This window comes from Clostridium sp. AF34-10BH (assembly GCF_003478095.1).
Taxonomy (GTDB): domain Bacteria; phylum Bacillota; class Clostridia; order Lachnospirales; family Lachnospiraceae; genus Acetatifactor; species Acetatifactor acetigignens.
Genome location: NZ_QUEC01000011.1, coordinates 25,185 through 107,621, shown reverse-complemented (window position 1 = coordinate 107,621; position 82,437 = coordinate 25,185). Strand labels below are relative to the sequence as shown.

Below are 82,437 nucleotides of genomic sequence, written 5' to 3'. Positions count from 1 at the left end.
AGCTGCGCCACAGCCTTGGCAGGCCATCGCGCAGCGATTTTGTTCAACTTGAATTTATATAATTGGTGTGCCTATGTGCTTATCTATTCTCCATTGTGGAGGATTTCCATCATCAGCCCAGTATTCATCCATTGACGTAATTTTATCATTTGCTGTTCTTATGAATGACACCACATGGAAATATACACTTCTATCTTGGGGATAAACTTTTGTTACCGTGATGAATAAATCGCCTATCACTTCAACTCGTTCAACTGTTCCATCCCAATCACCTGGATATTCACAGTTTGCAATAATGAACTCATCGACCGTAAAGTGTTCGTTGGAACAATGCCAATTCACATACGCATCTTTGTGAAAAAAACTTCTGATTGTGTTCTCATCTTGAGCCAACACAGCCTTAATAAAACTGCATACATCCATAATTACTTACCTCGTCAAATTCCGATTTTCTCAATTCTCCAAACTGGAAATTAGCGATTTCTTTTTCCGGTATTCTCTGTCCCACGGATTTCCTCATGATAGAAATAATCTACAATCACCGGATGCCCCTGCGGGACTCTGCCATAAGGCATTTCATTATCCACAAAGGCACAATCATACTTCTTAGCCATTTTCTCAGCTTTTACTTCAAGTGCTTCAAAGTAGCTGCGGTTATGCTTGTTATAGATCTCGTCGTAAAGTGGTACAAGATCAGGATATTGTCCGGCGATATAATCCATAATTGTCTTTTTGAAACCGCCTCGAAGATTGAGATTTTCGAGCCAGAACAGATCGCACTGATCCTTTACCCGCTCAAAGATCGCTTCAAAGTCCGTGATACCGGGAAATACCGGGGATACGAAACAGACTGTACGGATCCCTGCTTCATATACCTGCTTCATAGCAGCGATACGACGCTCAATGCTTGAAGCAGAGTCCATATCGTTCTTGAAATTTTCATCCAGTGTGTTGATCGACCATGAAACGGTCACTCGTCCATGCTTTTTCAGCAGATCAATATCCCGTACCACAAGATCAGACTTTGTGCAGATCAGAATATCTGCGTCACTGCCGATCAGCTGCTCCAGAAGTTTTCTGGTATTCCCGAATTGCTCCTCCTGTGGATTGTAGCCATCTGTCACAGAACCGATGACCACCCGCTGTCCGGCATATTTCTTCGGATTTTTAATTTCCGGCCAATGCTTCACATCAAGGAAAGTGCCCCATTCCTCCTTGTGCCCGGTAAAGCGCTTCATAAAAGAAGCATAGCAATACTTGCAGGCATGTGTACAGCCCACATAGGGATTGACCGAGTAACCGCCTACCGGCAGACTAGACTTAGTCATGATGTTCTTTGTTTCCACCTCACGAATGAGGATTCCATTTATTACTTCTTCCATGATTTCTGTACCTCTAACACTTTATTAAATTCTTCCGGCATTTCCTGAATCATATTTTCATCCCCTATGATAGGGACAAGGTCTTCCTTCATAAACACCGGAATGCCGAGCTTATGTGCCTGGTCCGCCAGAGACCATGCCCATTCCGGCTCCGTATGAATCTTCCTGTTCTGAACTCCGGTCATGGTGCCGACAACGATCCAATTGATTCCGGAAAGGTCAACTGTGCCGGGATCGTCGAATAACGGCTCAAAGGTAACATGGTAATGTTTTGCTCTGACGTTTTTCCGAAGGGCATCGATACGCCACAGTTCTGCTTTCCTCGTCACCGTAACGCCAAACCATGCGTTTTCCAGATCGGTATCAAAATCCAGCAAATCAGGTCGCTTGGTAAGGAACAGGAACTGATGCTGCGGATTTTCACGGATCTTTGCAAGTACCTCGTCTCTCCATTCCGGCTTCCATCCGGAGAGATCGCTCATCCCGGTAAGAAGAAAGTTCTGCGGACGTTTCTTTTCCATCATCTTGAGCTTACCCGGAAAGAATTCAGGGTTAGCGAAGTCATCAATCATATGCCAGCGTTTCACGTTGTTGCGGGCATAGCAATATGTACACCCCACTGTGCAGCCAATGACAATATTCATGTTCTGAATCTGATCTTTGATACAAATACTCATGACTTCTGCCACTCCTCAAGATTCTTTCTGATGCGGTCGAGACATTCCTCAAACCGGGTAATTTCTTCCTCTGAAAAACCTTTGTAGTAAATACTGCCCATCTCATCAGATACAGAATCGTACTCGCCCTTTAAGGCATGTGCTTTCTCAGTCAGAAACAGGAGTGTTTTCCTTTTGTCCGTTTCAGACTGAACACGGCTTATCAGCCCTTGATTTTCCATTCTTTCCAGCATTGTAGTAAGAGATGTTATCGCTAATCCGCATTTAGTCGAGAGTGACCTGATTGAGATACCATCCTCCTGCCACAGCACATAAAGAATACGTCCCTGGGCTCCATTAAACGCATCAATATTCTTTTCACTGAGAATCTTCTCGAAAATCCGGTCTCCAAGCTGTTTTATTTTGGTGACAAGAAATCCTCCATTCATTTCCATACAAAATCTCCTATATAGTAGTTTATCAAAAACATACTATATAGGAGCTTTATTGTCAACAGTTTATATGTCCTAATAGGTAAATTCCGTTTTTTTCGATTCTCCAAACTGGAAGTTATTAGTGCTTATCTTTTAGAAAACAGCCAGCTACAGCGACGCCAAATCCAAGAAAACCTAGGACATATCCAAAGAAATTATTTGTTGTCACAGCAATTCCTAAAAGTATTGTTGCAATCCCCAATAACTCAACCTTAATTCCTTTCATAGCAAATACCTCCGTTACAAACTTGAATTTTCTTATGCTCCTGTTCTATTTTACAACCACAGTGTGGACAATATTCTTCACTATTTATAGGTACAACCCTTAATGATTTGCCACAGAATGGACATTGATTTTTGATTACAATTATGATTAACCTATTATAAGTTATGCCACTTCAATTTTTGCAAATATCATCCAATCTGCAATACATGAAATTAAAATAACTATTCCTAAAAATGCAGGTACTCCTGCAAATTGTTCTAAATAATTTGAATGAATTCAATATTATGCTTTTTTCTCCTTAAATGGCTTCAGAAAGATCACCCATCCATAGATCAGCAGATTCATTACCAGTGCCACAGGAATAGCTCCCCAGTGGATTTGCTGATTCTGAAGTACATCCGCAGAGTACGTTCCTGAAAAAACTACCACCATATTATTATTCAGAAAATGAATAATTATCGGAACCCAGATATTCTGGGTTTTCATATAAGTATATGCCATAAAAATCCCCAGTGAAATACAGGTAACAAACTGGCTTGCCAGAGCCGTCAGCCCCATATCCGGCGTAGTGTAATAGAAGAAGTCTATTGGCAGATGCCATACAGCCCACACACAGCCCAAAAGGATTACGCCGCCTTTTAGTCCAAATTTTTTCTGAAGAAGAGGCTGAAGATAATATCTCCATCCGTATTCTTCTCCAAAGAATGCCACTACTGACAGGAAAAAGTTTACCAAAACAGTAAAAAAAATGATCCAGGTAGTAGGATTTGCCATTATTTTGCCAAATTCAGAAAGCTGGCCGCTCAGAGCACAGGCAATCACAAATCTGAGAAGATATAATCCAATAAACAACAGGATCATACGAATAGATATATTCCAATGTTCGCTGTTCAGTCCATAGGATCTGCGCTTTTCTTTACCGGATTGCAGAAGAAGAATCCAGAAAATAACGCTGCCACCTATTATAACGTACTCCATGATCGTTGCCCACTGAGAATATGGCATGCTCATCAGATCTCTATTTTGGGGAGCCAGAACAGAAGCCGCCGTGCAGACAACCAGCACCGCCGTGAGAGCTACAAAGAATATGAAAAAAGCCGTTGGAAGATTTTTATCTCCTTTTTTGGTAATTAAATAAGCCATCATCACACCTGCTGCTGGATACAGCATCTGCGCATTTGGAAAAGCGCTGAGATCAAGACCTTTTCCATAGCCATACCACATCAGAAGTCCCATTACATATGTGATTCCGTATGCTATAATCACATAAATCAATAGCTGTTTTTTCTCTGTTTGCATAAATTTCATAATTTCCTCCTTGCAACTTCAAAGTTATTTACTTCTCTTCATACTTTTTAACGATAACTAAACTATAAACAGCCATAATTACAATTGTTTCCACCATCACACCAATAACCGACAACAGAACGTATGGTGTATTTTGACCATCTAACAGCGGAATTCCTAATATAACAAAAATGATTCCATAGATTATAAACAATAGTCCGCTCGCACGATTGTAACCTTTAACATCTTTTACTTTTATTGTTTCGGTATTAGCCCAGAATCCAACGGGATTCTTAGAAAACATATCTTTTATTCCTAATCCAATTATAAACACTCCCAAAAGTGACCATATAACAAACCCAATCATATTGTTTCTCCTTACAAACCGCATTAAAACCATAATGAGACACATTCTTGTATTTCCCAAAATCGAGATTTACTAATTCTACAAATCCCGATTTTCTCAATTCTCAAAACAGGAAGTTGTCAGTCCTTCTTGTTCTTTTCAATAGCATTAATAGTGCAAGCAAAACCTGTAATCATTGAAAGTAGTATTGCTCCACCCATTGCTTCGTTCATTCCAGCACCAAAGAAAAAACCGACCAACGCTGCAATTACCATAAGAATGATTGAAATGATTACTCTCATAATATATACCTCCATAAATAAGAATTTAAGGTTCTCTCTTATTTTCAAAATAAGCTTCAATCTTTTTATCTACAACAATTCCTACAGGTATCAAAACCAATAAAATAATTACCATTATTATCAATGTAAAAACCATCGCCCCATCAAAACATTTATCAGCAATAAGTTATTTTTCTTCTATAGATTCTGTTGCATTAGTTTTATATTTCTCTTCACATGCTTTTAAGTAATCAAAGCACAATCCACCATCACATCTATAGAAAAATGGATCTTTACAAATTGTATTATCACTATTGAGAATAAATACAGGTATGATATCTTTATCGTTGCTGTTTATATAACTAATTTTAAAACTGTATCCTGTTCTTCCAAGTGAAATGCCATCTCTTTTCATTGAAATACCTTGAATATTCGCCACTATATATTCGATATCTTCTGAATCGGTGATAGTAAAACCAGTTCCTGTATTTCCATCGAACACATTTATATGGTCTACCTCAGAAGGATTTACATTCTTACCGAATTTCTTTGGCATGAAATAGTAACCTACTGTTCCTACCAATAACACAGCAATTAAAATAACCAGAATACGCAGTTCCTTTTTCATACACTCTTTACCTCCACAAATATCGATTTTGTATAACAGTAGTCTAACACATGTTGATAAAAAGCACTACAGCCAAACTAATGTCTGTGATTTGCTTTCCATAAAATGTTCCTTTCAAAAATAAATTATATTTTCTATATTGAGGTGTTGAAAAAATGGTTCATAGACATTACCTAAGATGTGTATTCATTGCCTTAAATGTACAACTACATGAAGTATAGACATTATAATATTTATAGACACAAGAACAAAATAATAACTTAACGTTTCTAAAAATATAAAAAGGCTCTCCAGATTATCTGAAAAGCCTCTTAGGATTGTATTTGAATTTGGACTACTTGATTTTCTAACTGCATACGCAATTCGTGAAATGCATAATTATACTGTCTTGATATTAGACACACAAAGGTAAATAGGGACAAATATAATAAGTTATGATGATATTGAAATAGAAACAGGTAAAAAATATATTTTACCTACAATAGCTAAAACCAGGAGGGGAATATGTTATTATCATATCATGAATGTCTGGAAAAATATGGTACAGATTATCGAATTAAAAAAACATACAGGAAGGTCATCTATTTATAACAGAAAATGGTCTCTATTCAGAGGATAGGTATGTGCCGGAATTAGAGATCATCATGAAAAAAGATCCGAATGCAATACTGACACTTAACAGCGCATTTTATTATTATGGACTGACCGACACCATACCGGATCATTATTATGTCGCAACGCCCAAAAGTAATAGAAAAATTGAAGATGTACGGGTGAAGCAGATTTATGAGAACAGTAATGCTTTTGAAATGGGGAAGACAACGATAGAGTATGATGGAGTGGATATAACAATTTATAATGAAGAGAGACTGCTGATTGAATTAATACGTAATAAGCGCAAATTTTCTTTTGATCTATACAAAGAAATAATAAGTAACTATAGAAAGCTGATCCATAAAATGGACATGACACAAATTATGGAATATGCATATGAACTGCCAAAGACAAACATGGTGATGGAAACTATCAGACTGGAGATTTTATAAATGATTTCTATACGAAAGCAGATTGAGCAGGAAGAATATTGTTTTGATATCGCATATGATGATGAAGGAGCCAGTCTGCTGATTAATTCTAATGAGCAAATGTTAAGTGAAAAGCTATGGTCTTTATTAAAATTCGGAACATTTTCCGCAAGATTTAAGGATATATACGAATTATGTTTCACTGTGTAACACCGTGCTGTCTCGTTGAATCAAATGTGGCAAGGCGGTATAGGTCTGGATCAGCATCTCCGGGTTCTGTATCTTTTTCAGCAGAGATGCTCCGGCACGGGTGCCAAGACTGTACATATCAATATCCACGACAGTCAGAGATGGTGTGATCAGAGGTGCATAAGGGTAATTGTCGAAGGAGACAATAGAAATGTCCTCCGGAATGCGCAGGCGGAACTGACGGATTGCCTGGATGACGCCGACGGCGATAAGGCTGTTAAAGCACAGAATGCTGTCGGGAGGTTCCGGTAGTCGCAGAAGCTCCGTGGTATGTTGGATGATCTCTTCCAGATTGGAAGAAGTAGGGATGACATAAGCATCTCGGGGTGAGAGATTGTTGCGCTCCAGAGACAGCCGATATCCCAGGAAACGATCTCTGTAAATATTGTCTTTGTCAGAACCGCCGACGAAGGCAATTTTTTTATGCCCGAGAGAGACCAGGTGAGTGATTGCCAGATTAGAAGACAGAGAATGATTGGTGTCAATCCAGGACAGCATGGAGTCGAAAGAGGGTTTTCCGATACAGATATGCGGGAAATCGGTGGCTAATAGTACTTTCTCAATTGCAGGAGTTACGTAATAACCGTTGATCAGAATGCCATCTGCTTTTTTAGATTGTATGGCATTGATGATCTGCTCTTCAGCTTTTTCTTTGGAACGATCCAGATCCAATAAGCCGAGAAAATATCCTTTTTTGCGTAATTCATGGGACGAACCGGAGATAATGTCGAACATATGGGGATTCTCGTAGGGGCGTCCCTTGTAAAAACTGTCAGCATAGAGGACAGTTGTGCTGCTTTTTTTAACCAGGGATACTGCGGAAGAATTGGGAATGTAATTCAATTCGGCTACGGCATCCTGGATTCGCTTATAAGTGGAAGAAGAGACATGCATCTGATTGCTCAGTACTCGGCTGACTGTGGAAATAGATACATTGGCTTTTTTGGCTACATCCTTGATTGTTGCTGCCATCTGAGATCCTCCATTGGTAAAACGTTTGCGTAAATTGTGCATTTTTTATGGGCTGTTTCGTTGCTATTTCGCAGGCGGTCTGCTATTTTTAGTATATCGAATTCGCAAAGAAGATTCAATACTTTTTAAACATAGCGCTGTGTTTTATAAAAGTAGAAAAACGTTTTATCAAAAGGAGGAAGCTATGAAGAATGAGACCACGGCAGATCAGTATGTATTTGTCGAGCAGCATTCCACTTCCTATAATGCAGCAGCCTGGATCCAGGGCTTTGGCGGTTATCTGATCAATGAGAACAGAGAGCCGGGATTGAATCTGCCCCAGACGGTAGAAGCTATGGAATATCATAAGCAGTTTGTGTCATATATGCCGGCAGATGGTGAGTACAATACCGTGACAACTCTGTTTACGGAAGGAAAAGCAGCAAGTACTATCGGAGGTCCCTGGCTGGTACCGGGTATCAAAGAAGCCGGTATTGACCTAGGAATTGCGCCGATGCCGGTCCTGCCGAACGGCACATCTCTGACACCTTTTTCCGGAGTACAGGGCGTTCATGTACTGAAGCATGCAGCAGAGACGAAAAAGGAGGCGTTGGCAGAAGTGTTGAAGGTACTTGGATCCAAGGAGACCGGTGTGGCACTGGCAAATGCCGCAAGCTGTGCACCTGCCAACAGTAAAGCTTATGAAGATGCATCTGTGTCAGAGGACCAAATGATCATGGCACTGAAGACTATGGCAAACAATGTAGTACCTATGCCCAACATTCCGGAAATGGATGTGATGTGGTCAGTGACAGATGACCTGCTGGCAGCAGTGAATAAGCGTGGAGAGGATGTGCAGACGGCATGCGATGCACATCAGAAGGAAGCTTTGGAACAGATTTCTGCAATGCAGTAATTTGCAGATGTAATGACAGGTAAGGAGTGAAAGCAGGATGAAACGAGGAAAGAAGAAAGCATGGTTCTACAGTATGCCGTTTCTGATCATTGTAGGGTTGATGATTGTCGTGCCCTTATTGTATACCGTAGAAATATCCTTTACCAATATGAGTATTTATCATTGGAAGGATTATCATTGTGTTGGACTGGACAATTATAAAAAGGCATTGCTGGCTTTTGATTCTGGATTTCTTCCTGCTTTTTTACGGACTCTATTATGGACTGTATCCAGTATGGCATTACAGTTGATCTTTGGCTTTTTCGTTGCCGTTGGGCTGAATGCGAAGGGATTAAAACTGAGAAGGGTCTACAAGACTCTGCTGATCGTGCCCTGGGCGATGCCGGCATATGTATCAATTCTGTTATGGCGCATGGGAATTTTTAATACGGAATTCGGACTGTTTAATCAGATACTGAAACAGATTGGAGGCAAAACGGTAAATTTTCTGTCCACAAACGGTATGGCATTTATCAGTTGTCTGGTGGTGAACCTGTGGCTGGGAGTTCCGTATATGTTCACGATGATGGACGGTGCCATGCAGAGTATTGACCGGAATATCTATGAAAGTGCGGAATTAGATGGTGCGGGATTTTGGAAAAAACATTTCTATGTGACCATTCCACAGATTCTTCCCATTCTGATGCCGGTGATCATTATGGCTACATTCACGGCGTTTAAGCAGTTTGACATTGTGTATCTGATGACGATGCAGACCGGTTCGAAGACTGGTGCAGATATTAATACGGTAATCACCTATGTATATGAAAAAGCGTTTATTACCAGCAACTATGGATATTCATCCGCTGTGGCGTTTATTGTATTTGTGATTATACTGGTGCTTTACAAGACCATGAACCGAAGGGAGTTTTCAATCTCGGAACAGTGAGGGGAATATGACAGGGAAAAAAATTAAAGAAAAAGTAAAGCTGATATTGCTGAATATAGGATTCATTTTACTTTCTTTCCTGACACTGATTCCTATCCTGTATGCATTCAGTATATCTATCAGTGGGAGTAACAGTATTATTTCCACAGAATTTCATATTTTGCCGAAGACAATCACTATGGATAACTATATTACGATCCTGACGGAGAGACCTTTTGGGAGATGGTTTGTGAACAGTCTTCTGCTAAGCGCACTGACCGTTCTGCTAACTATGCTGGTGGCTGTGCCGGCTGCGTATGTATTTTCCAGAATGCGGTTTGCCGGACGAAAGAGGACTTTATATATTTTACTGGTGTTAAATGCGTTCCCGGCAATTCTCTCCATGTTTGCAATTTATCGGATTATCAAGACTCTGAATCTGTTGAATTCTTATATGGGATTGGTATTTATCTATGCGGGAAGTATGGCGATTTTTGTTTTCTGGAATATGAAGGGATATTTTGACAGTATTCCTGAGGCTATCGAGGATGCAGCGAGAATTGATGGTGTGAATGACAGACAATTGATCACGAAGATCGTCATGCCGCTGGCAAGGCCAAGCATCATCATCTCTTCTGTTCTGGTGGTGATCTATGTGTGGAATGAATATATTTTCAGCACAGTCTTTTTGTCAGGCGCGGAGAAAAATACACTGGCGGTAGCGCTGTATTCTCTGCAGGCTACGGACTATACGCGTAACTGGCCGCTTTTTTCGGCAGCGGCAATTCTGACAACACTTCCTGTATTGATTTTGTTTTTCCTGGTGCAGAAATACATGGTATCGGGACTGTCTTCGGGAGGTGTCAAAGGTTAAAAGCAGGAGGAACTTATGATTTTACAAGAAGCAATTTTACATATACCGCTGTCGCAGTATGCATTTGCGAACAGTGAGATGAATCTTACAATTCGTATCCGGGTGGCGAAGGATAATCTGACAGATTGTGTTCTGTGGTACGGAGACCGCGTACAACCCGGTGATCCTATTGTGTTTACGGCAGTGTACATGAAGAAGATACTGTCGGATATGCATTTTGACTATTATGAAGCAACTTTTGAGACTCCGTATGACAGGGTATGCTACTATTTTGAATTGAAAGACCCGGAAGAGACGTTTTATTATGCAGATATCTGCGCAAAATATCTTCCGGTAGAGAGAAGCGAATTTTACCAGTATCCGTTTATCCGCAGAGAAGAGATCTGTGAGGAACCGAAGTGGTTCCGGGAGGCAATCGTTTACAATATTTTCCCGGACAGTTTTGCCAGCGGACACCGCGAGATCGTAGGACAGGGAAAAGAGATGGAATGGCAGAACGGCATCCGGTTGAAAAGCCGTCTAGGCGGAACCATACAGGGGATCCGGGAGAATCTGGATTATATTCAGAAGCTGGGATTCAACTGTATCTACCTGAACCCGGTATTCACGGCGGGAGAGTATCATAAATACGACCTGCTAGACTATTTTCATGTGTCCCCCAATATGGGAACGGACGAAGAGTTCCGGGAATTGGTGCAGGATATTCACAACAAAGGAATGCACATTGTCATTGACGGTGTGTTCAACCATTGCAGCTGGTATTTCCCGCAGTTTAGCGATGTGGTGGAAAAAGGAGAAAGCTCCGAATATGTCAACTGGTTTTATCGGCTGCAGTTTCCGGTGATACGCCCGGCAACGGAAGAAGAAAAGCCGACATACAGTTGTTTCGCTTATGAGCGGAAGATGCCGAAGCTGAATTCTTCTAATCCGGAGGAAAGAGCTTATTTTATGGAAGTATGCCGTTATTGGATTCGGGAATTTAAGGTGGATGGCTGGCGTCTGGATGTGGCAAATGAAGTGGATCGGGGATTTTGGAGAGATTTTCGTAGGGCTGCTCATGAGGAAAATCCGGAGAGTGTTATGATAGGGGAGATATGGGAGAGCTCGGAGACCTGGCTGAACGGAGACATGTTTGATTCCACCATGAATTATGATTTCCGGAAGAACTGTCGTGATTTCTTTGCCCTTCGGAAAATTTCCGCAGAGGAATTTCATGATCGTATCGTGAAGATGCTACTGCGATATCGTACCGGAACGCTGCGTGGGCAGTTAAACCTGTTAGACAGCCATGATGTCAACCGGTTCCTGTCGTACTGCGAGGGAGATCTGCGAAGATTCCGGCTGGCAGAAGTGTTCCTGTTTACCTCTCCCGGAATTCCCTGCGTATTCTATGGGGATGAACTGGGAATGGACGGCAGTAGCGAGACAACACTGCGGGGGCCCATGCCCTGGGAAAAGGTGCAGGATGGAGAGGATGATTTCTTTTCCCGGCTGATTGCTATTCGTAAAGAACATGAGGAGCTGACCTATGGAGATTACACTCTGCGATATATGGATCATGACGGAGGATATATCTATCAGAGAACCTGGGGAGATCACAAGATTACAGTCTGTCTCAATAATGGCAGCACAACGATTGATCTGCGGGAGTATTTGGGAAAGGGCAGCGTGCTTTTGAGTGAATCCTATGAAGCCGGAAAGCTTGGGAGTATGGGATATGCAATTATAGAAGAAAAATAGAACAATAATAAGAGACCGGATGGTGAGCGATTGCTGTCCGGTTTTTTCGACTACATTTTACACAGAGTGTTGCTGGTTTTCGGTCGTGTTTTCCCGCAGAATATGGTAAAATAAATAGCAAAGAGACATTTGCGACAAATAAAAAATGGACATTCATAAAGAGAAAACGGATATTCAGAAGGTAAAGGTGGACATTCAAATATAAATGTAAACATAGGAAAGGCAGGGCGAGGTTATGAAGGATTATGATGTGATCATTATCGGCGCCGGAGTCAGTGGCTGCGCCATTGCCAGGGAACTGGCGAAGGGAAAGCTAAGGATTGCTGTACTGGAGGCGAAAAGTGATGTCTGCGAAGGTACTTCCAAAGCCAACAGCGGTATCGTGCATGCGGGGTATGATGCAGTACCGGGGACTCTCAAGGCACAGTTAAACGTCCGGGGCAATGAAATGATGGAGGAACTGTCGAAGAAGCTGGACTTCCCGTTCCGCAGGAACGGATCCCTGGTGTTATGCTTTGAAGAAGATGCCATGTCCGGTCTGGAAGAACTGTATCAGCGAGGCATGGAGAACGGGGTAAAAGAATTGAAGCTTTTGTCCCCGGAGGAAGTCTGGGCAATGGAGCCGGCGGTGTCCCGTGACATCGTAGGAGCCCTGTATGCCCCCACCGGTGGTATCGTCTGTCCCTTCGGACTGAATATTGCGCTGGCAGAAAATGCGGCGGAAAACGGCGTAGAGTTCTATCGTGACCACAAGGTGACAGCTATCGTGGAACAGAGACCGGTATGGACCGAGAACCCACCTGCGAAGGAAGGACGGATGTATCAGGTGCAGGTGGATGGTGAGATATTCGTGGCACCCATCGTCATCAATGCGGCAGGTGTCTATGCGGATGAAATTCACAATATGATCTGTGAGGAGAAGATCCGCATCGTGCCTCGCAGAGGCGAGTATCGTCTGATGGACAAAAATTGTGGCGATCTGGTAAATTCCACTATTTTCCAACAGCCCTCTAAAATGGGTAAAGGTATCCTTGTAACTCCTACTGTCCATGGCAATCTGCTGGTAGGTCCGACAGCGGAGGATATTCCGGATAAGCAGGATGTGGACACCACGGCAGAGGGACTGGCGAAGGTTTTGAACCTGGGAAGCAACAGCGTGGATGCCCTGGACGGCAGACAGACGATCACTTCTTTTGCCGGACTGCGAGCTCATCTGGTACATGAAGAACCTGCGGAAAAATCGGATTTTCTCATTGGCGAGGCAGAAGGACATCCCGGCTTTATTGATGTGGCAGGTATTGAATCTCCGGGACTCACCAGTGCACCGGCTATTGGCGAGTATGTGGCACGGATTGTTAATAATATTTATCCCGCAGAACGTAAGACGGATTTTATTGACAGCAGAAAAGGCATTCCCAGCATGGCACTTGCCACGGAAGAGGAGAGAGAAGCACTGATCCGGGAAAATCCTGCGTTTGCCAATGTGATCTGCCGCTGCGAGCTGGTGACGGAAGGAGAGATTCTGGAAGCGATTCACCGCCCAGTAGGAGCAACGACACTGGATGGTGTCAAACGCCGTACCAGAGCCGGTATGGGCAGATGTCAGGCGGGCTTCTGTTCCCCGAAGACGTTGGAAATCCTGTCGAGAGAACTGCATCTCGATCCGGCACAGATCACTAAGGAAGGAACCGGCTCAGAGATTCTGACCGGTAAAAATAAAGACACCGCACCCGGAGAGGGCGGAACATGGAAGAGGACACAGGCGCCTGTCGGAAAGGAGGCACTCCATGAGTAAACGCACAGAAGACATCGTCATCATCGGAGGAGGTCCTGCGGGACTGGCGGCAGCGCTGTCTGCGAGAAAGGCCGGCTGTGAAAAAGTGCTGATCTTAGAGCGTGACAGAGAACTGGGAGGCATTCTGAACCAGTGTATCCACAACGGTTTCGGACTGCATACTTTTAAAGAGGAGCTGACCGGACCGGAATATGCGGAACGTTATATTGACATGGCAGAAGAAGCAAAAATCCCTTATCTGCTGAATACCATGGTAACAAATATTTCCCTGCGCTCCGATGGACGCAAGAAAGTCACCGCCATGAACAAAGAGGACGGGCTGCTGGAAATCGAGACGGAGACCGTGATCCTGGCTATGGGATGCAGAGAACGTTCCCGGGGAGCACTGAATATCCCCGGCAGCAGACCGGCAGGCATCTACAGCGCCGGAACGGCACAGTATTATGTAAATATCAGAGGGCGGATGCCCGGTAAATGTGTGGTGATCCTTGGTTCCGGAGACATCGGACTTATCATGGCGAGACGTATGGTGCTGGAAGGTGCCAAAGTACAGTGCGTGGCAGAGCTTCGCCCCCAAAGCGGCGGACTGAAGCGTAACATTGTCCAGTGCCTGGACGATTTCAACATCCCTCTGTATCTGAATACTACCGTGGCACAGATTCACGGCAGAGACCGTGTAGAGGGAGTGACCCTGACAAAAGTGGACGATAATGGAAAACCCATCCCCGGATCCGAGTGGGAGGTTCCCTGCGATACGCTGTTGTTATCCTGCGGGCTGATCCCGGAGAACGAACTGACCAGGGGCTTAGGAGCGGATATGGACGGCAAGACCGGAGGACCGGTAGTGGGAGAGAATCTGGAGTGCAGTATTCCCGGCGTCTTCGCCTGCGGCAATGTGCTCCACGTCCATGAACTGGTAGACCATGTATCCGCAGAAGCGGAAAAGGCTGGAAACTATGCAGTGGAATATATCCGACAGAAAAGAGGGTGAGACGATGGCAGAGAAGAACACAACACAAAGAGAACTGACCTGTATCTGCTGCCCGGTGGGGTGTGCTCTGACTGTGACCATAGAAGGTGACAATAGTGTCACAGTGACCGGCAACCGGTGCCCCAGAGGGGCGGCTTACGGAGAAAAAGAAGTCACGAATCCTACCCGGATCGTCACCTCCACCGTGCGTGTGGAAGGGTATCCGGACACAGTAGTATCCGTGAAGACGGCTTCCGATATTCCCAAAGGCAGGATCGATGACTGCATGAAAGCCCTGGCAGATGTCACTGCGGCTGCACCCATTCATGTAGGAGATGTCATTGTGGAAAACGTAGCTGACACGGGTGTCAATATAGTGGCAACCAGGTCGTTTCGCGGGTGACAGAGGACAGAACTATTGAGAATAGAGCATATTTGGGGCAATGGACACAATATATTCCAATGACACGATTGGGATATGCTATGGGCAGAGCCTGGAACGAACAACGGGAGGTTACATAACACAATGGGAGATACACATAACACACAGAAAAAGACATACATCATGGCACTGGATCAGGGAACCACGAGTTCCCGCTGTATCCTGTTTGATAAACAGGGAAATATCTGTTCCATGGCACAAAAAGAATTCACACAGATCTATCCCCAGCCAGGCTGGGTAGAGCATAACCCTATGGAAATCTGGTCCTCCCAGCTGGGAGTGGCCATTGAAAGTATGGCGGTGCTGGGTATCACCGATGACCAGATCGAGGCCATCGGCATCACCAACCAGCGTGAGACGACGATCCTCTGGGATAAAAATACCGGAGAACCGGTATACAATGCTATTGTATGGCAGTGCCGCCGTACTTCCGATATGATCGAGGAACTGAAAAAAGACGGCTTTGATCAGATCATCCGGAAGAAGACCGGCTTGATCCCGGATGCTTATTTCAGTGCTTCCAAGATTGCCTGGATCCTGAATAATGTACCCGGTGTCAGAGAACGGGCAGAGCTGGGAGAATTGCTTTTCGGTACGGTAGATACCTGGCTGATCTGGAATCTGACCAAGGGTGCCGTACATGTAACGGATTATACCAATGCTTCCCGTACGATGCTTTTCGATATTCATAATCTCTGCTGGGATCAGGAGATTTTGAAGCATTTTCATATCCCGGAGAGCCTGCTGCCCAGGGTATGTTGTTCCAGCGAAATCTACGGCAGGACCGATGCTTCTGTACTGGGCGGCGAGATTCCTATTGCCGGTGCGGCGGGAGACCAGCAGGCGGCGCTGTTCGGACAGTGCTGCTTTGAGCAGGGAGAAGTGAAAAACACTTACGGAACCGGCTGCTTCTTATTAATGAACACCGGACACGAAGCCATTACCTCCCAGTCGGGTCTATTGACCACTATTGCTGCCAGCACAAGCAAGAACGTAGAATATGCCCTGGAGGGCAGCGTGTTCGTAGCCGGTGCCGGGATCCAGTGGCTTCGAGACAGTATGCGTATGCTTAAGACCTCCGCACAGTCCCAGGAGTATGCGGAGCATGTGCCGGATACCGCAGGGGTCTATATTGTTCCGGCATTTGCGGGCATGGGAGCCCCCTACTGGGATCAGTATGCCAGAGGAACCATCGTCGGCATTACCAGAGGCTGTACCAAGGAACATTTCATCCGGGCCACGCTGGAATCCATCGCATACCAGACGGCAGATGTGCTGGAAGCCATGGAGAAGGACAGCGGCATTGATTTAAAGAGCCTGAAAGTAGACGGCGGCGCCAGTGCCAATGATTTCCTCATGCAGTTTCAGGCAGATATCGTCAACACCCAGGTACGCCGTCCGGCATGTATCGAGACGACTGCTCTGGGAGCGGCTTATCTGGCAGGACTTGCGGTAGGCTATTGGAAGAATCGTGATGAGATCCGTGAGAACTGGCAGATCGGAGCATCCTTTGCACCGGAAATGGATGAAGAAGACTGCAAGAAACTGTTAAAGGGCTGGCATCGTGCGGTGAAATGTGCTCTTGCATGGGCAGAGGATGAAATCTAAATAAAACCTTAATTTTTTACGGGTGACGTGTATTTTTGGCGGAGCAATCTTGTAAAGTGACAAAGTACTGTGGTATGATAACTATTTAGAATACCATGGCTGTTTATGATGGCCTCTGACAGGGGATGATCAATGACAGCTTGGGGATTCCGGAAAGGAACCGGCATGGATTTAAAGGGTTTACCACAGACCGTTCAAAATTTCATAGAGGAAACCATCCAAAACCGGGAAAACGGTAAATTTCCGGACAACGAGACCTGTCAGAAAGTGATGGAATATGCAGCAGACACCGGCTCACAGAAGCTGGCCGGCCTGGGGCTTTATTATCTTGCAGAATATTATTGGCAGAACGACCAGTATGAAAACACCTTGCAATGTCTGACAGAGAGTATCGGTTATCTGAAAAATGAGCAGATGTATGAACTGCTGGCCAGAACCTATAATATGATGGGAGCGGTGTCCGATCGGAAGAATAACCGGATGGTGGCCTTAAGTTCCTATTATAACTGCCTTCAATATGCAGAAAAATACCATTTTTATTATATCCAGGGCATGGCGGAGAGTAATATTGCCTATACCCTGGTCAGGATGCGCCTGCGGCAGGAGGCGATACAGCATTACCGTACAGCAATCGACTCCTATAGTAAGTCAGAGAAAACATATCAGCTGAATTATAACAGGATCAACTGTATGATCGAATGTGGCTGCTGTCACATGTATATGGGAGAAATGGAAGAGGCTTTACGGCTTTGGAATCAAATAGAACAGATCATCAGAGAGGCACCGGAAAGCTATTATTCGAAAATAACATTAGAAATGTATCGTATTTCCTGCGAATTATTACAAGGGCATGAGGAAGAGGCTTTAAAGCTTGCAGCAGATCTTCTGGAGCAATTGTCAGACCGGGATGTTTTTGAAGAGATCATGGATGAACTGGTGATCCTGGCGGGAATCCTGGCAATCCTGCCTGATGGAAAATATCTGGAAGAATTGATCCGGATCATTGATGAAAAGCATATCGAAGAGCATTATAATATTTTCCTGGATCTGTATCCTTTCAAGAGTGAACTTCTGCAGAAGAAGGGTCTCACCTGGGAATACATAGATTATACCCGCCAGTATTTTGATATTTATGAGAAATACCAACAGGAAAACAGAGAAGCGCTGATCAATGTCATAGAATTGCAGAACCGGCTGAAAAACGTTACGTTGGACTGGACGAACATGAAAGCTTCCAACCGGGAGCTGGAAAGTCTGGCTATGCATGATGAGCTGACGGGACTGGCAAACCGGACCTTTTTACATGAACACTTTACGAGCAGTTTTGAACATGCCTATGAGGAACATGAGCTCATGGGAGTAGAACTCATGGATATTGATTTCTTCAAGGAATACAACGATCATTACGGACATCTGGCCGGAGATCAGTGCCTGAAAGCGATTGCCGGAGTTCTGCGGAAACAGCAGGTTCCGGGTAAGATTTTCTGTGCCAGATACGGTGGGGATGAATTTATGATTCTCTATACAGAAATGACGGTGGAGAAGATACGAAGAGTGGCGGAAGATATTTTGAGGAAGGTCCGCAAATTGAAACTTCCCCATGAATGCAGTAATTGCAGCAACTATGTATCGGTAAGCCAGGGAGTATTTGTGCGGATTCCGGTGGGCAATAACAAGGAATGGGATTTCACATCAAGAGCGGATGATCTTCTCTATAAGGCCAAAAGCTGTGGAAGAAACAGTATCTGTCTGTCCACGGAAAGGTTCGGAGATAAGTTTATAGAGATCAAATAAACAGCGCAGAATCAAATTTGAAATTTGATTTGCGATTCCTCCGACGAAAGGAATCGTCTGCGGAAAGGAGATTAGTATGTTAGTTCAGAAATATAAAGACATGCTGTCGGGAAAATCGGTGATCCGGCAGCTTTCGGAATTCGCTACGGCAAGAGGACAGGAGATCGGATACGAGAACGTATTTGATTACAGCCTGGGGAATCCTTCCGTTCCGGTTCCCAGAGAATTTACAGATCGTATGATCCATATGCTGGCAACGAAGGAACCGTTGGAACTGCATGGCTACAGTCCCAGCCTCGGTATTACAAGTGTCAGGGAGGCAATTGCGGAGAACCTGGAGAAAAAGTTTGGGCTGCCTTATCGTAAGGAGCACATTTTCATGGCATCCGGGGCGGCAGGAGCGTTGGCACATGCTTTTCGTCTGGTGACGGAGCCGGGAGATGAGATCCTGACTTTTGCACCGTTTTTCCCGGAATATCATCCTTATGTGGATCTCACCGGAGCGGTACTGAAGGTGGTTCCCCCCAATCTGGAGAACTTCCAGATCAACTTCGAGGCGTTTGAGGAGATGCTGACGGAGAAGGTCAAGGCAGTACTGATCAATACGCCCAACAACCCCTCCGGTGTGGTATATTCCACCCCGACATTGCAGAGACTGGCAGATATCCTGAGCGAAAAGTCCAAGGAATACGGTCATATTATTTATCTGATCTCTGATGAACCTTATCGTGAGATCGTGTTTGAAGGTGTAGACAGTCCCTGCGTATCCTATTTTTATGACAATACCATCATGTGCTATTCTTTCTCCAAATCTCTGTCTCTGCCGGGAGAACGTATCGGTTATGTGGCAGTGAACCCGGCATGTGAGGATGCGGAGACCATGATCAATATGTGCGGACAGATCTCCCGGGGTATCGGACACAACTGTCCTCCATCCATTATCCAGCTGGCAGTGGCACAGGTACTGGATAAGACCGCAGATCTGTCAGTGTATGAGACGAATATGAACATTCTCTATAAAGAACTGCTAGACCTGGGATTCACCTGCGTGAAGCCCGGCGGAACCTTCTACATTTTCCCGAAGGCGCTGGAAGAGGATGCCAAGGTATTCAGTCAGAAAGCATTAAAATATGATCTCGTTCTGGTACCGGGTGATAGCTTTGGTGCACCGGGATATTTCCGCATGGCCTACTGTGTGGACACCGAAAAAGTGGAGAGATCTCTGGAAGCGTTGCGGAAGTTTGTGAAGACGGAGTATGCAACTATCTAGAGTCACGCAGCATATCGAAAGCGAATTGTGCTTGCACGAATGAGCTTTTCGATACGCTGATGTGGTTCTGGATAGTTGCAGAAGCAGAAAGGAGAGTAATGAGAATGTATCAGGCAGGACTGGTATTGGAAGGCGGTGGCATGAAGGGTGTCTATACCGCCGGAGTGTTGGACTTTTTTACCGAAAAAGGAATTGACTTCTCCCATATCTATGGGGTATCTGCCGGAGCGTGCCATATGTGCAGCTATCTGTCCAGACAAAAGGGACGGGCGCTGAGTGTCAGTGTGGATTATTTGGATACGAGACGGTATTGCAGCCTGGAAAGCTTATTGACCAGCGGAGATTTGTTCAATGTGGATTTCTGTTATCACCTGATTCCGGATTACCTGTATCCGTATGATTACGATACCTTTGAAAAATATCCTGGCAAGGCCTACAGCGTGGTGACCAACATCGAGACGGGACAGCCGGAGTATCTGCGTGTCCGTGATATCCGCAAGGATATCGACAAGATCCGGGCATCCGCATCCCTGCCGCTGGTGGCACGGAATGTGAAGATCGATGGGAAGCTGTATCTGGATGGTGGCATCAGCGATGCCATTCCTCTGGAGAAATCTATTCTGGACGGCAACCGGAAGAACATCCTGGTCATGACCAAAGAGGTGGGATTCGTGAGAAAGCCCGCATCTGCGTCACAGCTGGGACTCATAAAACTCAGATACCTGAAATATCCTAAAGTATATGAACTCATGGCAGACCGACATGTCCGTTATAACGAGTGCCTGGACTATATTGACAGACAGGAGAAAAACGGTCAGGCTTTCGTGATCAGACCTCATAAGAAGAGTGATGTGGGACGGATAGAGAAAGACAAGGACAAACTGATCGCATTATATGAAGAGGGCTATCAGGAAGCAGAGAACTGCTATGAAGATCTGCTGGCATATCTGGAAAAATAAAAGCTCTGATTCGTCAGAAAATAAAAAAAGATAGGAGAAACAAAATGTTAGAAATTATCAAGGCAATTATCTACGGTATCGTGGAGGGCATCACCGAGTGGCTGCCCATCAGCAGCACAGGACATCTGATCCTGGTGGAGCGTCTGATTCCCTTTCAGGAGACCAGTGAAGGTTTCTTCGATATGTTTGATGTTGTCATTCAGTTGGGAGCTATCCTGGCGGTAGTCGTTCTGTTCTGGAACAAGATCTGGCCTTTTTATATGAAGAAAAATCAGCAGACAAAAAAAGGTGGTATTGTAAGATCTAAAAAAGATTTTACGGTAGGAAATGTGGCACTGAGCATGGATGCTTTCTGGATGTGGGTGAAGATCGTTGTAGCATGTATCCCTGCGGTCGTTTACGGCCTGCTGTTTGATGATGCGGTGAGCGAAGCCTTCAAAAAAGAGATCGGAACCAGTGGAGTAACGGTCCAGGTCATCGTGGTAGCAGTTATGCTGGTACTGGTCGGTGTATTGTTTATCGTGATCGAGAACTGGAACAAGAATCGTGTACCTACCACCACAACACTGTCACAGTTGACCTACAGAGATGCATTGATCATCGGTTTCTGCCAACTGGTGGCTGCGGCGCTGCCCGGAACATCCCGCTCCGGAGCTACGATCCTGGGTGCTATTATGATTGGTATATCGAGAACGGTGGCAGCGGAATTTACCTTCTTTCTGGCGATTCCCGTTATGTTTGGAGCGAGTCTTCTGAAGGTATTGAAGTTCGGATTTGCATTCACGGGAATGGAGCTTGCCTGCCTGCTGGTCGGTACAGTGATATCCTTCATTGTATCCCTGTTCGTACTTCGTTTCCTGATGGGATATATCAAAAAGCATGACTTTAAAGTCTTTGGATGGTATCGTATTGTGCTGGGTATTATCGTATTGCTGTACTTTCTGGTATTCGCATAACAGTTGACAATTATAGGGAAAAGGAATACACTACCCTTATCGAGCGCCGAAATACGGTACTTGTGAGGAGAATGAAAATGTTTTTTGTACATGATTCGTACAGAAGGGAGACGGTAACATGGCAGTAGTTAAGAAAACTGTAGCACCTGTAGCAGCTAAAGTGGAAGCACCTAAGGCAGAAGTGAAGAAAGCAGCACCGACAACTCCAGTTAAGACAGAAACCAAGACCGCTGTGAAGGAAGCTGAGAAGGCCCCTGTAGCAAAGGCAGAAGAAAAAGCACCTGTAAAGGCAGAGGTTAAGAAGCCTGCAGCCAAGAAGGAAACAGTTAAGAAAGAGACCAAGAAGGCAGCACCTGCAAAGGCAGAGGCTAAGAAGCCCGTAGCCAAGAAGACAGAGTTAAAGAGTGAGATCAGCGTTCAGTTCGGTGGAAAGTCCTACTCTCAGGAAGAACTGCTGAAGATCGCCAAGGACGTATGGAAATACGATCTGAAGCAGAAGGCAGCTGACCTGACCAGCGTAGAGCTGTATGTAAAGCCCGAAGAGAACATGGTTTACTATGTAATGAACAAAGAGATCACCGGAAGCTTCTACATATAAACTATTCAGAGTAATAAAAAATAAGTATATATACGTTGAATGCTTGCATTCATAAGGATATATACTTATTTTTATATTACGAAGTAACCCTATGAGCAAAAGGAAAGCACCGAAGGTGCGGTTTTGCGAATAGGGTCTGAATAGTTTACCAGGCCCCAAAGTTGAATTTACCACTTTGGGGTCTTCGTATCTATAAAAATGTTAAAGGATGACAGAATGCAGAAAAAATCAGAAAAGATTATTTTTACATTATATCTGTTGGGATTCCTGGCACTGGCACTTACACTTGCACTGTTGCAGCCGCTGGCCAACACACCGCCGCTGTATGGTAATCCGCCGGATGAACATGCGAGATATCTGATCCCGCAGTTTATCTGCAAGTATGGGAAGATCCCTACGGGATGGGAGGAAGAGGTGCGGATTCCGGCCTACGGATTTTCCTATGCTCTGTATAACGTATTTCCCTATATCGTGCAGGGATATCTCATGCGCTTTGTGAGCCTGTTTACGGAATCGGAAGTGGTACTGCTCTATACCGCAAGACTGGTGAACGTAACCTTTGGCCTGCTGATGGCAGTAGTGGTATATTTGATTGGAAAAAGAGTGTTCCGGGATGACCGATTCCGTTGGCTGTTCTGCTTTGCAGTAACGTACCTGCCGGAGGGATTGTTCCTGCACACTTATGTGAATACGGATTCCTGCTGTATGTTATCCACGGCCATGATGGTATATGCTCTGGTATGCGTATATCAGGATGGTATAAGTCTCCGCAACAGTCTGTGGATGAGCGGTGGTATTATTCTGTGTGCTCTTTCTTATTATAATGCCTACGGATATATCGTAAGCTGCATTTTACTCTTTCTGTTGTCCTTTTTGCAGAAGAAGGAAAACGGCGGCTATTTCTATGACTGGAAGAATATGCTGAAATACGGCTGTCTGATCGCCGGAGTAGTTCTGGCGGGGATCGGCTGGTGGTTCATCCGCAGTTATATCGTTCTGGACGGAGATCTGCTGGGACTGGCCACCCGGGAAAAGATGGCGATCCAATATGCGGTGGAGAGTGTCAATCCGCTGACCATGCAGACTTATCAGTCCATGGGTTATACGGTGCTGGAAATGTTCCGGGAACGCTACACACTGTCCGGTCTGTTCCACAGCTTCGTGGCAGCTTTCGGCTCCATGTCCATCTACGGAAGCATCTGGCTGTATCGGGCGTATAAAGCATTTTTTGTGCTTGGCACCGCGGGAAGCCTTCTGTATGTGATCTGCTATAAGAAGCGTCGCAAAATATCCGGAAGAGAATGGTTCTTCCATATTAATATGCTTTATTGCATTTTTATGCCGGTATTTCTGACGATTTATTATGCATACACCACGGATTATCAGAATCAGGGACGGTACCTGCTCCCAGCGCTGCTCCCCCTGATGTATTATATGATAAAAGGAATTCAAAAACTTTCGGAACTGAAGATCAAAGGCAGAACCTTTCCCCGGTGGCTGGTGAATACAGGGGTTGCGATATGTTTTCTGATCCTTGTCGGAGGCACAATAGATATGGTATATGTACGGGCACTTCCCGTATATCTGGAGACAGGACTGGTACTGAAATAGTGCCGGTCCTTTTTGTGTATACGATGAGCCAAGTACAGATTTGTGCTTGCACAAGAATCTGTATTTGGCGAATGAGGCTCTGAATAGTTTTTTTAATATTTTGTTTAGAATTATTTTCGGGAAAATCAGTTGACAATAATATCCTGTAGTGATATTTTAGGGTAAGAAGATGTTAGCACTCCTTTTAGATGAGTGCTAATAATCCCAAAGGGAGTGATGGAATGCAATTGGATGACAGAAAAACGATTATATTGCAAGCCATTATCCGGAACTACTTGGAAACGGGAGAGCCGGTAGGCAGCAGGACCATTTCAAAATACACAGATCTGAATTTAAGCTCGGCGACCATTCGTAATGAGATGGCGGATCTGGAAGAGATGGGTTATATCATACAGCCGCACACTTCCGCAGGAAGAATTCCTTCCGATAAGGGATATCGCTTCTATGTGGATACCATGATGGCCACCAGAGAGCAGGAAGTCAATGAGATGAAGGATATGCTCTTAGAGAGGCAGGATAAGCTGGAGAACCTGTTAAAACAGGTGGTGAAGACCCTGGCTCAGAACACACAATACGCCACCATGATCAGTGCTCCGCAGGTACATCGCAACAAGGTAAAGTTCATCCAGCTGTCCCGGGTGGATGCCGGACAGATTCTGGCGGTCATCGTTGCCGAAGGTAATGTGATCAAGAACAATATCCTGGCGGTGAATCAGGAACTGGATGATGAGACACTGCTGAAGCTGAACATTCTGTTGAATACCCACCTCAATGGATTGTCCATGGAGGAGATCAATCTGGGAATGATCGCAGCAATGAAGCAGCAGGCCGGAATCCACAGTGAGATCGTCAGTGAGGTGATCGATGCTGTGGCGGATGCCATCAAGGCAGACGAGGACCTGGAGATTTACACCAGCGGTGCCAACAATATTTTCCGGTATCCGGAACTGGCAGATCAGTCCAAGGCAAGTGAACTGATCAATGCTTTCGAGGAGAAGCAGCAGCTGGGCGGTCTGATCCAGGAGTCCCTGGCAGACGAGGGCAGCACAGGTATCCAGGTGTACATCGGAGACGAGACACCGGTGCAGGGCATGAAGGACTGCAGTGTCGTGACCGCTACTTATGAATTAGGCGAAGGCATGAAGGGAACCATAGGAATCATAGGTCCCAAGAGAATGGATTATGACAAGGTCATAGGAACGCTGCGGACGGTGCAGAACCAGTTGGATGACCTTTACCGCAAAGAATAGACAGATTCCAGAAAGGAAAGTAAGAATGGCAGATCAGGAAAAAGAAATATTAGAGGAAGAAATGGAACAGGATCTTTCAGATGCCGAAGAACTGAAGGAAGAAGAGACAGAAGATGAGGAACCCGTGAGCAAGGAAGACAAAAAGGCAGCAAAGAAGCAGGCAAAGCTGAACAAAAAGGAAGATTCCTACAAGGAGAAGATCGATCAGCTGGAAGACAGAGTAAAGCGTCAGATGGCAGAGTTCGAGAACTTCCGCAAGAGAACCGATAAAGAGAAACAGGCAATGTTCGATACCGGTGCCAAGAGTGTGATCGAGAAGATCCTTCCGGTAGTAGATAATTTTGAAAGAGGCCTGGCAACGGTTCCCGAGGAATCCAAAGAGGATCCTTTCGTAGACGGTATGAACCGTATCTACAAACAGCTGATGACAGAACTTGAGAACATCGGTGTGAAACCCATCGAGGCAGTCGGACAGGAATTCGACCCGAATCTTCACAACGCAGTGATGCAGGTGGAGAGCGATGAGTATGAATCCGGTGTGATAGCCCAGGAACTTCAGAAGGGTTACACATATCATGACATGGTCGTAAGACACAGCATGGTAGGCGTTGTTCAATAATTTGATTATCACATATTTTTGAGAATAGAAACTATAAAATGAAAACAGAGAATAAAAACAGGAGGAAAATATTATGAGTAAGATTATTGGTATTGACTTAGGTACAACCAACAGCTGTGTAGCTGTTATGGAAGGTGGTAAACCCACCGTTATCGCTAATACAGAAGGTGCAAGAACCACACCCTCTGTTGTAGCATTTACCAAGACCGGTGAGAGACTGGTCGGTGAGCCTGCAAAGCGTCAGGCAGTTACCAACGCAGAGAAGACCATTTCTTCCATTAAGAGAGATATGGGTACCGATCGCGGCCGTACCATTGACGGCAAAAAATACTCTCCTCAGCAGATCTCCGCAATGATCCTGCAGAAGCTGAAAGCAGATGCCGAGAGCTATCTGGGTGAGAAGGTTACCGAGGCAGTTATCACAGTTCCCGCATACTTCAATGATGCCCAGCGTCAGGCTACCAAGGATGCAGGTAAGATCGCAGGCCTGGATGTAAAGCGTATCATCAACGAGCCTACCGCAGCAGCACTTGCTTATGGTCTGGACAATGAAAAAGAACAGAAGATCATGGTATACGACCTTGGTGGCGGTACCTTTGATGTATCTATCATCGAGATCGGTGACGGTGTCATCGAAGTACTGGCTACCAACGGTGATACACACCTTGGCGGTGATGATTTCGATAACAAGATCATTCAGTGGATGCTGGATGAATTCAAGAAGGCAGAAGGCGTAGATCTGTCCGGTGATAAGATGGCTATGCAGAGACTGAAGGAAGCAGCTGAGAAGGCTAAGAAAGAGCTGTCCAGCGCAATGACCACCAATATCAACCTTCCTTTCATTACCGCAACTGCAGAGGGACCTAAGCACTTTGATATGAATTTAACCCGTGCTAAGTTCGATGAACTGACCAGAGATCTGGTTGATAAGACTGCTATCCCCGTACAGAACGCTATGAAGGATGCTGGCCTGAACTATTCTGATCTGGGTCAGGTACTGCTGGTAGGTGGTTCTACACGTATTCCTGCGGTACAGGATAAGGTAAGAGCCCTGACCGGTAAAGAGCCCAGCAAATCTCTGAACCCTGATGAGTGCGTAGCAATCGGTGCTTCTATCCAGGGTGGTAAGCTTGCAGGTGATGCTGGTGCCGGTGATATTCTGTTACTGGATGTAACGCCCCTGTCCCTGTCCATCGAGACCATGGGTGGTGTCGCTACCAGACTGATCGAGAGAAATACTACCATTCCTACCAAAAAGAGCCAGATCTTCTCTACCGCTGCTGATAACCAGACCGCTGTAGATATCAACGTAGTACAGGGTGAGCGTCAGTTTGCCAAGGATAACAAGTCCCTCGGACAGTTCCGTCTGGACGGTATTGCTCCCGCTCCCAGAGGAATCCCTCAGATCGAGGTTACCTTCGATATCGATGCCAACGGTATCGTAAATGTATCCGCTAAGGATCTGGGTACCGGAAAGGAGCAGCACATCACCATTACCGCAGGCTCTAACATGTCCGATTCCGATATCGAGAAGGCTGTCAAGGAAGCAGCTGAATTCGAAGCACAGGATAAGAAGCGTAAGGAAGCTATCGAGGCAAGAAACGAAGCAGATTCCTTCGTATTCCAGACGGAGAAGGCTCTGAATGAAGTAGGTGACAAGGTTCCCGAGAGTGACAAGACCCAGGTACAGGCTGATCTGGAAGCTGTGAAGGCTATTCTGGAGAGAACCAAAGACCAGGAGATGAGCGACAGCGATGTAGATGAGCTGAAGGCTGCAAAAGAGAAACTGACCCAGAGTGCTCAGTCTGTATTCACCAAGATGTATGAGCAGGCTGCTCAGGCACAGCAGGGTGCACAGGGTGCAGCAGGCCCTGATATGAATGCACAGGCCGGTAGCAATGCTGGATCTAACGCAGACGATGATGTGATCGACGGAGATTTCAGAGAAGTATAATTAAACTTCACAAATAACGCAAATCGTGGTATAACAGTAAATGCTGTGTAACAGTGATTGCGAATAACAGGTGGCACAGGGTATGCGGAAGCGTGCCCTGTGCATAACCGTTTTTAGATTTAAATGACAGAGGTGCAAAAATGGCAGAGCAGAAGAGAGACTATTACGAGGTCCTCGGTGTAGATAAGAATGCAGATGATGCTGCAATTAAAAAAGCATACCGTGTACTGGCGAAAAAATACCATCCCGACATGAACCCCGGAGACAAGGAGGCAGAACAGAAGTTTAAAGAAGCTTCCGAGGCTTATGCCGTGCTGAGTGATCCCGAGAAGAGACGCCAGTATGATCAGTATGGTCATGCGGCATTTGACGGTGGTGCAGGCGGCGCCGGTGGTTTCGATTTCAATGGAGCTGATTTTGGAGACATTTTCGGAGATATTTTCGGAGATATCTTTGGCGGCGGCAGAAGCAGAGGTGCCAGAAATAACGGCCCCATGAAAGGTGCCAACATCCGTACCAGTGTTCATATCACTTTTGAAGAGGCAGTTTTCGGCTGCAAGAAAGAGATCGATCTTACGGTAAAGGAAACCTGTAAGACCTGTAACGGCTCCGGTGCGAAGCCCGGAACCAGCCCTGAGACCTGTACCAAGTGTGGTGGTAAGGGTCAGGTGGTATTTACCCAGCAGTCTTTCTTCGGTACTGTGCGTAATGTACAGACCTGTCCCGACTGTCAGGGTACCGGTAAGGTGATCAAGGACAAATGCCCGGATTGCCGTGGTACCGGATATATTCCTATGAAGAAGCGTTATGCGGTGGATATTCCCGCAGGTATCGACAACGGACAGTCTACCCGTATGCCGGGACTGGGTGAGCCAGGTGTCAACGGTGGCCCCAGAGGCGATGTGCTGGTAGAAGTGATCGTAGGTCGTCATCCTATCTTCCAGAGACAGGATTTCGATATTTTCTCTACCGTACCTATTTCTTTTGCAGTAGCGGCATTGGGCGGCGAAGTGCTGATCGATACGGTAGACGGCAAGGTGGTATATGATGTAAAGGCCGGAACCCAGACCGACACCAAGATCCGTCTGCGCGGCAAGGGTGTTCCTTCCTGGAGAAATAAGGATGTCCGCGGTGACCACTATGTAACACTGGTGGTACAGACACCCGATAAATTAAAACCGGAGGCAAAGGAACTGCTGAAGCAGTTCGATGCACTGACCGGAGATTCCCTGAATGCAGTGAAGAAAGCAACGGAAAGCGGAGAGGGAGAGACCAGGGAGAATGACTCCAGGGACGGCAAGAAGAAAAAGTTTTGGAAGTAAAAGTTAATAAATAAAATTCCCCGTAGCCTCGGCTGGGGTAAGAAACGCGGCACGCTCGCGCTCTATCGCAGAGCGTAGCGGCACATAAGTGAGGAAAGTACCCTCGCATAGCGTCCCTTGGGACGCTATGGTACCGACGTCTGCTTACAGCACTGCTTATTCTTACACCCAGCCGGGGCTACTGGTTTGTTGGGAAAAAGTGAAAGGTATCTTTGAAGGCCAATGATATAGAATACAGTTTGGTTTTTTTGTCAAAAGGCAGGGTGAACGGTTTGACAGAATGGGCAGAAACGCTTACAATTCAAGTAGTTATGCTGTCTGTGACACGAAGGAGCCTGCAGGATGGAGAACCGGAAAGAGGAATTTCTGAAAATTGTATGTCAGAGTTATCTGATCGTTATTCTGGCAGTGCTGCCTCTTTATTATATTCCCTGGAATGGATATTATAAACTGGGTGATACCAAATATTACCTGTATCGCAATGTTTCACTGCTTTGCCAGGGGATCGCATTGCTGGCAATGTGTGTCTTTGCTGTAAGCAGCCGGTGGACAGGGGAACATCGGATTTTTGCCAGATCTCTGGCTGAAGTAGTGAAAAAATCGGTCGATAAATGCAGAACACATGCGGTAACGACGGCGGTCTGCCTGTACGGAATCTGTGCGTTACTCTCTGCAATCTGCAGCCCCTATGGCAGTATCGCGTGGAACGGAGAGCGGGAATGGTACATGGGAGCTGTCACGATCTGTTTGATGATCGGAGGTTTTTTACTGACGGCGAAGTACGGAGGTAGTTGTAAAACGGCGATATGGTTAGGAGAGGCGGCTTTTGTGGCGGTCACCCTGATCGGTCTGTTGCAGAAGCTGGGCTATGATCCTCTGGGACTTCTCAAGGGTTACGTTGTGGGGGACTGGGAATTTACCCATATGTTGACCACGCTGGGGAACAGCAACTGGCTCAGCGGGTATTACAGTGTGATGTTTCCCTTTTCCATGACGCTGTTTCACCGGGCAGTGGAAGCAGGGAAAAAAGGTCCCACACTGCTGGCAGGAACGTGCAATATGTTGGCCATGATGCTTCTGCTTTTACAGGGAAGTGACAGCGGTGTGATCGTGGCATGCACAGTCATGGGGTTGTGCTTTTGGCTCGACCGGAAGCAAACCGGACATTGGGAAGTATATTTCCTTTTTCTTGCAGCGGTGGCGCTGGGAATGTGCCGTTGGGGTAAATGGATGTTATATCTGGGAACGTTTGACATTCTCCTGCAGGATGGCATCGCCAAAAAACTGGCAGCCTGGCAGGGATGGATTCCGGTTGCAGCAGGGTGTCTGCTGCTTTGGGGAGCCTGTCGCAGGATTCCGGAGAATAAGAAAAAAATATTGCAAGAGGGAGTATTGTGTTGTGCACTGGCAGGAATAGCGGTAGTGCTGGCATGGTATCTGCATCGGTTGTTGGTAATCGATTTTGCGGAATGGGGCAATCGCCGGGGAAGATTGTGGCAGATGGCATGGATGGGTTTCCGGAAAGGAAATCTGCATCAGAAGCTGTTGGGAGCAGGCCCGGATTGTTTTGCATCGTATCTGGGAGAACTGTTGCCGGGAGGCACGGTGCTTTTTGATAAAGGATATTTTGAAGGTTCTGTTTTTACCAATGCACATAATGAGTGGCTCACCACACTGGTCAATATGGGACTGCTGGGTGTGGCTGCCTATGCAGCTGTTTTTATCACGGCGCTGCAGACATACAGGAAGAATTTTCTCGCAGTATTGTTACTGCTTACCTACGGGATACATTCCCTGATCAGCTTTCAGCAGGTGCTGAATGCGCCGCTTTTCTTCCTGATACTGGGATTGTGTGAAGCGGCGGCCCGGGGAGAAAAGACCAAAACCAATCAAATGGATACGGATGAGGAGTTGCTAGAAGCTATATGAAAAATATTTGGAAGATTTTTACCGGAGATCTGAAAAAACTGGTGAAGCAGCCTTTTGCGCTGGTTATTATTATCGGGTTGTGCGTGATACCGTCGCTGTATGCGTGGTTTAATATATTTGCCAACTGGGATCCCTATGCCAATACCGGAGGAATTCCTGTGGCGGTAGTATCCCTGGATCAGGACTATACGCTGAAAGACGGATCGGTGGTAAATATGGGAGAATCCGTACTGGAAAGCCTGCATTCCAACACCAGTGTAAAATGGATCTTTCTGGATACCGAGGAAGAAGCAAAAGAGGGCGTGGAAGCCGGAAAATATTATGCAGCCATCGTCATTACCGATAAATTTACTTATAGTATGTACAATGTATTTTCGGATGATTTTGAGAATCCGGCGCTGATCTATTATCAGAATCAGAAGAGCAATGCCATTGCCACCAAAATCACGGATACGGTGGCAGGAACTCTGCAGAATACCATAAATGAGACCTTTATCAAGGTGGCAGCTACCACGGTATTTGAAGAGGGCAATACGGTGTCGGATCAGGTACAGGGGGACAGTTATGTAGAGGAATTCTGTTCCAAACTGGAGGAACTGAATGACAATCTGAAGGAATACAGTGCCATGATCGACTCCTTTCAGGCAGGCAATGCGCGGCTGGAGTCTGCCATCACCCATGTCAACTATGAGATTCCCGCAATGCAGAAGAAACTGGACAGCACCACAGCCAGTCTGAACCAGAGCAGTCAGGATCTGTCTTCTACCAGAGACACCCTGGGCAATTTCAGCAACAACATCGATACTTCCATGAGCAATATCAATAACTCTCTGGAAAGTATCAAAAAGGCTCTGGATGAAAGCAAACTGGCGGAGGATACCGCCCAGATGACGAGAGATCTGAACCGGGTGGCAAGAGATACCAATACGCTGAACGGACAAGTAAATACACTGCTGGCGGCACTGATCCAACAAAAGCTGGAAAGCGTCTCTGACGGTAATGCTGCGAACGGCGGCACCGGCAGCAATATCAACGCAGCGGCAACTGATGCGGCTATGGAAGCATTGAAAGCCATGCAGAAGGAACTGGATCTGATGAATACCGTAGTGGGCAGCGTTCTGGAATCCACGGACGACAAGGCTGCGGAGAATGCAAAGGTCAATGTCAACAATGCCATGAATAATTTAAGGAGCGCCATTGACAGCTGCGAGACTTCTGTAAGTAATATGCAGGGAATCTATAAGAATAATCTGGTGCCCCAGATGCAGAAGGTTCTGACAAATATGTCAGATTCTCTGAATCAGGTGACCAATCTGGTAAATACCCTGAGCAATACGGTGAAAAATGTCGGAGTTGTCATGGAAGGTGTCGGTGACACTGTGTCCGGAACCAGTGAGAGTCTGGGACAGATCAAAGATGTGGTAGATAATATCAGCGCCAAACTTACAGATCTGACAGAGAAGCTGGACGGTGCATCCGAAGAGGAAATGATGGATATTCTGGTGCGTTTCCTTGGAGGAGATCCGGATAGTCTGGGGGCATATTTTGCATCTCCCGTAACCATGGAGACCATAGCCATGTATCCGGTGGCTACGTATGGTTCTGCCATGACACCGTTCTATTCCACACTGGCGATCTGGGTAGGTTCTACGATCCTGGTGGCACTGGTGAAAGTAAAAGCCTCTCCGAAAGGGCTTGAAAATGTACAGAGCTATCAATTGTATTTCGGCAGATATTTGCTGTTCTTCTTATTGGCACAGATTCAGGCAGCCATCATTGTGGCCGGAGATCTGTGGCTGTTAAAAGTAAACATTGTGGAACCGGGGCTGTTTTTCCTGGCGGCAAGCTTTACGGCTACGGCATTTTCCCTGTTGATCTATTCTCTGACACTGGCATTCGGAGATGTGGGCAAGGCCGTCTGCGTTATTGTTATGGTATTGCAGATCGCTGGTTCCAGCGGTACCTTCCCGATCGAACTGCTACCGGACACCTACCAGAAGATTTATATTTTCTTTCCCTTCCCCTATGCCATCCGGGCCATGCGTGAGGCACTGGCGGGTATGTACGGTACTGCCTATATGGAAGCACTGGCAAAATTGAGCCTGTTTATGATCGAGGGACTGTTGATCGGCCTGGTGATCCGGATCCCGTTCGTAAAACTGAACCATTTTGTGGAAGAGCGTATGGAAGACACTGAGTTAATGTGACACCTGTTCAGAACCATGAAAGCGAAAACTCCGCAGGAGTGGGTTTGTGAATGAAGTTCCGAACAGGCAGAAAGGTAAAATCATGGAGAGAAATTACGAAGAAATTTTTCAGAAGGTTATGGATTACGAGCAGGCCCTTCATGAGAAGAATAGAAAAAGAATAAAGATCGGTCTGAAATGTATCTGGATCGTCCCCTTGTTTTTTCTGGCACTGTTGTTCCTGACTGGCAGCAACAAAGTGATCTTCCTGATCCTGTGGATCGTGTCGCTGTTTGCCCTGTCAATCTATCTGATCGTTGTGGAATATATGGATTATAATCTGCAGGAGAAGATCATGGAGCTCAAAGGAGAAGAAGGCGATCTCAAAGCGGTGACTCCGACAGACTTTGACCGGGCGGCGCAGATCATCCGGGAGACCCGGAAACTGATTGGTGAAGGCCTGAATTCCCCGGCCGAGACCGGGACCGAAGAGGACCCGGAAGATGAAACCGAAGAGGAAAACGAAGACGAGACCGAAGACTGGGAGGATGGTGAATAGTATGCATAATATCTGGAAAATATTTACCACCGACATCCGTCGGATCAGTAATAATGTGGTGGCGGTCGTTATTATCATGGGACTCAGCATCCTCCCGGCACTGTATGCCTGGTTCAACATTTTCTCCAACTGGGATCCTTACGAGCCCGCAGCTACCAGTCAGCTGAAAGTAGCCGTGGCTTCCGATGATGCCGGGGCGGAGATCATGGGGCTGTCTCTGAACGTGGGAGACAGTGTGCTGGAGGCTCTGGGAGCCAATACCACTATCGGCTGGGTGTTCCCGGAGACCACGGAGGAAGCACTGGAAGGTGTGAAGAACAGTGATTACTATGCGGCATTGATTATTCCGGAGACTTTTACTCAGGAAATGCTGGGATTTATCGACGGTGAAGTGGATCATCCCACCATTTACTACTATGAAAATGAGAAAAAGAATGGTATTGCCCCCAAAATCACGGGCAAAGCGAAAAATGCTGTGCAGGAACAGGTAAATGCCACCTTTATCAGTACTGTGGCAGAAGCGGTGATGAAAGCGGGAAATGCCCTTTCGGTGGTGAATGCCGGCGGGCAGACCAGTGTGGAAGAATCTCTGGACACCATGCAGGCACAGTTGCAGGATTATGTGGTTATGTTACAGTCCTTCCAGAGTATTATGACCTCCGCGGAGATGATCATGGAGACCAGCCAGAATATGCTCCTGGATATGGATAATATGCTGGAGAATGGACGAAATACCATGATCGGTATGCAGACCATGATCAATTCCAGCGTCGATGCGGTTGACGTTATGGGAGATATGGTGAGCAGCAGTATGGATATGGTCACGGAAGCGTTGCAGTATCTGTCGGTCTTTTCTGATGGATTGCTGGAGCAGATGGGCAGCAACAATGTGGGAAGCACCACGGACACCGGATTGGGCACGGCCATCGGACTGGTACAGGGCATGCAGGCCAATATGGATGTGCTGGGAAGCCTGATCACCGGACAGGATGCTCAGATTCAGGAGATCAACCAGTCTCTGAAAACGATCGAAGCGGATCTGAAACAGCTGCAAGACAGCAAGGGAGATGTGGATCATGATATCAATACTCTGCGGGCACAGATCCGGGAACAGATCCAGATCTGCAACAAACAGCTGAATAATCTGATGAGTGATTACAATAACAATGTCAGACCTTCTTTCCGGGCTACCGGCAAATCCATGCAGCAGGCTTTCCTGAATGCAGCAGCGATGATGAACGGTACGGATGTGAATATGGATGAAATTTCCGATATTCTGAAAGAGTATCAGCAGACTTTGCAGGAAGGTAATGTCAGCCTGCAGGATTCCCTGGTGATCGCACAGGAACTGCTGGACAAGGTCAGCAAAATAGCAGATAATATAAAACGGATCACCGGTGCGGAGACCTATGAGGATATTTTAAGCGCTATGGCTGCCGATCCGACGGCGGTGGCAGACTTCGTATCTTCTCCGGTCAGACTGGAGACGGTACCTGTTTATCCGGTGGATCATTACGGCTCTGCAGCATCGCCGTTCTATACGATCCTGGCAATCTGGGTGGGAGCGCTGTTCCTGGTGGCTATTATTCACGTGGGTGTGAAACCCATTGAACCGGGGGATCATTATAAGGCGCATGAGAGATATTTTGGCAGATATCTGCTGTTTTTCCTGATTGGACAGGCACAGACACTGCTTATTGTTCTTGGGAACCTTTATTATATTGAGATACAGTGTCAGCACAGATTTTTATACTGGCTGGCGGCAGCCGTGGCCAGTGCGGCATTCAGCTGCTTTATGTATTCTGTGACTTTCGCTTTTGGAAACGTGGGTGAGGCACTGGCTATTGTAGTCATGGTCATCCAGGTGGCGGGAAGCGGCGGAACGTTCCCTATCGAGGTTCTTCCGCAGGTATTCCAGTGGATCTATCCTTTCCTGCCGTTCCAGTTTGGCATGAAAGCGTTTAAAGAATGTATTGCAGGAATGTACGGCGTGGATTATTGGATCAATGTAGGAAAAATGACACTGTTCCTGATCGTAGTATTGCTGCTTGGTCTGGTGTTGGAGCCGCCGTTCCGCAAGCTGAATCATATGATAGAGAAGAGTAAAGAGAAGACAGGATTAATGATTTGATGCAGATGAAAAAAATGACTTCGGAAAAGAAACATAAAATTACAACCATTGGCTTATGGCTGATCCTCATTCTGTGCACGGCGGTATTGTTCTCCCTGTGTCTCAGTGAGGGGATCGACTATGATGAAGCATACAGTTATCGCACCGCCCATGACAATACGATGATGGGAATCATTCGCGTGGTACTGGCGGCCCATGATACGGATGTGCCGGTATGGTATATGGGATTGCGGCTGTGGTCGTTTCTGGCAGGAGACGGCATTATTGCCTACAAAATGTTTGCATTGCTGGGAACGGTATTGTCCATGCTGCTGGGGCCTGTCGTGATCCGCAGGCAGTGGGGAGCGAAGACAGCAGCCCTTTATATGATCATGGTAAGCCTGACACCTGCAATGATGAAGATCAGTGTGAACAACAGAATGTATTCCTGGACGGTGTTTGGAGTTACCGTCTGCGGACTGACCGCTTATTTCCTGCGGGAGCGTCTGAACAGTAAGGCCCTGTGGACGATATTGTTTCTGACGACCTTCTGCGGTATTTTCAGTCATTACTTTACCGCGTTCAGTTACCTGTTTATCTACCTGTATCTGGTGGCGGTGATTTGGCAGCAGGACAGAAAACAGATCTGGAAGCCGTTTGTCTGTGGTGGTTCCGTTGTATTGCTTTTTGTGGCATGGCTGATAAAATCCGATTTCTTTCATCTGCTGGTTTCTGATGGAAACCCGACGAACCAGTCCAAATTCGGTATTTACGAATTTTTTGATTTCATTTTCGGAACCAGAGTGAAGTATGCGACCAAAATGGGAGAACTTCTTTTTGTACTGACACTGGTCTGTGCGATCCTCTTCTGGAAGCGGCTGGGGAGAAGAAACGGTGTTTTTGCGGTTCTGTGTACCTGTATTTTCCCAATAAGCTATTTGATGGCGGCGCTGCTGGCATTACACGCGTCCCACTTTTTTACCTACCGCCATGTTATGCATAGCATGGGATTGTTCTGGCTGGGAATGACGATCATTTTATCCAGGATCAATTTACAGGAATGGATCGCCTGTCTGTCCTTCACTGTGTGGATGGGAGTGTCGGCCTACGGAATCTCTTATCATGAAGAATATGGTACAATCTCATATCTGGAAGAGACGAAGGCATTTATAGCGGAGAATATGGAGCCGGGAGATGTGGTCGTCTACGATACGGATTCCCGCTTCGGACAGCTATTCGGATGCTATATGCCGGACCAGATCTTTTATACCATGGAAGAGGTACCGGATCTGGAAGAACTGGTGGGGAAAAGAGTCTGGTATTTCCAGTGTTTCGGACATCTGCTGGAGGAATCGGATAAATATACCGTAACCTATGAAAATATGGGACATTATGGATTCCAGTATATGGATGGGAATACGGATTTTGATATTTTAAAGGTGAACATAACGGAGGAAACGGGAAATGATTAAATGGGTGGAAAGAGGAGTCCTGCTGGCAGCGATACTTTCCATGCTGTTTGTATGGCCGTATGGAGGAATCCGTGAAGATAAAAAGGACAGTTCCTTAAGTGAGGATTATGGATATACAGAGCCCCTGCAGGTGGGAGAATATGCTTCGCAGTATTTTGTTGCGGAGACAGATTTTCTGAAAACACTGGAAATTGCGGTGAACTATAATCAGGAGGAAGAACGGAACGGACTTCTGGGTCTGGAGATATGGAAAGAGGATCAGAAGATATATGAAGGTGTAATTCCTTATGATGCCATGGAAGCGACGACATTTTTCCCTGCCGTCATCGAGACCCGGCTGAAAAGGGGCGCTGTATATGAATACCGGATCGTGAATCAAAGTATTTCCGAGAATCTGCCGCAGGTAGTATATACTACTACGGAAAAGGCGCATGTACCGGAAAATCAGCAACTGGTGGTACATGAAGCAACTGTGGACGGACAGGCATTGAACCGATACACCTGGAGAGAGAAGCTGGATGCGGTCAGCGTATTGGAAATCGACAGTTTTATTGCAATAGTGGCTGCAATGATATATGCTGTGTTGGAACAATGGAAAAGAAAGGAAAAAAAGAACAATGAAGTGGGTTAAATTCAGAATAAAGACGGTAACGGAAGCAGAAGATATTATTATCAGCACCCTGTACGATCTCGGACTGGAAGGGGCACAGATCGAAGACAAGGTGCCCCTGACCGCCATGGAGAAGGAGCAGATGTTTGTAGATATCCTGCCGGACGGACCGGAGGATGACGGCATTGCCTATTTAAGTTTTTTTGTAGAGGAAAAAGAGGACGGCAGTCTGGAAGTGGCCGGGGAGAAGACCACGACCGAAGCTGTACTTGCGGATGTAAAGCGGGAACTGGAAGACTTACGCCAGTTTATGGATATCGGCGAGGCTTCTGTTGTGGTAGATGAGACGGAGGACATTGACTGGATCAACAACTGGAAACAGTATTTCCACCAGTTCTATATCGATGATATCCTGGTGATCCCTTCCTGGGAAAATATCAAACCGGAAGATACTGACAAGATGGTGCTTCATATCGATCCCGGTACGGCATTTGGCACCGGTATGCATGAGACCACACAGCTGTGTATCCGTCAGCTGCGTAAGTTCATCACTCCTGATACAGAGCTTTTGGATGTCGGCACCGGCAGCGGTATTCTGGCAATTTTATCCCTCATGTTCGGGGCAAAACATGCCGTGGGAACCGATCTGGATATCTGTGCTGTGGAAGCTGTGGCCCAGAACTGCGAAGTGAATGGAATCGATCCGGCACAGTTTGACATGATGATCGGCAATATCATTACAGACAAAGAAGTGCAGGACAAGGTAGGCTATGAGTGTTATGATATCGTGGTGGCCAATATTCTGGCAGATGTACTGGTACCGTTGACTCCTGTCATCGTACATCAGCTGAAGAAGGGCGGTATCTACATCACCTCTGGCATCATTGATGACAAGGAGCAGACCGTGGTGGAGGCTGTGAAGGCCGCTGGATTGGAAGTACTGGAAGTGACCTACCAGGGAGAATGGGTCAGCGTTACCGCAAGAAAGAATTAAGCGCTTAAAATAGGAGTTTCTATGTATCAGTTTTTTGTAGAACCGGAACAGATCGACGTGGCAGCGAAGAGCGTTATCATCCGGGGAACCGATGTGAATCATATCAAAAATGTACTGCGGATGCGCCCCGGCGAAGAAGTGGCTGTCAGCAATGGAATCGACGGGAAGGAATATCGCTGTGGGATCCTTGCACTGGAAGAGGACTGTGTCCGTCTGGAGCTTCGTTTTATCAAGGAAGACGGAGTAGAGCTTCCGGCGAAGATCTATCTGTTCCAGGGACTGCCCAAGGCGGACAAGATGGAGCTCATCATCCAGAAGGCTGTGGAACTGGGAGCCTTTCAGATCATTCCGGTGGCTATGAAACGCTGCGTGGTGAAATTGGATGAGAAAAAAGCGGACAGCAAAATAAAGCGCTGGCAGGGAATTGCGGAAGCAGCCGCCAAGCAGAGCAAACGAGGCGTGATCCCGACGGTGGCACCGGTTATGAGTTATGTGCAGGCGGTGAAAACGGCTTCTGAAATGGATCTGAAACTGGTACCTTACGAGCTGGCGGAAGGAATGCCACAGACGAAACAGCTCATCGAAAGCGCAAGACCCGGACAGCAGATCGCTATTTTCATCGGCCCGGAGGGCGGATTTGATCCGGAGGAGATAAGACTTGCCACGGAGGCGGGAATTCAACCGATCACTTTGGGGAAACGGATCCTGCGGACGGAGACGGCCGGATTTACGACTATCGCATGGCTGATGTATCAGTTGGAAAATTAGACAGCGGACGGCACGGATCGCCTGCCTGCGGCATATTTTAATCATAAGAAGAATATAGTAATTATTCAGAGCAAAAGGAAAGCCCGGAAGAGTCGATTTGGCGAATAGGGCGCTGAATAGTTACTGAAGAGATAGATAGCAAGGAGAAGAAGAGAATGGAAGTCTATATGGACAATTCCGCTACCACAAGGACATTCCCGGAAGTGGCAGAGTTGATGACGAAGATCATGTGTGAAGATTACGGTAATCCCTCCAGCCTGCATATGAAGGGAGTGGAGGCAGAGAAATACCTCCGCTATGCCAAGGAGACTCTGGCAAGGATTCTGAAGGTGGAGGAGAGAGAGCTTTTATTTACTTCCGGGGGAACGGAATCCGATAATATGGCACTGATCGGCTGCGCCCTGGCGAATTGCCGCAGAGGCAATCATCTGATCACGACGCAGATCGAACATCCCGCTATCCTGCAGACCATGCGTTATCTGGAGACCCAGGGGTATCGTGTCACTTATCTGCCGGTGGATCCCTGCGGACGTATCCGGCTGGAAGACTTACGCAGAGCCATGACACCGGAGACCATTCTGGTATCTATCATGCACACGAATAACGAGATCGGAGCCCTGCAGCCCATTGAGGAAGCCGGAGCTCTGATCAAACAGATGAACCCGGATACGCTGTTCCATGTGGATGCGGTACAGGGATTCGGAAAATCCCGGATCTATCCCAAGAAGATGCACATTGATCTGCTGTCCGTCAGTGGACACAAGATCCACGGACCGAAGGGCGTCGGACTGCTGTATGTAGGGGAACGGGTGAAGATCCAGCCCATCGTATTCGGTGGCGGACAGCAGCAGAACCTCCGCTCCGGTACCGAGAATGTGCCCGGTATTGCGGGACTTGCAAAAGCAGCGGAAATGCTCTATAGTCATTTTGATGAGGATCATGCCAGACTCTGCGCCTGCAAGAGACGATTCATTGAAGGTGTGGAAAGACTGGATCAGGTGAAGGTCAACGGACTTTTGCCGGATGCACCGTACGGTGAGGGAACGGCGGCACACATTGTCAGCGTATCTTTTGCCGGCGTCAGAAGTGAAGTGCTCCTGCATGCACTGGAGGACAAGGGAATCTATGTTTCTGCAGGAAGCGCCTGCTCTGCACACAAGCCGCAGCCTTCTGCTACACTGAAAGCCATCGGCATCGATAAATCCCTGCTGGATTCCACCATACGTTTCAGTTTTTCCGTATTTACCACGGAAGAAGAGATTGACGTATGTCTCCAGGCATTGTACAATATAGTACCTATGTTACGCAGATACAGTCGCAGATAAGCGATTTGAGAAACACTCAGAAAGGAAACGAACGTGTTTACATCATTTTTGATAAAATATGCCGAGATCGGCATTAAGGGAAAGAACCGTTACCTGTTCGAAGATGCTCTGGTACGCCAGATTAAGTATGCACTGAAAAAGTGTGAGGGAGAATTCCTGGTGCACAAGACACAGGGCCGTATCTTCGTAGATGCAGAGTCAGAATTTGACTACGATGAAGTTGTGGCACACTTACAAAGAGTCTTTGGAATCTCCGGAATCTGCCCGGTAGTGCACGTACAGGATGAGGGCTTTGAGAAGCTGTGTGAGACCGTGATTGACTACATTGCAAAAGTATATCCCGATTGCAATCAGACGTTCAAGGTGGCAGCGAGACGTGCCCGGAAAAATTACCCCAAGGATTCCATGACCATCAACATGGATATGGGAGAAGCTATCCTGAAGGCTTATCCCAATATGAAGGTGGATGTACATCATCCCGATATTATGCTGAACATTGAGATCCGTGAAGAAATCTATATCTACTCCGTGATCCTGCCCGGTCCCGGAGGAATGCCCGTAGGTACCGGTGGCAAGGGAATGCTGCTTCTCTCCGGTGGTATTGATTCTCCCGTGGCAGGTTATATGATCGCCAAGAGAGGCGTCAAGATCGATGCGGTATATTTCCATGCACCGCCTTACACCAGTGAGCGTGCGAAGCAGAAAGTAGTGGATCTGGCGAAGATCGTTGCCCGTTACACCGGACCGATCTATCTGCATGTGATCAATTTTACCGATATTCAGTTATATATTTATGAGAAATGTCCTCATGAGGAACTGACCATTATCATGCGCCGCTATATGATGCGGATCGCAGAGCAGATCGCGAAGGAGACCGAGTGCCTGGGTCTGATCACCGGTGAGAGCATTGGCCAGGTGGCATCTCAGACCATGAATTCCCTGATCGCTACCAATGAAGTATGTGAGCTGCCGGTCTACCGTCCGCTGATCGGATTTGACAAGCAGGAGATCGTAGAAGTATCCGAGAAGATCGGGACTTATGAGACTTCCATTCTGCCCTATGAAGATTGTTGTACCATCTTCGTGGCAAAACATCCCGTGACGAAACCGAACGTGAAGGTGATCCGCAGACATGAACACAATCTGGATGAGAAGATCGACGAACTGGTGAAGACCGCACTGGAGACCAAAGAACTGATCATTGCGGAAGCATAAGTGTGAATGCAGAGTAACTATTCAGAACCGGGGAAACAGAGGTACTGAATAGTTACTTTTTTGAAATGGCATATAAAAAACACCTCAAGAGGATTGCGTCTCTCAAGGTGTTCTCTGTTTTACTATGTATTCGGAATTCCGAATCGGTAACTTATACCAGATAAGGCTTTAATACTTCCAGAACCTCATCAGCGCCATCCTCTGCATGGATGTTCAGGTCGATAGGCTTGGAAAGATCCAGGCTGAAGATACCCATGATGGACTTTGCATCAATTACGTATCTGCCGGATACAAGATCGAAATCATAATCGAACTTAGTAATATCGTTTACGAAAGATTTTACCTTATCAATAGAATTTAAAGAAATCTGAACTGTCTTCATGTTGACTACCTCCTTAATGTGTGTCATACCTTCTGACTTTATATTAATGGGGGAACGCTCAAAAGTCAAGACGAAAACAATACAAAAAAAGTGAGGAATCCTATGAAAAGTGTAGCATTACACAACCTTGGATGTAAGGTTAATTCCTATGAAATAGAAGTAATGCAACAAATGTTACAAGAAAAAGGTTATACTATTGTACCATTTGATGAAATCGCGGATATTTACATTGTAAATACCTGCACAGTTACCAATATTGCAGACCGGAAAAGCCGACAGATGCTTCATCGGGCCAAGCAGAAAAACCCCAATGCGCTGGTGGTGGCTGTGGGATGCTATGTGCAGACCGGAAGGGAAGATGTGGAGCAGGATTCCTGCATTGATCTGGCGATCGGCAACAACCGCAAGAAGGATCTGGCATCTATTTTGGAAGAATATTTACGGGATCTGGAACAGGAAGATGCGGTGGCGGAGAATGCAGAAAATGCCGGGCATGGTGTGGACAAGACTCTGCATGACACTACTGTCATAGATATTAACCATACCGCGGAATATGAAGAAATGACTCTGAAACAGACGGCAGAGCACACCCGAGCCTATATTAAAATTCAGGACGGATGCAATCAGTTCTGCTCTTACTGCGTTATCCCCTATGCCAGAGGCAGGGTCCGCAGCCGCAGGGCGGAGGATATCATCCGGGAGATCACCGGCATGGCACAGAACGGATACCGGGAGATTGTACTGACAGGTATCCATATCAGTTCTTATGGCATTGATTTCGACGAGGAGGCCTGGAAGCGGGGAGAAAGCGTTTCTGTATTAAAAGAAGACGAGGAGAGAAGAGATTATTCCGGCAGCAGTAAGCTGATCGATCTGCTGGAACGGATCCATACTATTGAAGGGATTGAGCGGATCCGTATCGGTTCCCTGGAACCCCGCATTATTACGGAGGAGACGGCAGTCAGAATGGCGGCACTGCCGAAGCTGTGTCCCCATTTCCATCTGTCCTTGCAGAGCGGCTGTGATGCCACGCTACGCCGTATGAACCGTAAATATACTTCCGAAGAATATGCGGAGAGCGTTGCGCTGCTCCGCAAGGTGTTTGATCATCCGGCCATTACTACGGACGTCATCGTCGGATTCCCCGGGGAGACTGAGGAAGAGTTTGCGCAGACAAAGGAATTTTTAGACCGGATTCAATTCTTCGAGATGCATATTTTCAAGTATTCCAAACGGGCAGGCACCAGAGCGGCCGTGATGTCTCATCAGGTGCCGGATCCCGTGAAGACCACCAGAAGTGCGGAACTTCTGGCTATGGAGAAGGAACAGTCGAAGCAGTTCCGGACCCACTATGTGGGACGGGAGGCGGAGGTGCTTCTGGAGGAGACCAAGGAGATCGGCGGAATGGAATATCTGCTGGGACACACGAGAGATTATGTCAAACTGGCTGTCTCTGTGAAGGAAAATAAAAAAAATGTTGCAAATACCGTGATATGCGGCAGGGTACAGGGGTTTTTGACGGATGAAATCCTATTACTATCACCCCTTGAATTTTCAAAGTAAATGCGGTAATATAAGGCATAACGGAAAGATTTGCCCTATGGCAGAAAAAGAGGATCGTATGCAGGACTTAGGAAATACACAATACTTCAAGGTAGAGACAGAACCTGAGACCGGTGTGAAGCTGGTGCTTTCTACCGTATATGAGGCACTGACGGAAAAGGGATACAACCCGGTGAACCAGATCGTAGGTTACATCATGAGCGGGGACCCTACTTATATTACCAGTCACAAAAATGCCCGCAGCCTCATCATGAAGGTAGAGCGTGACGAACTGGTGGAAGAACTGCTCACGGAGTATATCAGGACAAAACACTGGAAATAATTACAGTTATCAGGAGGACCCACATGCGTATTATGGGGTTGGATTTCGGCTCACGTACCGTGGGCGTGGCGATTAGTGACAGTCTGCTGTTGACAGCGCAGGGTGTGGAGATCATTCGCCGCAAAGAAGAGAATAAATTACGACAGACGCTGGCCCGGATCGAAGAACTGATCGTGGAGAATGAAGTGGAAGAGATCGTACTGGGACTTCCCAAGAACATGAACGATACCGAGGGTGTCCGCGTGGAACTGACCAAGGAGTTCAAGGAGAAGCTGGAGCGCAGGACCGGTCTCCCGGTATATTTCTGGGATGAGAGACTGACGACTGTGGCAGCGGACAAAGCCATGATGGAAGCGGGAATCCGCCGTGAGAACCGTAAGGATTACGTGGATATGATCGCAGCTACTCTGATCCTGCAGGGCTATCTGGATCGCAGGAACAATGAGAAGAAAAAGGAAACAGAATGAGTAAATTGGAAAAGATTACATTTCGCCCCGAAGGCGAAGAACCTGTAGAATTTTATGTACTGGAACAGACCAGGATCGGTGGACACAATTACATCCTGGTAACCGATGTGGAAGAGGGAGACGGAGATGCCCTGATCCTGAAGGATATGTCTCAGGATGGTGAAGAAGAGAGCATTTATGATGTAGTCTCCGATGATGAAGAACTGGAAGCGGTATCCGGAGTATTTGCGGATATGTTAGAGGACGTTGATTTAATTTAGATCATATCCTATGGATTGTTCCGTGCTATGCACTCACACAATCCGTTCCAATATTCGCATATCGTGAAGCATTCGCACCGCTTTTATGCTCATATTGGGGCAGGTCATTAAGCCATAAAATCACTCCTGTGCAAGCACGTCCTGTTTTCAGGCTTATGACCTTGATATATGATAAATACAGGCGGTCCTGCGAGAAGGACGGTCTTATATTTATATATGATTTGTATGATTGGCAGAGAGGGATATTGGAGGCTTTGCCGGTTTCAGCATATAATGGTTTTGTGCTAAAAGTGACAGGGAATACACGAAGGGCATGAGAGATGCCGTTATTTTGATGGAATCGTAAGATCTGGGATGTCTGATCTCCACGGGAGTCTTTGAGAAGAGAGCCGGAAGGAGCAGGCGTGAAATCACAGATCTTTGTTTGCAGAGCATAACAATCCGTTCTAACGCCGGGATACATACACTAAGAACAGTTGTATAGACGTATAGAATTTGGAGGTAATTTCGTTGAAAAAGAAAAAAGAGAATAGTAACGTTTCAGGTCTGAAGATCATTCCTTTGGGAGGCCTGGAGCAGATCGGTATGAACATTACTGCCTTCCAGTATGAGGACAGTATTATTGTGGTGGACTGTGGTCTGTCTTTCCCTGCAGATGATATGCTGGGAATCGATCTGGTCATCCCGGATGTGACTTATCTGAAGGACAATATCGACAAGGTAAAGGGTTTTGTTATCACCCACGGACATGAGGATCATATCGGAGCACTGCCTTATGTGCTGCGGGATATTAATGTTCCCATCTACGCTACCCGCCTGACCATGGGTATTATCGAGAACAAGCTGACCGAGCACAATCTCATGAAGAAGACCAAGCGTAAAGTAGTGAAGTTCGGTCAGTCCATCAATCTGGGCGATTTCCGTGTGGAATTCATCAAGACGAATCACAGTATCGTAGATGCCGCAGCACTGGCCATTTATTCCCCTGCCGGTATTGTGGTGCACACCGGAGACTTTAAGGTAGACTACACACCGGTATATGGAGATGCTATTGATTTACAGCGTTTTGCAGAAATCGGCAAAAAGGGTGTACTGGCACTGATGTGCGACTCCACCAATGCAGAGCGTCCCGGCTTTACCCCTTCTGAGAAAACAGTGGGTAAGACCTTTGATACTTTATTTGAAGAACATAAGAACACCAGAATTTTCGTGGCAACTTTCGCATCCAATGTGGATCGTGTACAGCAGATCATCAATACGGCATACAAATTTGGCCGTAAAGTGGCTGTGGAAGGCCGCAGTATGGTAAATATCCTGGATACCGCCATCAAGCTGGAGTGCATCAATATTCCCGAGAATACACTGGTGGATCTGGATCAGATGAAGAATTATCCCGATGAGCAGCAGGTGATTATCACCACCGGAAGCCAGGGCGAAAGTATGGCAGCCCTGTCCCGTATGGCCAACAATATGCACCGTAAGATCACGATCGGTGCGGGAGATACCGTAATCTTCTCCTCCAACCCCATCCCGGGCAATGAAAAGTCCGTCACCAAGATCATCAACGAGCTGCTCCGCAAAGGCGCAGATGTTATTTTCCAGGATGCTCATGTATCCGGACATGCCTGCCAGGAAGAGATCAAGCTGATCTATACCCTGATCCATCCGAAGTACGCAGTACCCGTGCATGGTGAATACAAGCATCTGAAGGCACAGGCCAAGATTGCAGAGAGTCTGGGCATCAGTAAGGACAATATCTTCATCCTGTCCTCCGGAGATGTATTGGAAGTCAGCGAGGAACAGGCCAAGGTCAATGGCAGAGTACCTGTAGGAGCTATTCTGGTGGACGGTCTGGGTGTCGGTGATGTCGGAAATGTAGTATTGAGAGATAGACAGCATCTGGCAGAAGATGGTATTATGATCGTGGTCATGAGTCTGGACAAGGCCAGTGGAGAACTGGTAGCAGGTCCCGACATTGTATCCAGAGGTTTTGTATATGTGAAGGAATCCGATGAACTTATCGAGGAAGCCAGACGCACCGTGGATGATGCGCTGCAGGCATGTCTGGATAAGGGAATTACGGACTGGGGTAAACTGAAGACCACCACCAAGGATGTCCTCGGCGATTATGTATGGAAGAAGACCAAGAGACGTCCCATGATCCTTCCGATCATTATGGAAGTGTAATAGCAGCGATTGCTGGAAAGGTCGTAAGCAGATGAAGATTACATCGGACGAAAATGTAAATCAGGCTGTAGAGCAGATGGTACAGGCGATTCGTAATACCGACGCTTATCTGGAATATCAGAAGCAGCTGGCCCGAGTGAAGGAGCAACCGGAACTTAAGAGACAGATCGATGAATTCCGGACCAGAAATTTTGAATTGCAGACCAGCAAGGACACCAACTTTGATAAGCTGGATCAGTTTACCAGAGAAAACGAAGCTTTCCGGGAGAATCCACTGGTGTCGGATTTTCTGGCGGCGGAGCTGGCATTTTGCCGTATGATGCAGGGGATCGGACTTTACGTTACCGATCAGATGCACTTTGAGTGAGCAAAAGGAAAGTCTCGAAGAGACGATTTTGCGAATGTATGGATCGAAATGCGGATTACTTGGATAAGAAAGGACAGAACACATGAAGGCAGCAAATTTGGCAGGTGCCGTATTGGGCGCTATCTTAAAAGTGGCATTTGCAGTGATCGTGGTATATCTGGTGTACACCGGAGCGTCTACATGCTACGACTATGGTTATCGTATTTTCACAGAACCGGCGGTCTCTGCCGGAGAGGGACGTAAGATCACAGTAACCCTGACCTCGGACATGTCCGCAACGGAGATTGGCACAATTATGCAGGAAAAGGGCCTGACACGTGACAGCAGACTGTTCGCATTACAGTATCTGTTATCTGAGAATAAGAAGGACTGGCAGCCCGGAACTTATGAGCTGAGTACTGCCATGACCGCAGAGGAAATGATGGAAGTCATGGCCGGACAGACGGAAAGCGCAACGGAAGAGACAGTGGAGACTATAGACAACGGCAGTGCGATTACCGGTGAGACACAGGATACCACTGCAGTTGCACAGTAAAGTGTGAAATGAGGGACAGTATGATCATAGACGAGAGAATGTCCGCGTTTATCGATTCCCTGGACAGCGGGAATCCGGCGTGGCTGAATGAGATTGAAAAATTCGCTCTGGAGACACAGGTTCCCATCATACGCAGATCCATGCAAAGTCTGCTGAAATTTTTGCTGAAATTTACAAAGCCGAAGAGCATCCTGGAAGTCGGGACTGCTATCGGCTTTTCTGCGTTACTGATGAGTGAATATGCACCGGAGGATTGTCATATCACGACGATCGAAAAATATGAGAAAAGAATTCCTATTGCAAAAGAGAACTTCCGTAAGGCAGGCAGGGAAGACCGGATCACTCTGCTGGAGGGTGATGCTACGGAGATCCTGCGGGAACTGGAAGGCACCTATGATGTGATCTTTATGGATGCGGCGAAGGGACAGTACATTCATTTCCTGCCGGATATCTTACGCCTGTTGCCCCCCGGCGGACTGTTGATCTCCGACAACGTATTACAGGACGGTGATATCATAGAATCCCGTTTTGCCGTAACCAGAAGGAACCGGACCATTCATGCAAGGATGCGGGAATATCTGTATGAATTGAAACATCATCCGGAACTGGAGACGGTGATCCTGCCGGTAGGTGATGGAGTGACACTGAGTACGAAGAAAGAGGAAAGCACAGTTACTCAAAATAAATAACATAATAATACGGGTATTCCCAGGTCTGGTAAGCCAGACCGGACTCTGACAGATTCTGCAGGAATTCATTGTTCTTTTTGTATACCACATAGACGGAAGAAGGACTGATCTCCGTGGAATAGTCGGTGAGAAAATGATAAGTGTGTATACCGTCGGTAAAGGTTTCATCATCCTGAGTATCATAAGGAGATGCGGGATAATAAAAGAAGAAAAACTCCTTCATGTTGACCAGATCCACATAGAGATCCGCATAATCCAGGTTGAGATTCACATCATCCACACACTCCCGGAAGGAGATGGAATACAGATAATTCGGGCAGACGTCGGTCATGGTATAGACCCGAAAATAAAAACTACAGAAAGAGATGCTCCATAAGAGATAACCGACGGACAAAAGGAGCATAAAGGCTGTGTGATAAGAGGACAGGAAACGGCAGCAAAGGAAAAGTCCTTTTATCAGGAAGAAGAGATAACAGATAAAGAAACTGTTAGCCCGGTAGACATAGCCGGATCCGGACAGACCAATGGTGATGAGACCGCTGAGAAAGAACAGCAGATAGATACTGTCGGCCTGAAAAGTCCGCTTGTACAGAGAGACAAGAAAACTGTAAACTGCACCGATAAATCCCAGAACAATAAAGGGAATGGATAAGGGATAAAGCGTGTAAAATTTAGGTACGGCATCTAAACGGTAGGAACCACATGTCAAGGTAATCTTTATGATATCTTTTATATTTTCCCAGAAAGAAGTGACTCCCACATCTGACATGCGCTCGGAGGCGATGGGAGATATGGTAAGCCCCAGAAAATGAATGGTTTCCCAGTGGAATAACAGGGAGCATACAAATAATATTACGGGCAGAGCTGTGAGAGATCAGAACCAGAAAAATAGGTATGATCAGATAACTCAATGCATAAGAGTACAAGCTGATACCGAAGCAGACTCCGGACAGAAGTAAAGTATGCAGTTTTCCTGTTTTCAGATACAAAAGCAGTACAAGAACAGAACAGGAAATGCAGCACAACATCAGATTGCAGTCCAGGGCATAACGTCCGGACATCACAAAATACGGGCAGAAACACAGAAAAAGAGCAGCAGCGAGGGTGATTTTTTTATTATCAAAGATAAGGGACATGCTCCTGGTGCCGGTGATCCACAGAAGAATACTGGCAAAGGCGGCAGGAAATCTTACCAGAAAAACGGACAGATTCCCCTTCCCGAAAAACTTGATCAGCAATACGACAAGGTAAGTATAAAGAGGGCTTTGGCCACCGTAAAAATTCTGCGGATAGAAAGGCAGCACATTGAGATAACGATCGGTACCGTAATTGGCCAGACACCAGGAGTTATATCCAAGAGCGGCTTCGTCTATATGTAAAACATCCGGTAAAACGGTCAGTTTATAGAATCTTAAAAATACTGTGACACAAAACAGAAAAAGTAATGTGATCTGATACCAGTTTTGTTTGCATAAATTCTTCATCTCGTGTATCCTTATATATTATGATGTCGGGGTCAAAAGCCCCCGACTTTGATGCCTACGGATTGTTCCGTGCTACGCACTCCCACAATCCTACCCAATATTCGCATATCGTGGGATTATCATCCCACTTTTCCCGCTGATCTCCCTGTTGTATAATGCGGGATTTCACGGATACCTGCTGCTGGGATATGTGGTGTATCTGCTGGGATCGAAAAAGGGAAAGCGGATTTTGCTGATAGTACCCACACTGCTGGTGTTTGCGGTATGCATTCTTTCCCCGGTCAACGGAGAACTGCGCTATATGCTGCCGGTGATGATAATGCTTCCGCTAAATCTGACATGGTGTGCTTATCAGGAAAGAGAATCTGTTGCAGAAAAAGAGGAGAAATAAAATGACATATAAAAAACCGGAACTTTTAATCCCGGCCAGCAGCCTGGAAGTATTAAAAACGGCTGTTATTTTTGGCGCGGATGCTGTTTATATCGGCGGAGAAGCTTTTGGACTGCGGGCCAAGGCAAAAAATTTCAGCAGTGAAGAAATGGCGGAAGGAGTTGCATTCGCCCATGCACATGGAGTGAAGGTTTATGTGACGGCCAATATTCTGGCGCACAATTATGATCTCGAGGGAGCCAGAAAATATTTTGCCGAGCTGCGGGATATGAAGCTGGAGCAGCCGGATGCGCTGATCATTTCCGATCCGGGAATGTTCATGATCGCCAAAGAAGTCTGGCCCCAGGTGGAGGTGCATATTTCCACGCAGGCCAACAATACCAACTATGAGACATATCTGTTCTGGTGGAAGCTGGGAGCCAAAAGAGTGGTGTCTGCCAGAGAACTGTCCCTGGTAGAGATCAAGGGAATCCGGGAGAAGATTCCTGCGGAAATGGAGATTGAGAGTTTTGTCCACGGGGCAATGTGTATCTCTTATTCCGGCAGATGTCTGCTGAGCAATTTCTTTACAGGAAGAGATGCCAACAGAGGTGCCTGCACACATCCCTGCCGCTGGAAATATGCGGTGGTGGAGGAGACCCGTCCCGGAGAATATCTGCCGGTCTACGAGAATGAGCGGGGGACATATATTTTCAACTCCAAGGATCTGTGCATGATCGAACATATTCCGGAGCTGGTGGAGGCAGGAATCGACAGTCTCAAGATCGAGGGGCGTATGAAGACCGCATTGTATGTGGCAACGGTAGCCAGAACCTACCGGAAGGCCATTGATGATTATTTTGCCGATCCGGAGCTGTACGAGAAAAATATGGACTGGTACAAGGCGGAGATCTCCAAGTGCACCTATCGTCAGTTTACGACGGGGTTCTATTTCGGCAAGCCGGATGAAAATACGCAGATCTATGATAATAACACTTACGTGAACGAATATATTTATCTGGGAATTGTGGAGGCAGTAAAGGATTCTCTGTGCCGGATCGAGCAGCGGAACAAATTCTGCGTGGGCGATTCCATAGAAATCATGAAGCCTGACGGCACCAATGTACCGGTCACGGTGGAAGCTATGTACACCGAGGAGGGAGAAAGTGTGGACAGTGCACCCCATCCCAAGCAGGTGCTGTGGATAAAGTTATCCACGCCGCCGCAGGAATTTGATTTGCTGCGTCAGAAAAATGCTGATTGAGAAAGAGTGACCGGAGGTAACGCCTTATGAAAAGGGAAGGCAGAATTCATAAAGGAGTGTCCATAGGTGCCTATAGTATTCTCATCGTTTTTATGCTGTTGCTGTTGTGGACAGTACTCAGGTATCCGGGGAATCATCTGATCCCATGGCAGATGGCTCTGGGGGTGGCGGCTGCTACAGTGTTGCTGCTGGCGGCCGGTGCGGCATGGAACAAAATATATACGGTGACAGGCCGGAAAAATTCGCTGTATGCCGTAGCGCTGGTATTGTTTGGGGTGCTGCTTTATGTGGTTTCATTGAGCCGGCAGGGGAATGAGAATACTCTGCTGGATTACACCTATGTCTATCGGGATGCCCTGAATCTGGCGAACGGGAGAGAACTGGAAGACACCAATTATTTTTTGACCTATTCGAATAATCTGAAGCCGATGCTTTTGCTTTCCGTTCTGTTTCGGATGGCATTGCTGATGGATGTGTCCCCGTTTTATTTTGTTTTGTTGAGGAATGTAATTCTGGTGATGCTGGTGGCATGTGCCTGTGGTTATCTTGCGGAACGGAATGGGGATACTTGCTGGAGATTTCCGATCCTGCTTGCCTTTGTATTTCTGCTTCCGATGTGGGAGATGACTGCCGTGTTTTATACGGATTCCATGAGTTTCGGTATGGGAATCCTGGGACTGGCTTTCCTGAAATTGGCGGCAACATCCAGGGGGAAGCGCCGGCAGATCCTGTGGGCGCTGCTTGCGGCCGGTGTGGCGGTACTGGCAGGCACATGGAAGATCACAGTGATCATACCGCTGATCGCATGCGCTGTGATCCTCTTGTGGCAGAGAGTGTCGGTGGACCGTCGAGTGACATTGCTGTTTGGAGGTTTTGTCGTGATTCTGGGAGTGGCTCTGCAGCTCTGGGCCAATTCCTACGAGATCACAAAGGAAGCATCTGAAACAGCCAATCCTGTGATCAGCTGGGTGGCACTGGGAATGAAGGAAGACGGTTCCTGGACCAACAACACAGAGTTTGTGGATCATATGTATGAATTTTCCACCAGACAGGAAAAACAGCAATACAGTATGGAATATATTCGCGAAAACAGATCGGAATTCTGGAATCCCGTACATTTGCGCAAAAAGGCAAGCTATAATTTTGCCAACGGAAATCTGGGGGCCAGTGCATTTTTAAACGTGGAGTACAGCGATGGAACCCTGCTCTGGGAAATGTTTTCGCCCTGGGGAAAATACTACTGGCGCACCTGTCAGTATTGTTTCTGCTATCTGGTGTCCATGTATGTGCTGTTACTGATCGGAATGATCCTCAGCCTTCGCAATATTATCAGAGATCAGGAACCACCTGTAATGCTGATGATCTGTCAGTTGGGATTTATCGGTATCGTTGTTTTTTTAATGTTCTGGGAAGCCAGTGGAAGACAGATGTACAATCAGATGCCCGGAATCCTGCTGGGAAGTGTTCTGAGTATAGAGTATTTTTGGAAAAACTTATCACTAAAACCTCGAAAATAATAATTGACCATTATAACGCACATGTTGTACACTGTATTCGATATTATTTTATTGTATACCGAAGGGAAGTAGGGACATGCGCGAAGAATTGAATGTAGAGGAGCTTTTTGCCAGCAAGGTGTTTACCCTGGGCAAGATGAAAGAGAGGCTCCCAAAGAGTACTTACAAAGAAGTGAAGAAGATCATGGATCAGGGAGGAGAACTTTCCCTGGCAACTGCGGATGTAGTGGCAAGTGCCATGAAGGATTGGGCCATCGAGAACGGTGCCACTCATTATACCCACTGGTTCCAGCCGTTGACCGGCATTACCGCAGAGAAACATGATGCTTTTGTGACACATCCTGATGAGGATGGCCGGATGATCATGGAATTTTCCGGCAAAGAACTGATCAAGGGAGAGCCCGATGCATCTTCTTTCCCTTCCGGAGGCTTACGTGCTACCTTTGAGGCAAGAGGTTACACTACATGGGACATCACTTCCCCCGCATTTATCAAAGAGACCGCTACCGGTCCGACCCTTTGTATCCCTACAGCATTCTGTTCTTATAAAGGCGAAGCACTGGATAAGAAGACACCGTTACTTCGTTCCATGGAGGCTCTGAGCAAGCAGGCGATCCGTATCGTCCGCCTGTTCGGCAATACAGAAGCTACCAAAGTACTGCCTTCCGTTGGCGCGGAGCAGGAATATTTCCTGGTAGATTCTGCCAAGGCTTTGCAGCGTGAAGATATTATTTTCGCCGGACGAACCCTGTTCGGTGCTCCCGCCCCCAAGGGACAGGAGATGGATGACCACTATTTCGGTGTTATCCGTGAGCGTATCGGTGGTTTCATGCATGATGTCAATATCGAGCTGTGGAAGCTGGGTGTAACATCCAAGACCCAGCATAATGAGGCGGCTCCCGCACAGCATGAAGTGGCGCCCATCTACGAGTCTGCCAATGTGGCAGTGGATCACAACCAGCTGGTAATGGAGACTCTGAAGCGTGTGGCAGGCAAGCACGGTCTGCGCTGCATGCTGCATGAGAAGCCTTTTGCCGGAGTAAACGGTTCCGGTAAGCATAACAACTGGTCCATCACTACGGACAATGGTGTAAACCTTCTGGAGCCCGGCCAGACCCCCAATGAAAATATTCAGTTCCTGCTGGTACTGGCATGTATCATGAAAGCTGTAGATACCCATGCGGATCTGCTGCGTCAGAGTGCGTCCAATGTAGGTAACGATCACAGACTGGGCGGTTACGAGGCACCCCCTGCCATTATTTCGATCTTCCTGGGCGAACAGCTGGAGGATGTGGTGGCACAGCTGGTGGAGACCGGTAAAGCAGACAATCTGAAAGAAGGCGGTGTACTTCGCACCGGTGTATCCACATTGCCGGATTTTGTAAAGGATGCTACCGACAGAAACCGTACTTCACCGTTTGCCTTTACAGGAAATAAATTCGAATTCCGTATGGTGGGAAGCGAGGATTCCATCGGAAGCCCCAACACCACCCTGAATGCCATTGTGGCAGAGGCGTTCTGCGAAGCTGCAGACCGGCTGGAAGGTGCGGAAGATTTCGATATGGCAGTCCATGATCTGATCAAGGAATATATGACGGAGCACCAGCGTATTATTTTCAATGGCAACGGTTATGCCAGGGAATGGGAAGAGGAAGCAGCCAGAAGAGGACTGCCCAATATTCCTTCCATGGTAGCAGCAGTAGATACTCTGACTACTCCCAAGGCTATCCATCTGTTTGAAAAGTTCGGTATTTTCACCGAGGCAGAGCTGCGTTCCCGCGCGGAGGTACTGTACGAGACCTATGCAAAGACCATCAATATCGAGGCACTGACTATGGTGGATATGGCAAACAAGCAGATCATTCCTGCAGTAATGAAATACAGCAAGTCGCTGGCAGATGCTGTTATTGCTATTACGGAAGCTGGCGGAGACACCTACGTGCCTACCCGTATGTTGCAGCAGATCACACAGAAGCTGACAGAGATGGAAAAGGCATCCGAGGCACTTCTCGAGGTGGAGAAAAAGGCTTCCGCCATGGAGAGAGGCAAGGAGCAGGCATTCTGTTATCATGATGAAGTCATGGTGGCAATGAACGCACTGAGAAAACCTGCGGATGAACTGGAAAAGCTGGTAGACAAGAAGTACTGGCCGTTCCCGACCTATGCGGATCTGTTGTTTGAGGTATAGAGCACTTCAGAGATCGCTTCGGATGCAAAAGTAAAGCCTCGTAGAGGCGATTTTGCGAATGGAGTTCTGAATAGTTACAATTTTTTCAAAAAAGGTATTGCATTCAAAAAAAATCTGTTGTATAGTAATGAGCCATAGAGGAGCGATCCTCACAAGTTAATATTTTTCAATGCGAAACGAAGGCGTTTACACTAGGAAGTGTAGCGCCTTTTTTTGTGACTATTCAGAGCCGTAAATATTGAACATATTTGTCGAATGCTTGCATTCGTAAAAATATGTGTCAATATTTATTCGGCGAAGTAACCTCAAATGAGCAAACAACAAGTAAACTTGTTGTTCAGGAAAGTCTCGTAGAGACGATTTTGCGAATGGAGGTTCTGAATAGTCAGCACGGAATAGTCGCAGGAAGCATGGAAAATAGCAAGAATAAGGAGGAAACGAAGATGAGTGAAGTATTAAACGTGGAAGAAATCTTTGGCAGTAAGGTATTCACTCTGGGTAAGATGAGGGAAAGATTACCCAAGAGCGTATACAAAGAAGTGAAGAAGATCATTGATCACGGCGGAGAGCTGTCTCTGGCTACCGCTGATGTTGTAGCAAAGGCAATGAAGGATTGGGCCATCGAGAACGGTGCCACCCATTATACCCACTGGTTCCAGCCTCTGACCGGTATCACCGCAGAGAAGCACGATGCATTCGTAACCCATCCAGATGAGTACGGCAAGATGATCATGGAGTTCTCCGGTAAGGAGCTGATCAAGGGCGAGCCCGATGCATCTTCCTTCCCCTCCGGAGGCTTACGAGCTACCTTCGAGGCAAGAGGCTATACTGCATGGGATATCACCTCTCCCGCATTCCTGAAAGAGGATGCAACCGGCGTGATCCTCTGCATTCCCACTGCATTCTGTTCTTACAAGGGTGAGGCACTGGATAAGAAGACACCGCTTCTTCGTTCCATGGAAGCAGTCAGCACACAGGCACTGCGTATCGTAAGACTGTTCGGCAATACCGAAGCTACCAAGGTCGTAGCTAGCGTGGGACCGGAGCAGGAATATTTCCTGGTAGACAGAGACAAATACTTAAAGCGTGAAGACCTGATCTTCGCAGGACGTACCCTGTTCGGTGCACCCGCACCCAAGGGACAGGAGCTGGAGGATCATTACTTCGGTACTATCCGCGAGAGAATCGGTTCCTTCATGAAGGATCTGAACATTGAACTGTGGAAGCTGGGCGTAACCGCCAAGACACAGCATAACGAAGTGGCTCCCGCACAGCACGAGCTGGCTCCTATTTATGAGACCGCCAACATTGCGGTAGATCATAACCAGCTGGTTATGGAGACCATGAAGAAAGTAGCAGGACGTCACGGTATGACCTGCCTGCTGCACGAGAAGCCTTTCGCCGGAGTGAACGGTTCCGGTAAGCATAACAACTGGTCCCTGGGAACCGATAACGGTGTCAACCTGTTGGATCCCGGCGATACTCCTAACGAGAACATCCAGTTCCTGTTAGTACTGGCATGTATCCTGAAAGCCGTAGATACCCATGCAGATCTGCTTCGTCAGAGTGCATCCGATGTCGGCAACGATCACAGACTGGGAGCTAACGAGGCACCCCCTGCCATCATTTCCGTATTCCTGGGCGAGCAGCTGGAGGATGTGGTAAAGCAGCTGGTTGAGACCGGTGATGCTACTCATTCCATCCAGGGCGGTAAACTGTTGACCGGCGTATCCACTCTGCCGGATCTGGATAAGGATGCCACCGACCGTAACAGAACTTCACCGTTTGCTTTCACCGGCAACAAGTTTGAGTTCCGTATGGTAGGTAGTGCAGACTCCATCGCCAGCCCCAACACCACTCTGAACGCTATCGTTGCAGAAGCTTTCTGCGAGGCAGCAGACATTCTGGAGAAAGCAGACGATTTCGATATTGCCGTACACGATCTGATCAAGAAGTACCTGACCGAGCATCAGAGAATCATCTTCAACGGCAACGGCTATTCTGAGGAGTGGGTAGAAGAGGCAGCCAGAAGAGGACTTCCCAACATCAAGTCCATGGTAGAGGCTTCCGAGACCCTGACCACCGAGAAGTCTATCAAACTGTTCGAGAAGTTCGGTATCTTCACCAAAGCTGAGCTGGAATCCCGCGAGGAGGTTCTGTATGAGACCTACTCCAAGACCATCAACATCGAAGCTCTGACCATGGTAGATATGGCGAAGAAGCAGTACATTCCCGCAGTTATGGGGTATACCAGGACTCTGGCGGATACCGTACTGGCTGTTAAGAGTGCAGGTGCGGATGCAACCGTACAGACCACTGTACTGAAGAGCATTTCCGAGAAGCTGGCTGAGGCACAGGCTGCAGAGACTGCTCTGGAGGATAAGCTGGCTGAGGCAGCAGGCATCGAAGATCCCAAGAAGCTTGCTTTCTTCTATAAAGATGTGGTACATACCGCAATGGATGACCTGAGAACTCCCGTAGATGAACTGGAGATGATGGTTGACAAGAAGGTATGGCCAGTACCTGCCTATGGTGATCTGATCTTTGAAGTATAAACAGCATTGTAAAATACCATCATACGTTTCTCTCATTGTGTTGAATAAAAACGGGGCTTGCCGCAGGACGGTGGGCCTCGTTTTGCAGTTATGTATGTTTCTTGTCATTGCTATGGGGAAAATCCTGTGTTATGATAACTGCATGATGAAAAATATACTGAAAAATAAGAAATTCTGGAAAATTATCTGTATTCTTGCAATCATTGCATATACAGCAAAAAATTTATTTATTGGTGCTGATACGGACGAAGGCTATGGTATTATGGTGGGCTATCGTCTTGCCATGGGAGACCGGCTGCTGCTTGAAATGTGGGAGCCACACCAGACTTCCGCCATTTTTACGGCAGTTTTTATCAGGCTGTTTGTGATGCTGACCGGTGGAGTGAATTATCTGAATCTATTTTTACGGCTCGTATTTTTCCCAATCCAGGCGTGCGTCAGCGTCTTTCTATATAAGACGATCCGCAGGACGGTGCCGCAGATGGATGAGAATGTGGCAGCACTGATGGGGCTTCTCTACTATGTGACAACACCCAAGTCCATTTTTATTCCGGAGTATTCTAATCTTCATAACTGGTTCTTTGCACTTATGGTGCTGTGCCTTCTGAGATACTTCGGAGCGAAGGACTCCGAGGGCAGACAGACAGCAGGAGAGCTGCGGTGGCTGGTGCTGGCAGGTATATTCATGACCTGTGATGTGCTGGCTTATCCCAGTATGGTACTGGTATTTTTGTGCTGCCTGGTATTTCTGCTGGTGCGCAGATCAGAGAAAAAATGGAAAGAACTCTGTGCTTATGTACTGCCCTGTGTGGCAAGTGCGGCAGTAATGTTTACATATCTTCTGAGTTATATGACACCGCAGAAAATGTTGGAGATGGCAGGCGAGATCCTGGGAGAGGGGTCCCATCAGACTACTGTGGGAGAAAAATTGTTGGGATGGGGGTCAAGCCTGGGAGAGATGGCCATGATCCTTCTGTGTGCCCTGCTGGTGTCTCTGGGAATCCGATGGTTTATAGAGAAAGTGTGGAAGAAAAAACTTCCCGGACTGCTACAGCTTCCGGGCATGCTGTTTTTCGTAATTGTATTTCTGATCCAGATCTGGTTCTGGCTGTTCAGTTCCTTTAATGCAATTTACCCGCAGCTTTTGCTGATGGCAGTATCCCTGACGGGATGTTATACCTATCTGCGCAGAGACAAAACGGAAAGGCTGTTCTATGAACTGATCCTACTGGCATTTGTCAATTATTTTTCGGTACTTCTGTTGTCTAACTGGGGACCGATGCTGCTGGTCACCTATCTCATTATGGGAGCAGTGGCCGGACTGGTATGTCTGGGAGACTACTGGCAGAAGGAAAACACCGCAGGAAAGAAGGCAATTCAGATCCTGTGCCTGATCCTTGTGCTTGGGAATGCATTTTCCTATACATGGCTGATTCTGGGATCCCAGGAATATCATGCCTATGTGATTCAAAATGTGCGTGGCATCAACAGAGAGGGATTACGCGCCGGAATCCTCACGGATTATATGACTGCATACCGTTACAACAATAATCTGGCTGTATGGCCGGAGGCCGTGCCGGACGGCAGTACCGTACTTTATGTGGGACCGTCCCAGTTCTATTGTATGCTCGGAGAACATAAGCAGGCATCCCCCGATACGATCTGCTCTATGATCTATGATGAGCGTCTGTTGGACTACTGGAAGATCAATCCGGACAGATATCCGGATGTGGTGGTATTTGAAAGCTGTTATGGAGATATTGCCCAGGAAGGAGAGAACAGCTTTATCTGGAACTGGTTGATGGAGGATTTTAAGCCTGCAGAGAGGAAGGATTACCCCTATATCACGGTGTTTATGCGATGATTTTACGGAAATTGTTCCAATTTCATATATTTTTTTAAAATTTTTTTAAATTAGGTATTGCAAAAAAGGAACAGATAGTGTATACTTCATCAAGTAAACGACATAGGGCTATCGCCAAACGGTAAGGCAACGGACTCTGACTCCGTCATTTCAAGGTTCGAATCCTTGTAGCCCTGCGAAGCAGGGGTTGACCTGCGAATAGAAACCTCAGTAGAGAAATCTGCTGAGGTTTTTTTGTGTCAAATTCTAAAAAAAACCATAGCAATCACTAAAATTCTCATATTTTCAAAAAAAACACAAATGTTAAAATGAAATCATTCCAAAAAGAAAGAAGAAGGAGTGAGTTTATGGGAAAAACAAAAATGAAAAGAACGGAGGCTGGATCCGGTAATTTAAAGGAGCATTTTAAAAGAAACTGGCCTTATTATGTGATGATGTTGCCTGGAATTATATATCTTGTTATGTTTAAGTATATTCCTATGCTTGGTAGCGTAATCGCATTTAAAGATTATTCTGCATATAAAGGAATTTGGGATAGTGCATGGTGTGGATTGACTAATTTTAAAAAGCTGTTTACATATCCGGATTTTTACAAAATCCTCAGAAATACGGTTGTTCTGGGATTGCTGAAGACTGTTTTGACATTTCCGGTTCCCGTCATTTTGGCATTGATGTTAAATGAACTACGAAATGCTAAGGTGAAAAAGGGAATACAGACGATTATTTGTATCCCATATTTTGTATCCTGGGTAGTGGTAGGAGGACTGGTATTCGATATTTTTGGCATTGGTGGACTGTTTAATAACGTAAGAGAATTTCTGGGAATGTCTCCCTTACTGGTAATGCAGAAAGAAAGCTGGTTTCGTCCTATTTATGTTCTTTCTACGATATGGAAAGAATCTGGCTGGGGTACGGTAGTATATCTGGCGGCAATTAGCGGAATGGATCCGAGTTTGTATGAATCAGCTTCTATTGATGGTGCGTCGCGATTCCAGAAAATGAAATTCATTACATTTCCTCTTTTAGTGCCTACGGTGCTTACACTTTTACTTTTGAACATCGGAAGCTTTTTAACACTGGGATTTGATCAAGTATATAATTTATACACACCAATGACTTATTCAGTGGCAGATATTTTTGATACGTATGTTTTCCGTGTCGGAATTCAACAGGCACAATACAGTTTCGCAACAGCGGTAGGATTGTTCCAGTCGGTAGTAGGTCTGTTTATGGTAGTTACTTTCAATAAAATTGCAAATAAAGTTTCAGAAGACGGAGGATTGTGGTAATGAAGGCTTATACGAAAAAATCACATGTACGGGAATCTGCAAACGATAAAATCTTTGGGTTTGTAATTAGCTTGATTCTAATATTGTTTGCCGTTATTACGGCCATCCCGCTTATTTCTGAGGTTGCAGTATCATTGAGCTCCAAAACGGCATCACAGATGAATCAGATTAATTTATTACCGGTAGGATTTACGTTTGATTCCTGGAAATATCTTTTTATGAAAGGAAAAATATGGACGCCTTTCTTGATTTCGGTTTCTTCCACAGTGTTGGGTGTGGCGATAGCATTATTACTAAATGTTTTAATGGCATATCCGTTGTCGAAAACAGAATTCCGACCGTCCAAATATATTATGTTATTTGTGGTATTTACTATGGTGTTTGCTGCTCCTAAAGTTCCTTATTTTTTGACGTTACGTTCTTATGGATTATACAATAATTACTGGGTGTTAATTCTTCCTCATATTATGACAGCGTATAACCTGATTATAGTCAGAACATTTTTCAAACAGTTTCCCCGGGAGTTGGAAGAAGCTGCAATGATTGATGGATGTGGAAAATTTCGTATTTTGCTTCAAATTGTGCTTCCGGCTTCGAAAGCAGTGCTGGCTACGGTAGGATTATTTTACGGAGTGACAATGTGGAACCAATATGAGCATCCGATGATGTTTATACAAAATATGAACCTGTTTCCTTTACAAATGAAGATTCGAACAATTGTTGACGGAGGTGGAGAATTACAGGCAGTTACCATGGCACAGACAGCAAATTATACATCCGCAACTCTCAGCGCAGCAGCGGTTGTATTTGCGATTCTTCCGGTTTTGGTCGCGTATCCCTGGATACAGAAATATTTTGCGAAAGGTGCAATGCTAGGGTCTGTAAAGGGATAAATAAAAACTAAAGAAACACAGAGTAAGAACTAAAAAGCCCATATTTCAAAAGAAATAGGAGCTGATAAAATAGAATTACCAAAAGAAAGAACGAGGTGGAAAGGTATGAAAAAAAGGTATGCAAAGAAACTAATGAGTGCAACGCTGGCATCGGTGATGGTGATGTCAATGTTGTCGGGGTGTGGAAGTGCTGATTCTAAGAGCACAGAAGCAACAGAACAGACGGCAGAGGCTTCTACAGATGAGGATATTGAAATCTGGAGCACCAACAATGGATACCTTCCGGTGGAAGCAGGAAGTGAACTGTATAATTTTTATAAAGATATCATAGGTGTCGGGATTGTACAGCCTTATGTAGAGTGGAATGGTGGAGAAACCTATTTGGAGCAGTTGAATCTCAGAATTGCTGCCGGAGATATGCCGGATATGTTTACTCCCTGGAATGGTGTAGAGACAGAATTAATTGCGAATGGAGCATTACTGGATCTGACAGATCTGTTGCCTGAAAAAGCACCTCATTTGTGGGAGAGCATTCCGGAGGATGTCTGGGACGCAGTAAAAGCGAATGATCCGACCGGGCAAAACCGCATCTATGTGATTCCGCAGGTTATGAGTTACGGAAGAAATGGCGCTATGATTCGTAAGGACTGGCTGGATAATCTCGGTCTGGACATGCCCACAACCCAGGAAGAGTTTGTAGAAGTACTCAGAGCATTTAAAAACGATGATCCCAATGGCAATGGGGTGGCAGATGAAATCCCTACAGGTGGTCGTGCAGAAGCAAGATGGATGGGACAGTTGTTTGGACAGTACGGAATTGCAATGTGGGAAGGATATCCTCAGTGGGATATTTATGATGGAGAACTTACTTACTCTGCAGTAACCAGGAATATGCGAGATTGTCTGGAGTGGATGTCCGGGTTATATGCAGAAGGATTGCTCGACCCAGAGACTTTTCTGAATGATAAGGCTGCGTGGGACGGTAAAATCAATTCAGGTGTGGTTGGTATTTGGGAACATTTGCCTCAGGAATGCTATAATTATGCGGAAAATATTTATAATGGTACCGGAGTAAAACCGGAAATCGCTGTATTACCTGCCATTTCAGCACCCGGATATGAAGGATATTATACAATGCATCAGATGAACGGCGGAGGATTTGTTGTAGCAAATACGGATGATGAAGCGAAGATTGACAGAATCATGAAAGTATTAGATGCTTATGGAAACCAGGATCTGTGGATGAAATTTTATAATGGTGTGGAAGGTATGCACAGTGAAGTGGTAAACGGGGAATCCGTTCGTCTGCCGGATGATCCATCCACGCAGCAGAATTTGGTATTAGTACCTTTCAACCAAATTGCAACCATTGATTTCCAAGTGAATGTACTGTCTTCCCAGTTAACAGATGACAGAGCATGGGCAGTATCTCAGGCAATTGAGAATGTTCAGGAAAACCAGAAATATGTAAAGAGTTTTGCTGGGGACGGTATGCCGGAATCGATTACTTCTGATTATCCGGATATTGCTAACCGGACTTTATATATTGAATATGCTACCAAGATTATCACCGGAGAATACTCCATTGATAAGTTTGATGAATTTGTAGAAAAATGGTATGCCACCGGTGGAACGGAAGTAACTGAGAAAGCAAGAGAGTGGTACGCAAAAAAAGCACAGTAATATTCTGCAAGAAGATGAGGAGTCCTGAGAGTTTATTTCCCCAGGACTCCTTTGTAGAAACAGGAGTACAAAAGAATGCAGAGCTATAATCCATATCTGCCTTTGTGGGAATATATTCCGGACGGAGAACCACATGTATTTGGTGACAGGGTTTATCTATACGGAAGCCATGACGGGTTTGGCGGAAATAAGTATTGCATGAACGATTATGTCTGTTGGTCTGCCAATGTTCATGACCTAAAGGAATGGAGATACGAAGGCATTATCTACCGGAGCAGCCAGGATCCAAGAATGCCGGATGGTAACAGACAAATCTGGGCACCGGATGTCGCAAGAGGCAAGGATGGAAGATACTATTTATATTATTGCCCGGACGGTGACGGAGAGGCAATCGGTGTAGCTGTATGCAATGAACCTGCAGGACAATATCAATTCTATGGAATTGTGCAGGATAAAAAAGGACAATGGATCGGAAAACGGGAAGGGGATATCTGGCAGTTTGATCCCGGTGTTTTTATAGATGAAGACAGTAAAATTTACCTGTATTCAGGAAATGGTCCAAAGACAGAGAAGGATATAGGGAAAACACCTAAAAATTCCTGTGTCATGGAATTAAGTGACGATATGCTTACAGTCATAGAAGAACCAAGAATTCTGCTTCCAATATTGGGAAAAGCAAAGGATACCGGATTTGAGGGACATGAGTTTTTTGAAGCAAGTTCTGTCAGGAAGATAAACGGAAAGTACTATTTGATTTATTCTTCTGTTCGGTCGAGAGAATTATGCTATGCCATAAGTGAAAAACCGGATCGTGAGTATCGTTATGCAGGAGTACTGTCCGATAACTCCGGCGTAATAGAAGAACAGGATAAGAACCGGATACAGATCATGTGGGGAAACAATCATGGAAGTATTGAGCAGATCAATGGTAAATGGTACGTCTTTTATCATAGACCTACTAATAAGACACAGTTTTCAAGACAAGCCTGCGTTGAAGAGTTAGTTATGTTGCCGGATGGCAGGTTTCAACAGGCAGAGATGACATCACAGGGATTCAACGGAGCTCCGCTGGAAAAAGGTACATATCCTGCGTCCATAGCATGCATACTGCATGGAAAATTAGAACCTGAGATATCCAGGCCGGACAGCAATGCGCAGCCCTATGTGACACAGGATGCTCCGGATAAAAATCCGGATGAGATACAAGATGAAAATGCAGCGCCCAAGCAATACATTACCTGCATAGAAGACGGAGGATGCGCAGGGTATAAATATTTTCAATTCGATGACCTGAAAAAGATAACGATAACGACCAGAGGATGCGCAAAAGGAGAGATCTGTGTTAGAATACAGGAAAATGATAAGGAGATAGGGCGTATTCTTGTGACACCGTCAGAAGACTGGGAAAAGAACCAAACCGATATAAAAGAATGGAGAGGTATTGGTACTTTGATGTTGGAATATCACGGACGGGGAATGTTGGATATGCTTGAAATCTCTTTAGAATAGAACAGCGAATAATCTATGGGCGGTGTGATGACAATGAAGAAAATGTGGAACAACCTGAATATAGCGACAAAATTGATTCTTGTGTTCTCGATGGTCAGTGTGATGCCATTGTTGGTTATGAGCTTTGTACTATATCATATTTCCGCTAATAGTCTGGAATCCGCCATGGAGGAAACTGCATCTATTTTCAGTTCACAAATAGCTTCTGACATGAATGGGTTTATCAGCGATTATGATGCGCTTACAAAATCTCTGCTGGTGAATGAAGGTCTGATGGATCGTCTGGACACAGAGATTCCGATATCACAGAGAATAGAGAATAAACTGTTTTATCGTGAACTGGTAATGAGACTGATGACGATGGAAAGTGAAATTCAGTCTGTGACGATCATGAATGAGGAAGGCGGATATTTTCAGTATGATCGTACCGGAAGATCTTTGAGTTATGAAGAATTGTTGCGGCAGGACTGGTTTTTAAAAGAACAGGAGAATTCGGAAGTTCTGTTTCTGACACCGTTGCATGACTGCTCTTATTATGATAGAAACAGAGATCAGATATTGGTTACATTTGGACGTCGTGTATACGGTGTAAACGGAAAATATGCCGGGATGATACTGATAGACCTTGCTCCGTCCAGTATTATCAAATTGAGTGATATGTTTCTTCTGGAACGCAATCAATATAATATCAAAATTAATATTACAGATGCACAGGGGGGACTGATATATGATTCTGATTTGTCCAGTGGCAGAGTTCATTACAGCGAGATTGACAAAGAAAGCCTGCTGTTTTATGAAAAGAACCCTGACGATTATATCGTAATAGAAGATACGACGAAACAGTTGGGAATTAAGGTGAATACTGTGATCCCGAGGAGCAAGATGTATCTGCGTGTCAGCTTTATCCAGAAGGTGACATGGATACTGGTGGCGGTTCTGATTGCAATCATTATTTCCGCTTCCGTTTTATTCAGCAAACAAATGGTATATTTAATCCGGAAGTTGCAGAGTAGTATGAAAAGATTGGAAAATGGAAACTATGAGTTGATTGAGGAAACAGTTGGAAATGATGAACTCGGAAGCCTGGTAAAAAGCTATAATCATATGGTCGGTAAGATGGAAGCACTGCTTGAGGAGATATATCAGGCAGGTGTACGCCAGAAAAATGCACAGTTTCTGGCACTTCGTACCCAGATTAATCCCCATTTTCTGTTTAATACCCTGGAATCCATTCGCATTAAGGCTATCCTGAACGGAGATGATGATGTGGCCGATATGGTTAAGATTCTGGCAAAAATGTTTCGTAATGTCCTGGACAGTGATAAAAAGAATTACACAGTAAACGATGAACTTGACAATATTCGGTCTTATATCTGCCTTCAGAATATCCGCTTTGACAATGTGATTACTTTGCATGAGGATGTGGATCAGAAGCTCTGTCAGGCACGTATCATGCCGATTCTGTTCCAGCCGGTCATTGAAAATTCATTCAAATACGGAAGCAGAGAGAGTGGTATACCGATCAAAATATCTATATCAGGAAGACTGGTTGATGAACATATTATGGTGTTTATCATTCAGGATGATGGTGCCGGTATGTCCGGTGAGAGACTGGAAGAAGTACGACACAGCCTGGAGGCATTGTCGGAAACATCACAGAGCGAGGAAACACAAAACTCTCATCGAATCGGTCTTCGCAATATAGCAGAGCGGATCAGATTGCGCTATGGAAATGAAGGAAAGCTGAGTATCTTATCAAGTGATGAGTACGGAACAGTGGTGGAAATTCGAATTCCTTATATGGAGCAGGAAAGAGGCTGATCAATATGGCATATAAGTTATTGATTGTTGAGGATGAAAAAGAAAAGGCAACCGGAATTGCCTATTTGACTGGAAAGTATAATCCGGAGTGCAGACCGGTTCTGCTGGCACATGACGGAAGAGAAGGATATGAGAAAGCCACCGCAGAGCAGCCGGATATTATTGTTACGGATATCAGAATGCCTGAAATGGACGGATTGGAAATGATCCGGGAACTGAAAAAGGCAGGATGCTCAGCTGAGTTTATTGTATTAAGCGGATATGCAGAATTCAGCTACGCAAAAAAGGCAATCGAACTGGGAGTCAGAGATTTTATCACAAAACCGGTTGATGAGAAAGAACTGAGTGAGACAATAACCAGGGTGTGCGGAGAAATTGCAACCAGGAGAAAGACACAGGATTCCTTGGGAAAATTGAATGATGATATGCGTAACTATGCATTGAGGGATTTCCTGACAGGTGGCACGGACAGCCGCTATAAGGTGGGAGAATTCCTGAAGGAAATGAGAGTTTTAGAAAATTACAGTCAGTATACCTGTCTGGTACTTGCTGCAGAAAATCAAGAGGAGAATATACTGCCTGTAGAAGGCTTGATTCTACAGGGGGAACAGTTCCTTTACAGTATCCGCATCGGGAATGCACAAACAGCGGTAATCATCGGAGCAAACAATTTTACGACGGAAGATAAGAGGACGCTTGTCGGAAAGTATATGATTCAAAACACGAAGGACGCAGGTCGGTTCAGTATAGGAATCGGAAGTACTTATAAAGAGTATGAAGATCTCCCTAAAGCATATGAGGAAGCTTGTGTAGCTATCAATTACCGTATTTTGAAAGGCTGCGGAACCGCTATTTTATTTGAAGAACTTTGCAATATGGAAAACCGGCCGGAACTGCTTACGGAAGAAGAGACAGAGCAATTAAAGGATAGAATTGATCGTTTTGACCAGAATGGCTTCCGGATTACCGTGAAAGGAATTTTTCACAGAATTCTTTCAGAGAATACATTGACACTTCCGGAATTGCAGAAACTGAGCTTGAATATTGTGCTTCTGGGATTACATAACATACCGACGGCACAGCTTCAGATGAATGAATACTTTGGAAAGAATTTATTTACTTTGAAGAGTATTGAAAAATTCAAGACAATGGAACAGTTGGAAAACTGGATCATGAATATGGTCAGCAGTGTCAATGAAGTTATGCTGAAAGATAATATGCCGAAAAAGAAGGATGTTATTGCAGAAGCAAAGGAGTACATCAGGCAAAACTATAATCAGAATATTTCATTGAATGACATATCCGGGAAATTTTATATTAATCCTTACTATTTCAGTCAATTGTTTAAGAAAAAAACCGGAATGACCTATCAGAAGTATCTGACAGATTATCGTGTGGATCGTGCCAAAAAGCTGTTGGCAGAGACGGAACTGCATATTTATGAGGTGTGTAAAGCGGTGGGATACAGTGATGTAAACCATTTTAATCAGACATTTGAACGGGTGGAAGGAATGAAACCCAGCGAGTACAGACAAAAATACAAACAGGAAGAGAACTGACAGCAGATGAGGAGGCGTTTATGAATTCCAAAATAAACAGCCTGTTGCATGGAGAGATGGAAAATTATATTTTCCCCTTTTTCTGGCAACACGGTGAATCGGAAGCAGTGCTGAGAAAATACATGCAGGTAATTTATGATGCAAATATTCGCGCGGTGTGTATAGAAAGCCGCCCACATCCGGATTTTGTGGGAGCCGGCTGGTGGCGGGATATGGACATTATTTTGGAGGAAGCAAGAAAACGGAAAATGAAGGTCTGGATACTGGATGACAGTCATTTCCCCACAGGATATTGTAACGGAAAAATTGAGGAAAAACCAGACACCTGCAAGAGATGGTTCCTGACCTACCGAGTGTTGGACAGGGTGGCTCCGGGAGAAAGAAAAGTCTGGAAGAGATCAAGCTACGATAGAGCAGAACCGTTTGTCCCATCCTGGATCGAGAATTATTTTCACATGGAATTTGAAACATTCCCGGGAGATCAGACACTGGGGATAATAGCGGTGCGGAAAAACGGATCAGTGGAGAAAGATCTGATATTGCTGGAGGAAAAAAACGGAGAGATAGCGTATGCACCGACGGAAGGAGAATGGAAAGTATATGCACTTCATCTGACGAGAAATCGTGGGTCACATCGTAATTACATGAATATGTTGGATGAGGAGGCCTGTCATACACTGATCGAGGCTGTGTATGAGCCACACTATGCACATTATCAAGAGGATTTCGGAGATACCATTGCAGGATTTTTCTCGGATGAACCGGAGATCGGGAACGGTCATCTCTATCAGATGGATCAGAAGATCTATCAGATGGAAGATCAACCTTGGAGCAGGGAACTTGCACAGGATCTTGAGAAAACGTTTGGAACGGAATATGCAAAATATCTGCCGCTTTTATGGGAAAGGGAATTTGATGAGAATCTGACGGCCAAGGTGCGTTTCAGTTACATGGATAAAGTTACCAGATGCGTGGAAAGGGATTTTTCCCGGCAGATAGGAGACTGGTGTCACAAACACGGTGTCGAATACATAGGCCACCTGATCGAAGACAATAACCAGCATGCTCGCTGCGGATCGAGTCTGGGACACTATTTCCGCGGACTGGCAGGACAGGATATGTCAGGAATAGATGATATTGGAGGACAGGTATTACCACAGGGAGAAGATATTGCTTATGTCTCTCATCTGGGGACACCGCGTGACGGTGTGTTTTATCATTTCACATTGGGGCGTCTTGCTTCCAGCGCGGCAGCAATAGATCGTCGTAAAAAAGATCGCTCCATGTGCGAAATTTTTGGAAATTATGGCTGGAAAGAAGGGGTGAGACTGGAGGCATATCTGGCGGATCATTTTATGGTTCGAGGTGTGAATCATTTTGTTCCGCATGCTTTTTCGGCCAAGGATTTCCCGGATCAGGACTGCCCACCGCATTTTTATGCACATGGACATAATCCGCAATACCGTCACTTTGGAGTGCTGATGAATTATATGAATCGTATCTGCAATCTGATAAACGGTGGACATCATGAGAGCGAAGCGGCGATTTTGTATCATGGCGAAGCCGAGTGGACGGGAATGACATGCATGTATATTCAGGAACCGGCGAGAATTCTGACGGAAGCACAGATTGGATTTGACTTCTTGCCGTCAGATATTTTTACAGACAGTTGTTATGAAACGGATCTGAGTGACGGATTACAGGTCCATACACAGAAATATAAGATTTTCATTATTCCACAGACCGATTATATAACAAAGGAAACGGCAGAAGCTGTTATCCGACTGGGAAAACAGGGATTCCCCTGTGTATTCCTAAATGCCTATCCCAAAGGAATATGCAGTTGGATCGACAGTAATAGTGAAGCGGAAAGGTTGTCACAAATACGCAAATACGCAGAAACATTGCCGGTAACGAAACTTTTGGAGTACATGAGAAAGCACAGGATGCCGGAAATACAGATGATTCCGGAGAATAAAGATATTCGCAGTTACAGGTATCATGGAGACCCGGAACTCTTGTACCTTGTGAATGAAGGAACGACGATATATGAAGGCACGGTGCTCTTGTCAGATAAAAGAGAGATATGCTATCGGTATAATGCATGGGAAAATGAACTGGAAGAGCTACAGCTAAAAGAAGGAAATTCGATAGAGTTTAATGTGCGGATAGAACCCGGAAAAAGTTGGATCATCATATTTGATACGGAAACCCCGGACTGTTTGAAAAAGCAATCGACGTATACGGTAACAGGAGGCAGAAATCTGAATAAAGGATGGACACGCTCGGTGTGCGATAGCATTCATTATCCTGTATTTGAACAGCCTGTAGCGGTAGAATTACCAGATCATGCAGAGAAGGAAATGCCGGATTTCGGCGGTGTGATTCGTTATGAACAGGAAGTGGAACTGAGACCGGAAGAAATACAACATGCAGTTTTAGAGATCAGTGACGCAGGGGAAGCCGTACAAGTATTTGTAAACGGAGCAGATTGTGGAATCCAGATTATTCCACCGTATCGGTATGAGATTGATAAGTTACTTATAACAGGAAAAAACCGGATTGTAATCGAAGTTGCTACTACATTGGAGCGGAGAATACCACCAAAGAGAAAACAGGAGAACTGGAAACCGGAGAATCAGATCGGTTTATGCGGAGAAGTACATTTATATCACAAAAAATAACAAGAGCAGGAGGAACAGGAAAATGAAATTATTTCCGGAGAATTTTTTATGGGGAGCAGCCAGTGCTTCCTTCCAGATAGAGGGAGCCAGAAATGAGGATGGTAAGACCGACAGTATCTGGGACGCTACTGCAGATGGACACATCAAGCGGAACCTAAATGGGGATAAGGCTTGTGATCATTATCATCGTTACAGAGAGGATATCGCTCTGATGAAAGAGCTGGGATTGAAGAGTTACCGGTTTTCCGTCAGTTGGCCGAGAGTTATGCCTCAAAGAGGTATTATCAACGAAAAAGGACTTCAGTTTTATCGAGATCTGACAGGCGAACTGCGTCGTGCCGGGATTGAGCCGCTGTGTACTTTGTATCATTGGGATCTTCCTATGTGGGCTTACAACGAAGGAGGATGGGAGAATCCACAGATTATTGATGAATTTAAAGAATATATTCAGACTGTGGTAGACGCTTTATCTGATAAAGTGCGTTATTGGATAACGTTCAACGAGCCGGCATGCTTTATCGGGTTCGGTTATTTTGAAGGTCGACAAGCTCCGTTTAAGACAAATACGATGACAAAAGAGCAACGATTCAGTGATCTGGCTTACATCAGCAGGAATGTATTATTATGTCACGGATATGCGGTGAAAATTATTAGAGAACGTTCGAAACTTGCAGATCCGCAGATTGGATTCGCCTTGAATGGACGCAATTTTGTGGCGTATGATGAAACGACTGATGGAATCGAAAAAGCAAGAAATGAAATGTTTGATATTGAAAAGGGATTTTCCATGGCGGTAAACTGGTGGGCAGATCCAATGATTTTGGGAAAAGCACCACAGTATCTGGAAAAGGTTTTGACACAAGAGGATTTGAAAGTAATCTGCCAGCCGTTGAACTTTTTTGGGTATAATATTTATTTTGCTAACAATTATAATGCAGATGCAAAATCTCCCGATCTCGGCTGGCCCGGAATGCCACGTACACAGTTAGGATGGGCGATTACCCCCGAGGTACTTTACTGGTCTCCGAAATTCCTGTATGAACGATATCATCTTCCAATTCTGATTACGGAGAATGGTATGTCCAATCTTGATTTTGTAATGAGTGACGGTAAGGTACATGACCCTCAGAGGGTTGATTATATGTATTGCTATCTGAGTAAATTGTATCGTGCAATGAATGATGGGATTCCTGTGATAGGATATACAGCATGGGCATTTACAGATAATTTTGAGTGGGCGGAAGGATGCGACCCGAGATTTGGATTAGTTTATGTGGACTATAGATCACAGCAGCGAATTCCGAAAGATTCCTTTTATTGGTATCAGCAGGTGATTCGGGATAATGGTGTTGGCGATATCATGCAGTAAAGAGGCGTATGATAAAAAAGTACAGAACAAACATTCGATTTTGTTCTGTACTTTTTTATTTTTGAATGATATACTAGACGGGTAATCATACTAAGAAAATGATGGAGTTTTTCGAGGCGCTGGTAGAGCAACTTTATGATGAAATAATAGTGAAGAATTTAAGAATTTTTGATATAATAAGAAGAGCAGAAAAGGAGGACTGATACAATGACTAATGCAGAAGCTTGGGATTATGCAATCGGAATGATCAGGGTAGATGGACTTGAACCTACAGAGGATTTAAAAAAATATATCGAAAAAGAAAAAACAGGTGAGGCAACGATGGAAGATGTTAAAAAATTTCTTGATAAGAAATATAAGATGAAGGAGCCTGCGAATGCGTGATCCGTATTTGTATGAAAATACAGAGGTATTAAAAAACAAACTGGATATCAGAACGCAGGATGGGCTGAATGATGCGGAAGCAGATTACGTGGTGTATCGTTTAAAAGAGTTAGCAATGAATCCATTGCCGGGAGAATATAATACCGAACATCTTTTAAGGATGCACCATTATATTTTTCAGGATTTATATGAATGGGCAGGAGAACCACGTATCATTGCTATCTATAAGGAGGAAGATGTCCTCGGAGGTATGTCAGTAGAGTACTCTGATCCGTTTGATATCGTGAAGGATATTCACAATATCCTTTCAGATATGCGAGGAAAGCCTTGGAAAGATATGGATAGAAAGCGTGCAACAGTCGAATTTTGCGATTCTCTGGCAAGACTATGGAAAGTACATCCTTTTCGGGAAGGAAACACCAGAACAACGATAACATTTTTCTGCCAATATGCTGATGCGATTGGCTTAAAGATAAACAGAGAGTTATTTGAAAAAAACAGCAGATATGTTCGAATGGCCTTGGTAGCATATAATGCATATTTTGCGGATGGCAGTAATTTCTCAAAGAGAGAATATCTGGAAAAAATAGTATATGATGCAATGGCTGAGCGTACAGTGTTATGAAAATGTTGAAATATTGCGTGTTATCATCAGGGTATAAGAAGTACAGAACAAACATTCGATTTTGTTCTGTACTTTTTTATTTTTGAATGATATACTAGACAGGTAATCATACTAAGAAGATGATAGAGACTTCCTATTTTTACAGATAGAGTTTTACAGATAGAAGCGAAAATCAGGAGAAGGAATATGGATCATTTCAAATTACATTCCGAATATCAGCCTACCGGAGACCAGCCGCAGGCTATTGCGGAGCTGGTGGAAGGCTTCCGGCAGGGCAATCAGTTTGAGACATTGCTGGGTGTTACCGGTTCCGGTAAGACCTTTACCATGGCCAATGTGATCCAGGCATTGAATAAGCCGACGCTGATCATTGCCCACAACAAGACACTGGCGGGGCAGCTTTACGGGGAAATGAAGGAATTTTTCCCAGAAAATGCCGTGGAATATTTTGTCTCCTATTACGATTATTATCAGCCGGAGGCTTACGTGCCGTCTTCGGACACTTATATTGCCAAGGATTCTTCCATCAATGATGAGATCGATAAACTGCGTCTGTCAGCGACAGCATCCCTGGCGGAACGCAGGGATGTGGTGGTAGTGGCCAGCGTGTCCTGTATCTATGGTCTGGGAAGCCCCGACGAATATCAGGATCTGATCGTATCCCTGCGTCCCGGCATGGTGAAGGATCGTGACGAGGTATTGCGGGAACTGATCGATATTCAGTACAACCGCAACGATATGGATATTCAGCGTGCCACTTTCCGTGTCAGGGGAGATGTGGTGGAAGTATATCCGGCACAGGGCGGCGATTATCTCATCCGTATCGAATTTTTCGGGGATGAGATCGACCGGATCGCAGAGGTAGAGCCTCTTACAGGGAAAATTCATGCAGAGCTGAATCATGTGGCGATCTTCCCGGCATCCCATTATGTGGTATCTCAGGAGAAGATCAAGGCAGCATGTGACAATATCGAAGAAGAGATGAAGGAACGGGTACAGTTTTTCAAGGGCGAAGACAAGCTGATCGAGGCCCAGCGGATTGCGGAACGGACGAATTTCGATATTGAGATGCTCCGGGAGACCGGTTTCTGTTCCGGTATCGAGAACTATTCCAGACATCTGAACGGACTTCCTGAGGGAGCACCGCCTATGACGCTGCTTGATTTCTTCCCGGATGATTTCCTGATTATCGTGGACGAGTCCCATATGACGATCCCACAGATCCGCGGTATGTATGCCGGGGACCGCTCGCGAAAGCAGACACTGGTGGACTACGGTTTCCGTCTGCCCTCGGCACTGGATAATAGACCGTTGAACTTTGAGGAATTCGAGGCGCATATCGACCAGATGATGTTCGTATCCGCCACTCCTTCCGATTATGAGAAGGAGCATGAACTGCTGCGGACAGAGCAGATCATTCGTCCCACAGGTCTGCTGGATCCGGAAGTACAGGTGCGCCCGGTAGAGGGACAGATCGATGACCTGATCGGAGAGGTCAACAAGGAGATCGCACAGCATCATAAGGTACTGATCACCACACTGACCAAGCGGATGGCAGAGGATCTTACGGATTATATGAAGGAAGTCGGTATTCGGGTGAAATATCTGCATTCTGACATTGATACGCTGGAGCGTGCCCAGATCATCCGGGATATGCGTCTGGATGTGTTCGATGTACTGGTAGGTATCAACCTGTTGCGAGAGGGTCTGGATATTCCGGAGATCACTCTGGTGGCCATTCTGGATGCGGATAAGGAAGGATTCCTCAGAAGCGCGACTTCCCTGATCCAGACCATCGGCCGTGCGGCCCGTAATGCGGAAGGCCATGTCATCATGTATGCGGACACCATCACGGACTCCATGCGGGAAGCACTGGATGAGACCAACAGACGTCGTGAGATCCAGATGAAATATAATGAAGAACATGGTATCACCCCCCAGACGATCAAAAAGGCGGTGCGTGATCTTATCAGCATCTCCAAGGTAATCGCCAAGGAAGAGGTACGCTTTGAGAAGGATCCCGAATCCATGACGAAGAAGGAACTGGAGAAGCTGATCGGCGAGATCCAGAAGAAGATGCAGAAAGCAGCGGCAGACCTGAATTTCGAAGCGGCAGCAGAACTTAGAGATAAAATGCTTGAATTAAAGAAACAATTAAATGATATGGAATAAAAGTAAAGCATCAAAGATGCGATTTTGCGAATGGGGCTCTGAATAATTGGAGAACGATATTTTATTTAAGAAAGGCAAGACAATGGAAGAAGCAAAGAAGATGCGTCCCCGGGAGTACATTAAGATCCGGGGTGCCAATGAACATAACCTGAAAAACATTAATGTGGACATTCCCAGAAACGAGCTGGTGGTATTGACCGGTATGTCCGGTTCCGGTAAGTCCTCTCTGGCATTCGACACGATCTATGCAGAGGGACAGAGACGCTACATGGAATCCCTGTCCTCCTATGCGAGACAGTTCCTGGGCCAGATGGAGAAGCCCAATGTGGAAAGCATCGAAGGACTGTCCCCCGCTATCTCCATTGACCAGAAATCCACCAACCGTAACCCTCGTTCTACCGTAGGTACGGTAACAGAGATTTATGACTATTTCCGTCTGCTGTATGCGAGAATCGGTATTCCCCACTGCCCGAAGTGTGGCAGAGAGATTGCCAAGCAGACTGTAGATCAGATGGTGGATCAGATTATGAACATGGGAGAAGGCACGAAGATCCAGTTGCTGGCCCCCGTGGTCAGAGGCCGCAAGGGCGAGCATGCCAAGGTGTTGGAGCGCGCCAAGAGAAGCGGTTATGTCCGGGTACGGATCGACGGCAGCATGTATGAACTGACGGAAGAGATCAAACTGGATAAAAATATCAAGCACAATATCGACATCGTGGTAGATCGTCTGGTGGTAAAGGATGGTATTCAGCGCCGTCTGACAGACTCTATTGAAAACGTACTGGAACTGGCAGAGGGGCTGCTGGTGGTGGATGTGATCGGCGGCGAACCGGCGACTTTCAGCCAGAGCTTTTCCTGTCCGGACTGTGGTATCAGTGTCAGCGAAGTGGAGCCCAGAAGCTTTTCCTTCAACAATCCTTTCGGTGCCTGCCCGGTATGCTTCGGCCTGGGATATAAGATGGAATTCGACGAGGATCTGATGATCCCGGACAAGAGACTCAGCATCAATGAGGGAGCCATCACGGTCATGGGCTGGCAGTCCTGTGCGGACAAGTCTAGCTTTACCAATGCTATTTTGCGGGCACTGGCGAAGGAATACAATTTTGATCTGGATACTCCCTTCCAGGATTATCCCCAGAAGATTCATGACATTCTGATCCACGGCACCAACGGTAAAGAGGTCCTGGTGCATTATACCGGCCAGCGCGGCAGTGGTGTGTATCCAGTAGCCTTTGAAGGCCTGATCAAAAATGTGGAGCGCCGCTATCGTGAGACCGCTTCCGAGAGCAGCAAACAGGAATATGAGACCTTCATGCGCATCACTCCCTGTAAAGAATGTAAGGGCATGCGACTGAAGAAGGAATCTCTGGCGGTTACCGTATGCGACAAGAATATTTATGAGATCACATCCATGTCCATCCGTGATCTGCAGAAATTCCTGGATACCATGACGCTGACGAAACAGCAGCAGTTCATCGGTGAGCGTGTGCTGAAGGAGATCCGCGCAAGAGTAGGATTTCTGGTGGATGTGGGACTGGAATATTTGTCCCTGGCCAGAGCTACGGCTACCCTGTCCGGCGGTGAAGCACAGCGTATCCGTCTGGCTACCCAGATCGGTTCCGGACTGGTGGGTGTATGCTATATTCTGGACGAGCCCAGCATCGGCCTGCACCAGAGAGACAATGACAAACTGCTGAATACTCTGAAGAACCTGCGGGATCTGGGGAACACTCTGGTAGTGGTAGAGCATGATGAAGACACCATGCTGGCAGCGGATTATATCGTGGACATTGGTCCGGGAGCCGGTTCCCACGGCGGAGAGGTCATTGCCTGCGGCACAGCAGAAGAGATCATGCAGATTCCAGAATCCATTACGGGACAGTACCTCAGCGGCAAAAAGCGGATTCCCGTACCAGAAACCAGAAGGACTCCCACCGGCTGGATCAAAGTACTGGGAGCTCAGGAAAACAACCTGAAAAACGTAGATGTAGAAATTCCTCTGGGTGTGATGACCTGTGTCACCGGTGTCTCCGGTTCCGGAAAAAGTTCACTGGTGAATGAGATCCTCTACAAACATCTGGCGAGAGAATTGAACCGTGCCCGCTGCATTCCCGGCAGACACAAGGGTATCGAAGGTGTGGAACAGCTGGACAAAGTCATCAACATTGACCAGTCTCCCATCGGACGGACTCCCAGATCCAACCCCGCTACTTATACCGGAGTATTTGATCTGATCCGCGATCTGTTTGCTTCTACGGCGGACGCAAAGGCCAAGGGTTACAGCAAGGGACGATTCAGCTTCAATGTCAAGGGCGGAAGATGTGAAGCCTGCGGTGGCGATGGTATCATCAAGATCGAGATGCATTTCCTGCCGGATGTCTATGTGCCCTGTGAGGTCTGCGGCGGTAAGAGATACAACCGTGAGACACTGGATGTAAAATACAAAGGCAAGAGTATTTTTGATGTGTTGGATATGACGGTGGAAGAAGCATTGCCTTTCTTCGAAAATGTACCGTTTATCCGCAGAAAGATCGAGACCCTGTATGATGTGGGACTTTCCTATGTAAAGCTGGGACAGCCTTCCACTACCCTGTCCGGTGGTGAGGCACAGCGTATCAAGCTGGCCACGGAGCTTTCCAGAAGAAGTACCGGCAGGACCATCTATATCCTGGATGAGCCTACCACAGGACTGCATTTTGAGGATGTCCATAAGCTGGTGGAGATCCTGCACAGACTGGCGGACGGCGGCAACACGGTGGTTGTCATCGAGCATAATCTGGATGTGATCAAGACCGCGGATTATATCATCGATATGGGACCGGAAGGCGGAGACCGCGGTGGTACAGTGATCGCCAAGGGAACCCCGGAAGAGATCGTCAAGGTGAAAAAATCCTACACCGGTTACTATGTGAAAAAGATGCTGGAGAAGGACAAGAAACTACGATAACTATTCAGCCCCCCATTCGCAAAACGCTCTTTCATGGCTCCCTGATTCTGAATAGTTATCAAATTTTAAGAATTACCCTCTATGAAAATGGAAAAAATTCAGTTATAATATGATGTATATGACTAAAATAGCGTGTAGAGTCAAGACTTATAGATAGATACCATCGGAAAGGGGTAATAAAAAAGATGCAGTGCACAGATATCGGAATTGATTTAGGTACCGCCAGCATTCTGGTATACATCAGAGGAAAGGGCGTTGTATTAAAGGAGCCCTCTGTTGTAGCTTTTGATAGAGATACAAATAAGATTAAAGCCATCGGTGAGGATGCAAGACTGATGCTGGGAAGAACTCCCGGCAACATCGTAGCCGTAAGACCGTTACGTCAGGGTGTTATCTCTGATTATACCGTAACCGAGAAAATGATGAAATACTTTATCCAGAAAGCGCTGGGGAAGAGAACTTTCCGTAAGCCCCGTATCGCTGTCTGTGTTCCCAGCGGCGTTACAGAGGTAGAGAAGAAGGCAGTAGAAGATGCTACCTACCAGGCAGGTGCCAGAGAGGTTTCCATTATTGAGGAACCCATCGCAGCTGCTATCGGTGCGGGTATTGATATTTCCAAGCCTTGCGGTAATATGATCGTAGATATCGGCGGCGGTACTTCCGATATCGCAGTCATATCTCTGGGAGGTACTGTAGTCAGTGCTTCCATCAAGATCGCAGGCGATGATTTTGATGAAGCCATTGTGCGTTATATGCGTAAAAAACATAATCTGCTCATCGGTGAGAGAACCGCAGAGGATCTGAAGATCAAGATCGGTTCCTGCTACAAGAGAGCGGAAGTGGATTATATGGATGTCAGAGGACGTAACCTCGTGACCGGTCTGCCCAAGACTGTTAAGGTGTCTTCCGAGGAGACCGAGGAGGCATTGCGCGAGACTACCGCACAGATCGTGGAGACCATTCACAGCGTACTGGAGAAGACTCCCCCTGAGCTGGCAGCCGATATTGCAGACAGAGGAATCGTACTGACCGGAGGTGGAAGCCTGCTGCGCGGTCTGGAAGATCTGATCTCTGCCAAGACAGGTATCAACACCATGACAGCAGAGGATCCCATGACAGCAGTAGCTATCGGAACCGGTAAATACGTAGAGTTCCTGGCAGGCTACAGAGAGTAACACAGACAGCTCCGGGGAACCGGAAAAGATAGACTAAGGCAGGATGCCGTACATTTGTCGAAGGATCGCAGCCGCAAATGGAGGATATGAATGGTTAAAGGCTTGTATACCGCTTACACCGGTATGGTAAACGAACAGAACAGAATGGATATCATGACCAACAATCTGGCCAATGCATCTACCGTCGGATATAAAAAGGAAGGATCCACCAGCCAGTCCTTTAATGATGTGCTGACGGTCAAGATCAAGGACCAGTCGGTAGGCATGAGAAATGTCCAGAGGATCGGTATCAAAAATCCCGGAGTGAAGATCGGAGAGAATTATACCGATTATACTCAGGGATCTTTCCGCATTACGGATAATACCTATGATCTGGCATTAGCCGGAGATGGCTTTTTTGCCATTGAATTTACCAATAAGGCAGGAGAGACCGACACCAAATACACCCGTGCAGGACAGTTTACACTGAATAAGGATGGATATCTGGTAACGGAAGAGGGTGACTATGTTCTGGATACCCAGAACAGGAGGATCCGCCTGAACACACTGCTGGATTCCAAGATCACCGATGACGGTACGATTTATCAGAACGATCAGGCAGTTGCCAGAATTCAGGTGACGGACTTTGAAGATTATGATTACCTGGAAAAATATGGAGAGACCTATTATCAGCCCATTGAAGGGGCCAAAACGACTACGGCAGATGCACAGGTGAAGTCAGGCTATCTGGAGATGGCAAATGTACAGATTGTATCCGAGATGGTAAATCTGATCTCCATTACCAGAGCATATGAATCCAACCAGAAGGTGGTCCAGACCATTGATGGCACTCTGGATGTAGCAGCGAACCAGATTGGTAAACTGTAGTAATGAATTCGGCTGGGACAGCCGATAACTGATTATAGAATATTTTCAGGATAAAAATCAGGTCATGGATGACATAAGGGACATTGTGAGAGGAGACTACATATGGTCAGAAGCTTATGGACAGCAGCGACCGGCATGATCGCACAGCAGACAAATGTGGATACGATTGCCAATAATCTGGCAAACGTAAACACCACAGGTTACAAAACACAGGTGAATGAATTCAAGAGCCTGTTATACCAGAACATCCAGACGAAGACAACTTCCGCAAACGGAGATACCAAGCCCGGCAGTGCGCAGGTAGGTCTCGGTGTAAGAAATGCTTCCATCAGTTCCGTATTTAAGGAAGGAAGTCTGACAGCATCCGACAGCGACACCGCATTTGCAATTGATGGCAAGGGTTTCTTTGCAGTAAGAGGAGCGGACGGCAATACCTACTACACCAGAAACGGTAATCTGAAGTTTACTCTTGCAGCCAACGGCGGCAATATGCTGGCTACTTCTGATGGACTTCCGGTACTGGATACACAGGGTAAAGCAATTGTTCTGGGCAGCAATTATGTGATGAGCAATATTACAGTCAGCAAGGACGGAAGTCTGTGTTATCCCGATGCAAAGAACAAACCTCAGCCTATCGGCATCACAATAGGTGTTTTCCAGTTCAATAATCCGAACGGACTGGAAAGACTGGCAGACAGCCTGTATCAGCAGACCGCAGCCAGCGGACAGGCTATCAACGAAGCAAGAAATAATAATGTAGAAAAGAGCAGTATTATCCAGGGATATCTGGAAAGCTCCAATGTACAGGTCGTAGACGAGATGGTCAACATGATCGTTGCACAGCGTGCCTACGAACTCAACTCCAAAGCCATCACAGCATCCGATGAGATGCTACAGCAGGCCAACAACCTGCGTAGGTAATGAGAAATGTCAAACCGTAAGATGACGATTCGCCTGCTTGCAGGCGGAAACGTCAGATTGCGGTTTGATAGGGCGAATGCCCGACATCGAAGGAAACGCGAAGCGTTTACGAGATGCATTGCTCATTACCGTAGGGACGATTCGCCTGCTTGCAGGCGGAAACGTCAGATTGCGGTTTGATAGGGCGAATGCCCGACATCGAAGGAAACGCGAAGCGTTTACGAGATGCATTGCTCATTACCGTAGG

Annotated in this window: 71 protein-coding genes, 1 tRNA gene and 1 pseudogene; 61 read left to right on the top strand and 12 right to left on the bottom strand. The window is 46.1% G+C overall.

Going from position 1 to position 82,437, the window contains the following annotated elements:
• Positions 1 to 54: 54 nt before the first annotated feature.
• From DWZ61_RS09460 to DWZ61_RS09430, 9 genes are all read right to left on the bottom strand, one after another.
• Entirely contained in the window at positions 55 to 423 is a 369-nt protein-coding gene (locus tag DWZ61_RS09460; RefSeq protein ID WP_117465138.1) for a nuclear transport factor 2 family protein, read from the bottom strand.
• Between the two features lie 50 nt (positions 424 to 473).
• Positions 474 to 1,382: a radical SAM mobile pair protein B gene (locus tag DWZ61_RS09455; protein WP_117465998.1), complete on the bottom strand. Its 909-nt coding sequence runs from the start codon at positions 1,380 to 1,382 to the stop codon at positions 474 to 476.
• Entirely contained in the window at positions 1,370 to 2,059 is a 690-nt protein-coding gene (locus DWZ61_RS09450) for a radical SAM mobile pair protein A (protein WP_117465997.1), read from the bottom strand. Before DWZ61_RS09450 ends, DWZ61_RS09455 begins: the two co-directional genes overlap by 13 nt.
• Positions 2,056 to 2,493 carry a radical SAM mobile pair system MarR family transcriptional regulator gene (locus DWZ61_RS09445; RefSeq protein ID WP_004853467.1) on the bottom strand — a complete coding sequence of 146 codons (438 nt, stop codon included), beginning with the start codon at positions 2,491 to 2,493 and terminating at the stop codon, positions 2,056 to 2,058. The genes DWZ61_RS09450 and DWZ61_RS09445 overlap by 4 nt, the downstream gene beginning before the upstream one ends.
• Before the next feature lie 118 nt (positions 2,494 to 2,611).
• Positions 2,612 to 2,758, bottom strand: a complete 147-nt coding sequence (locus DWZ61_RS19735; protein ID WP_181968682.1) for a hypothetical protein — start codon at positions 2,756 to 2,758, stop codon at positions 2,612 to 2,614.
• A gap of 282 nt (positions 2,759 to 3,040) precedes the next feature.
• A complete protein-coding gene (locus DWZ61_RS09440) occupies positions 3,041 to 4,066 on the bottom strand; it encodes a CPBP family intramembrane glutamic endopeptidase (protein WP_117465996.1) in 1,026 nt (341 codons plus the stop codon).
• A gap of 28 nt (positions 4,067 to 4,094) precedes the next feature.
• Entirely contained in the window at positions 4,095 to 4,412 is a 318-nt protein-coding gene (locus DWZ61_RS09435) for a hypothetical protein (protein ID WP_117465995.1), read from the bottom strand.
• Positions 4,413 to 4,531: 119 nt separating this feature from the next.
• Entirely contained in the window at positions 4,532 to 4,693 is a 162-nt protein-coding gene (locus tag DWZ61_RS19730; protein WP_015554547.1) for a hypothetical protein, read from the bottom strand.
• A gap of 166 nt (positions 4,694 to 4,859) precedes the next feature.
• The gene (locus tag DWZ61_RS09430) at positions 4,860 to 5,300 is read right to left on the bottom strand and encodes a hypothetical protein (protein WP_117465994.1); all 441 of its coding nucleotides are present in this window, start codon (positions 5,298 to 5,300) and stop codon (positions 4,860 to 4,862) included.
• A gap of 623 nt (positions 5,301 to 5,923) precedes the next feature.
• Here DWZ61_RS09430 and DWZ61_RS09425 point away from each other — a divergent pair.
• The gene (locus tag DWZ61_RS09425; protein ID WP_118503181.1) at positions 5,924 to 6,346 is read left to right on the top strand and encodes a hypothetical protein; all 423 of its coding nucleotides are present in this window, start codon (positions 5,924 to 5,926) and stop codon (positions 6,344 to 6,346) included.
• A gap of 171 nt (positions 6,347 to 6,517) precedes the next feature.
• Here the strand turns inward: DWZ61_RS09425 and DWZ61_RS09415 are convergent, their stop codons facing one another.
• Positions 6,518 to 7,546: a LacI family DNA-binding transcriptional regulator gene (locus DWZ61_RS09415; RefSeq protein WP_182427042.1), complete on the bottom strand. Its 1,029-nt coding sequence runs from the start codon at positions 7,544 to 7,546 to the stop codon at positions 6,518 to 6,520.
• A gap of 139 nt (positions 7,547 to 7,685) precedes the next feature.
• Here DWZ61_RS09415 and DWZ61_RS09410 point away from each other — a divergent pair, with 139 nt between their 5' ends.
• The 28 genes and pseudogenes from DWZ61_RS09410 to thiI all read left to right on the top strand — a co-directional run bounded on the left by DWZ61_RS09410 (position 7,686) and on the right by thiI (position 42,278).
• Positions 7,686 to 8,441, top strand: coding sequence for an extracellular solute-binding protein (locus DWZ61_RS09410; protein WP_279220494.1), 756 nt, complete (start codon positions 7,686 to 7,688; stop codon positions 8,439 to 8,441).
• Positions 8,442 to 8,478: 37 nt separating this feature from the next.
• Positions 8,479 to 9,369 carry a sugar ABC transporter permease gene (locus tag DWZ61_RS09405; RefSeq protein WP_118503177.1) on the top strand — a complete coding sequence of 297 codons (891 nt, stop codon included), beginning with the start codon at positions 8,479 to 8,481 and terminating at the stop codon, positions 9,367 to 9,369.
• 7 nt (positions 9,370 to 9,376) lie between these two features.
• The gene (locus DWZ61_RS09400) at positions 9,377 to 10,222 is read left to right on the top strand and encodes an ABC transporter permease subunit (protein ID WP_117465990.1); all 846 of its coding nucleotides are present in this window, start codon (positions 9,377 to 9,379) and stop codon (positions 10,220 to 10,222) included.
• Between the two features lie 15 nt (positions 10,223 to 10,237).
• Positions 10,238 to 11,962, top strand: coding sequence for a glycoside hydrolase family 13 protein (locus DWZ61_RS09395; protein ID WP_118538193.1), 1,725 nt, complete (start codon positions 10,238 to 10,240; stop codon positions 11,960 to 11,962).
• A gap of 235 nt (positions 11,963 to 12,197) precedes the next feature.
• Positions 12,198 to 13,757 carry an NAD(P)/FAD-dependent oxidoreductase gene (locus DWZ61_RS09390; RefSeq protein WP_118538191.1) on the top strand — a complete coding sequence of 520 codons (1,560 nt, stop codon included), beginning with the start codon at positions 12,198 to 12,200 and terminating at the stop codon, positions 13,755 to 13,757.
• Positions 13,750 to 14,733 (top strand): annotated as a pseudogene (locus DWZ61_RS09385) (FAD-dependent oxidoreductase); the annotation flags it as partial. The gene DWZ61_RS09390 and the pseudogene DWZ61_RS09385, both read left to right, overlap by 8 nt.
• 19 nt (positions 14,734 to 14,752) lie before the next feature.
• Positions 14,753 to 15,130 (top strand): DUF1667 domain-containing protein, encoded by a 378-nt coding sequence (locus DWZ61_RS09380; RefSeq protein ID WP_118538189.1) that lies wholly within the window; start codon positions 14,753 to 14,755, stop codon positions 15,128 to 15,130.
• 123 nt (positions 15,131 to 15,253) lie between these two features.
• Complete coding sequence (glpK, locus tag DWZ61_RS09375; RefSeq protein ID WP_118538187.1) at positions 15,254 to 16,777, top strand: glycerol kinase GlpK; 1,524 nt, start codon at positions 15,254 to 15,256, stop codon at positions 16,775 to 16,777.
• 132 nt (positions 16,778 to 16,909) lie between these two features.
• The gene (locus DWZ61_RS09370; protein ID WP_118538185.1) at positions 16,910 to 18,571 is read left to right on the top strand and encodes a GGDEF domain-containing protein; all 1,662 of its coding nucleotides are present in this window, start codon (positions 16,910 to 16,912) and stop codon (positions 18,569 to 18,571) included.
• Between the two features lie 76 nt (positions 18,572 to 18,647).
• The gene (locus DWZ61_RS09365; RefSeq protein ID WP_117465983.1) at positions 18,648 to 19,841 is read left to right on the top strand and encodes a pyridoxal phosphate-dependent aminotransferase; all 1,194 of its coding nucleotides are present in this window, start codon (positions 18,648 to 18,650) and stop codon (positions 19,839 to 19,841) included.
• Positions 19,842 to 19,945: 104 nt separating this feature from the next.
• The gene (locus tag DWZ61_RS09360; protein ID WP_117465982.1) at positions 19,946 to 20,800 is read left to right on the top strand and encodes a patatin family protein; all 855 of its coding nucleotides are present in this window, start codon (positions 19,946 to 19,948) and stop codon (positions 20,798 to 20,800) included.
• A 44-nt stretch (positions 20,801 to 20,844) separates the two neighbouring features.
• Positions 20,845 to 21,756 (top strand): undecaprenyl-diphosphate phosphatase, encoded by a 912-nt coding sequence (locus DWZ61_RS09355; protein ID WP_117465981.1) that lies wholly within the window; start codon positions 20,845 to 20,847, stop codon positions 21,754 to 21,756.
• Between the two features lie 118 nt (positions 21,757 to 21,874).
• A complete protein-coding gene (locus DWZ61_RS09350) occupies positions 21,875 to 22,354 on the top strand; it encodes a DUF6465 family protein (protein ID WP_117465980.1) in 480 nt (159 codons plus the stop codon).
• 216 nt (positions 22,355 to 22,570) lie between these two features.
• On the top strand, positions 22,571 to 23,965 hold the full coding sequence (locus DWZ61_RS09345) for a DUF2142 domain-containing protein (RefSeq protein ID WP_117568974.1): 1,395 nt from the start codon (positions 22,571 to 22,573) through the stop codon (positions 23,963 to 23,965).
• A gap of 221 nt (positions 23,966 to 24,186) precedes the next feature.
• Positions 24,187 to 25,215, top strand: a complete 1,029-nt coding sequence (gene hrcA, locus DWZ61_RS09340; RefSeq protein ID WP_117465977.1) for a heat-inducible transcriptional repressor HrcA — start codon at positions 24,187 to 24,189, stop codon at positions 25,213 to 25,215.
• Between the two features lie 25 nt (positions 25,216 to 25,240).
• Positions 25,241 to 25,834: a nucleotide exchange factor GrpE gene (gene grpE / locus DWZ61_RS09335; protein ID WP_118503160.1), complete on the top strand. Its 594-nt coding sequence runs from the start codon at positions 25,241 to 25,243 to the stop codon at positions 25,832 to 25,834.
• Positions 25,835 to 25,907: 73 nt separating this feature from the next.
• Complete coding sequence (gene dnaK / locus DWZ61_RS09330; protein WP_118538183.1) at positions 25,908 to 27,788, top strand: molecular chaperone DnaK; 1,881 nt, start codon at positions 25,908 to 25,910, stop codon at positions 27,786 to 27,788.
• Between the two features lie 140 nt (positions 27,789 to 27,928).
• On the top strand, positions 27,929 to 29,110 hold the full coding sequence (gene dnaJ / locus DWZ61_RS09325; RefSeq protein WP_118538181.1) for a molecular chaperone DnaJ: 1,182 nt from the start codon (positions 27,929 to 27,931) through the stop codon (positions 29,108 to 29,110).
• A 342-nt stretch (positions 29,111 to 29,452) separates the two neighbouring features.
• Positions 29,453 to 31,039 carry an O-antigen ligase family protein gene (locus tag DWZ61_RS09320; RefSeq protein WP_118538179.1) on the top strand — a complete coding sequence of 529 codons (1,587 nt, stop codon included), beginning with the start codon at positions 29,453 to 29,455 and terminating at the stop codon, positions 31,037 to 31,039.
• Positions 31,036 to 33,246, top strand: a complete 2,211-nt coding sequence (locus tag DWZ61_RS09315; RefSeq protein WP_117568972.1) for a YhgE/Pip domain-containing protein — start codon at positions 31,036 to 31,038, stop codon at positions 33,244 to 33,246. The genes DWZ61_RS09320 and DWZ61_RS09315 overlap by 4 nt, the downstream gene beginning before the upstream one ends.
• 82 nt (positions 33,247 to 33,328) lie before the next feature.
• The gene (locus tag DWZ61_RS09310) at positions 33,329 to 33,784 is read left to right on the top strand and encodes a hypothetical protein (RefSeq protein ID WP_147354707.1); all 456 of its coding nucleotides are present in this window, start codon (positions 33,329 to 33,331) and stop codon (positions 33,782 to 33,784) included.
• Position 33,785: 1 nt separating this feature from the next.
• A complete protein-coding gene (locus DWZ61_RS09305) occupies positions 33,786 to 35,915 on the top strand; it encodes a YhgE/Pip domain-containing protein (RefSeq protein ID WP_118538175.1) in 2,130 nt (709 codons plus the stop codon).
• On the top strand, positions 35,915 to 37,366 hold the full coding sequence (locus DWZ61_RS09300) for a hypothetical protein (protein ID WP_118538173.1): 1,452 nt from the start codon (positions 35,915 to 35,917) through the stop codon (positions 37,364 to 37,366). Before DWZ61_RS09305 ends, DWZ61_RS09300 begins: the two co-directional genes overlap by 1 nt.
• Positions 37,359 to 37,997 (top strand): hypothetical protein, encoded by a 639-nt coding sequence (locus DWZ61_RS09295; protein ID WP_118538171.1) that lies wholly within the window; start codon positions 37,359 to 37,361, stop codon positions 37,995 to 37,997. Before DWZ61_RS09300 ends, DWZ61_RS09295 begins: the two co-directional genes overlap by 8 nt.
• On the top strand, positions 37,984 to 38,970 hold the full coding sequence (gene prmA, locus DWZ61_RS09290; protein ID WP_118538169.1) for a 50S ribosomal protein L11 methyltransferase: 987 nt from the start codon (positions 37,984 to 37,986) through the stop codon (positions 38,968 to 38,970). The genes DWZ61_RS09295 and prmA overlap by 14 nt, the downstream gene beginning before the upstream one ends.
• Positions 38,971 to 38,991: 21 nt before the next feature.
• Positions 38,992 to 39,738, top strand: a complete 747-nt coding sequence (locus DWZ61_RS09285) for a 16S rRNA (uracil(1498)-N(3))-methyltransferase (protein WP_118538167.1) — start codon at positions 38,992 to 38,994, stop codon at positions 39,736 to 39,738.
• A gap of 155 nt (positions 39,739 to 39,893) precedes the next feature.
• Positions 39,894 to 41,063: a cysteine desulfurase family protein gene (locus tag DWZ61_RS09280; RefSeq protein WP_118538165.1), complete on the top strand. Its 1,170-nt coding sequence runs from the start codon at positions 39,894 to 39,896 to the stop codon at positions 41,061 to 41,063.
• 33 nt (positions 41,064 to 41,096) lie between these two features.
• Positions 41,097 to 42,278 carry a tRNA uracil 4-sulfurtransferase ThiI gene (thiI, locus tag DWZ61_RS09275; protein ID WP_022312140.1) on the top strand — a complete coding sequence of 394 codons (1,182 nt, stop codon included), beginning with the start codon at positions 41,097 to 41,099 and terminating at the stop codon, positions 42,276 to 42,278.
• Between the two features lie 151 nt (positions 42,279 to 42,429).
• Here the strand turns inward: thiI and DWZ61_RS09270 are convergent, their stop codons facing one another.
• The gene (locus DWZ61_RS09270) at positions 42,430 to 42,660 is read right to left on the bottom strand and encodes an HPr family phosphocarrier protein (protein WP_022152847.1); all 231 of its coding nucleotides are present in this window, start codon (positions 42,658 to 42,660) and stop codon (positions 42,430 to 42,432) included.
• A gap of 102 nt (positions 42,661 to 42,762) precedes the next feature.
• Between DWZ61_RS09270 and DWZ61_RS09265 the strand changes: the two genes are divergently transcribed.
• The 8 genes from DWZ61_RS09265 to DWZ61_RS09230 all read left to right on the top strand — a co-directional run bounded on the left by DWZ61_RS09265 (position 42,763) and on the right by DWZ61_RS09230 (position 49,050).
• Positions 42,763 to 44,223, top strand: coding sequence for a MiaB/RimO family radical SAM methylthiotransferase (locus DWZ61_RS09265; RefSeq protein ID WP_118538163.1), 1,461 nt, complete (start codon positions 42,763 to 42,765; stop codon positions 44,221 to 44,223).
• 58 nt (positions 44,224 to 44,281) lie between these two features.
• Entirely contained in the window at positions 44,282 to 44,545 is a 264-nt protein-coding gene (locus tag DWZ61_RS09260) for an IreB family regulatory phosphoprotein (protein WP_022152845.1), read from the top strand.
• A 23-nt stretch (positions 44,546 to 44,568) separates the two neighbouring features.
• Entirely contained in the window at positions 44,569 to 45,012 is a 444-nt protein-coding gene (gene ruvX, locus DWZ61_RS09255; protein WP_118538161.1) for a Holliday junction resolvase RuvX, read from the top strand.
• Positions 45,009 to 45,272, top strand: coding sequence for a DUF1292 domain-containing protein (locus DWZ61_RS09250; protein ID WP_022312135.1), 264 nt, complete (start codon positions 45,009 to 45,011; stop codon positions 45,270 to 45,272). The genes ruvX and DWZ61_RS09250 overlap by 4 nt, the downstream gene beginning before the upstream one ends.
• 510 nt (positions 45,273 to 45,782) lie before the next feature.
• Positions 45,783 to 47,459 carry a ribonuclease J gene (locus tag DWZ61_RS09245; RefSeq protein ID WP_022312134.1) on the top strand — a complete coding sequence of 559 codons (1,677 nt, stop codon included), beginning with the start codon at positions 45,783 to 45,785 and terminating at the stop codon, positions 47,457 to 47,459.
• Positions 47,460 to 47,490: 31 nt separating this feature from the next.
• Positions 47,491 to 47,826 (top strand): YlbF family regulator, encoded by a 336-nt coding sequence (locus DWZ61_RS09240; protein ID WP_118503139.1) that lies wholly within the window; start codon positions 47,491 to 47,493, stop codon positions 47,824 to 47,826.
• A gap of 82 nt (positions 47,827 to 47,908) precedes the next feature.
• On the top strand, positions 47,909 to 48,361 hold the full coding sequence (locus DWZ61_RS09235) for an endolytic transglycosylase MltG (protein WP_117465963.1): 453 nt from the start codon (positions 47,909 to 47,911) through the stop codon (positions 48,359 to 48,361).
• 20 nt (positions 48,362 to 48,381) lie between these two features.
• The gene (locus DWZ61_RS09230; protein WP_118538159.1) at positions 48,382 to 49,050 is read left to right on the top strand and encodes an O-methyltransferase; all 669 of its coding nucleotides are present in this window, start codon (positions 48,382 to 48,384) and stop codon (positions 49,048 to 49,050) included.
• Here the strand turns inward: DWZ61_RS09230 and DWZ61_RS09225 are convergent.
• Entirely contained in the window at positions 49,034 to 49,381 is a 348-nt protein-coding gene (locus DWZ61_RS09225; RefSeq protein ID WP_118538157.1) for a hypothetical protein, read from the bottom strand. The two genes, DWZ61_RS09230 and DWZ61_RS09225, sit on opposite strands and share 17 nt — an antisense overlap.
• 81 nt (positions 49,382 to 49,462) lie before the next feature.
• Between DWZ61_RS09225 and DWZ61_RS09220 the strand changes: the two genes are divergently transcribed.
• The 24 genes from DWZ61_RS09220 to DWZ61_RS09110 all read left to right on the top strand — a co-directional run bounded on the left by DWZ61_RS09220 (position 49,463) and on the right by DWZ61_RS09110 (position 82,190).
• Positions 49,463 to 49,702 carry a hypothetical protein gene (locus DWZ61_RS09220; RefSeq protein ID WP_118538155.1) on the top strand — a complete coding sequence of 80 codons (240 nt, stop codon included), beginning with the start codon at positions 49,463 to 49,465 and terminating at the stop codon, positions 49,700 to 49,702.
• A gap of 310 nt (positions 49,703 to 50,012) precedes the next feature.
• Entirely contained in the window at positions 50,013 to 50,429 is a 417-nt protein-coding gene (locus DWZ61_RS20185) for a hypothetical protein (RefSeq protein WP_243026386.1), read from the top strand.
• Between the two features lie 166 nt (positions 50,430 to 50,595).
• The gene (locus DWZ61_RS09210) at positions 50,596 to 50,925 is read left to right on the top strand and encodes a DUF6020 family protein (protein ID WP_347475429.1); all 330 of its coding nucleotides are present in this window, start codon (positions 50,596 to 50,598) and stop codon (positions 50,923 to 50,925) included.
• A gap of 1 nt (position 50,926) precedes the next feature.
• Positions 50,927 to 52,168, top strand: a complete 1,242-nt coding sequence (locus tag DWZ61_RS09205; protein WP_118538151.1) for a U32 family peptidase — start codon at positions 50,927 to 50,929, stop codon at positions 52,166 to 52,168.
• A 26-nt stretch (positions 52,169 to 52,194) separates the two neighbouring features.
• The gene (locus DWZ61_RS09200) at positions 52,195 to 53,685 is read left to right on the top strand and encodes a hypothetical protein (protein WP_118538149.1); all 1,491 of its coding nucleotides are present in this window, start codon (positions 52,195 to 52,197) and stop codon (positions 53,683 to 53,685) included.
• Between the two features lie 76 nt (positions 53,686 to 53,761).
• Positions 53,762 to 55,873 (top strand): glutamine synthetase III, encoded by a 2,112-nt coding sequence (locus DWZ61_RS09195; RefSeq protein WP_118538147.1) that lies wholly within the window; start codon positions 53,762 to 53,764, stop codon positions 55,871 to 55,873.
• Between the two features lie 443 nt (positions 55,874 to 56,316).
• Complete coding sequence (locus DWZ61_RS09190) at positions 56,317 to 58,428, top strand: glutamine synthetase III (protein WP_117466007.1); 2,112 nt, start codon at positions 56,317 to 56,319, stop codon at positions 58,426 to 58,428.
• An 82-nt stretch (positions 58,429 to 58,510) separates the two neighbouring features.
• The gene (locus DWZ61_RS09185) at positions 58,511 to 60,292 is read left to right on the top strand and encodes a hypothetical protein (RefSeq protein ID WP_147354706.1); all 1,782 of its coding nucleotides are present in this window, start codon (positions 58,511 to 58,513) and stop codon (positions 60,290 to 60,292) included.
• A 104-nt stretch (positions 60,293 to 60,396) separates the two neighbouring features.
• A tRNA-Gln gene (locus DWZ61_RS09180) sits at positions 60,397 to 60,468 on the top strand.
• A gap of 171 nt (positions 60,469 to 60,639) precedes the next feature.
• The gene (locus DWZ61_RS09175; protein ID WP_118503121.1) at positions 60,640 to 61,581 is read left to right on the top strand and encodes an ABC transporter permease subunit; all 942 of its coding nucleotides are present in this window, start codon (positions 60,640 to 60,642) and stop codon (positions 61,579 to 61,581) included.
• Positions 61,581 to 62,474 carry a carbohydrate ABC transporter permease gene (locus DWZ61_RS09170; protein ID WP_118538143.1) on the top strand — a complete coding sequence of 298 codons (894 nt, stop codon included), beginning with the start codon at positions 61,581 to 61,583 and terminating at the stop codon, positions 62,472 to 62,474. Before DWZ61_RS09175 ends, DWZ61_RS09170 begins: the two co-directional genes overlap by 1 nt.
• Positions 62,475 to 62,579: 105 nt before the next feature.
• Positions 62,580 to 64,157, top strand: coding sequence for an extracellular solute-binding protein (locus DWZ61_RS09165; protein WP_118538141.1), 1,578 nt, complete (start codon positions 62,580 to 62,582; stop codon positions 64,155 to 64,157).
• A gap of 75 nt (positions 64,158 to 64,232) precedes the next feature.
• Positions 64,233 to 65,666 (top strand): family 43 glycosylhydrolase, encoded by a 1,434-nt coding sequence (locus tag DWZ61_RS09160; RefSeq protein ID WP_118538139.1) that lies wholly within the window; start codon positions 64,233 to 64,235, stop codon positions 65,664 to 65,666.
• A gap of 27 nt (positions 65,667 to 65,693) precedes the next feature.
• Positions 65,694 to 67,487 (top strand): sensor histidine kinase, encoded by a 1,794-nt coding sequence (locus DWZ61_RS09155; RefSeq protein WP_182427041.1) that lies wholly within the window; start codon positions 65,694 to 65,696, stop codon positions 67,485 to 67,487.
• A 5-nt stretch (positions 67,488 to 67,492) separates the two neighbouring features.
• On the top strand, positions 67,493 to 69,046 hold the full coding sequence (locus DWZ61_RS09150) for a response regulator (RefSeq protein WP_118538136.1): 1,554 nt from the start codon (positions 67,493 to 67,495) through the stop codon (positions 69,044 to 69,046).
• Between the two features lie 20 nt (positions 69,047 to 69,066).
• Complete coding sequence (locus DWZ61_RS09145; RefSeq protein ID WP_118538135.1) at positions 69,067 to 71,730, top strand: hypothetical protein; 2,664 nt, start codon at positions 69,067 to 69,069, stop codon at positions 71,728 to 71,730.
• A gap of 22 nt (positions 71,731 to 71,752) precedes the next feature.
• Positions 71,753 to 73,099 (top strand): family 1 glycosylhydrolase, encoded by a 1,347-nt coding sequence (locus DWZ61_RS09140; RefSeq protein ID WP_118538134.1) that lies wholly within the window; start codon positions 71,753 to 71,755, stop codon positions 73,097 to 73,099.
• Positions 73,100 to 73,306: 207 nt separating this feature from the next.
• A complete protein-coding gene (locus DWZ61_RS19725; protein ID WP_182427040.1) occupies positions 73,307 to 73,483 on the top strand; it encodes a hypothetical protein in 177 nt (58 codons plus the stop codon).
• A gap of 91 nt (positions 73,484 to 73,574) precedes the next feature.
• Positions 73,575 to 74,108: a Fic family protein gene (locus tag DWZ61_RS09135; protein ID WP_243026385.1), complete on the top strand. Its 534-nt coding sequence runs from the start codon at positions 73,575 to 73,577 to the stop codon at positions 74,106 to 74,108.
• Between the two features lie 186 nt (positions 74,109 to 74,294).
• The gene (uvrB, locus tag DWZ61_RS09130; protein ID WP_118538132.1) at positions 74,295 to 76,280 is read left to right on the top strand and encodes an excinuclease ABC subunit UvrB; all 1,986 of its coding nucleotides are present in this window, start codon (positions 74,295 to 74,297) and stop codon (positions 76,278 to 76,280) included.
• 82 nt (positions 76,281 to 76,362) lie between these two features.
• Positions 76,363 to 79,227, top strand: a complete 2,865-nt coding sequence (gene uvrA, locus DWZ61_RS09125; protein ID WP_182427039.1) for an excinuclease ABC subunit UvrA — start codon at positions 76,363 to 76,365, stop codon at positions 79,225 to 79,227.
• Between the two features lie 185 nt (positions 79,228 to 79,412).
• The gene (locus tag DWZ61_RS09120; RefSeq protein ID WP_022312050.1) at positions 79,413 to 80,402 is read left to right on the top strand and encodes a rod shape-determining protein; all 990 of its coding nucleotides are present in this window, start codon (positions 79,413 to 79,415) and stop codon (positions 80,400 to 80,402) included.
• A gap of 90 nt (positions 80,403 to 80,492) precedes the next feature.
• Positions 80,493 to 81,269: a flagellar hook-basal body protein gene (locus DWZ61_RS09115; RefSeq protein ID WP_118503103.1), complete on the top strand. Its 777-nt coding sequence runs from the start codon at positions 80,493 to 80,495 to the stop codon at positions 81,267 to 81,269.
• A gap of 102 nt (positions 81,270 to 81,371) precedes the next feature.
• Positions 81,372 to 82,190, top strand: coding sequence for a flagellar hook-basal body protein (locus tag DWZ61_RS09110; RefSeq protein ID WP_117465950.1), 819 nt, complete (start codon positions 81,372 to 81,374; stop codon positions 82,188 to 82,190).
• Positions 82,191 to 82,437 lie beyond the last annotated feature (247 nt).

Excerpts from the sequence above, each read along its gene's own strand:
- prmA (WP_118538169.1), top strand. The coding sequence starts at position 37,984 with ATGAAGTGGGTTAAATTCAGAATAAAGACGGTAACGGAAGCAGAAGAT.
- DWZ61_RS09405 (WP_118503177.1), top strand. The coding sequence starts at position 8,479 with ATGAAACGAGGAAAGAAGAAAGCATGGTTCTACAGTATGCCGTTTCTG.
- DWZ61_RS09230 (WP_118538159.1), top strand. The coding sequence starts at position 48,382 with ATGATCATAGACGAGAGAATGTCCGCGTTTATCGATTCCCTGGACAGC.
- DWZ61_RS09360 (WP_117465982.1), top strand. The coding sequence starts at position 19,946 with ATGTATCAGGCAGGACTGGTATTGGAAGGCGGTGGCATGAAGGGTGTC.
- DWZ61_RS09170 (WP_118538143.1), top strand. The coding sequence starts at position 61,581 with ATGAAGGCTTATACGAAAAAATCACATGTACGGGAATCTGCAAACGAT.
- DWZ61_RS20185 (WP_243026386.1), top strand. The coding sequence starts at position 50,013 with ATGCAGTTTTCCTGTTTTCAGATACAAAAGCAGTACAAGAACAGAACA.
- DWZ61_RS09310 (WP_147354707.1), top strand. The coding sequence starts at position 33,329 with ATGGAGAGAAATTACGAAGAAATTTTTCAGAAGGTTATGGATTACGAG.
- DWZ61_RS09305 (WP_118538175.1), top strand. The coding sequence starts at position 33,786 with ATGCATAATATCTGGAAAATATTTACCACCGACATCCGTCGGATCAGT.
- DWZ61_RS09435 (WP_117465995.1), bottom strand. The coding sequence starts at position 4,412 with ATGATTGGGTTTGTTATATGGTCACTTTTGGGAGTGTTTATAATTGGA.
- DWZ61_RS09175 (WP_118503121.1), top strand. The coding sequence starts at position 60,640 with ATGGGAAAAACAAAAATGAAAAGAACGGAGGCTGGATCCGGTAATTTA.
- DWZ61_RS09145 (WP_118538135.1), top strand. The coding sequence starts at position 69,067 with ATGAATTCCAAAATAAACAGCCTGTTGCATGGAGAGATGGAAAATTAT.
- DWZ61_RS09445 (WP_004853467.1), bottom strand. The coding sequence starts at position 2,493 with ATGGAAATGAATGGAGGATTTCTTGTCACCAAAATAAAACAGCTTGGA.
- ruvX (WP_118538161.1), top strand. The coding sequence starts at position 44,569 with ATGCGTATTATGGGGTTGGATTTCGGCTCACGTACCGTGGGCGTGGCG.
- DWZ61_RS19730 (WP_015554547.1), bottom strand. The coding sequence starts at position 4,693 with ATGAGAGTAATCATTTCAATCATTCTTATGGTAATTGCAGCGTTGGTC.
- DWZ61_RS09120 (WP_022312050.1), top strand. The coding sequence starts at position 79,413 with ATGCAGTGCACAGATATCGGAATTGATTTAGGTACCGCCAGCATTCTG.
- DWZ61_RS19735 (WP_181968682.1), bottom strand. The coding sequence starts at position 2,758 with ATGAAAGGAATTAAGGTTGAGTTATTGGGGATTGCAACAATACTTTTA.
- DWZ61_RS09350 (WP_117465980.1), top strand. The coding sequence starts at position 21,875 with ATGGCAGTAGTTAAGAAAACTGTAGCACCTGTAGCAGCTAAAGTGGAA.
- uvrA (WP_182427039.1), top strand. The coding sequence starts at position 76,363 with ATGGAAGAAGCAAAGAAGATGCGTCCCCGGGAGTACATTAAGATCCGG.
- DWZ61_RS09415 (WP_182427042.1), bottom strand. The coding sequence starts at position 7,546 with ATGGCAGCAACAATCAAGGATGTAGCCAAAAAAGCCAATGTATCTATT.
- grpE (WP_118503160.1), top strand. The coding sequence starts at position 25,241 with ATGGCAGATCAGGAAAAAGAAATATTAGAGGAAGAAATGGAACAGGAT.
- DWZ61_RS09235 (WP_117465963.1), top strand. The coding sequence starts at position 47,909 with ATGAAGGCAGCAAATTTGGCAGGTGCCGTATTGGGCGCTATCTTAAAA.
- hrcA (WP_117465977.1), top strand. The coding sequence starts at position 24,187 with ATGCAATTGGATGACAGAAAAACGATTATATTGCAAGCCATTATCCGG.
- DWZ61_RS09380 (WP_118538189.1), top strand. The coding sequence starts at position 14,753 with ATGGCAGAGAAGAACACAACACAAAGAGAACTGACCTGTATCTGCTGC.
- DWZ61_RS09460 (WP_117465138.1), bottom strand. The coding sequence starts at position 423 with ATGGATGTATGCAGTTTTATTAAGGCTGTGTTGGCTCAAGATGAGAAC.
- DWZ61_RS09355 (WP_117465981.1), top strand. The coding sequence starts at position 20,845 with ATGTTAGAAATTATCAAGGCAATTATCTACGGTATCGTGGAGGGCATC.
- DWZ61_RS09315 (WP_117568972.1), top strand. The coding sequence starts at position 31,036 with ATGAAAAATATTTGGAAGATTTTTACCGGAGATCTGAAAAAACTGGTG.
- DWZ61_RS09370 (WP_118538185.1), top strand. The coding sequence starts at position 16,910 with ATGACAGCTTGGGGATTCCGGAAAGGAACCGGCATGGATTTAAAGGGT.
- DWZ61_RS09450 (WP_117465997.1), bottom strand. The coding sequence starts at position 2,059 with ATGAGTATTTGTATCAAAGATCAGATTCAGAACATGAATATTGTCATT.
- dnaK (WP_118538183.1), top strand. The coding sequence starts at position 25,908 with ATGAGTAAGATTATTGGTATTGACTTAGGTACAACCAACAGCTGTGTA.
- DWZ61_RS09365 (WP_117465983.1), top strand. The coding sequence starts at position 18,648 with ATGTTAGTTCAGAAATATAAAGACATGCTGTCGGGAAAATCGGTGATC.
- DWZ61_RS09390 (WP_118538191.1), top strand. The coding sequence starts at position 12,198 with ATGAAGGATTATGATGTGATCATTATCGGCGCCGGAGTCAGTGGCTGC.
- glpK (WP_118538187.1), top strand. The coding sequence starts at position 15,254 with ATGGGAGATACACATAACACACAGAAAAAGACATACATCATGGCACTG.
- DWZ61_RS09150 (WP_118538136.1), top strand. The coding sequence starts at position 67,493 with ATGGCATATAAGTTATTGATTGTTGAGGATGAAAAAGAAAAGGCAACC.
- DWZ61_RS09455 (WP_117465998.1), bottom strand. The coding sequence starts at position 1,382 with ATGGAAGAAGTAATAAATGGAATCCTCATTCGTGAGGTGGAAACAAAG.
- DWZ61_RS09110 (WP_117465950.1), top strand. The coding sequence starts at position 81,372 with ATGGTCAGAAGCTTATGGACAGCAGCGACCGGCATGATCGCACAGCAG.
- DWZ61_RS09295 (WP_118538171.1), top strand. The coding sequence starts at position 37,359 with ATGATTAAATGGGTGGAAAGAGGAGTCCTGCTGGCAGCGATACTTTCC.
- DWZ61_RS09205 (WP_118538151.1), top strand. The coding sequence starts at position 50,927 with ATGACATATAAAAAACCGGAACTTTTAATCCCGGCCAGCAGCCTGGAA.
- DWZ61_RS09250 (WP_022312135.1), top strand. The coding sequence starts at position 45,009 with ATGAGTAAATTGGAAAAGATTACATTTCGCCCCGAAGGCGAAGAACCT.
- DWZ61_RS09400 (WP_117465990.1), top strand. The coding sequence starts at position 9,377 with ATGACAGGGAAAAAAATTAAAGAAAAAGTAAAGCTGATATTGCTGAAT.
- DWZ61_RS09320 (WP_118538179.1), top strand. The coding sequence starts at position 29,453 with ATGGAGAACCGGAAAGAGGAATTTCTGAAAATTGTATGTCAGAGTTAT.
- DWZ61_RS09265 (WP_118538163.1), top strand. The coding sequence starts at position 42,763 with ATGAAAAGTGTAGCATTACACAACCTTGGATGTAAGGTTAATTCCTAT.
- DWZ61_RS09285 (WP_118538167.1), top strand. The coding sequence starts at position 38,992 with ATGTATCAGTTTTTTGTAGAACCGGAACAGATCGACGTGGCAGCGAAG.
- DWZ61_RS09200 (WP_118538149.1), top strand. The coding sequence starts at position 52,195 with ATGAAAAGGGAAGGCAGAATTCATAAAGGAGTGTCCATAGGTGCCTAT.
- DWZ61_RS09155 (WP_182427041.1), top strand. The coding sequence starts at position 65,694 with ATGACAATGAAGAAAATGTGGAACAACCTGAATATAGCGACAAAATTG.
- DWZ61_RS09395 (WP_118538193.1), top strand. The coding sequence starts at position 10,238 with ATGATTTTACAAGAAGCAATTTTACATATACCGCTGTCGCAGTATGCA.
- DWZ61_RS09115 (WP_118503103.1), top strand. The coding sequence starts at position 80,493 with ATGGTTAAAGGCTTGTATACCGCTTACACCGGTATGGTAAACGAACAG.
- DWZ61_RS19725 (WP_182427040.1), top strand. The coding sequence starts at position 73,307 with ATGACTAATGCAGAAGCTTGGGATTATGCAATCGGAATGATCAGGGTA.
- DWZ61_RS09160 (WP_118538139.1), top strand. The coding sequence starts at position 64,233 with ATGCAGAGCTATAATCCATATCTGCCTTTGTGGGAATATATTCCGGAC.
- DWZ61_RS09165 (WP_118538141.1), top strand. The coding sequence starts at position 62,580 with ATGAAAAAAAGGTATGCAAAGAAACTAATGAGTGCAACGCTGGCATCG.
- DWZ61_RS09195 (WP_118538147.1), top strand. The coding sequence starts at position 53,762 with ATGCGCGAAGAATTGAATGTAGAGGAGCTTTTTGCCAGCAAGGTGTTT.
- DWZ61_RS09430 (WP_117465994.1), bottom strand. The coding sequence starts at position 5,300 with ATGAAAAAGGAACTGCGTATTCTGGTTATTTTAATTGCTGTGTTATTG.
- DWZ61_RS09190 (WP_117466007.1), top strand. The coding sequence starts at position 56,317 with ATGAGTGAAGTATTAAACGTGGAAGAAATCTTTGGCAGTAAGGTATTC.
- dnaJ (WP_118538181.1), top strand. The coding sequence starts at position 27,929 with ATGGCAGAGCAGAAGAGAGACTATTACGAGGTCCTCGGTGTAGATAAG.
- DWZ61_RS09270 (WP_022152847.1), bottom strand. The coding sequence starts at position 42,660 with ATGAAGACAGTTCAGATTTCTTTAAATTCTATTGATAAGGTAAAATCT.
- DWZ61_RS09225 (WP_118538157.1), bottom strand. The coding sequence starts at position 49,381 with ATGACCGACGTCTGCCCGAATTATCTGTATTCCATCTCCTTCCGGGAG.
- DWZ61_RS09300 (WP_118538173.1), top strand. The coding sequence starts at position 35,915 with ATGCAGATGAAAAAAATGACTTCGGAAAAGAAACATAAAATTACAACC.
- DWZ61_RS09260 (WP_022152845.1), top strand. The coding sequence starts at position 44,282 with ATGCAGGACTTAGGAAATACACAATACTTCAAGGTAGAGACAGAACCT.
- DWZ61_RS09440 (WP_117465996.1), bottom strand. The coding sequence starts at position 4,066 with ATGAAATTTATGCAAACAGAGAAAAAACAGCTATTGATTTATGTGATT.
- uvrB (WP_118538132.1), top strand. The coding sequence starts at position 74,295 with ATGGATCATTTCAAATTACATTCCGAATATCAGCCTACCGGAGACCAG.
- DWZ61_RS09280 (WP_118538165.1), top strand. The coding sequence starts at position 39,894 with ATGGAAGTCTATATGGACAATTCCGCTACCACAAGGACATTCCCGGAA.
- DWZ61_RS09345 (WP_117568974.1), top strand. The coding sequence starts at position 22,571 with ATGCAGAAAAAATCAGAAAAGATTATTTTTACATTATATCTGTTGGGA.
- DWZ61_RS09240 (WP_118503139.1), top strand. The coding sequence starts at position 47,491 with ATGAAGATTACATCGGACGAAAATGTAAATCAGGCTGTAGAGCAGATG.
- DWZ61_RS09140 (WP_118538134.1), top strand. The coding sequence starts at position 71,753 with ATGAAATTATTTCCGGAGAATTTTTTATGGGGAGCAGCCAGTGCTTCC.